The organism is Bradyrhizobium campsiandrae, assembly GCF_014529705.1.
Classification (GTDB): Bacteria; Pseudomonadota; Alphaproteobacteria; order Rhizobiales; family Xanthobacteraceae; genus Bradyrhizobium; species Bradyrhizobium campsiandrae.
Genome location: NZ_JAANIH010000037.1, coordinates 1 through 86170, shown reverse-complemented (window position 1 = coordinate 86170; position 86170 = coordinate 1). Strand labels below are relative to the sequence as shown.

Here is an 86170-nt window from a genome sequence, read left to right as displayed (position 1 = left end):
GGCGACATGGTCGGCGGTATCGTACGCCTTGTCCTCACCGGCCGTGATGCGGCGGCCCGCGGCTTTGCGCCTTGCCTTCAGCATGGTCTCCGAAGCCCGGCGTTCGGCGGTGCCATTGGCATGCGTGACCTTGCCGGCCACCGCCAGTCCATGCCGGTTCTCCATGGTGGCGTGGCCCATATAGCAAAGCCTGGCCTCCCGTCCGGCCGCCTTGCGGTAAAGCCTGCTGTCCGGGTCGCTGGTGCTCGCATGGGTGTCGTTCCTGCGCTTCTGGCCGTGGAAGTTGGCGCCGTCATCATCGTCACCGCTGCCGTCCTTGGGGCGAAAGCTCTTCTGTGAAGCCCAGGCTTCGATCAGCGTTCCATCCACCGAGAAGTGCTCGTCCGACAGCAGCGGCTTGACCTGCGGATGGTTCAGAAGCCTGGTCATGAACTTCGTGAACACATCGCCGCTCTGCAGCCGCTCCCGGTTCTTGGTGAAAGTGGTCGGATTCCAGACCGGATCGTCCGGCGACAGTCCCACAAACCAGCGGTACAAAAGATTGTAATCCAGTTGCTCCATCAACTGGCGTTCCGAGCGGATGCCGTAGAACACCTGCAGCAGCAACGCACTCAGCAATTGCTCTGGTGGCGTCGAAGGACGCCCTTCGCTCGCGTAAAGCTTCCCCAAGTCACGGTTCATCCCGCTCAATACATCGCGGACAAGTTCCCGGATCTTCCTCAGCGGATGGTCCGCAGGCACTCGCGCCTCTGGCGAGATGTACGAAAATAGCCCGCCCTGATCCGCAAAAGCGCCCCGCATGCCGAGCCCCCACGATTCATGATGCACAATTGAATCATCAACCGCAGGCCCTGACGAGGCCTTTTTCAGCAGACTGTTAGAACATAAATTCTCCGCCGTTAATATGGATAACCTGGCTGGTGACGTAGTTGCCGCTATTTCCCGCGAGGTAGAGGCAGGTCTCTGCGATGTCCTCCGATTCTCCGGGATGCTTGATCGCAAGGCGTGCCATCACCCGGCCACCGTATTACTGGGTGCACTCAAACAGGCAATCGCGCGGCCAATGTTCTGGCCCGACCCGGTGATGAGCGCCGTTCGACCTGTCAGGCGTCCATCGATCATTCCTCATTCCCTTCAATGATCGATACGTACCGACCGACTAGTCTTGTTTGCCGCCGATTTCTCCGGTCATGACGCCATCCATGAGCTTGTAGGCCTGGCCGTCGAACTGCATGAGCTGCAGCTGTTCGATCGGGAAGAAGTCGTTGGGTCCGGTCGTGATGGAAATGCCCGGTAACAGCATCCCGATCCGGAAATCCTTCAGGCTGGCCGCTTGTCTCATGACATTGGCCCGGGTCAGGTCGTCACCGCATTGCTTCAAGACCTGCACCAGTGTCTGAGCGACGGCATAGCCGTAGACGGTGTTGGTATCGGTCTTGTCACCGTCGGGAAGGTACTTGTCCATAAAGGTGCTCCATTCCTTCACGCCCGCGTCGTCTTTCCAAGCGGGGTCGGCGGGGTCCTTGAGGTAAGCACTCGAAAGGACACCCTTCGCATTTTCGAAGCCGGCCGGCCTGAGCACGCTTGCCACCGAGCTTGAGGTATTGCCGATGAAATAGACCGGCTTCCAGCCAAGTTCCGCGATCTTGCGGATCGCCTGCGCCGCTGCCTTAGGCGTCGTCCAGGACACGAACAGGTCGGCCCCCGAATTTCTGAGCCGGGCGATCTGCGAATCCAGCGTCGGTTCGGCTACCTCGTAAGACGCATCGGCGATGATCATGTCGGCTCTTTCGCCGAGGCCATCGCGCAGCCCTTTCATTTGGTCCTTGCCGGCATCGTCGTTCTGCCACAGGGCGGCGATCTTGGCGTTTGGATAATGCTGCAGGATGTATTTGGCGTAGACACGGCCTTCGCTCTGGTAGTTGGGCTGCCAGCCCATGGTCCAGGGGAAATTTTTCGGATCACCCCATTTCGTTGCGCCGCTCGCGACGAAAAGCTGCGGCACCTTCTTCGCATTCATGTATTTCTGGATGGCCGAATTGGACTGGGTACCGAGCGACTGAAAAATCAACAGCACTTCGTCGCCTTCAACGAGCCTGCGGGCCTGTTCGACGGCCTTTGGCGGACTGAAACCGTCGTCGTAGCTGATGAAATTGATCTTGCGGCCGTTGATTCCGCCCCCGTCGTTGATCTTGCGGAAATAGGCTGCCTGGGTCTTGCCAATCAGAGAGTAGGAAGACGCCGGACCGCTGTATGGCATGATGTTGCCGATCTTGATCTCGGTGTCGCTGGCGCCGGGATCGTATTGCTTCTGCGCGAGGGCGGATGTGTTGACGCTGACTGCGGCGAATAGTGCTGCGGCGAGGGTCACCTTGAAGGATCTTGGCGTCATGTCACCTCCACGTCTAAGGTCGTTGCCCGTTTAGCGCGTTTGGTTTTGGAGAGTTACGGCAGAGCCAGGATGGATCAAGGGGCTTCGCCTGGTTCGGGTGCATTCATCACGAATGTGATGGCAGCGGGCTGGATGCCGGCGAAATTGCCTACCTTTCGCGTGCTGCTGACCCGCTCCCCTGTTTCTCCTCAATCGTCATCCGCCAAATGCTCGATGACGTAGTCGCGGACGATATCGCGCAGGGCGTCAGCATCCCAATCCCTGCGGCCCAGGATCGCCTGCTGACGCCATGGGCCGGGATCGCCAGCTGCCTCCGCGCGCATCCAGCCGGTCTTGCGTTGCTCATCGCCGAGCAGACCTTCCAGGAACAGGCCTGCATTCCTGGCAATACGCTCTTGGCAGAACAGCGGACGTATCCACTTCTTCATCTCTCCAAGCGACGCCGCCCACAGCGCAAGCGTCTCTTCAATCGACGCCGTCCGCGTCCACGATCTCCGAATCATGGTTGCCCATGGATTCAGAACCGATCATAAAACGCAACTGTAATGCTAGTCACGGCGCGCGTACGTGTGGCGTTTATCGCAGGCGGAAAGGCGCAGCGCATCCCGAAGTCGCTGCGCCTTGCTATGGAAGGGCACAAATAAATCCATCCCTCGTTCATCCCATCGTCTTCCAGCGACCCAATGAAATCAGGTCGTTAGACTTCTGTTGCGACATCGCCAAACCAGTGTTCTCTGACTGGACGCAGTAGGCGGCCGTGTTAATGGCGTCTTTCTTGCGCCGGCAAAGGGGTCTAAGGCAAGATCGCGATGAATTCCGCGTCTTCCAGGCACAAAGTTTCCTGCGGATCAAGCTGCTTCTGACCTGTCTTCCACGTCACTAACCAACGCATGCGACTGCTGTGGTTCATTGTTGCTTGGATTGTCGATAGTATCGAACAGTGCCGCCGCCAAGCGATCTGAAATCTTCGTCGCTGCTTGCTTGACCGGGTCGGACGCAAGATGTGCGTACCGCGCCGTGGTTTGTACCTGCGTGTGTCCAAGCAGTTTACCGATCATCGCCAACCCTTCGCCAACGAGCAGCCCACCGGACGCGAATGTATGACGGAGATCGTGAATGCGTACGTCATTCAGTTTGGCAGCTTTCCGGATGCGACGCCACGGATGTTGAAGGTCAGTTAAATGAGTCTTCTTCTTCTTTCCTACGATGACGTAGGGGTTACCGGTTAGGTGAGGCAACGCCTTTAGCAAAGCAACTGCCGCGTCACCGAGATGAACGGTTTTTGCGCCGGTTTTGCTATCGGGTAGTCGCAGTTCTTTCTGCTCTAGGTCCACATAGCGCCATTCCAGCTTCTGAATCTCAGATAGACGGCACCCCGTCAGGAGCAGGATGCGAAAAGCGGCAACAGCATATTTAGTTTCCGTTTGCTCCGCTTCCGCGGCCGCTAACGCGTGTCCAAGACGTTTCAGTTCCTTGGGAGACAGGAACCTCTCGCGCTTACGTTCTGGATAGCGCTCGACATCCTCGCAGGGATTTGTGTGCTTGTCCCGTATTCCCCAAGTCTCGGCGAGGTTCATCATTTTCGACAAGACGCCCAAAGTGCGATTCGCTTGGTAAGGGATATGAGACAGCGATCCGTGCAATTCCGCAACATCGGCTGTTGTTACAGAGCGAACGTGCTGCTTGGCGAAAAAGGGATCGAGAAATAGCTCGACCGCGCGCCGATATTCTGCCTCCGTCGATGGCTTGCAGCGAGCGGGGACATATTGCGTAAGAAAGCGCTCTCCAAGTTGCTTCATGGTGAGCGATTGCCGTTCAGCGTCGCGCAACGCCGCGGGATCGCCGTTGGCGCCTCGCACGCTGCCAAGCTTGATCGTCGCCTCCCGGCGTGCCAACTCAGCCGTCACAACCCCGAATTGTCCGATCATCACTCGGCGCGTCCGACCATGCCGTCGGTATTGCACCAGGAAGAACCGCTTCCCGCTCGGCATGACGCGCACCCCGAAACCGGGAAGCTCCGTGTCGAACGCGATGTAGTCCTTTGACGTCACCTTGAGGGTTTCGACTGACCTCTTCGTGATTTTGATTTTCGCCATACCACACCCGTTCGCGTAATGTTCCGACCTTCAGGTTTTGGCCTGATGATGTTTCGTGGAAGCGTCGTGGAAGCGGCGCGACGAAAGTCGCGGCGTAGCGCCTCGTAAATAAGGTAGAGGCAACACCGAGAATAAAGCAAGGTAGCTCAATGAGTTGTCGTAGCGTGGCGTAGACAAGAAGGAGCGGTCTTAGAGTAGCGAAAACGGCTTTTAAAAAACTCATAACCTGAAGGTCATAGGTTCAAATCCTATCCCCGCAACCAACGAACATTAAGCCCCTGAAATCGTAAAGATTTCAGGGGCTTTGTATTTCTACGCCTTGAACCCGCAACCAGATGAATTTGTTGAGGCGCTATTGAGTGCACTGTCACCCCGTGGCGGACTCCTCGAGTTGCTGCCGAAGCCACTGATGTCCGTGATCATTGTCGAATCTGGCGTGCCAGGTGGCGTGCAGCGTGAATGGTCTCGTATCGAAGGGCAGCCGCAGAGCTTGCAGCACGTCGTGGTAGCGGCTGAGAAACCGCATGGGGAGCGTGCAGACCAAGTCTGTCGATTGCAGCAAGAGCGGCACTACGCTGTAGTGCTGAACCGACACGGCGACGCGGCGCGTCAGACTTTTCTGCGCGAGGATATCATCGATGAAGCCGCGAAAGCCGCCGCCTTCCCCGGACACGATGACGTGCTCCAGGCGAGCATACTCCCTGATTGTGGGTGGCCGTTGGCCGCGCGGGTGATCCTTGCGCTGGGCCATCATGAACCGCTCATCGAGCAGCGGCCGCGCAGGCATTCCGTTTGGGACCGCAGCCTTGGAAACCAGCGCAACGTCGAGATCGCCCGCCTCGAGCTGATCGGTCAATCTCGTCGAATCAATCGAGCGGAAGGCGAACCGAATGCCTGACAGGCCATAGCGCCGCGTGAGCGAGACCAACCGCGATCCGACAATGGCGGTCGCATTGTCGTTGGCGCCGATCGTGAAGATCCTGTCCGATTTCTTCGGGTCGAAGGCAGACGGCGTGCCGATAACCTCCTCGAGGCTCTGCAGCGCCAATCGCAGCGGTTCCCTGAGCTCATTGCCGCGCGGGGTGAGAACCATGCCTCTCCCCGACGACGCCGGCGTCAGCAACGGATCCCGAAATATATCGCGAAGTCTTGCGAGTTGAGCCGAAAGTGCCGGTTGGCTGATGCCGAGTCGCGCCGCCGCGCGCGTGACGTTCCTTTCGTCGAGCATCGCCTTGAGCGACACGAGCAGAGGCAGGTCATGAGCCCTGATATCCACGGGGATTATACCTCCTATCCGATCTATCGATTAGAAATATCCCACGCGGAACGTCATCAACGCAAGCCGGATCACATGAGCCGCGCAAGCGGACGAAGAGTTGCGGGGGTACAGATGCGGAAGCTGCCGAACGCCGGTCTCGTTGTGGCCGAGCCGACAATTGCGTTGCAGCGCAGAGTCATGATCGCCGCGACGGTGGGTACCGTCATCGAGTGGTACGACTTCTTCATGTACATCTCGGTGGCTTCCGCCATCTCGGCAAATTTCTTCTCGAGCGACAATCCGGTCTGGGCCAACGTTTTCGCGCTCCTGACCTTTGCTACCGGCTATCTCGTTCGGCCGTTCGGCGCCCTGGTGTTCGGCCGCATCGGCGACATGATCGGCCGCAAGCACACCTTCCTCACCACGATCCTGATGATGGGATTCGCGACGGTCGCCGTCGGTCTGGTGCCGAGCTATGCAGCGATCGGCCTCTGGGCGCCTTCGATCCTGATCTTGCTGCGAATGATCCAGGGCTTGGCGCTTGGCGGGGAGTATGGTGGTGCTGCGACCTACATCGCAGAGCATGCCCCGCAAGGCCGTCGTGGCTGGCTGACGTCGTGGTTGCAGACGTCCGCACCGATTGGCTTCACTCTGTCGATGCTGTCTGTGTATTTCATGCGGTCCAGCATGAGCCCCGAGGCGTTCAATGGCTGGGGCTGGCGCCTCCTGTTCATCAGCTCGGTTTTCCCGCTCGCGATTTCGGTCTGGATCCGGCTGAAGCTGCAGGAATCACCGCTCTTCCTGAAGATGAAAAAGGAGGGGACGCTCTCCAAATCTCCGATCTACGATACGCTCGCGGCGTGGCCAAACCTGAAACGCGTGCTGATCGCAATGTTCGCCATGGTCGTCCCGCAGAGCGTGCTTCTGGTCGGTGCTCAGATCTATTCCCTCGTGTTCCTCACGGGCACCGCCAAGGTCGATCCCCAGATCGCGAATCTCCTTGTCGGTGCGGCACTGATGCTGACGCTGCCGGCGATGATCTTTTTTGGCTGGCTGAGCGATCGCTACGGCACCAAAATTTTCGTGCTGGCAGCCTGTGTCATCGGCACGATGACCTACGTCCCCCTCTACAAGGCGCTCACCTTCTATGCCAACCCGGCTCTCTATAACGCACAGACCGCCGTACCGGTCACCGTGGCAGCCGATCCATCGGAGTGCTCCTTCCAGTTCAATCCGATCGGAACGACGAAATTCACGACGGGGTGCGACATTGCCAAGAACGCCTTGATCCGCTTCGGCGCTCCCTATTCGAACAGGTCAGAAGCGAACGGCGCGATCGCGACGGTCTTTGTCGGCCCCAAGGCAATTCCGGTCGGGACGGCAGGGCAGGCGCCCGATGTTGCAGCATTCACGGCCAATTTGAAACAGGCGCTTGAGCAGTCCGGGTATCCAAGTCGCGCCGATACCAACGCGATGAACTTCGGCATGATCATTCTGGTCTTGGTGGCGTTGAGTACGATCGCCGGCATGATCTTCGGTCCGCTCGCATCCGCAATGACCGATCTGTTTCCGCCGCAAGTGCGCTACACGTCGGTATCGTTCAGCTATCACGTCGGAAATGGCTATTTCGGCGGACTCTTGCCGGCGATCGCGACCGCACTCCAGATCGCCACCGGCGATATATACGCTGGCCTGTACTACGTGATCATCGTCTCGGCGATCGCATTCTTCCTCGGCCTGTTCTGGCTTCATTCGCCACAGGCGGTCGCCAAGATCGAGTCAAACGCAGCCGTCACCGCCTAGCTCTGGTCTCTTCAACTCGCATAACAAAGTCTGACTCAAATGACCGAGATCCATGCCATCGGCAACATTGCCATTCGTCGGGTTACCGAAATGCGGGGTCCGGGCTTCGCTCCGGACTTCCTCTTCCCCGACTGGGATCCGTCGGTCCTGCAACAGCACAGGAAACTGATGGTCCCGGACTGCTTCGACGAGGCGCAGGGCCGCTTTGTCGCGAGCATCCACACCTGGGTTCTGAAGACACGGCATCATACGATCCTGATCGATAGCTGCGCCGGCAACGACAAGGAACGCCCCGCACTGCCGCGCTTTCATCAGTTGAACCTGCCGTTTCTCGATCGGCTGGCGGAAGCAGGAGTTTCACCCGAAGCGGTCGACTACGTCTGTTGCACCCACCTGCACGCGGATCATTGCGGCTGGAATACGCGCCTGCTCAACGGCCGCTGGGTGCCGACCTTCCCGAATGCCAAATACGTCTTCTCCAAGGCCGAGTACGATCATTGGTCCGGCCCGGCGGGCAAGGAAGGCTTTACTGCCGGCGTATTCGAGGACAGTGTTCTTCCGGTTATCCAGAGCGGACAGGCCGAGCTTGTTGGCGGCGAGGCCGCAATCGGCGACAGCCTCAGGTTTCATCCGACACCGGGGCACAGCCCTGGTCATGTCGCCATCGAGCTCTCCGACGGCGGCGACAAGGCGATCTTCAGCGGCGACATTATGCATCAGCCATTGCAGGTCTATCGGCCGGACTGGAATAGTGCGTTTTGCGAGCACAAGGAGCATGCCAGGGCATCACGTCGCTGGCTTCTCGAAAGGGCTGCGGAGGATCGCTCGACCGTCTTCACGGCTCATTTCGCCAATACGTCCGCCGGACATGTCATTCGTAGCGGTGACCGGTTCGACTGGCGGTTCGTGTAACCGAGGAGAATGGGGAGATGCATAAGTCGGTCACTGATAGCATCGTTTGCGAAGAAATGATGATCCCCAGCGATACCGCGGGGATCGCGCTCTTCGTCCGTCGCAAGCGCCGATCCGATCTGGTCAGGTTCTCGGCCGACAGGACCGTCTTGTTTGTTGCGGGATCGACGTATCCGGCGTCGACCACATTCGATCTTCGCCTCGATGGCTTGTCATGGATGGATCACCTCGCCCACCAGGGCAACGACGTCTATCTCGTCGATGTTCGCGGTTATGGTCGATCGAGCCGCCCGCCAGAAATGGAAGCACCGCCATCGGATCACCAGCCGATCGTGCGGACGCCGGTCGCCGTGCGCGACGTCGCCAGCGCGGCTGCATTCATTCGGTCGCGACGCGATCTGGACAAGATCAACCTGATCGGGTGGTCGTGGGGCACGACGCTGATGTCGCGCTACGCGTCGGAGAATGCGGCTCACGTCGGCAAGCTCGTCCTGATAGCGCCTCAGTGGCTGCGGACGACCCCAAGCGCCGCCGATGTGGGCGGCCCGCTCGGTGCCTACCGCATCGTCGAGCGCTCGACGACAAAGAGCCGCTGGCTCAACGGCGTCCCCGACGGCAAGAAGGACGCGATATTGCCGCCGGCTTGGTTCAATGCGTGGGCAGAGGCGACGTTCGCGAACACTGGACTTGGAACTGACAAATTGCGGGCGCCGAACGGGACGGTTCAGGACAGCCGGGACTATTGGGCGTCCGGCAAACCGCTTTATGATCCCTCCTTGCTCACGATGCCGGTCCTGATCGTCCATGCCGACCTGGATCGCGACTGCCCCATGGAAATGGCGCAGACGGTATTCAGCAAGCTCTCGGCCGCACCATATCGCCGCTGGGTCGAGGTCGGTGAGGGCACGCACTCGGTATTCATGGAGAGGAACCGCTGGCAAGTCTTTGGCGCCGTCGACGGCTTTCTTGATGAAGAAGCGCCGGCGTAAAAGAGAACAAACAAATTCCGATGTGAGGCAATGTTCAAGATCGGCATCATCTCGGACACACACGGTCTGCTGCGGCCCGAAGCGGAACAATGCCTCCGCGGGACTGCCCATATCATTCACGCCGGCGATATCGGTGCCGAGCACGTCATGGAAGGGCTACGCCGGATTGCTCCTGTCACTGCTATCCGAGGCAATGTCGATGTTGGCGATTGGGCCCGCAGCTATCCCGAGACGACGACCGTTCGTCTCGCCGGGCGAACCTTCCATGTTTTGCATGATATCAACGACCTGAAGAGCAAGCCGGCCCCCGCCGATGTCGACGCCGTGATCTCTGGCCATTCGCATCGCGCAAGTCTCAGGATCACCGATGGTGTCACCTATCTGAACCCAGGAAGCGCCGGACCGAGGCGATTCAAGCTGCCGATCACGTTGGCCACGATCGACATCGACGAGCATGGCGAATTTCGGGTGAACCTGCGCCCCCTGGACGAAGGTTCTTGAGTGCGGCGCCAGCGTTCGTCGTTGGCGTGCTGGTCGCACGGCGAGGCCAGACGGGATAGCGGACGGCGAAGATCGGCGCTATCCAGAGGGGATGGCGCGCAAGCTCAAGACGTATCAGACCTCCCTTGGCTTCTACGATCTCGCGATCGCCGCGCCGTCGATGAAGGCCGCGCTGGAGGCGTGGGGCGCCGGAAGCAACCTCTTTCACCAGGGGTTGGCCGGGGAAGCCGATGATCCTGAGGTCGTCGCCGCCACCATGGCGAAGCCCGGGGTCGTTCTCAGACGGGCGGCCGGCTCGCGCGGACGATTTTCCGAGCAATCAGACATACCTTCGCAAGCGGCCGCGGATCGTGCGCACAAGCAGCCGGAGACGCGGCAATCGAAGCCGCACAGGCGACAGGCGCCGCAGGTCAGCAGCAAGGTCTCGCGACAAGCCGCTGCGAACTACGAGCGAGAACGGCGCCGGCGGGAGGCGCAAAGCCGGCGCGACGAAGCCGCCCAGGCCAAGGTGAGGGAGCGCCGGGAGAGGGCGATCGCCAAGGCGAAGGCGGCATTCGAAGACGCCGAACGCGAGCATGGGGCGAGGCTGGAGGCCATTGAAGCCGAGCGTGCCGCAGTGAACGCGCGCGCTGCGGCGGAGGATGAGCGGTGGGCTGGACAAAAGGCCAAGCTGATAGCGGCGCTACGTCGCGCACGAAATAGCGAGTGACCAGCTCGGGCGGGGACCTGGCTTCGACCATTGCTGTTCTGGCGGCCACCGCGACCTGAGATGCACCTCGAAAACGGCACCCCGGCGGCGCCATTTCCTGTTCGCCCGCTGCGTTGAGGGGTGTGCGATCGCAGCTGAGTAAAGGTTCCTGTTCGGAACGCAAAACAGCGCCGGATGTGGCTGAAGGGTTCGTCCTGGACAAACCCTTCAGCCAGGAGACAGCGGCGCGTTCATTCCGTCTGTTCGACGGCTGCCGGCATCTTTGCAACTGACATCAGCGAGCGGGCCACTTGGTTGAGCAGCTGATCGGCATTTTCTTCTTCGGCAAGCGATTTCGAGAGCAGGCTGACGACGGCGCTGTGGCGCAGTTGCTGGGCGAGATTGCGGGCGGTGGTGTAGCCGGCGATCTCGTAATGCTCGACCCGCTGGGCTGCTCCGATCAGCGCCAGATCGGCCGCGGCGTCTTCCTTCTCCTCGCCCTCGGCGATGATTTCCTGCCCTTCTTCGACAAGACCCATCATTCCCTTGCACGGCTTGGCCCGCGCGGTCTTGCCGAGCATCTCGAAGCACTCGTTGATGCGCTCGATCTGGGCCTCGGTTTCGGCCAGATGCTGCTCGAACAGCTCGCGCAGCTGATCGAAACGTGCGGCCTCCGCCATTTTCGGCAGGGCTTTGGTCAGCTGCTTTTCGGCATGCAGGATGTCGCGGAGTTCGTCGATCAGAAGGTCGCCAAGACCGGCCTCGTCAACCGGCGGGGAGCTTTCGGTGACAAGCGCCGTCGCCGGACCAGGGTCGCCGGCCTGAATGGCCGGGGACTCCGTAAAGACCCACTCGCCGCCCTCGTTCCAGGGGCCGCGGGTGTCGATCTCGCCGTGGTCGCCGGTTCCGGTCGAATCGTTGAAGAACTGGTCGACGAGACCAGGCGTCGGTGCAATCCGGCCGATGCTGAAAGCCGGCTTGGCCATGCTTTCGAGAGCCAGCGCGAAGGCCTTCATATGCGTGATCTCGCGCGTCATCAGGAATTGAAGCGCGTCCTTTGAGCCCGCGTCGTCGCAGAAATTGATCAGCCGCTCGTAGACGATCTTGGCTCTCGCCTCGGCGGCGATGTTGCTGCGCAGGTCGACGTCGAGCTCGCCCGTGATCTTGAGGTAGTCCGCGGTCCACGCGTTGCCTTGGGAGTTGAACAGGTTCACGCCGCCGCCGCCGGCAATCGCAATCAGGGGATCCGCTTCGGCCGCCTGGCGGTCGAATTTCGACGGCTTCAGATGCATGCGGGCGAGAGTGCCGACCACTTCGAGATGGCTGAGTTCCTCGGTGCCGATATCCATGAGAAGATCCTTGCGATCCGGATCTTCGCAGTTGAGCCCCTGTATCGAATATTGCATGGCGGCGGCGAGCTCGCCATTGGCGCCGCCGAACTGCTCGAGAAGCATGTTGCCGAACCTGGGATCGGGCTCATCGACGCGAACGGTGAACATCAGTTTCTTGACATGGTGGTACATGGATTGCCCTTGACGTGAGAGGAGACGCTTCACAACCGGCGGATGTTGAGGTTGGTTCCTAAGCCTGCCACCGCCGCTCGAGTACCTGCTCTCCCGGCGGGGCTTGGAACGCGACGCACGATGGGCCGTTCGTATCGTTGAGGGACCGGGGTATGAGGAGAAACGGCATGGCCGACGAGCGATTTGCCAGCTTACTTGGCCAGGCCGCCATTGACGTTTGGGGTGATATGCCGCGAGACGTCCAGGAGGCGCTGTTTGAGATCGCGATGAAAGGCCATGCTGCAGATCGCGAGGCGCTTGCGCGCCTGCTTCATGATCGACACCCGCGCACCGCTCACCCCGCCAAGCCCGTGCCGATAGGCGATCACCAAAATGGCGCGGAATAGCGCCGTGTGCGGGATCGCCGCGCTACCTCGCCGCGCTCTGCCAGGCGAGCAGCCGCTGCTCGACGAGTGACATCGCAATCGACGTGAGGTAGCCGGTCGCGCCGAGCAGGATGACGCCCGCGAAGAGGTCGGCGGATCGGAACGCCCGTGCCGAGAGCAGCACCCATTGACCAAGGCCCTCGAGCCCGGCCAGGATCTCGCAGACCCCCGAGAGGATCAGCGCGAACAGCGCCATGCCTTGCGTCAGCCCGAGCATCGCGGTCGCGACCGGGATGATCGCCGACACCGGCAGCGGCCGCAGAAACTCCAGCGACGGCGCGACATAGGCGCGCATCGTCCTGGACGATCCGATCAGTGCGCCGAGCGCAATGCCGGCGATCGAGGCGGCGAGCCAGCTATAGGCCATGTGCTCCAGCGTGCCGATCAGCTTGCTGGCGAGATCGCCGCTCGAAAAGCCGCGCGCCAAAGCCGCCCAGGCCCTGTCAGGGCCGGGCAGGAACACCGGCGACACCAGCTTCAGATCGGCGATGAGCTGCCATCTCCAGAAGCTGCACAATCTCGAATCGCGGCCGCCGACCGGCTTCAGATGTCGTGACATGGCGACCGGTTCGCGGTCGGCCAAATCAGCTACCTGAAGTCGCAGGGATGCGGTATGAGCCTGAACGCCGGCCGTCGGGGGAGGGGAAAAATATGCTTGATTTTCAGCGGGACGGCTCTTTCTGGACGACAGAAGCGCAACTCCCCAGCTGGGCTGGCTATCAAACCCGCAATGGCCCCTATGGCTCGATCAGTTCAGACAGTCCGTCCGACGGCGTTGTGACAATTTACGCGCCTGACCGCGACGAATCCCCACCGACCGAGCAAGACCGTGCCAGCGTGCAATGGTTGCTCGATCATGAAGCCGAGCTGGCATCCGCCGTTCTGGAGGGTCTTCTGGCTTAGTATCCCAGGCTTCAACGACTTTATGGTTATGAGGGGGCGGACCGGGAAGCGTTGATGCCCGACGTATCGTCGAGCGAGGACTTTCGCCAATTGATCGGGCTTCACAATGTGCATGCGCTCCAGTTGCTGAAGGACGGCATTCCATACGTCGGGTATGAATTTGGCTGCACGTGGGATGAAGAGCACGGTCTCGGCGTCCTCATGCACGGAACGCGCGTTGTCGAAGTTGGCGACGCGCAGACGTCCTTTACGCTGTGGATCGCCGAGCGAGACGGCGGGGTGGAGACGTAAAGGCTTGTCGCTGGAGCAGCCCAGTAGCTCGCCGGGGTCAAGAGCTGAAGGTCATAGGTTCAAATCCTATCCGCCACTGAATTCGGACTGACTGGTCCCGACAGGGAAATGGCCCGCAGCAAGGCGGGCCATTTTGTTTTGGGATTGCGAACGCGCGAAGATCATCGTGAGTTGCGATGGCCCCGAGTTACTGTGACAGTGCCTGGCGTGACCAGCCTCGGCGACAATTAACTGTAGTCACCGTAATCGCTGTCGCGCCTTCACTGTCTGCCCTCCATGAAGTGAGCTATCCGATGACCGAGGTCGAGCTTGTCAACGTATTCACTCACATGGGGCGGGGCGGCAACCCCTGTCCAATTGTCGTCGATGCATCGAACCTTCGCGCTGAGGAGATGCAGGCGGTGGCTCAGCAATTCGGGCATGAGTCGGGCTTCGTTCTGCCGTCACCAGGACCCGACACCGACTACGTCTTCCGCTTCTGGGTTCCGCGACATGAGATGGAGATGTGCGGGCACGCGACCATCGGCGCGCTTTGGGTTCTCGCGACCAAGGGGCGCCTGGCCGCTGAACAGGTCCGCATCGAGACGCGCAGTGGATCGGTGACGGGCTATGTCGATCGTGCGGGCTCGGGTGACCCGTCCGTCGAGATCAGCCAGCCTGTCGGCAAGGTCGTCGATCTCTCGCGGGCGGACGAAGAGGACGTCCTGTCGACGCTCAAGCTATCGCGCCGCGATCTGCTCGACTTGCCGATTCAGAACGCCATCACCTCGCGTGTGAAGACGCTCATTCCCATGAAGACCGTCCGCGAGCTCAATGCGCTGGTGCCGGATCCGTCGCCGATCGAGGCGTGCTGCGGCAGGATCGGATCGACCGGCCTTTATCCTTACGCCATCGACCATCAGGGCGAACGGCGTTTCGAAGCGCGGCAGTTCCCGAAATCGTCGGGTTATCCGGAGGACGCGGCTACCGGTATTGCCGCCGCGGCGCTGGCGTTCGGGCTGCTCAAGAACGAGCTTGTCGAGCGCAATAGTCAGCGGATCACCATCATGCAGGGCCGCGCAATGGGTGCGTTGTCCGAGATCCGGGTGCGCCTCGGCTTCGCTGACGAAAGACCTGTGGGTTGCCTTCTGGGAGGCTCGGTCACGCGCGCGGAGCGGCATTTTCTGCAGCCTTAGCCGTTCGGCGCCGAGACGGTACCCTGGACCTGCACCTTTGGGGTGGTACCCAGAATAGAACTCAAGTGACAATGCGCGAAACATCCGTCTCGGGTTAGTTGCATTGTCGTCGCAATTTCGAAATTTCTGAAGATCAGAAACTGCTTTTGGACGTGAATCCCATTAGGAGAAACAGAGCCGCCCGAAGGCGGCGCTCAACCCGGATCGGCGGTCGGTCAGGCTGTCATCGCATCGTTCTTTCGCCGGCGGGCCATGAAGACGACGCCGGCAAAGCCGAGTGCCCGTGATGGTTGCCCCCGATCGATACAGCTGGTGGCGATTGCCACGGTGCTACAGCGCGAACTTAAACTGAGCTCGGCGCCGATATGCCACAAAGCCGAGCCCGAAGAAGCCTAGCATCATCATCGCCCATGTGGAGGGTTCGGGCACGTCCGACGCAAATGCGACCCCTCCGTAGCGGAGACCGGCCTTTGGCCCATCGAAAGTCCCGAAGGTTTCGTTAACCGGCAAGCTGGTTGCGTCGAGAAGATCGTTGATCGTCACGATCTCATTGGGATCGGCACCGTTGTCGCCGGACCCGGACGTGGTCGCCGTGACCGCCCAAAGCGTCACCGTGCCGTCGGCATTGACGCGCCCAGCCAGGTTGCGAAGACCGACCGTGGTCTCCTGATAGTTCCACCCTTTGACCGAGTAGGTTTGACCAATGAGGTTTGATCGGAGCGTGTAGTCGAGGGTCCAGGTACCGTTGACCAGCGACCATTTCTCGAGACCGGCATGCAGGCTGGTGTCGGTCGCATTGCCGGTGCCCTCGTCGGCCACATAGAGCGTTTTTGGATTAGCGAAGAAAAGGCCGAAGGGTGTGAACTCGGGATTGGTCTTCGCAGACGCCGTCGAGAATCCAGGCAGAATACTGATCTGCGCTTGCGATGCAGTCGCGGCGGTGGGCAGTTGGCCATTGGGATTGCCGACCGTGTAAACGGTGTTGATGCCGTTGCTGCCGCTTCCCTTGGTAAAATAGAGCTGGCCATTGAATGAGGTCAGGCCTCGAAAATTGGAATCCTTGCCTGCCTTGTCTCCGGCAATCGAATTGTATGCGGGATCGACCATGGTTGAATTGGCGGTCGAACCGGGGGTGACCACCTCGAGGCCAGTCGAAGTCGTTAGTTGAGGAGGAGTGCCTGTGCCGTTGTTTGAATTGCCCACCGTGTAGTAGAGCCCGTTGGGCGCCAGAACGGCTGCACGGCCATTGTTACCACCATAAGCGAGCGTCTGAGTCGTAGAAACGTTGCCCTTCGCGTCGACGGCAACGACGGAGCGATTGAATGCGTAGGTCTGGTTGGTGCCCGGCGCAAACTGGGCCGTCACTGGATTCGTCGTGTCTTTGAAGGCGGTCGTATCGGAATTGGAAACATCCAGTTTTCCAACGCCGCCTCCAGCGTATCCCATGAACGTCGCAACAAGGCCACTCGACGTGTTGGTAATGTTGAGGCCGAGTTCGGATTTGGAGGGGAAACTCGTCGAAACAACACTGGGATCGATGTTGAGCGTGCTTTGGACAGCGCCGGTGGTGGCATTGAGGTTTTGCAGTGTGATTGCCGACGTAACGCCGAAGGCGCCGTCCACCTTGGCATTATTCCAGACGGTATTTAAGTCGCCGTTGGAGACAGCACTGGCGGAGCTATAGACGCCATTTTTGTTGAAACTGCCTGGTAATTTCGATCCAACTTGCAGATTGGCGACGTCTCCCACATCCTGGTAGGTGGTTGTTGCGATCAGCAAGCTGCCGCTCTGGATGATCGGGTCCGCGTGTGCGACCGGCGCCAAGGTGAGCGCAGCAACACTGGACCCAACGTAAAAGATTGCTCGATCGACGTTCCGAATTGATAAAAGCATTGCCGCCCCCTATGCGCCAAATTGACGCAATGAGTTAAGCGACGAAATATTACAGCTGAATGTCGCTGGTTGGCAGAGCCAGCCGAAGCAGGCATCTCTAAGCTGCTCGGCCGGCCTCCTCGCTGGATCAAAAGGCCCGATCAAGCGGACACGAAGGCTGCAGGGCTCATCTCCGAAAGCCAGCATCGTTGACCTCCGAATTACGGTGCATTTAACGGGACGGTTCGGCGACAAATTGAATGCATTGCCAAGCAGGTGGAGAACGGCCAGCGCTGAAGGAGGCTAACTTGTGCAGCGATCTCACTTCTCTCCCCAAAACCCCGCAATCACCTTCCCATCCGCTCCCACCAGCGTCGACGGCGCCTCCCCGAACACCAGCCCATCAGGCGGAAACTTGATCGTCTTGCCGCCCTCGATGAATTCGGCAAAGTTCCGTGGGCTGGCCGAGTGCACGCCGCTGCTGAGAAAGTCGTCGATCTCGTAGCAAATGTCGGGCTTGCCGCCGGAGCCCGCGCTCAAGAACTTCTGGAAGTTCTGGCTGGTGATCTTCGCCTTCTCGCGCGCCGACCAGTTGGTGAAGCGGCGGTACAGTTTTGGCAGGATCACCGGGCCCTTGTCGGTTGCGAGCACGTCGGTCTCCTTCGTCTTGGGCTCGCGCAAATCGAAGTCGAAGGCGGGGATGGTCTTGGCGAGGTTCTTCCAGACCGGCAGCTTCCCACGATCACCTTGGTGGTGTCGGCATCCGACCGCCCCGCCGGCCAGAACTGGCTGACCTCGATGGCGTCTTCGACCTGCAGCAATACAACCGGCATCGGCCGCTCCTCGTCATGAGTTTGCGGCCGCCAGGCGACTCACAACGCGATGAGACGGAGCGGACCATCTTCCCACGACAGGCCCCCTGACGGAAGATGGCTTAGAGACGAACCGCAGCAGCGTGGGCGTGCTGCGGGCTACTGCACGCAATAAAAAAGGCGAGCCGGCAGAGTGTCGGCCCGCCTAGATCAGATGATGTTGCTTCCGAAGCGCGTCTTGATCTCTCTGAAGACTCTCGCTGCGCCTCGATCGGAGTGTCCCGCGATCTAGCCCAGGCTCAGCGCTTCGCCGGCTTCGACCGACTTGACTTGGGCATCGCGCGCCGGCTTGTACGGACAGACCATCGTCAGGTAGAGCAGTGTAGGCGTCTTGCTGTCTCCCTCGTACTCCCACTCCAGCCGGATCTCATGCGTGTCCGCGCCCGGGTCGGTTTCTTCGTGTGTCGTGATGTGAGTCTTCATCGGAATCGGTGGTTCCGAGTTGAAGCATTTCCGGACGCTGGCATCGAGCAGCGCGCATCGCGTCAGCGGGACGACATCGGGCTGGTCTTTGGACAGGGGAGTGGTGTTCGGCTGGGCCTCGAGATCGACGCGCACCCGCCCCTTCTCCTTGTGCCAGTGCTTCGCGCTGCCCTGCGGCCACTTCGAAGCCGGCGTCAGTAACAGTTGATACTGGCCGTATTCGAGAGTGGGCAAATCGATATGAGGCGATGCCTTGAGCTTAGCCACGCTCTTTTTCATGTTCGCCAGAGGGTAATAATTGCTGTTCATCAAGTTTCTGAACGCAGCAGTGGTGTAAGGTCTCGACCCCATCGTCTTCTCCTCAATCTGTCGCTAGCTCAGTCCCACAAAACTTGTCAGCCGGAACGTCGGCCTGACGACCCACGGTTCGAAGCCTCGTTTGGCACGCCGCGGGAATGATACTACCTGAGAGTGAGTTGTCCAGCACGGGATCGCGGGCAGACAAATCATAAATCATCCGGCGCCTTGCTCGTCGCCACATCGGACAAGTGGACCAGGGAGTGAGCGAGGCTCGGCAAGTTCAGCTAGCGCTTCGCATCGGTCTTCGGTCCCCAGCGCGTAACCGCAACTGCAGCGCATGAGAGAAGGCCCAGCAGTATCATCGAGGTGGCCGTCAGCGCGAAGAAGCTTTCGGCGGTCGCCTCCTGAGAGAGCAGATACCAGCCGCCAAGCCCGATGAAGACGAGGCGCGCCGTTTGCGCCAGTACCGGGCCCACCACGTTACCCGCGCCCTGCGACGAGAAATACATCGCCGAAGCAAGTGCGATGAAGGCGTAGAACGGAGCGACAGTCCGGAGAAACTGTCGGCTGGCAGCATACGCACCGGTATCCCTGATGAAGAGACTGATCCAGGGGTCCGGCAAAAGCGCAACGGCGCCAGCGATCGCGCCGATCACGGTGAAGGCCACGAGCCCCGTCAGCCAAGCCACCAGGCGGGCCCGCGCGATGCGCCCGGCTCCGATCGCGACGCCGATGATCGGTACTGAGCCGATGCCGAAGGAGAAAGCAATGGTCGCTAGCACGTATTCAAGTCGCGTGCCGATGCCATAGGCGGCAAGGGTCGCCGTGCCGAACGCCGCCAGAAGGTGGGCGAGGACGAGGTTGGTCAACGCGTTTTGCAGCGGGGATAAACAAGCAACAGCGCCGACCTTGAGGATGTCGGCAAACAAAGCCCATTGCACGCGAAATCCGTGCAGCCGCGGCGCAATGCCGCCGCGGCCAGAGAATAGATACCAGCACATCGCTCCGATATTGATGGTGGCGGCAATCAGCGATCCCATCGCGACCCCAGGCATTCCGAACTGCGGTACTGGTCCGAGTCCAAGACCCAGCGTGCGGCCAAGGATGATTTGGATGACGGCGGAATTGACGATCAGCAGCGATGGCAATTTCATGTTGCCGGTGCCGCGTAGGACACCTGCCAGAACATTGACCAGCCAGATCAGCACGGCGCCGCCGAAATATATCCGGCTGTAGGCGGTGGCCTGCGCCAGCACGTCACCGCGGCCGCCCAACTGCTCCAGCAGTTGCCGGCCGCCGACCAGCATGCCTAGCATGAAGACGAGGCCGAAGAAGATCGCGATTAGGAGTGCGTGCGTGACTAGGTTCTCGGCCCGCTCGCGGTGGCCGGCACCGAGCGATCGGGCGATGGCCGACGCAACGCCGCCGGCCATCGCCGCGCCGGACAGGCTGATGGTCAACATGACTAAGGGAAACACCAGCGCCATGGCGGCCAGCGCCTCGATTCCCAGGCGGCCGATGTAGGAGGTCTCGGCGACCGCAACGAGCGTCCCGGCGGAGAACGCGAGCGCATTCGGCCAAGCCAGGGAGAGCAGCGTCGGCAGGATCGGTCCGTCGAGTAGCTCTTTCGCGGCTAGGCGAGGGGGCTGCGGCAACGGGCCGTCTCTCCTTTTACCCCAGCGAGGCAGAAGTCTGTTTAAGAAGAATCCAGCGGCCGAGGGCGGATGGTGGTCAGGATCTATGAGGGCAGACCATCGTCAGATGCAGCAGCGTCGGCTTGTCCGAGCCCTTCTTGTACTCCCACTCCAGCCGGATCTCGTGCCGGTGGGCGAGGGCATCGCTTGCCTCGTGGGTGATGATCTTCGTCTTCATCGGGATCGGCGGCTCGGAGTTGAAGCACTTCCGGACGCAGGCATCGAGCAGGTCGCATCGGGTCAGCGGAATCACACCGGGCTCGTCCTTGGAAAGGGGGACCGTGTTCGGTTGAGTGCTGAGGTCGACGCGAGCCCGGCCCTTCTCCTTGTGCCAGTGCTTCGCGCTCCCCTGCGGCCACTTCGAGGGCGGGGTCAAAATCAGATGGTACTGGCCGTATTCCAACGTAGGCAGGTCGATGTCGTCCGATGCCTTGAGCTTGGCGACGCTCTTCTTCATATTCGCTAAAGGAAAGTAATTGCTGTTCATCAAGTCTCGAAATGCCCTGCCGCTATATACCAGTCCGGCCATCGCCTCTTTCCTCGATATGTCTGTCAGTTAAAACCCCAAGCGGGCTGGCCGAAAATGCGCTTCACGCCGCGGCCGATCACGCAATTCACGCTACCACTCAGGACTGTGTTTCGTCCAGAGAGCTACCTTCCAATCAGCCGCGTATCCCACAAGCGCGATTGCCATGCTCTTTGCTATAGGTAATGTTGGTTCGAACGCCTTGCGGGCGTCGGAGCGGGATTGCTGTGGCAGTCGTTGAAAGCGCTGGAATGCATTGCTTCGCGTGTCGGTCGGCGATTGATCCAGGCGACAGCTGGTGCTCCAAATGTGGGGCAGCCATCCGTCAGCGCGTTGATCCAGACAGCGAGCGACGGTTTGTGACGATTCTGCGCGCCGATGTCATCGATTCCACCGGCCTTGTCGCGGAATTGGAGCCGGAGGAGGCGGTATCGCGCCTCGAACCCGCTCTTGCGGCGATGAGAGGCGCCGTACGTCAGTTTGGCGGCATCGTCAGCAAGGAGCTCGGTGACGGGCTCGCCGCAGTCTTCGGCGCCCCCATCGCCGACGACAACCACGCGCCCTTGGCCTGCCATGCGGCCATCGAACTGGTCCGGCGCGTGCGGGGCCTCGGCGATCCCGGACTTCAGGTGCGGGTCGGTCTCCATTCCGGTCATGTGGTCGCCTATATGGTCGCGAGCGAGTTTTCCAAGGTCTACGAGATCGGGGGCGCCGCACAGCACCTGGCGGCACGGTTGGAATCGATGGCCGAGGCGAATCAGATCTACGTTTCCGAGGCTTGTCAGGCACTCGCCGACGGGCACGTCCGCTTTGAATTCCTGGGCCGCAAGACGCTCCGTGGTTTTGGCGAGCCTTTGCCTGTGTACAGGGTCATGGGCGCGAGCGATCTGTCGAGTTGGCGGGTCCGGCGCGCGCGCAGCGTCTCCCGCTTCGTCGATCGCACGACCGAGCGGGCACTGTTGTGGCGCGCAGCGGAAAGGGTCAGCGCTGGCCGGCAGACGGTTTTGCTGATAGGCGACGCCGGCATTGGCAAGTCGCGGCTTGTCCACGAGTTCGCACAGGATCTGCGGGCCAACGGTTGGCGGCTGGTCGATGTCGAGTGCAGCCCGAATCTCCAGGGAGCGCCCTATAGTACCCTCAAGCGACTGCTGCAATCGGTCCTCGAGGCGGCTGCAAAGGATCGGGCCCGGGCGGCCGATCCCAGGGCCGAGCTACAGGTGGTCCATCAGCGGGCCGTCGACGCGGTCCTGGACGTGCCGATTTCTGATCCGCAATGGGACGAGTTGGCGCCTCATGCCCGTGGTCGCGCGATTTCCGATGCGAGTTGCGCGCTCGTGGAGAGCGTCATCCGCCGCCAGCGCACTGTCCTTTTGATCGAGGATCTGCACTGGATCGATCGGGCCAGCGATACGGTCGTTGCGGCTCTTGCCGGGCTGCAAAGCCCCGATTTGCTCGTGCTGCTGACGATGCGGCCAAATGGAATGCCGGTGTGGATTGCGCGGTGCCACGCTGAAATCGTGGCGATGCGCCCGCTTGACGATGCCTCCGGACTGGCCATGCTCGCGGAGATGCTGGGGCCCGCCACGACGAGCGCGGACCTGAAAAACCGGATCATTTCCCACACGGCCAACGTTCCGCTGTTCATCGAGGAGGTTTGCCGCAGTCTGAAGGATAGCGGTACGCTTCTTGGTCAGTGGGGCGACTTGTCCTTGGTGCGTCCCGTAGACGAGCTCGGCATTCCCAGCAGCATTCAAGGGGTGATCGCGGCCCGGCTGGATCGCGTGTCACGACAGGAAAGGTCGCTGCTCCAGATTGCCGCGGCACTCGGGCCACGGGCAAGCCAGGGCATGTTGCGGAAAGTGGCGGCATTGCCGGAAGACGTCCTGCAGGATTGCCTCACCGCGCTCGACCGCGCCGAACTGCTCGTCAGGATCGATAGTGAGCTGGAGGACTCGCTCGAATTTCGGCATGAAATGGTCAGGCAGGTGACCTACGATTCAATGGTCGAAAAGGTACGCGAAGGCATCCATGCCAGTATCCTGGCAAGTCTTGAAAGTGATGAGGCCTGGGCCGACAGCCCGGACACGCTCTGCTACCACGCAACGAGAGCCAAGGATTGGCGAAAGGCGTTTCATCACGGCAGAGGGGCTGCACGAAAGAGCATGGCGCGCTCGGCATATGCGGACGCGGTCGATTATTTTGAGATTGCGCTTGGATCTCTCGACAAGACGCCCGTCACCGTTTCGCGGGAAGCTGATGCTATCGATCTCCGGATGGAGGCGCGTTTGGCCTACACCGGATCTGGTCGTGTTGCTGAAGCCCTAGACCTGGGTAGGGAAGCTGAACGCCGAGCAGATGGGATCGGCGACATTGGGCGCAAAGTCGCAGCCATGACCATGAGGGCGGGTGCGCAGAACTTCTATGGGACGCCCGTCGAAGCTGTGGTGATCGGCGAAGAGGTCGTGCGTCTGGCGGATAGCTCCGGCAATCCCGGTTGGCGCAATCTCGCGCAGTACAATCTCGGGCAGGCCTATTTTCTGGCCGGCCGTTACCATCGTGCCAAGGAGATGCTGGCCACGGCTCGGGCTCATCTCGCCGGTCCCGCAGCCAGTGCGCCGATTGGGACGACCCCGCAATCTCTGCTCGTGCTCTGCTGCATGATGGGAAGCATCACCCACACCGTGATGGGCGAGCTTGATGCCGCCGAGCAGCTTCAGCGCGAGGCGGCCGCGATCGCAGACGAGACCGGTCGCCCCTATGACCGCGTTGCCGCCGCCTATAGCGGCGGCTGGCTGAAGCTCGGCCAGAACGATCCCGCGGCGGCGGCTGCGATCCTCGAAGAGGGGTTCGTGCTGGCGCAGAAGCACGGCATCCGCCTGTTCGTGCCGGTGCTCGCCTGCCATCTCGGCATCGCCTATCTCGAGCAGGGGCTGTTCGACCGGGCCCGTCGGATCCTGGCCGAGGCGCGCGAGGAGGCGAGGGCGGTCGGCTACACCTCGGCGGTGCTGCGCTCCTCGATCTACCTTGCACTGGCGACCCACCAGCTCGGCGATCTCCAGGCGGCGCAGAACATGCTGCGCGAGGCGCGCAACACCGCGCGCCAGCAGGGCTTCTCCGGCCTCGAGGCCGAGGCCCTGTACGGGGAGGCCGTGGTGACGCCGCCGACGAGCGAGGCGAATCGCACTGTTATCCTGGCCGCCCTGCGCGCGGCGATCGCGATCGCCTCCGAGAGTGGCGCAAAGCCGCTGCTGCGTAAGGCCGAGACGATGCTGGACGGCATGCTCGCCGAGGGCGACCGGCCGGGCTGACGCCCGGGTCGCGCCAAGCGGGGGGCTTGCCCGACGTCCGGGATGAGTTTCACAAACAGTACAAGGACTTAGCTACTGTGCATGGGGTTGTTTTCGCCCCGTTTTTAGCGCCCCCTTGCTTGGTGATGACAAAGTCCCTTGCGCGGGCGCCAAGGTCGGCTACCGTCGGCCGTGTAACTCAGCCGTCTAGCCCAGCCGTCTGGCCCAAGGGTTAGGTGACCTTTTGATCAATCTTTTTTAGCATCCGATTCTCACCAGCGCCGCAACGGCGCGACGCCCACCTGACGAGGCGGGGGCCATGATCACACGGGACCAGGCAGCACTGTTGGCGCCGGTGGAGCGCGATTTGCGGCTCGACCTGTTCCGCGGCATCGGCCTGTGGATGATCTTCCTCGACCACATCCCGCACGACGTCGTGGCCTGGCTGACGCTGCGCAATTACGGCTTCAGCGATGCCGCCGAGTTCTTCGTCTTCATCTCCGGCTACCTGGTCGGCTGGATTTACGGCCCCGTCGTCGCCGGCGGCTGGTTCGTTGCCGCGCTGAAGCGGCTGTGGCGGCGGGCGGCGGAAATGTATGTCGCCCACATCATGCTGTTCCTGCTGTTCACGGCGCAGATCGCGCGCACCGCGCGCCGCTTCGACAATCCGATGTACGAGCACGAGTTCAACGTGTTCAACTTCCTGTCGCATCCGGACGAGCTGATCGGGCAGGCGATCCTGCTCAAATACAAGCCGGTCAATCTCGACGTGCTGCCGCTCTATATCGCGCTGGTGGTTGCTGCACCCTTCATGGTCTGGTGCCTGGTGCGCCGGCCGAACCTGACGCTTGCCGCCTCCGTCGTGCTCTATGCGCTGTCGCGCTGGTTCGACTGGAACATCGCCTCCTATCCGCCCGGATCGACCTGGTACTTCAATCCGTTCTGCTGGCAGCTGATGTTCGTATTCGCTGCCTGGTGCGGCGTCGGCGAGATCGCCAGGATCCGCAGATGGGTGTGGTCGAAAGCTGCGATGGCGCTGGCCGCGGCGTGGATCGTCTTCGCCTTCCTGATCGTGATGACCTGGCACGTCCATGCGCTCGAGGCCCTGATCCCGAAATGGATGATCAAGGCGATCTACCCGATCGACAAGACCGACCTCGACATGCTGCGCTTCACGCATTTCCTGGCGCTGGCGATCTGGGTGACGCATTTCGTCTCGCGCAAATGGCGGGCGCTGCACGCGGCGTGGCTGCGTCCCGTCATCCTCTGCGGTCAGCACTCGCTGCCGATCTTCTGCCTCGGCGTCTTCCTGTCGTTCTCCGCGCACTGGATCCTGACGCAATACACCAAGGGCGTCTGGGAACAGCTCGCGGTCTCCGCCGTCGGCATCGTCATCATGATCGGCGCCGCCTGGCTGCTCGACCGCGCCGACCGGGTGCCGACCCTGTTCGTGAAAGTGTCCGAGGTCGAGGAGCCCGAGAGTGCCAGCGAGAGCGCGCCGGCCGCAACCGCCCCTGCGGCGTCCGCGAGCCGGTGAATGGAGAGGTCCATGTCCAGACGCCTGTTGACGATCGCCGGCTTTCTCCTGTTCTTCGTGGCTGGCGCCTCCGCGCAGGCGCCCTCGCCGGAGGCGATGACCGCGGCGCGCAAGCTCGTGGACACCCTGAAGATCGCCGATCAATATCGTGCGCTGCTGCCGCAGCTGCTGCTCAAGCTGCGCCCGGTGGTGGCGCAGGACAGGCCGGAGATCGAACGCGACTACGATGCGATGACGGCGCCCGGCGCCGAGATCTACGCGCCGTTCGTCACGGCCATGCTCGACCAGATCGCCGCCGTCTATGCCGCGACCTTCACCCTCGACGAACTGCGCCAGATCGAAGCGTTCTACGCCCAGCCGGCCGGACAGAAGCTTCTGGCGCAGTCGGATGCGCTGGCGCAGGCGAGTACGCAGATCGGTCAGGACATCAGCCAGAAGGCCGCCGACCAATTGAAGCAGCGCCTGATCGAGACGCTGCGCCAGAAGGGTCACAAGCTCTGAGCCGTCGCCGCCCTGGGCTAGGCGAGAAAGTCGCGGAAGCGCCGCAGCGCAATCAGGAAGAAGACGACGCCGATCAGCGTCAGCGCGAGAAGCTGCGGCCAGACGGCCTCGAGGCCCGCGCCGCGGAACAGGATGGCCTGGGCGAGCAATACGAAATGCGTGTTCGGCGCGGCCAGCATGATGTCCTGGACGAACTGCGGCATGCTCTCCCGCGGCGTCATGCTGCCCGAGAGCGTCTGCAACGGCAGCAGGATCATGATTAGCAGCAATCCGAACTGCGGCATCGAGCCGGCGACGGTGGCGAGAAAGATGCCCATGCTGGTGGTGGCAAACAGATGCAGCGCCGCGCCGAGCAGGAACAGCGCCACCGAGCCGTCGATCGTCACCGCCAGCCATCCCTTGACCACAAAGGTGATCGACAGAGTGGAGGCGACCAGAACCACGGCCCCCATCGACCAGACCTTGCTCACCATGATCTCCAATGGCGTGACCGGCATCACCAGCAGATGCTCGATCGTGCCATGCTCCCGCTCGCGGATCAGGGCCGCGCCGGTCAGGATGATCGAGAGCATGGTGATCGACATGATGAGGTGGTCGACTGCGCCGAACCAGGATCTCTTCAGCTCCGGGTTGAAGCGGGCGCGCAGCGCAAGGTCGATCGGCGGCGTCTGCGCTTCGCGGGTGCGCGCCAGGAATTCGGCGATCTCGGCGCCGACGATCTGTTCGACATAGCCGCTGCCGTTGAAGGCCTGCGAGATGCGCGTTGCGTCGACGTTGAGCTGGATCGACGGCGCCTTGCGCGCCAGCAGATCGCGCTGGAAGTCCGGCGGTATGTCGAGCGCGAAGGTGTCGAGACCGGCATCCATCCGCCGGTCCATCTCATATTGCGAGATCAGCCGAGGGGTGGAGAAATAGGGGTCGGTGAACGCCATCGCGATGCGGGTCGAGACCGGCGAATGATCCTCGTCGACGATGGCGATCGCGGCGCGGTTCAACGTCTCCGGCAGCGTGTTGGCACCTTCATAGACCGCGAGCGTGAAGGAATAGGCGATCAGCACGAGCAGCATCGGGTCGCGCGCCAGCCCGCGCAATTCCTTGATCCCGAGCTGGATGAGGTTGCCGAGGCGCATGGTCAGCGGGCCTGTTTCTTCAGGAGCAGAGCACTTGTGGCGAGCAGCACCGGGATCATGACGGCGAGTGCCAGCAGGTCGTTATGAAGCGTGGCGAATCCGAGTCCCTTTGAGAACGTGCCGCGCGAGATGGTCACGAAATAGCTGGTCGGATAGACGAGCCCGATCATCTTGCCCACTCCTTGCAAGGAGGAGACGGGATCGATCAATCCGGAATACTGGATCGCCGGGATCAGGGTGATCAGGACGGTGCCGAACAGTGCCGCGATCTGGCTGTTCATGAAGGTCGAGATCACGAGGCCGATCGCTGTCGTCGCCGTGACGTAGAGCAGCGCGGCAACGGCATAGGTCAGGAAGCTGCCGGCAAAGGGCACGCCGAAGACAGTCAGTGCGAAGGCGACGAGCAGCAGGAAGTTGGCAAAGGCCAGCACGACGTAGGGCAGTTGCATGCCGAGCAGGAACTCCAGCCGCGTCACCGGCGTCACGTAGAAATTGACGATCGAGCCCAGCTCCTTTTCGCGCACCACCGCAAGCGCGGCGAGCACCGCCGGGATCATGATCAGGAGCAGCGGAATGATGCCGGGCGCCATGGCGACGACGCTCCGGACGTCCGGATTGTAACGGTAGCGCAGCGCGAGTTGATAGGATCCGGCGATCGCCGCCTCGCCGTAGAGCTCGCGGCCCTTTTGCGCGAGCCAGGTCGCGTGGATGGCTTGCGCGTAGGAGCGCAGCGTTTCGGCGCGGGTGGGGTTGGCGCCGTCGACCCAGGCGCCGATCTCGACATGCCGCCCGCGGCTGACGTCGCGGCCGAAGCCGGGCGGAAGCTCGATGGCGAGACTGATCTCGCCCTTGCGCATGCGTCGGTCGAGATCGGCGTAGTCCTTGATCGGAGCCTTCTCGGTGAAATAGCGCGAGCCCGCGATCTGTAGGCTATAGTCGCGGCTGATCGCCGTATCGTCTCGGTCGAGCACGGCGAAAGTCAAATCCTCGACGTCCATGCTGATGCCGTAGCCGAGCACGAACAGCAACAACACGCTGCCGAGGATCGCCAACGTCGCGCGGATCGGATCGCGTCGCAGCTCCAGCGCCTCGCGCCGCGTATAGGCGAGCATACGCCGGAGATTGAAGACGGCGCTGCGCGTGCGCTTTGGCCGAGCTGCGGGCGGGGCAATCGCCGCCTGCGGAGAGGCGTTCTTGTCGCCGCCGATGGCATCCTCCAGATAGCCGATGAAGGCCTGTTCCAGTGTCGCCGCGCCGCGCTTTGCGATGATGGCGGCCGGTGCATCCGAGATCAGAACGCGCCCCGCATGCATCAGCGAGATCCGGTCGCAGCGCTCGGCCTCGTTCATGAAATGAGTCGAGACGAAGATGGTGACGTTGTCCTTGCGCGAGAGCTCGGCAAGAATTTGCCAGAAGTGGTCGCGCGCAATGGGATCGACGCCGGAGGTCGGTTCGTCGAGAATGAGGATGTCAGGCGAATGGATCATGGCGACCGCCAGCGACAGCCGCTGCCTGAGGCCGAGCGGTAGCGCGTCGGGCAGGGCATCGGTCACGTCCGTAAGGTCGAATCGGGCGATCATCTCGTCGATGCGTGCATCGATCGTCTGCGCCGGCAAATCGAACAGCCGCGCATGCAGATCGAGATTCTGGGTGACGGTGAGCTCCGAATAGAGCGAAAAGCCCTGCGACATGTAGCCGATGCGCTGTCGCACGGACATGTCCCCGGCATCGATCGCCTTGCCGAACAGGCGCGCATTGCCTTCGCTGACCGGCAGCAGGCCGGTCAGCATCTTCATAGTTGTGGTCTTGCCGCATCCGTTCGAGCCGAGGAAGCCGAAGATCTCGCCTTTCCGGATGCGGAAGCTGACGTCGTCCACGGCGACGAAGTCATTGAAGCGCCGAGTCAGGTGATCTGCCTCGATTGCGATCTCATCATGGTCGGCGTCGCGTGGCGGGATGACGACGCTGGTGTGATTGCCGCGGTCAGTCTCCGGCAGAAGACGGATAAAGGCGTCATCGAGCGTATCGGCGCCGGTCCGCTGCTTGAGTTCGGCGGGCGTGCCAGTCGCCAGCACGCGGCCGGCGTTCATCGCAATCAGGAAGTCGAATTGCGCGGCCTCTTCCATATAGGCGGTCGACACGATCACGCTCATGCCCGGGCGGCCGCTCCGGATCGAGGCGATCAGCTCCCAGAACTGGCGCCGCGACAGGGGATCGACGCCGGTCGTCGGCTCATCCAGGATCAGCAGCTCGGGATCGTGGATCAGGGCGCAGCAGAGCCCGACCTTCTGTTTCATGCCACCCGAAAGCTTTTCGGCGGGCCGATCGGCGAATGGGGTAAGGCCCGTATCGCGCAGCAGGCCTGCGATCCGTCGGCTTCGTTCCGCCGTGTCGTGTCCGAACAGGCGGCCGAAGAAGTCGATATTCTCGAAGACCGACAGCGTCGGATACAGGTTCTTGCCGAGCCCCTGCGGCATGTAGGCGATATCGGGACAGACGTTGCGGCGATGACGCGAACTCGCCATGTCTCCGCCGAGCACGTGGACGCTCCCCTGCTGGATCTCGCGCGCTCCGGCGATGAGCGCGAGCAGGCTGGATTTGCCGACGCCATCAGGGCCGATCAACCCGATCGTACAGCCGGACGGGAGGTCGAGGGTGATGGCGTCCAGTGCGCGGGTCTTGCCGTAGCTCAGGCCCACGCCATCGAGACGCACCACACTGCCGGGCCCGTCCGGCGCGCCGGCTGCGACAGTCGTGTTCATGGCGTCAGCTTGATCTTGAGATTGTCGGGCCATTGTGCCGCTGGATCGAGCCGCACATAGGCCATGCCCGGCAAGCCGGTCTTCACATGCTCGATGTGCTGGCGCAGCAGCTCGGGTGCGATATGCGCCTTGATGCGGAACATCAGCTTTTGGCGTTCCTCTTCGGTTTCAACCGTCTTCGGCGTGAACTGCGCGACATCTGCGACGAAAGTGGCCTTGGCTGGGATCACATATTGCGGGATCGCGTCGAGCACGAGGTGGACCTCGGAACCCATCGCGACGCGGCCGGCCTCGGCCGTCGGCAGAAAGAACGTCATGTAGACGTCGCCGAGATCAACCATGTTGAGCACGCGGCCGCCGGCCGAGAGCACCTCGCCCGGCTGCGACACGCGATACTGCACGCGGCCTTCGCGCGGCGCCTTCAGCACGCTGTCGTTGAGGTCGGCGTTGATGCTTTCGATCGCGGCTTTGGCGGCGTCAACGGAGGCGCCAGCATCGATCACCATGGCGCGCGCCGAACTGATCGCGGCCTCGGAGGCCGCGACCTGAGCCTGGGCAGCGGCAAGCGCGGCCTTCGCCGTGGCGTTGGCAGAGCGGTCGTCGTCCAGCACCTGCTGCGACACTGCGTTCGTCTTGATCAATTGCTCGGAGCGATCGAGCTTGCGGCTCGTGGTGTCGAGCTGCGCGATACGCTGGTCGACCACGGCCTCGGCCGCCTTGCGTTCGGCCTCACGCTGATTCACCAGACTTTTTGCAGTCTCGACATTGATGGTGGCACGCTGGAGCTGCGCTTCAGCCTGTCGGCGCTGGGCCTGCAATTGCTCGGTGTCCATGCGTGCCAGCACCTGGCCGGCGTTGACGAAATCGCCTTCGTTAACCAGGATCTCGCGAATTCGGCCCGGAGTCTTGGTGGCGATGTCGATCTCGACCGCCTCGATGCGACCATTGCCGCGGGCGAAGCCCGCCGGCACCGGATTGGAATCGCGATGCAGCAAGTAGTAATAGCCACCGCCCGCGAGGAGGATGGCGATCACGGCGACGACGCGACCCGGTGTCAAGTTCATTTGATCATAACGCCGCGCGGCGACGCCCACATGTTGCGACACGAACCCCCGGCCGCCAATCGTGCGGACGAGACCGGCTCAACATGCAGCGTTTTTTTGCAACGCAACTTGATGCAGATCAGACGGCAGCGGCGATTGCCTCTGCCCAAGGGGCAGGCAGTTGATCGACCCTCAGGCGTTAGTGAATCGCCGCGTACATGATCTTTTCCTCGGTCGCCTCCAGAGCGGAGAACTCCTCCACGACCTTGCCCTGGCGCGAAACCAGGATGCGGTCGGACAGCGCCATGATCTCGGGCAGATAGGATGAGATCACCACGACCGCCTTGCCCTCATCGGCGAGCCGGTTGATCAGTTCGTGGATCTCGACGATGGCGCCGACGTCGACACCGCGGGTCGGCTCGTCGAAGATGATCAGGTCGGGCTCCTGCACCAGCGATTTGGCGATGACGACCTTCTGCTGATTGCCGCCGGAGAGCTCGACCACTTTGACGTGGTCGCCGATGGCGCGAACCTTGAGCTTCTCGCTCCAGGTCCGGCCGACCGCTTCGGTTTCCCGCCGCGACAGCATCATCCGACCCCCCGGAAATTTCGCCAGCAGGCCGAGATAGATGTTGCGCGCGATCGAGGACGTCTCGAAGAAGCCTTCGACCTTGCGGTCCTCGGTGACATAGGCGATGCCGGCCTTCACCGCCGGCGCCGGCACGCGGTAGCGCACCGGCTGGTCGTGCAGCAGGATCTCGCCGCCGTGGAAGAAGTCGCGCTTCAGCACGCCGGCGACGATCTTGAACGTCTCGGTGCGGCCCGCGCCGACAAGTCCGAACACGCCGGTGATCTGTCCAGCGAATACCGACAGCGAATTGTTCTTCACCATCGGCGCCATCTTCAAATTCTGCACCGTGAGCACGCGTGTGCCAGCCGGCCGCACGTTGCTCTTGCGTGCGCCATAGAGCGTATTCGAGAGGTCGCGTCCGACCATGGCTTGCACGATCGCGGCGCGATCGAATTTGGTGACATCGTCGGTCACCACATGCTTGCCGTCGCGCAGCACCGTGATGCGGTCGGCGAGCAGCAGCGCCTCTTCCAGGGCATGCGAGATGAACACGATCGAGACGCCGCGCTTCTTGAGGTCGCGGACGAGGTCGAAGAAATACTTCTTCTCCTCCGGCGTCAGCGATGCCGTCGGCTCGTCGAAGATGATGACCTTGGCGCGGTGCAGGACCGCGCGCGCGATTTCCACCATCTGCTTCTTGGCTGCGCCAAGGCCGCCGACGGTGGCTGTCGGCGTAACGTCGAAATTGAGCGATTGCAGGAATTGCTGCGCGGCGATGTAGATTCCGCGGAGGCGGTTGTAGAATTTCTCCTGCCCGAGAAACAGATTTTGCGCCACCGTCATGGTCGGCACCAGGCTGTTCTCCTGGAACACCATGGCGATGCCCAGGTTGCGCGCCTCCAGCGGCGTCTTCGGTGCGACGTCAGTGCCGTCGACCGTCATGGTCCCCGAGGTTAGCGTCACCACGCCGGCCATGACCTTCGTGAGGGTCGACTTGCCGGCGCCGTTCTCGCCGACCAGCGCATGGATTTCGCCGCGGCGGAGGTCGAAATCGACCCCGTCGATGGCGGGAACGCCGGCGTAGAGTTTCGTGGCCTTGCGCAGCGAGAGTGCGATGTCGCTCATGTCCTGATCTCCTCGGCAAGGCCGGCAAGGGGCAGCTTCAGGATACGGCCCGGTCCCTTGGCGATCAGGACGAGGTCGCCACCCAGCTCGACGGCCGCGACGACACCGTGGTTGATGCCGTCGACCCGGCTGTGCAGCGAATAGAGCGGCTGGCCATCGGCATCGAGACGGATGACGAGTCCGTAAGACCGCGGCGGCGCCCACGGCTTGATGACGCCCATGGTCTTGATGTGCGCGCCTTGCATCGGCTCCTTGAACGAACGGCCGGAGCGCAGACGCGGTGCAACCCAGTGTTCGGGCGCAATCTCGGCCATCATCCGGCGCCGGTAGCCGGGCTCGCGCAACACGAACTCGACGAGCTGGGTCCGGGCGGTGAACGCGGTGAGCCAGTAGCCGCCCCCGGAAGCCTTCGACAGCCGCGATGGATAGACGGGGAGGTGAGCAAGCACGATCTTCGGGGCTGCGCCTGGTGTCACGAGAACGAGGCGGTGACGCCAGCTTTCGCTGACCAGCATCGCGTCGCCATGGGCGCAGGCGCCGAAGGCGTAGCCGAGGCCCTGGGCCAACCGCGTGACGGACTTGCTGCCTGGATCGAGCCGGTACACGCGGCCGCTCCGGTTGAGCTCGAGCAGGTCACGCGCCCAGTCGTCGACGCCACATGTGGCCGAGCCGTCCGTTGCGATCAGCGTGTTGTCGTCCGCCAGCGCCAGGGCGTTGACGGCGTTGAATGCCGCGTCAGTGAATGTCGCGCTGGGCTGCTCGGCGGAAGGGTTGGGGTAAACGCGCACCTCGCGCCCTCCGAGCGCGACCGCGAGGCCGCCGCCGGGAAGGGCGCATAAAGCCGAGATTGGCCGCTCGAAGCCGCGCACTTCCGACGCTGTGGCGCCGGTCAGGCACATGAGTCGACGCCCGTCCGCGATAAAGAGGTTGCTTCCATCAGCGGCGAGGTCTTCCGGTGCCTCGCATGTCAGCAAGGTCTCGGCAGATTCCAGCTTCTGGTTCGGCTTCAGCGCGCCGTCGAATGATGGCACGGTGATGGTGGCATCGCCGCGCCCGAGAAAGCGGTTGGCGAAGTTCCTGACGGCCGCGATCACGACTGCTTCCCCCACCGTTTGTCGTACTGGACGAAGTTCGGATCGGCATTGTCGAGCTTGTAGCGGCCGATCCGGTTATTGAGGATGCCGCCGAGATAGAGGTAGCCGCGATGCTCGCGCATCGAGGTGATCATCGGATGGTTCTCGCCGTGCAGATCCCAGAACGACTCGACGATCTTGCCCTGTTCGTTGAACTTCACCACGCAGCCTGTGTTGATATTGGGGAACAGCCATTCGTCGACCGGCACGCGCTTCGCCATGCGGCGGCGGAAGCCGGGCATCTTCCAGGCGAGGTCGAGCGAGGGGCTGCGCATGCCGACCAGCGCGAGCCAGTAATTGCCGTCGGAGGCGAGATTGATGTTGTCAGGGTACCCAGGCAGGTTGTCCATCACGACCCCGACCGCCCCCTTCTTCGGTCCGGCAAACCAATAGCGCTTGATCGAGCAGCCAAAGGTTTCGGCGAACAGGATCGACTGGCCGTCGCTGGCGACGCAGATGCCGTTGGGGAATTTGAGACCGCGCAGTTCGGTGCGAGTCGTTCCGGTCTTGGTGTCGTAGGAGATGATGCGGCCGTTGCCGCGCGCTTCGAGACCATCGATGGGCCATTCATCCATCTCGTAACGGACCGTCGCTTCGGAGAAGAAGATCAGGCCGTCATCGGTGATGTCGAGGTCGTCGGCGAGCCGCAGGCGGCTGTCGTCGTTGACCGAACGCAGGCTGCGGTTGGTCTCGTCGGTTGCCTTCTCCACGGTGCCGTCAGGCTTGATGCGATAGAGCCCCATGCCGCCGATGCAGACATAGAGATTGTCCTCGCGGTCGAAGGCCATGCCGAGCGGCTGACCGCCGATATGGGCGAACACTTCCATCTTCTGATAGTCAGGCGCGAGGAAGCGCATGATGTCGCCGTGACGCGAGCCGGCATAGAGATTGTCGTGGCGATCCAGAATGACGTCTTCCGGCGCCTCGATGCGGCCGAGGCCGATCGCCTCGACATCGCGCAGCTTGTCGTTCTGCTCGAATGGTCCGCCTTGCCCGATTTCCGTCGGCGGCGGTGGCGGCAGCTCGTGGTAGGTCGGCGCGACGTAGACCTTGCTGATGATGCGCGTCCGGTTCTTCTGCCAGCGGATGTCGACCATGGCGGCGACGAGCAGGATGCCGGCCAGTGCCATCCGGTTGACGCCGCCGCGCGCGTTCATCGTCGTCAGGCCGTTTGTGATCAGGAGCACGATCAGCACGCCGACCGCCGATTTGGCGACAGAGCCCTTGCCGCCGCCGAGCGTGATGCCGCCGAGCACGGTCGCGGTCAGCACGATCACCTCGAGCCCGACGCCGATGTCGCCACCGACGGTGCCGAGCCGGGAAGCAAAGAACAACGCGCCGATGCTGGTCAGCGCGCCGCTGGCGACGTAGCAGAGCGCGATGGTGCGGCGAACGGGAATGCCCGAATTGTACGCCGAACGTCGCGAGCCGCCGATTGCCGTGATGTGCCAACCCGGGCGCAGCCGGGTCATGAAGATGTGGCCGAAAATCGCGATGACGATATAGGCGAGCGCCACAGTGGGAACGCCCAGCACAGAGCCGGCGCCGATGAAGTCCCAGGACGGGATGTCGGGGAAGGCCGAGGCGATCGCGTTGGAGTAGCGCTGGATCAGGAGATCGTAGGCAGAGCGGTAGATGATCAGTGTGATCAGCGTGGTGATGAAGGCGCGCAGCCGCAGATATCCGACCAGGATGCCGTTGACGGCGCCGAGCAGGGCGCCGCAGAGCAGTGTCGCGACTACGACGGCCGGAACGGGCCAGCCCGCGACGTCGAGCAGATAGAGGGCGCAGAAGTCGGTCAGTGCGAAGATCGACCCGACCGAGAGATCGATGCCGCCGACGATGACGACCAGCGCGAGCCCGAGGGCAATGAAGCCGATTTCGCCGGCCTGGCGCGCGGTATCGGCAAGGCTCGCCGGCGACAGGAAGTTGTCGATGGAGCGGCTGAACGCGAAGCCGACGATCAGGAGGAGGATGACCGGGATGGCCGTCTCGGTCCATCGCTTGGACAGGATCTCCCCGAGCAGATGATCAGGCCAGTAGCGGTAACGCAGGCTTGTGATTGTGTCGCGCATCGGCATTCCAACGGGGCATGGAAACTGTTTGAGAGCGATGTCCCCGGGTCTTGGTCCCGGGGACATCGAGAATCAGCGCGGGCTATTTCTTGAGATCGCTGAGATTCCAGCAGGCCGTCTGGCTGTCGGCGTTCTCCTTGGTGATAGGGACCAGCGTGGTGTATTCCGAGCCCTTGACCGAGCCGGGCTTGGCGCCCGAGGACAGCAGCCATTTGATCGTGCCGGCCATTTGCGCTGCCTGGGTCGGCACGTCGTAGCTCATGTCGAGATCGAACGCGCCTGACTTCACCAGCTCGCAGGCGCCCTTGCGCTCGCCGCCGCCTGATGTCGCCAGGAATACCTTGCCGGTGAGCCCGGCTTCCTTCACCGCGGCCGCGGTGCCGATATCCATGCCGTCCCAAAAGCCGACAATGCCGCAAAGATCGGGATTCTGCTTCAGTACGGTCTGGGTGATCGCCTTGGCCTTGGCAGCATCCCAATCGGCGGCCTGGCTCGACACCACCTTGATCTCCGGATGCTTGGCGAGCACGTTCTCGACGCCCTTGAGCGTATAGGCGCTCGCTGCGGCCGACAGCGCACCCTGGATGATCGCGATCTTGTTCGACTTGCCCTCGCAGGCCTTGACCACACCTTCGGTCTGTCGCTCGCCGATCTCGACCCAGTTGGCGCCGACGAAGGCGGAGCTGCGATAGGCTGAGCCCATGTTGATCTGGATGACGTAGATGCCTTCGTTCTCGGCGCGCTGGAGCAGTTTTGCGTAGGTCTGCACGTCGGGATTATGCACGACCATCACCGCCGGCTTCTCGGTAATCAGCGAGGTCACGGCCTGCGCACCGGCATTGGTGTTCCAGTTAGCGTCGCGGATGACGAACTTGACGCCGTACGGCTCCAGTTCCTTCTTCAGGCCGGCGTACCAGCCCTCGGTGAGGTCGAAGTTCATGGCGACGGGGACATAGGCCACGGTCTTGCCGGCGAGCGCCTCCTTGAACGGCTTCTGGAACGGCTCGTCCAGTCCCTGCTGGGCGAGGGCCGGTGCGGTGAGCGTCGTGAGAGCCAGTGCGGCCAGCGCCGCTGTTGTCGGATTCTTCATTGCTTCCTCCTTGGTTGTAGTCGTCGTTCTTGTCGGTCGTTCAGATGTCGCCTTGCTGTGCCGTTTCTTCGTTGCGCGGATTCAGGAAGGAGTCCGTGATGACGGCGAGCAGCAGGACCACGCCCTTGATGAGATTTTGTCCGGCATAGGAGATGTCCATGATGGTCATTCCGTTGAGCATGGTGCCGATCAGCAGCGTGCCGATGATGACGTTCAGCACGCCGCCTCGGCCGCCTGACAGCCCGATGCCGCCCAGCACGACCACCAGGATCACGTCGTAGATCAGCGTCGAATTGAAGACCCGGGTTGGCATCGAATTGACGGACGCGGCCATGACCAGACCGGCAAAGCAGCCGATCAATGAGGCGATCACATATTGCAGCACGATGATCGGGCGGGAGGGAATTCCGGTGACACGGGCGGCATAGGGATTGTCGCCGATCGCATAGATATAGGCGCCCCAGCGGGTCTGGCGCAGCAGAAAGGCAACCACGATGCAGGCGATTGCGAACATCACGATGGAGGTGGGAATGCCGAGAATGGTGCCTTGTCCCAGCCGTTCGAAGCCGTCCATGGCCGGGCTCCATTGCACGACGTCGAGCTGGAACAGGGCGGCTTGCCCGAGGCCGGCGAGCAACAGCCCCGTTGCGAGCGTCGCAAACAGCGACGGCACCTCGGCATAGGCGATCAACCAGCCATTGACGAGGCCAAAGGCAATCGTGAGCAGCACCGCGATCAGCAGCGAGAACGGCAGCGAATGGCCGTTCTGCACCATCTGCAGCACCAGCCCCGGCGGCACGGCAAGGGCCGCGATCAGCGAGATGTCGATGCCGCGGCCGATCACGACGATCGCCATGGCAAGGCCGAGGATGCCGAGCACCGCCACGTTCTGGAGCAGCGTCAGCATGTTCTCGGCCGTCAGGAAACCATTCAGGAAGATCGAGAAGACGAGGAATAGCAACGCAAAGACGGCGAAGACGATCTCTTGTTGATTGAATCGGAAGCGCTTCATCCCCTCGTTGCCTTTCTTCGACCTCGGCCTCTGCGGGCCCGTTATGACGATCGGGTCTCGATACGGTAGGTCTGTGGAAGCGGTGTCAGGCTCTCGGTGAGCGCCTTCACTCGGTCCTGGTCGTTGCAGACGATCGAAACGGTGACCAGCGTAGTCAACCTGGCGTCTTTGTCGACGACAATGTCCGCCTTGGTGTCCGGACCGAAGATGCGATCGATCTCAGTCCTGACTTTCTCCTGGATAGCGAGGTCACGAAGCGTGGGCTTGAATATCTTGCCGACCGCGGTCACGGGAAGGGCCTCGAGCAGCACGACGCGCTTTGGCCTGGCAGGAGGCTCGTTGACGTTGCGCTCGAGATGCTCGCATAGCTGCGGAAGGTCGATGATTTTTCCGGGAGACGGAACGACGAACAGAATAGGCACCTCGCCGGCGTAGGCGTCCGGCATGCCGACGGCCGAACTCATCTGGACACCCGGGAACGTATTCGCAACGTCCTCGATCGCAGCGGGGTCGATGTTGTGGCCGCTGCGGACGATCAGGTCCTTCTCGCGGCCCGTCAGCACCAGCCGCTGGTCGGTGGTGAGGTAGCCAACATCGCCTGTGACAATCCAATGATCATCAGTGAGCGCGCCCTTGTTGTGCCGGGGATCGAGATAGCCCGGAAACACCTGCGGTCCCCTGACGAGAACGAGGCCGCTGGTGAGCGGCGGGCACTCCGTGCTGAGTTCGGTATCATCAAGCGCGACGATTTTCGTCTGTGCAAACGGCGCCCTGAAGCCGACGCTGCCCTGCACGGGTCTGCCGCGGCCTGGATTGAACGCGATCGCCGCCGCGGTCTCCGTCATGCCGTAGGTTTCGAATAGCGTGATTCCGGTCCGGGCTTGAAACCTTTCGCTGACGGCTTTCGGCGCCACGGCCCCGCCGGTAAGGGCCATGCGAACGGACCTGACATCGGATGAACCGATCGGCACTTCGGCCAGCGCCGCGATCGAGGTCGGCACGCCACTGACGATGGTCGCGCCAAACCGCTCGACCGTATGCCAATAGTCGCGGATCGCATCCGGGCTTCTGAGACTGTAGGGCGAAGGAATAATCACGTGGCCGCCAGCCGCCAGTATCGACAGGCCAACGGTCATGGTGCCGCCGACGTGAAACAGCGGGAAGCCGCTGACGGCGGCGTCCAGCTCATCCAGTCCATGCACCTGCGCGAAGCTCCAGGCGGCATGGATCTGGTTGCCATGTGTCAGGCGGACGAGTTTGGGCCGTCCGGTCGTGCCGCCGGTGTGGAAAAGCGCACAGACCGTGTCGCGATCCTGCGATGGCGCGAAGTCCATGGTGTCGCGCATCGTCGCAATCGCCTCGTCGAAGCTGAGGGCGGGGCCAGTCAGGGGCCCGTTCGCGCCCATCACGACAATTGTCTTGAGCGAGGCGACACGGCCCGCGACATTGGCCGCCTTGGTCCAGATCGTGCGGTCGGCGGCTTCGGAAGCAACCACGAGAACGGTTGCGTTCTGTGCCTCGAGCAGATCGGCAATCGCATCTTCGTTCAGGAGATAGTTGATCGAACTGGCGACGCCCGCGATCTGGGCGCCGAGCAAAGCCGGGAAGAGCTGCGGCAGGATCGGGCTGAGAAACGCGACCGTACCTCCGGTCGCGTTGATGCCGAGCGACCGGAAGAGGTTTGCCGCGCGCGTAATGTTCGCGCGCAATTGCCGATGTGTCAGCGTGACATCGCCGGGCTCGCGCGAGCCCTTGATCAGGACCGTCAGTGCGGGCCTATCGGGATGCAGGCGCGCGGTGGCCTCGAACAGATCATGCAGATTGCGGGCAGGGATGAGGGAATCGTAGGGCAACCGTTCCAGCGCCTCAATATCGGCGATGGTCTCAATCGGCCGCGTGAACCGCGTCGTGATCAGTGGGGGCGAGGTCGTGCTCACGGACACCGCCATTCAAGCGGCACGGCGAATTGCGCAGCAGCTGATCTGTCCTGACGCAAGCGAACGTTTCCTGCCTGGCTCGTCGACCAATTTTTGTTCTTCATAGGCCACATGCCCGCGGCCCGCTTGCTCCGGAGCGCAAAGCTTTTGCTTGTCCGCGCAAACCGGTCTTGCGTGTAGGCGGCGGCTATCTAGAATCCCGCCAACAGGCCGGATTGTGCGATGCACAAACGGCGTTCATCATGGCTGTTTGACGGGCGGGCGGACGATGAACCTGGTATTCTCGACAGACGATCTGGAGCCGTCGAAACGATATGCCGCCTGGCAAGGCGCCATCTGCGATGTCTACGTCCATGTCGAGGTGAATGCCGAGGAGCGATCCGACTATCACGGCTTCATCCGCGAGGCGCATTTCGGTGCAGTCACGATGACGGATGTGCTGCTGTCGGAGCAGCGCATCTCGCGGCGCGAGCGGCACATCGCAAGACTCGACAAGGATTGTTACTACGTCGAATTCGTTCAGCAGGGCCGGGTCAATGTGCTCCAGGCCGGCCAGACCTTGCTGTCGAATCCGGGCGTTGGCGCAATTTTTTCGGCGTCTGAAGCCTATGATCTTGAATGCGTCGGCAAGGTCCGGTCGCTCTATCTCGAGATTCCACGCAAGGAGTTTTCAGCCCGCTTCAGCGAGGGGCGGCTGCCGGTCGTGACCACGATGGCGACGAGCCGCGGTCTTGGGCGGATCGCCGCCGAATTCTGCGCAACGCTCGCCGCGGAAGGCGCGTCCCTGGACGAGGCTGCCAGGACACGCCTTGGCTGCGAACTGATGGATGTGCTGGCCCTGACGCTCGATATGGGCGATCGGGATGAATTCTCCGAGGACGCGAGCGCCCAGCAGGCCCGCCTGCGCTCGGTCAAGGCCTGGATCGAAGCGCACCTGACCGACGCCGATCTGTCGCTGGAGCGGATCGCGAAGAGCAATGGCGTCTCGCTCAGGCACCTGCACTATCTCTTCCGGCTCACCGATGTCTCGGTGTCCGAATGGATTTTGGATCGCCGGCTTCAGCGTTGTTACGACGTCTTGACGCGTCCCGAGTTACGGTCCCTGTCGATCACCGAGGTTGCCTATCAGCTGGGCTTCAGCTCATCGTCGTATTTCAGCACGGTGTTTCGCAGGAAGTTTGGGCACAGCCCGTCGGACTTGCGGCGCCGTTAGCGAACTCTCAACACGCGGGGCCGCGCCAGCGTTCGTCGTGACGGCGAGCTCGCCCACGCGGCTCGGCCCGATCCCCCAAGCCCACAAGACGCAAGATTTCAAACCAGAAATCGAACAATCAAGACCCCGCACGGAGGGACCCATGACCGGCGACATTGCAGCCACAATCTCGAAAGCGCGCGAACATTCGATCGGCGATCTCCTGCGCCGCTCGGCGGGCCGCGCGCCGGACAAGCTCGCGGTAAGCTGCGGCAGCGTGAGCTGGACCTTTGCCGAGATGGAGGTGATCTGCAATCGACTCGGGCGCGGCCTGATCGGGCTCGGCGTCAGGAAGGGCGATCGTGTCGCCGTGCTGTCGCGCAACTCGCATGCCTTTGCCGCGCTTCGCTTCGCATTGGCCCGGATCGGCGCCGTGCTAGTGCCGATCAACTTCATGCTCAATCCGGACGAGATCAATTTCATCCTGAGGAGCTCGGGCGCGAAGCTGCTTGCGACCGGACCGGATTTTGTCGGGGCTGCGAAGGCCGCAAGCGCGAAAGATTGCGCCGTCGAGAGGATGATCTGGCTGCCCGGCGAAGATCCGGCCACGGCCCCGGCCGGCATCACCACCTTCGACGATCTCCTCGATGCCGATGGTTCGGCCCTCGACGCGTCCGTAGACAGCCGCGACCTCGCCCAGATCGTCTACACCAGCGGCACGGAATCGCTCCCCAAGGGCGCGATGCTCACTCATGAGGCCGTGATGTGGCAATATGTCAGCTGCATCATCGACGGGGGCATGGCCGCCGAGGATAAATTCCTGCACGCGCTGCCGCTCTATCATTGCGCCCAGCTCGACGTGTTTCTGGGCCCGCAAATCTATCTCGGGGCCTCCGGCGTTGTCACGGGCAAGCCGACCGCCGACAACATCCTGGCGCTGATCCAGTCGCACAAGATCACCTCCTTCTTCGCGCCGCCGACGATCTGGATTGCGATGCTGCGCTCGCCGAACTTCGAGAAAACCGACCTGTCCACCCTTCAGAAGGGCTATTACGGCGCCTCGATCATGCCGGTCGAAGTCCTGCTCGAGCTTCAGCGCCGCCTGCCAAACGTAAAATTCTGGAATTTCTACGGTCAGACCGAGATCGCGCCGCTGGCGACCGTGCTGCGTCCCGAGGACCAGCTCCGCAAGGCGGGATCGGCCGGCAAGCCTGTGGTCAATGTCGAGACCCGCGTGGTCAACACGGCGATGGAAGATGTGAAGGTCGGTGAGGTCGGCGAGATCGTGCATCGCTCGCCGCATCTGCTCTCGGGCTACTACAACGATCCCGTCAAGACCACGGCCGCGTTCACGGGCGGCTGGTTTCACTCCGGCGATCTCGCCACCGTCGACGAAGAGGGGCACATCACCGTGGTCGATCGTGTCAAGGACATGATCAAGACCGGCGGTGAGAACGTCGCCAGCCGCGAGGTCGAGGAAATGATTTATCGCATTCCCGCGGTCTCCGAGGTTGCTGTCGTCGGCCTGCCTGATCCGCGCTGGATAGAGGCGGTCACGGCCATCGTCGTGGTCAAGACAGGAGAGAAGCTCGATGAGGACACCGTCATCCAGCATTGCGCCGGCCAGATGGCGCATTTCAAGGTGCCGAAGCGCGTGATCTTCGTGGATAGCCTGCCAAAAAACCCGAGCGGCAAGCTGCTCAAGCGCGAGCTGCGCCAGCGTTTCGTCGGCGGTGACACGCCCGACAAGGCGGTGCAGAAGAATTTGGCGACGTGAGTAGAGGCGTCAATACTTCTTCACGTGCGCGCCGAACGCCAGCCACAGGGCGGTTGACGCCAGCCCGAAGCCGCCGAGCAACAGGAAAGTCGGGCCGTAGCCGATCCATTGCGCGATCCAGCCGCCGAGCGCGGGGCTCAGGCTCGCGCCGATGCCCTGCACCGTGATCACGGCGCCCTGACCGAGATTGATGCGGCCGGTGCCGTCGAGCGAGCGCGCGACCATGCCGGGGACCGCGACTGTCTGCAATCCGGTGCCGATGCCGTCGAGCACCTGCATGGGAACGACGCCCCACCATCCCGTGATGAAAAACGCCAGCACGCCCCGGATCGGCAGAAATGCGAAGGATGCCAGGATCACCGGCCAGTAGTTGCGCTTTCCCGCGATTTGCATGGCCAGCAGCGAAGTCACGACCATGACGCCCTGTGCAATAACGACCGTGGTCGCAACGAAGCTCGGACCATTGGCCTGTCCTTGCGCGACCGCTGCAAGACCGTAGAGCGGAACGATCGCGGCGTTGCCGAGGTGGAAGATGGCAAGCGCAAGCGCCAGCACCAACAGGGGCTTGTGCTTCAGGAGAACGGACATGGCATCCGGCGGATTCTTGCTTTCATCCTCCCTGCTGCCGCGGGCCTGACGATCGTCGATGGCCTTGGCGGGAATCATCAGCACGCAGGCGATCGCGATGGCCCCGAACACGGCCGCGAGCACGAACACGGCGACATAGCCGAAGACGTAGCCGAGATAGCCTGACAGTGCCGCCCCGACCATGTTGCCGGCATGGTTGAACGCCTGGTTGCGCCCGTTCAGTGCATTGAAGCCTTTTTGTTTGGCGACACCGAGAGTGATGCCGGTGACCGCCGGAACGATCGCCGCGCTCGCCAGGGACTGCGCGACCTGCGAGACCGTCACCGCCCAGAAATTCTGCGAGATCAGGATAATGGCGGACGCCAGCACCACGCAGATGCCTGGGATGACGACCCACAGCCGCTTGTTACGGCTGGAATCGATGAATCCGCCGATCGGCGTCGTGACCAGCATGCCTGCGACATTGCCAATCGTCAGCGCAGTGCCGATCAGGCCCGTGGCCCAGCCGCGTTCCTGAAGGAACACGCCGACGAACGGCCCGATGCCGGACTGCATGTCCGCCATGAAGAAGTTGACGGCGAACAGAGGCCAGATGCGGAAGGGGCGCGATGTCATCGATACGCTTGGCGTGACGCTGCAGATCGCAGTGGTCTCATGCAAACTGCCTGACAGAACCGGCCAATTGCGCCGGGGCGGACCCGAAAGTAACCTGCGCTTATCGCGATGGTTCCTCGGCACTTGCGGTGCCAGGATCGCGATGCCACGTCCCGAATCTCGACCTGTCTTCAGGATGACAGCCATGCCCCTCTGGATCTGTGAAACCTGCGGCGCCCAATTTCCGGACAATGAAAAGCCGCCCGCATCCTGCCCGATCTGCGAAGACGAGCGGCAATATGTGAACTGGAAAGGGCAGGCCTTCCTGGCCCGCGAGACCCTTGCCGAACGCCACCGTCTTGTCTGGCGCGACGATCTCGGCCTCACCGGCATCGCGCTCGAGCCGAGCTTTGCGATCGGCCAGCGCGCGCTGCTCGTGCCCGACGGAGCGGGATGCGTGATGTGGGACTGCATCCCGCTCGCGACAGCGGAAGCGATCGCATATGTCAAATCTCGTGGCGGCCTGACGGCGATCGCGATCTCGCATCCGCATTATTATGGCGCGGTCGCCGACTGGAGCGACGCCTTTGACGGCGCGCCGGTCTATCTTCATGTCGATGACCGCCAATGGGTGACGCGTCCGCATCCGTCGATCGTGCATTGGACCGGCGATCAGCATCGCATCTCGAATGATGTGTTGCTGCTTCGCACCGGCGGTCATTTCGCCGGCGCCACCATGCTGCATCACGCGCGCGGCGCGGAGGAAAAAGGCGCGCTGCTCACCGGAGACATCGCGCAGGTGACGATGGACCGTCGCTTTGTCAGCTTCATGTATTCCTATCCCAACTACATGCCGCTGAACGCTGCCGCGGTGCGACGGATTGCTGATGCCGTCGAGCCGCTCGCCTTCGACCGCATCTACGGCGCCTGGTGGGGGCGCAACATCGCCTCAGGCGCAAAGGCGGCCTTTGCGAAGTCGGTGGAGCGATACGTCGCGGCCATCGCTTGAGCAGGGCGACCGTTGCATTCTCCCTTGCCTTGGTCGGTTAAGTGTACTAATAGTACACTTAATGATCGCGGTGCAATGATGCGTTTACTGGTTCGGCACGATCGATGCATCGTTGTCGCGGCGGGCGCATCCTGCGGCCGTGTGAGCGGGAGCTGGATGCATGAGCGGGCAGCGCGACTACGAGATTTTCGAAGCCGGCGACGTCACGCTCCAATCCGGTGTCGTGTTCCCCGCGATGAAGCTCGCCTACAAGACTTATGGCACGCTGAATCAGGCGAGGGATAACGTCGTCCTCTATCCGACATCATTCAGCGCGCAGCACTTCGAGACCGAATGGCTGATTGGCCCCGATGGCGTGCTGGATCCTGCCAGCTATTTCATCGTCATCCCGAACCTGTTCGGCAACGGCCTGTCTTCTTCGCCATCAAATTCCGACGGTACGCCATTCCCGGACGTCACCTATCACGACGCCATCGGCATTCAGCATCGCCTGTTGACCGAGCGCTTCGGCGTTACCAAGCTCGCGTTGGTTTATGGCTGGTCGATGGGCGGCATGCAGGCCTATCACTGGGCGGCTCTGCATCCCGAGATGGTCGAGCGTGCTGCGGTCGTCTGCGGCAGCGCGCGCTGCGCGCCCTACAACTATGTCTTCCTCGAAAGTGTGAAGGCAGCGTTGACCGGAGATCCCGCCTTCCGCGATGGCCGCTTCGTCGAAAGGCCTGTCGCCGGCTATCGCGCCATGGGGCGCGTCTACGCCGGCTGGGCGATGTCTCACGGATTCTATCGCGAGGAGCTGTGGCGTGAGGCGGGCTTCACGTCGCTGGAAGACTATCTCGTCCGCGCCTGGGACATGACCTTCGCACGCCGCGATGCCAACGATCTCCTGGCGCAAATTGGCATCTGGCAGCGCGGCGACATCAGCCGCTGCGCGGCCTTCGGCGGCGATCTCGACCGGGCGTTGACCACAATCAAGGCACATATGCTGTTGCTGCCTGGCGTGACCGATCGCTATTTCGACGTTCGCGATAACGAGGACGAGCTTGGCAGGCTGGTCAACGCGAAATCAGCCGTGTTGCATCCGATTCCATCGCTGCATGGCCATCGCGCTGGTAACCCCGTCAATAATCCGCGTGACCTGGCCTTCCTCAAGGCCGAGATCGCAGCCCTGCTCGACAAATAGGATAGGTCCCGACCATGACTGACGCGACTGTTTCAGAAGCCGGCCATCGCCTGAAGCCGTTGAGCCCGGCCATGCTGCGCGAATTGTCGGTGCGCTCGAACCTCAGGGGGGCCGCACAGAGCCTCGGTCACTATGGAATGATTGCGCTGGTCGGCGCGTTGATCTGGATGGTGTCTTCACGCTATGGAATCGTCTGGGCGCTGCCGCTCATGGTGGCGCAGGGCTATCTCACCGCCTTCCTGTTCATGGCGGTGCACGAGACCGCTCACAAGACGGCGTTCAGAAGCCGTGGCCTCAATCTCGCTGTCGGCTATCTCTCGGCCTTCATCATCGGTCTTCCTTACGAATATTATTGCCTGTTTCACTGGGATCACCATCGCTACACCCAGGATCCCGAAAAGGATCCGGAACTGATCGTCGGCGTGAGGCCAAAATCCGACACGCAGCTTGCGATCGCCTATAGTGGCCTGCTCCAGGTCGCCGGCCGCCTCTGGCTGATGCTCGGCCATGCCGCCACCGGCAAGGTCGTCGTGCCCTGGATCCCCGGGAACAAGCGTAGCGTCATCGTGCGCGAGGCGCGCACCTATGGTGCGCTCTATGTACTGCTGCTGGCCCTCTCACTCTGGTTCTCCTCAGCGCTGCTGCTTTGGGTCTGGATCGTGCCGCTGTTGATCGGGCAACTCTTCCTGCGGCCCTATCTCTACGCCGAACACACCGGTTGCGATCGCACCCGCAGCGCGTTCCAGAACACCCGCACCACCTATACCGGCACGATCGTCAAATGGATCGCCTGGAACATGCCGTACCACGTCGAGCACCACGCCTATCCTTCGATCCCGTTTCACGCCCTGCCGCGGCTGAACGGGATCGTCGATGGCGAGATCGTCTATCGCGGTCGCGGCTACATCAGAACGACGCGTGAGACCTGGGCCTGGTTTCGCCAGCATCGGTCGATTGGCTAGTCGGACATTCGCTTACTGCGCCTGCCTGGAGCTTGGCGAGCATTTGCCGGCTTCCGATAGGCACCTTTACCGCGCGTTCATCGCACACGCAGACCGGCTGGATCATTCTGATACCGCCTGCCGCGTCGCTGCCAGGAGGCGCGGAAAAATCGATGAAAATCAATCGTTTATCGCTCGCCGAAACGTGGCTAACAAGTTCTTCCCAATCGAGAAAGTTTTAGCCGTCTTGTATTCACTGCGGGGTGAGCCCGCTGCTCTAGCTTCGAAGGATCAGCGCCGTCGATGACAGGAGAGATTGGCAATGAGTACGACGAGAAGCCGTCTTCTGGTGGTCGATGACGATCTGGTCCAGCGGGTCCTGATCAGCAAGATCGGAGCGAAGCTCGGCTATGACACTGTCGTCGCTCCGTCCTTCGAGGCTGCTACCGAACTCCTGGCGCGCGATACTTTCGAGATCATGGCGCTCGATCTGTCGCTCGGCGAGCGGGATGGCGTGGAACTGCTGCGCTTTGTCGCCGAGCGAAACCTCCAGGCGATGTCGATCGTCATCATCAGCGGTTGCGACGATCGCATCATGAAGGCGACCCGCCGGGTCGCGAACGGCCTGAAGCTGCCCATCGGCGGCTGCCTGACCAAGCCGCTCGATCTCAACCGCCTGCGCAAAGCGCTCGAATTGCCGCAGCGTTCGCCGCTGGCCACAACGTCCGTCTCGCCCTTGCTGCAGATCACGCCCGACAGAATCGCGCGCGGCCTCGCCGACGGCGAATTCTTTGTGGAATTCCAGCCCAAGATCGCGCTTCAGACTGGAAAGGTCATCGGCGCGGAGGCGCTTGCGCGCTGGCGAACCGCGGAATTCGGCATGGTTTCGCCGTTGGTGTTCATTCCGATTGTCGAGGAAGCGGGCCTCATGCGCGAGGTGACCGATTGTGTGCTGTCGTCGGCGATGTCGCAGGGGCGCAAGCTGATCGAGCGCAATCCAGGCTTCACCATCGCCGTCAACATATCGGGCTCGCTGATGTCGGACCTGAGATTGCCGGAGCGGATCGAGGAGATCCTGCGCCGCGAAAACATCCCTCCGTCGGCGCTGACGGTGGAGATCACCGAGACCACGGCGATGGCCGACGTCGACCGCGCCAACGACATTCTGGTGCGGCTGCGGATCAAGAAGATCGGCACGGCGATCGACGATTTCGGCACCGGCTATTCGTCGCTTGCGGCGCTGGCGCGGCTGCCCTTCAGCGAGCTCAAGATCGATCAGTCCTTCATCAGAGGCTGCGAAGCCGACGACGACATGATGAAGATCGTCGACGCTTCGGTTGCGTTGGCCAAGGCGTTCAACATGAAGGTCGTGGCCGAGGGGGTCGAAAGTCAGGAAGCGCTTGACATCATTCGCCGGATCGGCTGCGACGTTGCACAAGGCTTCTTCTTTGCGCCGTCACTGCGCCGCTCGCGCGCCGAGCGATGGATATCGCAACGTAATGCCCAAGCCGGCGAGCAGGTCGGATCGCCGCAATGCGTGATGCCAGAGACGGCGCTTCTTGCGAGCTGACACGACGAACCCCGGTCGCGTGGCGGCCGGGGCTTTGTCGAGAGCGACCGGTATCAGTAGATTCCGTAGCCGCAGATATTCACGACGCGCACGCGCAGGCCGTGGCGGGTCTGGACGACGCGCTCCTGGTAGCAGTTGCTGATGCCGGTGTTGACGTAAAGGCCGCCATAACCAAAGCCCCAGCCGGGACCCCAGTGATGGTGAAAACCGTGAGCCGAAGCGGCGGTGGGGGCGAGAGCGGCAGCGCCAAGCGAACCTGCGGCGATCAGACCAAGGGCAAGCTTACGAAACATCTTCATTCTCCAGTGTGGCGCAAAGGCCGTTGTTGTGTCCCTGCTCCTCGGTCGAGACGACGCGCAAATGCGTTCATGCAGCAGGACGAGAATCGTGTTTCAAGAGTGTTTCGCGGGCGTTGGCGGAATGCGCCGCCGTCAGGCTTCCGGCGCCGCGCGATAACGCGCCGCCATTGATCGTGTCAGCTCGGCCATCTTCTCGCGGAGGTCCGCGGGCTCAAGCACTTCGGCTTCTGGTCCGAGCCGCAACAATTCCGCTGCGGCATGCCAGGAGGTTTTCCCCGTCGGCACCCTGGCGATACGCCAGCCGTCCGCATCAACGGCCTCTTCAATTTGCGTGCGCGCCTTGACGTAAGGCTGGCTCAGTGCATCGAGCAGCTTCACGCCGAACGGCGACAGCCGCACGACCGCGACGTTCGGGTGCATCTCGGCCTCTAACCGCAACGTTGCGTCCTGCCAATAGGCAGCGAGGTCGAAATTGGTGGGACGATCGAAATGTTCATCGAGCGCGATGCAGTCGAGCACGCGTGCGACACGATAGGTGCGCACGCTGCCATCGACTTGACCGGCGAGATACCAGCTGCCGCCTTTCAGCACGAGGCCGAGCGGGGCGACATGGCGCTGCTTCTCGGCCCGCCAGCTGTGATAACGGATCTTGATCAGCGTCCCGCGGAGGGTCGCGCCAGCGATCGCGCGCAGATGCTCTGGCTTTTCTGCCTCGCCGAACCAACCTGGCGCATCCAGATGGAAGCGCTCCTGCATCCGGCCGGCGTCTTCGCGCAAATTCGCCGGCAGCGCCGCCATCAGCTTGTTCTGTGCGGCGATCATCGCAGCGTCCAGTCCCAGCGCCGCTGCCGGCCCCGGGAGCCCGGCGAGGAAGAGTGCGCCGGCTTCGCTTTGAGACAGCCCGTTCAGCCGTACGCGATAGCCATCGAGCAGGCGGTAACCACCCTCCGCGCCGCGGTCGGCATAAACAGGAACGCCGGACGCCGCGAGCGCGTCGATGTCGCGATAGATGGTGCGAACCGAGACCTCGCAGGCCTCAGCCAGCTCAGGTGCCGTGACCTGCCCCTTGGCCTGCAGGGTGGTGAGGATCGACAACATTCGGCTCGCGCGCATGATCCCTTAAACCATACCTGACACAGGATGTCAGGTATGGTTCGGTAGGATGCGCCATCGAAAGCCGCCCCGAGGAGACCCGCCATGAGCGATCCGAACCGCATCACGCTGTATTATTCGCCGCAGAGCCGGGCCACCGGCACGCGAGTGCTGCTGGAGGAACTGGGAGCGCCCTATGATCTCCATGTCCTCAACATGAAAGCCGGCGAGCAGCGCCAGTCCGCCTATCTCGCCATTAACCCGCTCGGCAAAGTGCCGGCGGTTCATTACCGCGGGGAACTCATCACCGAGCAGGTCGCCATAACCATTTTTCTCGCCGACCTCTTCCCGCAGGCCGGGCTCACGCCCGCGCTCAACGACCCGTTGCGTGGCCCATATCTGCGCTGGATCGCATATTATGGCTCGTCGTTCGAGCCTGCCTTGATCGACAGGTTCATGCAGCGCGAGCCCGCGCCGATCACGCAGTCACCCTATGCAGATTACGACACCATGCTGGGCGCGCTCGAGGCGCAGCTGTCGAAGGGGCCGTATCTGCTCGGCGAGCGCATGACGGCCGCCGATGTCCTGTGGGGCGTCGCATTGAGCTGGACCATGATGTTCGGCATCGTGCCGAAGAAGGATGTGTTCGTCCGCTATGCCGAGCGCATGACCTCGCGGCCTGCGTTCCAGCGGATCAATGCGGCGGATGACGAGATGGCGGTGCAGCATGCCAAAGCTGCGGGGGGCTGAGGAAGTGCCTCAATCTCCGCTGTCGCCCGGGCAATCGTAGGCGCAGACCTGGGACGGCGGGAGGAATCAAAATCTCGGTGCTCGTTTCTCGGCGAACGCCTTGATGCCTTCCTTGATCTCGTCGCCGCGCATGCTCTCGCGATGGCGCTGGTCGGCGGCGGCCTCGTCGAGTTCGCCGCGGGCGAATTCGTTGATCGCGCGCTTCATGCCGCGCATCGCCTGCGGCGCGTTGCCGGCGAGGACATTGGCGAGTTTGTCGACTTCTTCGTCGAGGAATTCGACCGGCACCATGGCGGTGAGATAGCCAATTCTCAGCATCTCCGGAGCGGTGATCTTCTGTGCCGTCAGGAACAGTTTTTTCGCATTGTCGACGCCGAGCCGCGTCACGTAGCGTTTGAGGCCGCTCCGGTAATAATGCAGTCCCAGCCGCGCTGCCGGCATGAACATCTCGGCGGTATCGACCCCGATGCGAAAATCGCAGGCGAGCGCGAGGTCGGTTGAGCCGCCATAGACGCCGCCATTAAGCCGGCAGATCGTCGGCACGCCGAGATCCTCCAGGCGGTTGACGACGACCTCGAATGCCGAGCCCGCGCTCTGTTGCTCGTTGGCGCTCACTGCGCGCTCGGCGACCGAATTGAGGTCATAGCCGGCCGAGAAGGCGCGTCCCGTGCCGGTCAGCACCAGCACGCGGATATCAGGGTCGGCCTCGACCTGGTCGAACAGTTTCAGCAGTTCGCCGAGATCTTCCGGCTGGAGCCGGTTGAGATGTTTTGGCCGGTTCAAGCGGATGGTGGCGCGGGCGCTGCTGATTTCGAGCGCGGGGCTACTTGCCGCGTCGGTGGTCTCCGACATTCTTGTCTCCCTTTACCTGTTTTCGAGCGCGCGGCGCTTCGCTTCGGCATCGATGGTCTCGGCGAGATCGGGATGCCGCGCCATCAGCACGCGGAAGTCGACGAGGTCGAGCACCAGCAGCCGCGACACCTTCGTGGTCGAGACATTGGCACCGCGCATGTTGTTGCCGAGCAATGCCATCTCGCCGAAGAAGGCACCTTCGCCGAGCTGAACCTTCTTGCCGGGCAGGTCGACCTCGACCTCGCCTGCGGCGATGAAATACATGCAGTCACCCTGTGCACCCTTGCGGATGATCATGGTGCGCGCCGGCAGCTCCATGGTGCGCAGCATGTGGGTGACGTCGGCGATGGCCGCTGGGCCCAGCGCCGCGAAGAACGGCACCTTGCTGACGGATTCCCAGGTCTTGAGGAAATTGTCGCGACGGGTTTCCGCGGCGAAGCCGGTCGCCAGAATACCGGTCCAGAGGCCGAACACGCCGAGACCGGAGATCATCACCAATGCGGCGACCATGCGGCCGAGCGGGGTGACCGGCACGACGTCGCCATAGCCTGTCGTGGTCAAGGTGACGACGGCCCACCACAGCGCGGCAGGGACGCTGCCGAACGTCTGCGGCTGCACGTCCCGTTCGAGGAAATATTCAGCGACGGAGGCGAGAAACACCACCATCAGGAAGATCACGAGCACGCTGACCAGCGGCCCCGATTCCAGCACCAGCACGCGCCGGAGCTGGCGCAGGCCGGGGATGCCCGGCACCACCTTCAAGACCCAGAGCACGCTGAGCAGCCAGGCCGTCTTGGGCTCGGCGCCGAGAATCAGCGCGACCGGCACCGCCAGCGCCCCCAATGCATCAACCACCCCAGCGGATGAGGTCATGTAGAGGGCGAGCCGGCCCTGCCGTGCCATGTGGCGTAGGCGGACCAGCCATTCGAACACGAAGTAGACCAGGCAGGCCCACAGCAGAAAATCGACCCAGCGGTGCGCCGTCTCATAGGCCGGATTGAGCGTCAGCAGCACCATGCTGAGCACCCCGACGGTCACGGCCACATAGGCCGCCTTGGTCATGTTGCGGCCGGCGGTCGCGGCCACGAACTGGGCCAGAGCGGGAAACATCGGCTTGGACATACGAGATGGCGGTTCGGTCTGGTTCTTGCGCCCCGGGGGGTTGGGGCTTCGGGCGCCAAAGTGCCTGCCCGCATCGGGGCCGTCAACGATGGGCGGCCAGCCACACCATCCGCCCAGATCCGGGCGCGGATGCATTGTGCAGGGCGCTGGGGAGGCGCCGGGCGTGGTAACTATTTGAAATGGGGTGGCTCGTCGTAGCCGCGGCGGCTGCTGAAGAACAGCAGCACCATCAGACCGATGCCGACGACCACGGAGAAGCCCGCTCCTAGTGCAAGCGCCACGTAACCTTCTGTCGGGATCGGGTCGCCTTCCACCGCCATGGCCGAATAGCCGAAATAACCGACCGCAATCAGCATTCCCAGCAAGATGATGAAGAGGAGGATACGCATGATGCGTTCCCTGGTTGTGCGGCTAACCAACGGTTGTGCGGGGGAACGGTTCCTCGGGCGGCCCTCCATGCGCAACGGAATAGATACGTCAGGCACTCTGAGCTGTTTTCACCACGACGACGTTGGTGTCGTCCTGCGGGGGAGGCAGGGCCGCGACCCTCTCAACCTCGCCGGCATGGCGTTTCAGGTAGTCACGGCGCATCCCGATCTCGTCGCGGACGAATTCATAGCCGAGCCTGAAGGTATCCAGCCCGTCGGTACTGATCGTGCCGTCGCGCAAACCGATCACCGCGCCGCGCAGGATGCTCTCGAGCTCGTCCTGGAGACATTCGAGCTGGTCCAGCGAATGGGCGTGCTCGATGCGTTCGCCGATATCGAGGATGGCGGTGGAGAGCTCGCTCGCCTTTTCCGGCGCGATGCGGGTGATCTTGGCGTAGATCGTAGCGAAGATCGAGCCGATGACGCTGAGCGCGGCGGCGCCCAGATACATCATGTCGCTATACTTATCCATGAACGACTTGGTGTCGTCGTTGATGTAGTCGGCCGCGCCCTGATGGGCCATCACGAAGGCGTCCTTCTCGACGGAAGCCGGCTCGATATGGGTCGCAAATCCATTGTCGAGCCCGAGCGCGGACTTGTTCTCGTAGACGATGCGCGCGATGTCGCCGGCGGTGGTTGCCGACATCCTGGATTGGGCGACCAGCAGCCATTCGAGGCCGATCGTGTCGAGATCGTCGTCGGGGATCTCGGGCGATGCGGACAGTGTCCCTGCTGTCAGTGTCTCGTCGGAAATGCCGGGGAATTTGCGCACCAGCGCCTTGGCATCGTCGATCGCATTCAGCGTGAAGCCGCCACGCTTGGCGACCTGCTCATAGGCCTTGTCGCGCACCGCCCTCGAAGCGTGGACGATGGCGATCACCGCACCGAAGCCATTGGCTGGCGCGAACAGCTTGTCCAGCGTGGATCCTTGCGGGGCCATCTGGATCCTTGCGGCATCGGGGCCGTCGGGGATGTCGAGGATGTTGCGGACGAAGGCGAGCGAGGCGTCGTTCTCCGCGAGGACGGCGACCTTCTTCTTCTTCAGCTCGGCCAACGACTTGATCTTCTTGTTGCCGGGACCGAGCAGCAGCACGAGATCGTGCTCCAGGATCGCCAGTGCGCGCGCCCGCACGGGCACCTTGGCATCGGTACGCAGGACGGCGAGATCGGCCTGCCTGTGGTCGAACAGTGCGATTGCCTTGGCGTTGTCGGGGTTATTGACGATCTTGACCCGGAAGCGCGAAGCGTTGGTCTTCAGCACGTTGGCGAGTTTGGTCGCAAACAGCGCCTCGTCGCTGTTGGGGGCGCCGACGGCGAAGATCAGCGTCTCCGAATTGTGCAACAAGGTTCGGCCGGCCCAGACGGTGGCCAACGACAACAGCAGGGTCAGCACGACATACAGCAGAACCTGCTGCTGATTGGTCTTGATCACCTTGGGACGCCGTGGCGGCGGCAGTTCGGTCGAAGAGGTCGGGCCTTCAGCACTCATGGCAGCACTCTGGCCTTATTCTCGGATTTGCGGGTAGGCGCGGCGATCGCCGGCAGTACGCGCGAAAAATTTTCGTAAACGTCTGAAAAAACGAGCAATAATCCTCTACCTGCGGATGATAGCGCGCCAGCGACAGAATGCAAATTTCGCGCCGAAGGTAACCTTACTCTCCAGCGCGGGGCACTTCGCCATCCTATCACCCTTTAGCCACAGTTGGCGATTTTCCAGTTCCCCCCGGCTGCATTCCGGCTCGGGAGATGTCATAAATCAGAGGTCCCGACGATCCGCTGGGTCCAAGAAGAAGTTGCGCTGAACGCTCCATTTTTTCTTTTCGAGTTCAACGAGGGCGTCGGCTTTGTCGTTTCCACCCCTGTCATCGGCGGTTCCGGTCGAAGCGCTTATTGGCTGGATGTTGCTGCTCACCTTCAAGCACATCATCGCCGATTTCGTCCTGCAAACGGCGTGGATGGCGCACGGCAAGGACCAGAAGCACGGCTGGGCCTTGCCGCTTCTGGTGCATTGCCTGGTTCACCTTGCAGTTGCGCTGCCACTGATTTTGATCATCGCACCGAAATTCTGGTTCGTGGCGCTGATCGATTTCGTCATTCACATCACGATTGATCGCGCCAAGGGACTGGTCTCGGCCAATCTCGGCGTCAATCAGGAGCACCCCTGGTTCTGGACCCTGATCGGTGTCGACCAGGCGCTACACCATCTGACCGGCTTCGGCCTTTCCATCTTCATGGCGGCGAACTAGCGGCGGGCCTCCAGCCGCGAGGGCTTGCCAAAAGCTGCCTCCGATGCATGACCACGAGGACCGCGCCGTTCCCCGTATTCAACCCGGCTAGGGGGCTCTTCTGATTCGCGGCATAAGGCAAGGACACCGGGTGACTACCGCCCACGGTGGTTAACCTTTCATTAGAGAATTACGCGGCATCTTCCTGACACGAGGGAGAACTGCAATGTTTTCAAGCCGCGACGCATATGAAAGCGATTTCTGCCCGGTTCGCGACGAGCTCCTTGGCGAGATGTACCGCGCCAGCGAGAGTGGCCTGCCGAGGCTGGTCGAAAGTGTTTCCCCTGACGCGCGCGCCAGGCTGGCGCTGTTCTGCTATCGCCGCAGCCATCTTCATTCCCTGGCCGTCGCGATCGCAGCCAGCTGCAGCGAGCGCGACCTGATCGAGAACGGCGGCCGTGTCGGCTCGACGCTCTACGCGCTGTCGCGCGAAGGCTCGACCAAATCGTCACCGTCCCTGTCGGGTGGCCGCAAGCCGATCACGCTGTCGACCAAGCCGCTCTCGGTGCTCGCACCGCTGGACGACGAAATCGACGACGAGATCAGCGAAGCCGTTCCCGCGTAAGCGGCCTCAATAGCCGGCAGCCTAAACTTCCGCCGCGCCATCGCGCATTCGGCATCGCCCGGCATGCAGGTGCGGCACACGTCCGGCCGCACCGCGTAGATGCCGCACGCGGTCGCCTTGCCGATCTCTCCCTGCAACGCCGAGCAGCGGTCACCCTCGCAGCGCATGCCGGATTGACGCGCGTTGACCAGCGCCTCCGGGATCAACGCGAGTGCCTCCTCGCTCTCGATCGAGAACCGCGGCCAGTTCTGCGAATAGCCGCAGCAGGCGCCACAGCCCTGGCAACAGCTCGACAGATCGATCTCTTCCATCAGCGTCATGTGTCCTTGTCAGGTATCCTTGGGCGGGCCCCAGACTAGGCTCTGCCGCCATTTCGCGCGCAGCACGTCGCGCCTCTCCGGATATCTTTCGTCGAGATAAGTCGCATCCACGACACGGTCGGTGCGGAAGCTGCGGAAGTCGCTGCGCAGCTCGCACCACGCCGCAAGCAGGCGAACGGCTTCGAGATAGCCGACCGAGATCGGCCAGATCATCCGCTCGCTGGGGCGGCCCTGCTCGTCGCGATAGCGCAGCATGATCTTCTTGCCCTCGTGGATCTGCGTGCGCGTCCGCGCCATGTCCAGTCGATCAGGCTCCCTGTTCCAGCTCGGCCGGGCCCGGCTCGCCGGCTCCAGCACGAACGGGCGCAGCCGCTCAGGCACGGTGTCGGCGATCTTGGCCATCAGATCTTCGGCTGCGCGCGCCAGCGTGGAATCGGCATGGCCGGCGACCCATTGCGCGCCCAGCACTGCCGCCTCGATCTCGTCGGGTGTCAGCATCAGCGGCGGCAGGTCGAAACCTTTCTCGAGGATGTAGCCCATGCCGGCTTCGCCGCGGATCGGCACGCGCTGGCCGATCAGGGTGGCGATGTCGCGATAGATGGTGCGCTTCGAGGTCTCGAGCTCAGCCGCGATCGCGTCTGCCGTCAGCGGCTTACGGGTGCGCCTCAGCACCTGGATGATCTGAAACAGCCGGTCGGCGCGTCTCATGACAATTCTCTCATCGGGGGCGGATCAGACGATCAGACAACGGCGGGCGCGTGGCTGCTGACAGGATGTTGGCAGCAGGGGAGTTCTATACCGGGACAACACATCGACTGAAGAGGGTTTGTCCATGATCGCTCCAATCCATCTTGGCCTCGCTGGACCGCTATGGCGGGCGCAGGCCTCGCTGCATGCCAGAGTCTTCGGCCGCCTTACGTTTTTCGATCTCACGGTGGTCGATCTCCGCGTTGCGCTTGCGACCATGCTGACACGCTCGCTGATCCAGGCTGCCGACGCTCTGGTCCGCCATGTGATGGGCCGCGCCTGGCGGGGGGCCCGTTTCGCAGAAGATATCACGGCTGCTGCCACCATGGTGGCAGCAGCCCGGCACTAGGTTCCGTCAACTCTTTCGGCAGGTTCAGGAGAGCTTCCATGATCACGCTTTACGGCTTTGGCACCGGCTTCGGCCTGCCGGAAATCAGCCCCTTCGTCACCAAGACTGAGGTGCAGCTCAAGATGGCGGGACTGCCCTACCGGAAGGAGCGGGCGATGCCGCCTGCATCCCCCAAGGGACAATTGCCGTTCATCGATGACGGCGGCGAGGCGGTGGCCGATTCCACCTTCATCCGCGCCCATATCGAGCGCCGCTACGGCTTCGACTTCGATGCCGGCCTGTCGTTGGCTGAGCGTGCCCAAGCCTGGGCCTTCGAACGCATGATCGAGCACCACGTCTACTGGGCGCTGATCGGCGCGCGCTGGGTCGACGCTGCCAATTTCGCCAAGGGACCTGCGCATTTCTTCGACGGTGCGCCCGAGCATAACCGCGAGAAGCTGCGCGAGGACGCCCAGTTCCGCGTCGCCGAGAACTATTTGCTTTCGGGTCTTGGCCGTCACGCCCCGGATGACGATGTCGATCTCGCCGTTCGCTCGTTGTTCGCGTTGTCGGTGCAGCTCGGCGACAAATCCTATCTGATGGGCAACAGGCCTTGCGGCGTCGATGCCACCGCCTTCGGCGCGCTCGCGGGCATTTTGACGCCGTTCTTCGAATCCAACCTGCGGCAGCGCGCGGAAGGATTTCCGAATCTGACCGCCTATGTCGACCGGATGATGGACACCTACTATCCGGAGTTCGCCTGGACGCCGCTACGGCAGGCGGCCTGATCCGAGCGCGCGGCACGTACGAACGAAAAGAGCCGGCCCAATGGGCCGGCTCTCGTCGTCCTGGAAGCTTCATCGCTCACTTCACGAGCTTGTATTTGCCGTCCTTGACCGTGAGCAGGATGCGCGAGCGATCGTCGAGGCCGTAGCGATCCTTTTCGGTGAAATTGTAGACGCCTTGGCTTGCAGCCAGCTCCTTCTCGGACAGCAGGGCCTGGCGGATTGCTTCGCGGAATTCCGGCGTGCCGGGTTTTGCGGTTTTCAGCGCCGTCGGGATGATGCGCTTCAGGATCTCGAAGGCATCGTAGGAATGGCCGGCGAATTGGCTGCGGCTGTTCGGGCCGTACTTGGCTTCATACGCCGTGTTCAGCGCGAGGCCCGGCCTCTTTGTGGCAGCTTCGTCCGGCTGGTCTTCGGGATCCATGACGGGACCGGAGGCCATCAGCACGCCTTCCGCAGCTTTGCCGGCGATGCGGATGAAATCCATGCTGGCGGCGCCGTGGGTCTGGTAGATCAGCCCCTGATAGCCGCGCTCGCGCAGCTCGGTCTGCGGCAGCGCGGCCGCGGTGCCGGAGGCGCCGACCAGGATGGCGTCGGGATTGGCGGCGACGAGCTTCAGCACCTGGCCGGTCACCGAGGTATCCGGACGGGCGAAGCGCTCCTCGTCGACAATGGTCATGCCCATCGGCACGGCCTGTGCCTTCAGGTCGTTGAACCAGAGGTCGCCGTAGGAGTCCGAATAGCCGATATAGCCGAGGGTTTTGATGCCCTTAGACTTCATGTGATCATACAGCACCTTGCCGACGATCGGAATTGGCTGCGGCATCGCTACCGACCACTTGGCGCGCTCGGGCGTAATCGGGAAGGGGGCCAGACCAAAGTGCGGAATGCCGGCTTCATTGGCGACGTTGGAGACCGCAATCGTCGGTGGCGTCAGCGCCGAGCCCATGATGATGTCGGCCTTGGATTCGGTCACGAAGCGGCGGGCGTTGGTCGTCGCCGTGGTGGGGTCGCCGCCGTCATCGAGGACGATGACCTTCAGCGGCACGCCGCCGATCTCCTTCGGCACGAATTCCAGCGCGTTGCGCTCGGGGATACCGAGCGCGGCACCGGGGCCGGTCGTGGTCGTGGTGATGCCGATGGTGATTTCAGCGGTCTGGGCCAGCGCGGGCAGCGCCGGCAGCGCCAGCGTTGCCGCCGCGATTGCGGCGGTCAGGTAAAAGCGTTTCATCTGTTCCTCCCTTGACCTTATTCTTTGAAAGCAGAAATCGGGGACAAATTCAGCCCCGTCTTTTGGTGATGCGGCGAATTAGCTCCGGAGCTCGCTTCCTGTGAATTTGGCTACCATTTCCGGAGGGAATGGGGCCGATTTCAGTTTGTCGGGGTTGTCAGGGTCGCGGCCGACCAGCACCCGCGTCTCAAAACCTTCGATGGCCAGCGCCTCGCCCTTGTAGACGTTGTGCTTCACCTCGAAGCTCGAGCGCTTGATGCCCTCGATTCTTGTCTCGATGGTGATCCAGTCGCCGTAGGTCGAGGGGATGTAGAACTTGGACCGCGTATCGACCATGGGAATTCCCACCAGGCCGTACTTGCGGACCAGGTCCTGCTTGGAGAACCCGGCGACCTCGAACAGGGCCGACGTCGAATCGTCGAACATCGCGAAATAGCGTGGGTAGTAGACGATGTTGGCGGGGTCGCAGTCGCCCCACTGGATCTGGACGTCGCGCCGGTTCACGAACATGCGCGGTGCCCTTACTTCGGCGCCATGCGCAGCGAGCCGTCGAGGCGCACCACTTCGCCGTTGAGGTAGGAGTTCTCGACCATGTGCAGGGCTAGCGCTGCGAATTCGTCGGCGTTGCCGAGCCGGCGCGGGAAGGGGATCGCGGCGGCGAGCGAATCCTGGGCTTCCTGCGGCAGATTGGCGAGCAGCGGTGTCAGGAACAGACCGGGCGCGATGGTGAGCACGCGGACGCCGAACTGCGCCAGCTCGCGCGCGATCGGCAAGGTCATGCCGACGATGCCGCCCTTCGAGGCCGAATAGGCGGACTGGCCGATCTGGCCGTCATAGGCGGCGACCGAAGCAGTGTTGATGATGACGCCGCGCTCGCCTGATGCCTGCGGCTCGAGCTTGGACATTTCCGTCGCGGCAAGGCGCAGCATATTGAAGGTGCCGATCAAATTGACCTTGATGACCTTGTCGAAATCGGCAAGCGCCATCGGGCCGTCGCGGCCGACGACACGTTTGGCGACGCCGATACCGGCGCAATTGACCAGCACGCGGGCGGGGCCGTGAGCCTTGGTCGCCTGCGCGATCGCAGCTTCGGCCGAGGCGGCGTCGGAGACGTCGCAGGTCACGGCGACGCCCTTGATCTCGGCGGCAACGGTTTCGGCAAGCTTGCTATTGAGGTCGCAGACCGCGACCTTGGCGCCCTGCGCCGCCAGCTTTCGCGCGGTGGCCGCGCCCAGTCCCGATGCGCCGCCGGTGACGATGGCTGCCTGATCCTTCAACAACATGGCGTTCTCCTTCGATGAATTCCTTTAGCCGACCGATATCACACGGTCCGATGGATTGGCAGCGTAGAGCTCCTCGATCAAGGCGGTGCGATTTTCAAGTACCGCGCGCTGGTTGATCGAGCCCTTGTCGGTGACTTCGCCCTTGTCGATCGAGAGCGGCGTGTCCATCAGAATCGCGCGCGTGACTCGCGTCGAGGAGCCGGTGGCCTGGGTGAGGAAGCGCGTCAGGCGCTCGCGAAAAGCCTCGCGCACCAGGCGGTCGCGCGCGGTGACCGTGAGGTCGTCGGCCGGCAGCGTTGGGTTGATCAGCCGGCAGCCGTCGAGATCGAGGATGACGAGGGCTGAGACCTCGTCGCGGTTGATGCCGGCGATGACGACATCGCGCACCAGCGGCGCGCAGGCCGCCGTGAGACGTGCGCGCAGCGGGCCGACGCTAACCCAGGTGCCGCTTGCAAGCTTGAAGTCTTCGCTGACGCGCCCGTCGAAATCGAAGCCGGCATTGAGATCGTCAGGGTCGGCGGGCTTGAGCGCATCGCCCATCTTGTAAAAGCCCTCTTCGTCGAAGGACTTTGCGCTGATGTCGGGCTGGCGCCAGTAGCCGGGCATCACGTTCGGCCCCTTGGCGCGCACTTCGAGCTTGCCGTTGTTCGGAACGAGCTTGGCCTCGTTGCCCGAGACCGGCAGGCCGACATGGCCGGAGCGGCTGGTGCGCGGATTGACCGACATGAAGAACGGCGCGGTCTCGGTGGCGCCGAGACCGGTCAGCATCGGTACGCGATAGCCCTTCTCCTTCACCGCAAGTTCATCGAGGCTGTTCCAGACGAACGGCGACAGCGCGGCGCCGGAGAAGAACATCGCATGCAGCCGGTCGAAGAACTTTGCGCGCAGGCCCTGGTCGTCGCGCAAGTAGGGCAGCAGCGATTCATAGCCTTTGGGCACGTTGAAATAGACCGTTGGCGAGATTTCCTGGAGATTGCGCACGGTCTCCTCGATGCCGCCGGGCATCGGCTTGCCGGCGTCGAGATACATCGAGCCGCCGTTGTACAGCGTCAGCCCGATATTATGGTTGCCGCCAAAGGTATGGTTCCACGGCAGCCAATCGATGATGACGGGCGGCTCGTCCTTGAGGAAGGCGAGCGTCTCGCGCAGCATCACCTGGTTGGCGCAGATCATGCGCTGGGTGTTGATGACGGCCTTGGGGTTGCCTGTTGAGCCCGACGTCAGCAGGAATTTTGCGATCGTGTCGGGGCCGATCCTCTCATGCACCTCGTCAAGATCGCGACGGATCGGCGTTGCCATCAGGTCGGCGAGCAGGGTGATGTCGCGGCCCGGCACCTGGCCATAGGATGCGGCGATCTCGGTGCCATCAGAGACGTTGGCGGCGAGCGCGTCGGCGAACTTGTCGGCGTCCTCGGCGAAAACGAGACCGGGCGTCAGCAGCTTCATCAGGTAGGACAGCTTGCCGTAATCTTTCGACACCAGCGAATAGGCCGGGGATACCGGGCAGAACGGAATGCCGGCATAGAACGCGCCGAAGGCCAGCAAGGCGTGGTCGATCGAATTGCCGGAGAGGATGACGACCGGCCGCTCCGCCGACAGGCCGCGCTGGATCAGTGCGGACGCGATGTGCCGGCTCGCGGTCAGCAACTCGGCATAGGTGATCTTGCGCCAGCCGCGGCCGCCTTCGCGCTCGGCCATGAACACGCGGTCCGGCGTCGTCGTCGCCCAGTGATGCAGACGGTCGGTGATGCGGACCGGATAGTCGCCGAGCGGCTGCTTTGGCCGCAGGTAGATGGTGCCGTCGGTGCGACGCTCGATGTCGACGGCGGGATCGCCGAACGAGATGGGCCGCAGCGGAGAATTGCTCACGCCGCGCTCTGTGCTGGAAGAGGACGGCTGCGCGCTCATGATTTAGGCTTCACCTTGGCGGTCTTGTGCTCGAGGAACTCGCGGATCCTTCGTTTTGCTTCCTTGTCGCTCTGCGCAACGGTGGCCATGAGCGACTCCATCAAAAGGCCGGTCTGCGGATTGGCCTCCGCGATCATCGGCAGGGCCTGGAGCACGGCGAAATTGGTCAGCGGCGCGTTGGACGCGATCTTGGCCGCAAGCTCCAGCGCCTTGGAAAGACCGTTGCCGGCCTCGGTGACATATTGCGCGAAGCCGTAGGACGCGCCTTCGGTCGCGCTATAGACGCGGCCCGTCAGCATCATGTCCATCATGCGCGCGACGCCGATCAGGCGGGGCAGCCGCACCGAGCCGCCGCCGCCGACGAAGATGCCGCGCTGCCCCTCGGGCAGGGCAAAATAGGTCGAGGGTTCGGCGACGCGGATATGGGCCGCGCAGGCGAGCTCCAGTCCGCCGCCGATCACGGCGCCCTTCAGCGCGGCGATGACGGGCACGCGGCTATACTGGATGCGGTCGAACACCCGGTGCCACATTTGAGAGTGCAGCAGCCCGCCGGTGGCGTCGTGGTCCTGGAGCTCGGAGAGGTCGAGGCCGGAGGAAAAATGGTCGCCGATGCCATGAATGACGACCGCGCCGATATCTTCGGGCAGGGACGCAAAATATTCGCCGATTTCGAGGATAATGCCGTCGTTGAGCGCGTTGCGCTTGGCCGGCCGGTTCAGACCCACGGTCAGAACCCGGTCCACCCTCTCGATTTGAAGCAACCCGGAGGCGCCCGCGCCAGCGGTCTCGGCGTTTCCCTGTGTCATTTGCGTCCTTGTCAGAATAGTTATGTTGTATAACGAATTCTGGGGGAGTCAATATGGCTCAGGTCTCGCGGGGAAAGGTTCGTCGAAGTGTCCCAGGCATCTGAGCAGTCGGAGTGCTACGGCCTCATAGACGGAGGCGCATCAGACGGCGTCGGTCATCAATTTCTTCGCGGCTTGGGCAAGCAGGCCTGAGCGCGTGTAACCGTGCGCTTCCGCATATTTGTCGATCTGCTCAAGGACGTCGCCGGGCAGCGTGACATTGACGCGGACGATCTTTGGCTGGTCCTCTTTAACCGACACCAGAATTGCAACGCCTGAGCGGTTCTCGGGATTCGACATGACCTCTTCGAGTGATGAAGGCTCGGGGATCGCTTCTCCCTCTTCGGCCATGCCTTCGAGATGCAGCGCGAGTGCTTCCTCGGCCATATCGCGCGCTTCGTCGAGCGTTGTTCCCGCGGTTATGACTCCCGGGAGATCAGGAAACGACACACCAAAGTCGCTGTCGGCGTCCTTATGGATGAGGCCAATGTAGTGACGCATCGCGCTTACCTCAGCTTCAGGCCGGACTGCTTCTCTATGCTTTTAAACGTGCCAAGGGGAACGTCCCGCTTGGGATGAGGGACCGTGACACGGCCCGCCTTCGCCGGGTGTTTGAATTGTAAATGGCTGCCCTTCTGGGCCACCTGGACCCAGCCATCTCTTTGAAGCGCCGAGATAATGTCCCGGCTATTCATTGTGTGTATTTATACACATTGGTCCGAGGAGTCAACAATAACGCTCACACCACCTGATGCACGTCGATCACCACGCGATCAGCATGGCGTGCCGCTGAGCCGACAAAGATGTGCTCCATCAGCCAGCGATACGTCGCGTGTCCGGTCTCGAATTTCGGCACGGTCCGGAAATAGATCAGCTTCGGATCGACCGCTTCGCCGCGCTTGAGCTTTTGCAGGAGCTCGACCGGGCCGAAGCGCATGCCCTTGTTCTCGACATAGACGACGGCGCCGTCGTCGGTCTCGAAGGCGTACTTCGCTTCCAGGTCGGTCAGCTCGTTGGGGCGGATGATCTGGAAGTCGGCGCCGAAGGGCAGCACCTTGCCTGATATCGCGCCCTTCACCTCGCCGCCGATGATCGGGATGATGCGGCGGACCCCGATGCCGGTCTCCCCGGCGGTGACGACCTCGCCAATTCTTGCGGTGATGGTGAAGACGTATTTCGTCTCGAGCGTCGGTGCGGTCATCGCTTCACCCTTCTAATGCCCCATCATCCGCATCGGCAGCCATGTCGCCAGCAGCGGGAAGGCGATCAGGATGACGAGGCGCACCAGATCTGTCGCCACGAACGGGATCACGCCCTTGAAGATGGTGGAGAAGGAGACGTCCTTCACCACGCTCTTGATGACAAAGACGTTCATGCCGACAGGCGGATGGATCAGGCCGAGCTCGACCGTCATGACGATGATGACGCCGAACCAGATCGGGTCGAAGCCGAGATGGGTGATCACGGGGAAGATGATCGGCACGGTCAGGATGATCATCGCCATGGCATCCATCAGGCAGCCGAGCACCAGATACATCACCATGATCAGGGCCAGCACGCCGTAGGGGCCAAGGCCGAGGCCGGTGAGGAATTCGGTGACCTTCTGCGGCGTCTGCGTCACGGTCAGGAAGTAGCCGAAGATCAGCGCGCCGATCAGCACGGTGAACACGGCGGCGGCTGTGCGTGTCGCCTGGAGCAGCGAGGCCAGCACCTTCTCGCGGTCGAGCCGTCCCGTGACGATGCCGATGATGAACGCGCCGGTGGCGCCGACGCCGCCCGCCTCGGTCGGGGTGAAACGCGGCAGGAAGGGGAGGCCGTAGAGGCCGCCGATCACGAACACGAACAGCAGCACGGGCGCCCAGATGTCCTTCAGGCCCGCGAAGCGCTCGCGCCAGGGCAGCACCTTGCCCTTGGGCAGGAAGTCGGGACGGAAATAGCCGATCAGGAAGATCGTGATCATGTACATGGTCATCGCCAGAAGGCCCGGGATGATGCCCGCGATGAACAGCTTGCCGATATCCTGCTCGGTGATGATGCCGTAGACGGCCAGAACGGTGGAGGGCGGCAGCATCGCACCCAGCGTGCCGCCGGCGGCGATCACGCCTGTCGCAAAGGACTGCGGATAGCCGAAGCGGCGCATTTCGGGATAGGCGACAGCGGAGAAGGTCGCTGCAGTCGCAACCGACGAGCCGCAGATCGCGGCAAAGCCGCCGCAGGCACCGACGGTCGCGATGCCAAGGCCGCCGCGCAAGTGCCCGACGAACCCATTGGCGGCGCGGAACAGCTCGCGGCTCATGCCGGAATTGCTGACGAAGGAGCCCATCAGCAGGAACATCGGGATCACGCCGAAGGTGTAATCGGTGACCGTGCGCATCGAAGTCTGGCCGACCAGCTTCAGCGCGGGCGTCGCGCCGACCAGATAAGAGAAGCCGGAGACGCCGACGAGGCCCATGGCCATGCCGACGGGCACGCGTAGCAGCATCAATGCGAACAGGGAAACGAAGCCGATAACGGCGACGGCATCAGTGCTCATGGTTACTCGGTCGCCTTCAGCTTGGGGTCGTGCATGTCTTCGGGGTGGAAGATCAGCCGGTACGTGCGGATCGCGATCAGCAGCACGGCGGAGACGTCGCCGATCCAGGCGATCGCGAAGAACGGCCAGGTCGGCATGTGCATGTCGAAAGTCTGGACGTTGTCGTTGTAGGTGCCCCGCACCTTGTCGAACAGCGTCCAGGTCTGCACGGTGACGACGAACAGCAGCACCAGCGTCGCGAACACGTCGATCCAGCGCTGGTAGCGCGGGCCGACATTGCCCCAGACCAGGTCGACCGTGATGTGCGTGCCGCGGTACGACGTGGCCGCGATGCCCCAGAAAATGAGAATGCCGAGCAGCATGCGGCCGATGTCGAAACTGTCGGGGATCGAATAGTTCAGCGTGTTGCGCAGCAGCACCGACAGAAAGATGTCGAGCGCAACGATGCCGACGAAGGCGGCCGCGATCCATTCGATCGAATCGATGACGCGGTCCATCCAGGAACGCTTCATAGGCGGAGGTCCTCAAATTTGCAGGAAAACGGCGGCGGAATGATTCCCGCCGCCGCTTCTGTTTCCATGAAAACTATTCCGCCAGCGCGTTGTACTTCTTCAGTGACGCCTTCAGCTCCGCGAGCGTGGCGTCGGGGTCGTAGCCGGCTTTCTTGGCGCCATCGCTCCAGGTCTTGACCAGCGGCTCGGCCGCCTTCTTCCAGGCGGCGGTCTGGTCCGGCGTCAGCTTGTAGACGTCGTGTCCCTCTTCCGCCTTCACCTTGTCGACGCCGGCATCCTCGAACTTGCCCCAATGCTCGCCGACGACGCCGGCCATCTCGGTCGAGCAGTTCTTGTCGATCGCGGCCTTCTGCTTGTCGGACATCGCATTGTACTTGTCCCTGTTCATCACGAACACGAACGTCGTGGTGTAGAGCGGCGCTTCCATATCGTACTTCGTCACCTTGTCGATGCCGAACAGCACCAGCGAGCCCCAGGGGAAGGTGACGCCATCGGCGACGCCGCGCTCGATGATGTCGCGCACTTCAGGCGCGGAGGATTGCACGTTGGTGCCGCCGAGCGCGGTGACGAAGTTCGCCATGGTGGCGTGCGCAGGGCGGATCTTCATGCCTTTCACGTCCTCCGGCATCACGATCTTCTTGGTGCGGGAGTGGAAGGACGAAGGCGAATGGACGAAGGCGAGGCAGTATTTGACGTCCTTCATCTCCTTCTCGGCATATTTGCGGTACCAGGCGTCCAGACCCTCTGAACCGCCCTTGGCATCCGAGATCAGGAACGGCAATTCACCTGCGCCGATGATCGGGAAGCGGCCTGGCTGGTAGCCGGGATTGACGTAAGTGACGTCGGCAATGCCGTCGCGCGCCATGTCGTAATGGTCGAATGCCTTGCCGAGCTGTTGGGCCGGAAACACCTTGCCCGTGATGGTGCCGCCGGAATCCTTGTTCACCGCGGCCACCCAGTCTTCCAGCGACTTTTGCAGCGGATGCGAGGCCGGCACCCAGTGCGAGACCTTCAGGTCGATGGTCTTGTCCTGCGCGAATGCAGGGCTCACGCTTGCTGCCAGCAGCAGAGCCAGACAGGCCTTTCTCATCACGCGTCTCTCCCTCTTTGTTGACGGCGGGCTTCGATGGCCCGGTCTCGTTAGTTAACATGTTATATAATTGGCCGGCGCGTTCAAGCCGGAACTGCTGCGTCATCTACGTCAGCGATGTTGCATGGATTTGTCGCGTTGCCGCGACGGCCATTCCCCTTTTGCCCAACCGTTATATGTTATAATTATCGCGCGCGGCCGATCACGACAAGCGAACCGCGACGAAAGCCTACAGGATCGGCAGGAGCAAGTATTGCGGACAAAAGTCGCAATCATCGGGGCGGGGCCGGCCGGATTGTTGCTTCGGCAACTTCTGCACACATACGGCATCGACAACGTCATTTTCGAGCGGCAGAGCCCGGATTACGTGCTGGGACGCATCGGCGCAGGCTTGCTAAGGACGTGCAGCCGCATGATTTCGACGGCAGTCACCCGCGCGTAACCTGGGTCAAGGATGGCGTCACCCACACACTCGATTGCGACTTCACCGCCGACTGAGACGGTTTTCACGGCATCAGCCGCGCCAGCGTGCCCGCGTCGGCGATCGGGCAATTCGAGCGGCTCTATCCATTCGGCTGGCTCGGAATGACGCGGCGGTGCCTCCACATCGTCATTGCGAGCGAAGCGAAGCAATCCAGCAATCTATCCGCGGAGACAGTCTGGATTGCTTCGTCGCAAGGGCTCCTCGCAATGACGATGCCCCCCGTTTTCAAACACCCGCGCAAATCCCGTTTAAAACTTTGTAATTGATGCGCCTGTCACGTCCATCGCGTTCAATGCTGGCAATCAGCAACGCGAGACGCACATGACCAGCAACGACATCCCCGAAGGCTTCGAGCCGCTCTCTCGCAAGAGCCCGCTGACCGAACCGTGGGAGCCGCTCTACGCAAGGAAGACCGACCGCGCCGTCATCATCGGCCTGCGGCTCGCAAGGCCTCACACCAATGGCCGCGGCCTGATCCATGGCGGCCTGATCACAGCGCTCGCGGACAACGCCATGGGCTATAGCTGCGCGCAGGCCACGGGCTGGACCATTTCGCTCGTGACGGTCTCGCTCTCGATCGATTTCGTCGGCTCGGCCGAGATCGGTCAATGGTGTTCGATCGAGAGCGAGGTGATCAAGACCGGCAAGACAATCTGCTTCGCGCAGTGCCTGGCGAAGGCCGATGATGCCGTGATCGCGCGGGCCAGCGGAACGTTCCGAGTGGTGCCCAAGAAAGCCTCAGCTTAACCAAACCTCCACTGCGTCGTCTCCACCACGAGATCGATGAACGCGCGCACCTTGGCCGAGAGCAGGCGCGAGGTCGGATAGACGACATGGATCGGCAGCGCCGGCTGCTCGTATTTCGCCAGCACGATTCTGAGCCGCCCGCGCTTCAGCCCCTCGGCGGCTTGATAGGCCAGCACCCGCGTAATGCCGCCTCCGGCCTCGGCATATTGCAGGGCGGCATCGGCACTGTTGCTGGTGAAGCGCGGAGATGGCGTCACCTCGATGTCGCGGCCGTCCTGCACGAACTGCCAGCTTGCCAGCGGACCGAACTGGATCGTTTGATGCTCGCGCAGTGCGTCGGGCGTCTTCGGCTCGCCATGGCGCTTGAGATAGCCGGGCGTCGCCACCGTGATCCGCCGCATCTCGCCGACCTGGCGCGCCACCAGCGAGGAATCGGCGAGATGGCCGATCCGCACCGCGACATCGACGGCGTCTTCGACGAGGTTGACGAGGTTGTCCGACAGCCTCAATTCGCAGGCGACTTCGGGATAACGCTTGAGATAGGCGGTCATGACCGGCCCGACATGCAGCCGGCCGAAGCCGACCGGGGCCGACACCGCGAGACGCCCGCTCGGCCGGTTGCGCTCCGCCCGTGCCGAGCCGTCAGCCTCCTCGACATCGGCGAGGATCCGCCGGGCGCGTTCCAGATAGCGCGTGCCGACATCGGTCAATCTCACCTGCCGCGTGGTTCGTTGCAGCAGCCGCGCGCCGAGATGGTCCTCCAACGCCGCGACCAGCCGCGTCACGGCCGACGGCGACAGCCGCAGTTTACGCGCGGCCGGCGCAAATCCGCGCAGATCGGCGACGGTGACGAAGACGTGCATGGCATCAAGACGGTCCATGGAAATTATTGCATATATTGCAACGATGAAGTGTCAAGCCGCCAGATTGTTTTAGACTGTAGAAGGTCCATCTTGAAATCGGGAAGACGCAGCAATGCGCCGGAATTTTCAGGAGATATTCCGATGACCGGAGTTCATACCTATGCCAGCGATGTCGCTTTCACCCCCGCGGTGAAGGCGATCCAGGCGCGCAAGGGCTCGCGCGAGGCCTATGGCCGCGTCGAGCAGCGCGGCTGGCGCACCGAGGTCGACGAGGACCTCGAAGCCTTCCTGACTGAAGCCAACAGTCTCTACTTCGCGACCGCGGCGGCTGACGGACAGCCCTACATTCAGCACCGCGGCGGGCCGAAGGGCTTTCTGAAGGTGCTGGACAAGCGGACGCTCGCCTTCGCCGACTATGCCGGCAACCAGCAGTACCTCACTCAGGGCAACCTCTCGGAGAATGCCAAGGCCTATATCTTCGTGATGGATTATGCCCATCGCCGCCGGGTGAAGATCTGGGGCGAGGCGCGCGTGGTCGAGGACGACGAAGCGCTGCTGGAGGCGCTGATGCCGCAGGGATACCGGGCGCGGCCCGAGCAGGTGATCGTGTTCAAGATCGCTGCCTGGGATACCAATTGTCCGCAGCACATTCCGCAGAAGTTCGACGCTTCTGATGTTGCGGCGGCGCTGGCGGCCAGAGACCAGCGGATTGCGGAGCTCGAGGCGCAGGTTGCGGCGCTCAAGGGGCAGGCAGCAGAGGAGAACGGCTAATCGTCGACGTCGTCCTGGGTGCGGCCGAACAGGTGGACGATGCCGGGCGTCGCGATCGTCACGAACACGAAGCGCGAGAGGTGATGGGCGCCGACGAAGATCGGGTCGATGTGCAGCGTGAGCGCCAGCGCCAGCATCGCATCCATCGCGCCAGGTGCGAACGCAACGACGACGTCGGAGAATTTGACCTGCGTCGTGAGTGCGACGATGGCGACGAAGATGGCAGACACGGCGATCGCCACGGCGAACGATCCCAGCGCGGCGTTGATGTGGCCGGCCAGCGTCTTGATCCGCATCCGGGCAAAGCGGCTGCCGATCAGCGCGCCGATGCCGACCAGCGCGACGCCGCGGACCCAGTTCGGCAGGCCGCCCTCGACCCAGCCTGCGCCATGGAGCACGCTGGAAGCGATCATCGCGCCGAACATCCAGCTCGCCGGAAACTTGATCAGCCGCAGCACCAGCGATGCCGCCAGCGAGGCGGCGACCAGTTCAACCAACTCGAGCGGCGAGGCGATCGTGGTCGTCAGCGACGGCGCAACGGAAGGCGCGACGCCCGCGATCGCCAAGATCATCGGCAGCGCGGCGGTCAGGATGATCACACGCATGGTCTGCACCACCGCGATTCCCGGCAGGTCGGCGCCGCGCTCGACCGCCAAAATCGTGATCTGCGAGAGGGCGCCCGGGCTGCCGGCGAGGAAGGCCGAGGTGCGATCCCACCCATGGACGCGCTGGAGGTAATAGCTGGAGCCGAAAGTCGAGCAGAAGGTGGCGAGCGCCAACAGCCCGATGGTCAGGGGATAGGCGCTGACCTGCTGGATCAGATGGCGCGAGACCACCGAGCCCAGTGAAATACCGAGCAGCACCAGCACGGTCTGGGTCAGGAGCGGCGGCACCGCAAGCTGACGCCCGGCAATCGCGGCGATCCCGACCGCGATCATCGAGCCCGAGATCAGTCCGCCTGGAAGGCCCGCGACCAGGAAGACCAGGCCGCCGGCGGCGCCGATGACGAGCGTCTCCGCGGTGCTCAAAACCTTGGCACGGCTCGGCCATTCGAATGGAAGAGAGGCGGCGATTTGCTTCACACCACCTTATCGCAAATCGGCGAGAGGCGCACAATTGCAGGCTCGTCATGCCGCAATGCGTGCGCCTCCCGCCAAAGGCGAGGAGCGGATTGTGACGGATTTACTTCTTGTCAGCGGCTGGCGCGGGCGCGGGAGTGCCGCCGGCCTTCGCGGTCTTGATGCACTCGGAGCGGAATTTCTTGCGCTCCTTGCCATGCAGGCCCTTGGCATCCGCCTGCTTGGAGCATTCGAGCGACTCGGCCGAGTGCTCCTTCGGTGCCTTTTTGTCGGTGGTGGCGGCAGCATCGGTCTTGGCGGCCGGCGCCGCGGTCTGCGCGAAGGCGGTGCCGGCGGCGAATAGGGAGGCGATCGCGACGACGGCAAGGCGGGAGGCGAGGGTCATGATAGGGCTCTTCTTGCGAGAGTTGCGGAGGGCCGCGAACGTCGGCCCGTGTTGCTGAACGCGACATGAATAAACCTGAACGGAGGGGTCACTATATTTTGGCGTCGAGCAGCATCACTTCCTTGTCGGACGTCGGGGGCACGCTAGGATAGCAATCCTCGTTTTGCTTTCCTGAGGGAGACCAAGGATGACCATCCAAGCCAAACTGTTGTGTGCAATTGCGGTGTCGGGCGTTGCCGCGCTGGTGGCGAGTGCGCCGGCCCAGGCGCTGACCTCGCAGGAGTGCAGTGCGAAATACCAGGCAGCCAAGAAGGACGGCTCGCTCGGCACCATGAAATGGAATGACTTCCGCAAGGCCCAGTGCGGTGCCGACGCGACGCCTGCGGCTGCGCCAACCGCGGCGGCCCCGGCGGCGCCCCCGCCTGCTGCCGAGCCGAAACAGGCCAAGAAGGAGGCAGCCCCCGCTGCTGCTCCGGCGCCGACCCTGCCGGCCGGCCCCGCGATCTTCCCGAACGCGGTCGATCCCAAATACGCCAAAGAGACCGCCGGCAAGGCACGCCTCCATACCTGCGTCGACCAGTACAACGCCAACAAGACCACCAACGGCAATGGCGGCATGAAGTGGATCGAGAAGGGCGGCGGCTATTACAGCGAATGCAACAAGAAGCTGAAGGGCGCCGCCTGAGGCTTCAAGACGACGCAGAGGCCGGAGCCGAGCTCCGGCCTTTTGTTTTAGTCCAACAATTTCTCGGCCGATTTCGTCACGAGCTGTGACCGCTTGCGCGGGCCGCGCTCGACGAACAAGAGGCTCTGGCCGAAGATGAAGCAGTAGAACAGGAAGGCCTGCGCTTCCGCCTCCTCCGCCTCGAGGCCGGTCGCGCGATAGAGCTCGGCCACGTGCTTGAGCCGTGCTGCATCCACGTTCGCCACCGCGGCAGCCGCGCTTTCGTCGGAACGGGCCCATTGCCGGATCGCGAGCTCGATCGCCATGCCTTCCGGATTGAGCCGTTCGGAATAGAGCTGGATCACCGCCTTCAGTCGCTCGCGGGGCGTCTCGCCGTCGAGACTGGTCTGCTCCGCGATTGACGCCGAGCGGCCCTCGCGCCAATGCACCAGCATGGCCTCGAGCAGCGCGGCTCGGTCGGCGAAGCGGCGATAGAAGCCTCCCTTGGTAACGCCGAGATTCTTGGCAAGCACTTCGACCCGCACGCCCTCGACGCCGGCGCGGGCGAGTTCTTTGAACCCCGCCTCGACCCAGACGTCGCCCTTGCCGTCATTCATGAAGGAAGCCTCACCGGTTCTTGATACGCCGCCGTATTGCTAACGCGCTTCCTGCCTGATACGCTACCGTATCAAGATCAAGGCACGGACAGGGGCAGGGAATGGCGCTGGAGCAGGAGGCGACTTATCGTGGCACCGTCTATCCGTGGCAATGCGATCACGTCGGCCACATGAACATCATGTGGTATGTCGGCAAATTCGATGAAGCCAACTGGAATCTGTTTGCCCGGCTCGGGCTGACGCCGAGCTATCTGCGCGCCTCCGGCCGCGGCATGGCCGCAGTCCAGCAGAATATCACCTACAGACGCGAGCTGCTTGCCGGCGATGTCATCGAGATCCGTAGCCAGCTGCTCGAGCTTCGCGACAAATCGATCCGTTTCCGGCACGATATGACGAACGCTGAGACTGGCGAGATTGCTGCGTTCTGCGAGCTTACGGCCGTGCATATGGACCGTAGCCTGCGCAAATCCGCGTCGTTCGCCGATGACGTCCGCGCGATAGCGCTGCGACATGTTGCCGAACCGGTCGGGGCCTGAGCCATGGCTGCGTTCGAGCCGAAAGATCCGGGCTATCGCGCGGCGGCCGTCGCCATGTTCGAGCGACAACCGGCGATGCACACGCTTGGCATCGTCATCGTCCGCCTGGCGCCGGGCGAGGCCGAGCTGGCCATGCTGCATTCGTCGGCGCTGACGCAGCAGAATGGCTTTGTTCATGCCGGCATCATCACGGCGGGGCTAGACAACGCCTGCGGCGTCGCCGCCTTTACGCTGATGCCGGCCGAGGCCGATATCCTCACCGTCGAATTCAAGACCACGCTGCTCGCACCCGCCCGCGGCGAGCGCTTTGTGTTCAAGGCTGAGGTCGTCAAGCCCGGCCGCACGCTTACCTTCTGCGAGGCCAAGGCCTTTGCCGAGCATGACGGCAAGACCTCGCTGATTGCCACCATGACCGGAACGCTGATGGCGATGCTGCCTCGTGCTGTGGCTGCGCATCAGCGCCCGCGGCCACCGCATGGTGGCAATTGACAAGCCCGGCGGCGCATCCCTTGATGCGCCATGCTTGCGAGTCTCAGCCTTATCCTGCTCTGCCAACTGACCGGAGAGGCCGTGGTCCGTGGCCTCGGCCTGCCGCTGCCGGGCCCCGTGCTCGGCCTGCTCCTGCTTCTGACCCTGCTGCTCGCGCGCGATCGCTTTGCGTTGCTCGCGCATGGCCCGCTCGGCAAGGATGGTGTGGAGTCCGCCAGCAAAGGCCTGCTGGCGCATCTTTCGCTGCTATTTGTGCCTGCCGGCGTCGGTGTGGTGCAAGAACTCGATCTGCTCGCCTCCCACGGCATCGCCATCGTCCTGGTGCTTGCCCTGTCGGTGGTCGTCACCTTGCTCGCCACCGTCCTGACCTTCCGCCTGGTCAGCCGCCTGTTGAAGCAACAGGACTTCAGATGAAAGACAACCCGTTCTCGCTCTGGGTCTATCTCTCGCAATCGCCGCTGCTCTGGCTGACGGTGACGCTGCTGGTCTACGCGGCCACGGACGCGGTGTCGCTGGCCACACGACGCCATCCGTTTGCCAATCCGGTGCTGCATGCGATGTGGATCATCGGGGCGTTCCTGCTCGCGACCCACACGTCCTACACCACCTATTTCGCGGGCGCCCAGTTCGTGCACTTCCTGCTCGGGCCTGCCACCGTGGCGCTCGCGGTGCCGCTTTACGAAAACCGCAAGCGTGTGGTCTCCTCCATCGTGCCAATGCTGGTGGCGTTGATCGCGGGCTCGGTGGCGGCCGTGGTGTCGGTGGTGCTGCTCGCAGAACTTGCCGGCCTGCCGCGTGATGTGGTGCTGTCGCTGGCGCCGAAATCGGTCACGGCCGGTGTCGCCATGGGTATCGCCGAATCACTGCATGCGGATCCTTCGCTGGCCGCGGTCGCGGTCATCCTTACCGGCATCATGGGGGCGATCATCGTGACCCCACTCATGAACCGCACCGGCATCACCGATTACCGCGCCCGCGGGTTCGCCGCCGGCCTTGCCGCGCACGGCATCGGCACGGCGCGGGCATTCCAGGTCGACGAGATCGCCGGCGTCTTCTCCGGCATTGCCATGAGCCTCAACGCTCTGGTGACCTCGTTCCTGGTCCCCCTGGTGGTGACGCTGCTGGTGCGATGACATCGCTCCTGCCACGCTCTATATGGAGCGTAACATTTCCCGGTCCTGAGCCGTATTGGGGCGATAGGACCGAAACGGGACGAGATATGACGGGATTCAGGACTAGGGACCCAAAAAGCGGCCTTCTGCCGACGCGCCGCGCGGCGCTGACGTTGATCGGGGCAGGCGCCTTCGCCGCTGGCGGGATAAGCTTGGCGCGCGCGGCAGCTACCGGTGATGACGAAGTGCTCACCGAAGCCAAGGTGCTGCGCGACCCCGATGTTCCCGTCGCCGGCAACCCCGCGGGCAACATCAGCATCATCGAGTGGTCCGACTATAATTGCCCCTATTGCCGCAAGCTCGAACCCGAGCTTCGCCAGGTCGTCCAGGACGACGGCAAGGTGAGGCTGGTCTTGAAGGACTGGCCGGTCCTCGGCCCGGTCTCGGTGACGGCGGCCCGGATCGCGCTCGCAGCGAAATATCAGGACAAGTACCATCCGGCCCATGACGCGATGATGGGCGTCAGTTCGCGCCTGACCGAGTCGCGCATCAACGAGCTGCTCGCCTCCATCGGCGTCGACATGGATCGCCTCAAGAGCGATCTCACGGCGCATGGGAAGGACATCGACGCGATCCTCAAGCGCAACAATGACCAGGCCGAAGCTTTCGGCTTCCGCGGCACGCCGTCCTTCATCGTCGGCAAATACCGCGTGCCGGGCGTGCTCAGCATGGCCGAGTTCGAGCAGGTCATCGCCGACGCGCGCAAGGCCAAGATGAACTGACCTATCGCCACGCTATTCGCAGCCACGACAAAGGCGCCGCCGCAGGACCGCGACGGCGCCTTGTTCATGTCCGGTCGATCGAGCTTACTTCGATGAGATCCGCACCCAGTCCTTGTGGGCACGATCGCGCAGCAGGTCCCAATCGGCCTTCGCGACATCCCAGTTCACGATGGTGCGATTGGTGATGGCAACCTCGCCATTGGCGACGGACGACGTCTGCATGGAATCATAGACATAGACGCCGCAAGCGAGCAGCAGCGCGCCCAGGATCATTCCGAAAAAAGTCTGCATGGCGAACCCTCCGGTGTGTCGGGCGGACAACGTCGGCCCGGAGTGATGGTTCCGCGACAGTGCGGCGCAGTTAAGGACGGTTCGTTCACGCCCCGTTCAGCCATTGCAGCAGCTCCGCATTGATCTCGCGCGGATAGGCGTGGCTGAGATCGTCGATCTCGCGGTAGGTGACGTCAGCGCCGGCGGCAGCGAGGGCGCCTTGCGTCTGCCGTGCGGTCTGCACCGGAAACATCCAGTCGAGCTTGCCGTGGGTGATGAAAACAGGCAGGCCTTGGAGCCGCGTGGCGTCGGCCATCTCCGCCATCAGCGGATGGAAGGTCGCCGACACCGGCGCAAGGTGAGTGAACGGGGAGGCGCCGCCGAGGCCGCTGACGTAGCAGAAGGTGCCGCCGTCACTCATGCCTGATAGCAGCAGGCGTGAAGCGTCGATCGCCCAGCGGCCGCGCACGGCTTCGAGGATGCGCATCAAGTTCGGCGTGTCGCTGTCGTCGCCCATCAGCGCCCAGGTCTGGCCGGTCGCGGTTGGCGCGACCAGGATCGCGCCAAGACTGCGTGCATCGCGCAGCCAGCTCCACAGGAAGCCGCGGCCGTTGCCGCTGCCGCCATGCAGCGCCATCACGAGGGGCATCGGGCGATCGGGTGTGTAATATTCGGGTACATAGACCGAGAAGCCGCCGCGGCTGCCCGGCTCATTGTGATCGTGAAAGACGCCGGTGTGCTCGCTCGCGCCGACCTCGATCCGTGACAGCAGTTCCTCATTCCCGCGATTGGCGGCGTTGAGGAAGAAGTTGCTGACCGGCGGGAATTGCGCCGATAGCGGATAAAGCGCCTCCTGTGCGCGCGGCAGATGACGCAAGGCACGAAATACCGCGACGAGATCGCCATTGCCGCGCTCGACGTCGCGAATGCCGGCGAAGGCAGAAAGCGTCTCCTTGCAGGCAAGATCGAGCCGCTGGCGCAGCCCGGCGAACTGCTCCGGCCATTCTCCAACCGCGGCGTGCGCGGTTTGCAGGGCATCGTCAGGCGCGCCGATCGCGTCTATGACGGAAGCAAAGGCCGGCGGATGCAAGTGCCGGGCGAAGAAGCCGAGCGCTTCCAGCGCATTGAGCAATGGCGGCAGCACGGCTACGATGTCGTCGACGACGGCCTCGGTCATTGCCGCTTTCCTTATTGCAATCAGTGCAGCTTCGGCGCCTTCAGAAGCTTGAAGCGATCGGTCGAGGTCACCGTGACGTCGAACGTGACGCCTTCATGATGCGCGCTGCCCTGATGGTGCACGGTCAGCGGCACGTCGACGCCGGCGGCGCCGAGTCCCCACATCTTTTTATAGAAGGCCGTCTGGCTCGTGACTTTTTCGCCGTCCACGGCGAGGATGACGTCGCCGGTCTTGAGCTCGGCGCGAGCGGCCGGACCATTGGACGAGATCCCGATCACCACCACACGGTTGTCGATCTCGGTCGAATAGAGCCCGAGCCACGGGCGCGCCGGCTTGTTGACGCGGCCGAACTTGCGGAGATCGTCCAGGATCGGCTTCAGCAGGTCGATCGGCACGATCATGTTGACGTGCTCTGCCTTGCCGTCGCGTTCGCGCTCGAGCTGGAGCGAGCCGATGCCGATCAATTCGCCGCGCTCGTTGATCAGTCCGGTGCCGCCCCAATTCGGATGGGCGGGATAGGTGAACAAGGCCTCGTCGAGCAGATACTCCCAGTACCCGGCGAATTCCTGCTTGGCGACGATCTGGCTCGCGACCGAGCGCGTCCGCCCACCGGCGCCACCGACCACGACGCGGTCGCCGATCCTGACATCCGCCGACGAGCCGAGCGGCAGCGGCTCGACATCGAGCCGGCCGAGCGCCTGTACCAGGCCGAAGCCGGTCACGGCGTCGAAACCGAGTGCATGTCCTTCGACGACGCGTCCGTCGCCGAGGTGAAGCCAGACGGATTCCGCTTCGGTGATGAGATAGCCGATGGTGAGTACCAGCCCGTCATCAATCACGACGCCGTTGCCGGCGCGCTCGGTACCTAGCGTTTCCGCGCTGAAGGCATCAGGCGGAATGATGGCATGCAGGCCGACGACGGAGGCGAGCGCACGGTCGAGGTCGAAGCCGTAGTCGCTCGCGCGCGGCTGATGGGCCGGCGGCACTCTCCATTCGGTCAGGGCAGGCATGGAGGTCTCCTGGTCTAGCGAACGCGGTCCCTTCGCCGCGAAACGAGCGCGCGCGAAGCACCGGTAATTTAAGCCGAGGGCGACCGTCTTGAAAGACTTGACCTCAACTATTCCAGGCGCGGCCAGGCCAATTCACCGATCGCGCCAGGAACTGCCGGTGCTTATTGCAGTGGCAGCGCGCTGGACCGTTGGTCGCGCCGGTCGCATGGCTGATGTCCGGCGAGCCGCTGGTCGTTCAGCGGTGAAGCTGCTAACCATTGCCGCTTCGTTTGACCAAGAGATCACGGACCGAAGCAATGGATAACCGCAGCGACATCTGGCGTGGCATCGACACCATCAAGGGGCGTTTCATCGACCTCAGCGACAAGGTCTGGGGCATGCCCGAAGTCTGCTACACCGAGGCGCGCTCAGCCGCCGAGCATCTCGCCGAATTGCGCCACCAGGGTTTCCGCATCACCGAGAAGGTGGCGGGCATTCCGACCGCGGTGATGGGCGAATGGGGCGAGGGCGGTCCGGTGATCGCCTTCATGGGTGAATATGACGCGCTGCCAGGCCTCAGCCAGGAGGCAGGCGTCGCCGAGCACCGTCCGGTCGAGACCGGCGGTCACGGCCATGGTTGCGGTCACAATCTGCTCGGCTCCGCGGCGCTGCTCGCCGCGACCGCAGTCAAGGACTGGCTCGCGGAGCACAAGGTGCCTGGTCGCGTGCGCTATTACGGCTGTCCGGCGGAAGAGGGCGGCGCGGCCAAGGCCTTCATGGTGCGCTCCGGCGCATTCGCGGACGCCGATATCGCCATCACCTGGCATCCGCATAGTTTCTGGGAAGTTGCGGTGACGCCCTCGCTCGCCAACACCCGTGCCGACTTCATCTTCACCGGCCGCACCTCGCATGCGGCGGCTTCGCCGCACCTCGGCCGCTCCGCGCTCGACGCGGTCGAACTGATGAATGTCGGCGTGAACTACATGCGCGAGCACATGCCGAGTGATGCGCGCGTGCATTACGCGCTGCTCGACACCGGCGGCATCGCACCCAACGTGGTGCAGGCCCACGCTCGCGTCCGCTATTCCATTCGCGCCCGCGACCTTCCCGGCATGAACGAGCTGGTCGGGCGCGTCAGCAAGATCGCCGAGGGCGCGGCCTTGATGACCGAGACCAAGGTCGAAATGAAGATCATCTCTGCGGTCTCCAACATCCTGCCGAACACGCCGCTGGAACAGGCGCTGCACCGGGTCATGGAAGAGCTGGGACCGCCGCATTTCGATGACGCCGACAAGGGATTTGCCAGCCAGATCCGCGCGACGTTGACCGACAAGGACATCGCGTCGGTCTATTATGCGATCGGCATGGAGCCGACGGATCGGCCGCTGGCCGACTTCCTGGTACCGCTCGACGCCAAGCGCAATCCGCTGGTCGGCTCGACCGATGTGGGTGACGTGAGCTGGGTGGTGCCGACCGTGCAGGTTCACGCACCCACGGTTGCAATCGGTACGCCCTTCCACACCTGGCAGGTGGTGGCGCAGGGCAAGAGCCCGCATGCCCACAAGGCGATGGTGCAGGCCGCCAAGGCCATGGCCGGCCTCGGCATCAAGGCGCTGACTGAACCGGACCTGATCAAGGCAGCGAAGGCCGATCTCACCAGGCGCACGGCAAAGACACCTTATGTCTGCCCGCTGCCGGACCACGTCGCGCCGCCGCTCGATATGTCCGTGGCATAGAATTCCGTCTCGATACTTCGTCTGATCTGGAGATCAAATTTTTCGCAGTGCAACTTGGTTTCCGGCGGATTTTGACGCCGGAATGCCGAACCGTTGGGCTACGGACCGAAGTTCTGCTCAACAGACAGCCAGAAATCGTTTGCATACACACAGCCGCAGTTGACGCGCGGCCTATTCGGTGTGCCATCTACCGCCAGCCAAAACCCGGCGGCCATCCCGCGGCCGCCTGCATCCATACAGGAACCAGACGGGGACAACCATGCTGGACAAAGAACTGCGTTCGATGATCGGTGATGTGAAGGACGGGCGGATGGATCGCCGCGCCTTCATCAAGCGCCTGGCCGCCGTCGGCCTCACCGCGCCCATGGCCAACCAGATCCTCGCGCTCGGCGGTGTCGCCATGGCCGAAGGTGCCCAGACCTACAAGCCGACCAAGCGCGGCGGCGGCGGCGCGCTGAAGCTGCTGTGGTGGCAGGGCCCGACCCTGCTCAATCCGCACTTCGCCACGGGTACCAAGGACCAGGACGGCTCGCGCCTGTTCTATGAACCGCTCGCCTGTTGGGATCCGGACGGTAACATGAAGCTGGTGCTGGCGGCGGAAATCCCCTCGATCGAGAACGGCGGGCTGGCCGCTGACGGCAAGTCTGTGACATGGAAGCTGAAGCCCGGCGTCAAATGGCACGATGGCAAGCCGTTCACCGCGGACGACGTCGTGTTCAACTGGGAGTACGCCAAGGATCCGGCGACCTCCGCGCTGACCATTGCAACGCACCGCGACATCACGGTCGAGAAAGTGGACGATCTCACGGTCCGCATTCTGTTCAAGAAGCCGACGCCGTTCTGGGCCGACGCCTTTGTCGGAGCTCCGAACACCATCATCCCCAAGCATCTGTTTGCCGACTACACCGGCAGCAAGTCGCGCGAAGCGCCGACCAACCTGTCTCCGGTCGGGACCGGCCCCTACAAGTTCGTCGAGTTCAAGCCCGGTGACCTCGTCCGCGGCCAACTCAATCCGGACTATCACATGCCGAACCGGCCTTATTTCGACACCGTCGAGATGAAGGGCGGCGGCGACGCGGTTTCGGCCGCGCGCGCAGTGATCCAGACCGGCGAGTATGATTTCGGCTGGAACATCCAGGTGGAGGACGACGTCCTGCTGCGGCTCGAGAAGGGCGGCAAGGGCAAGACCATCTACGCCGTAGGCGGCGACACCGAGTTCATCGCACTGAATTTCACCGATCCCAACACCGAGGTCGACGGCGAGCGCTCCTCGATGAAGACCAAGCACCCGCTGTTCTCCGACCCCGCGGTGCGCAAGGCGCTCTCGATGCTGGTCGATCGCGAGTCGGTCAAGAAGGCGATCTACGGCCGTGCCGGCCGCACCACCGCCAACTTCCTCAACGGTCCCGAGAAGTTCGTCTCCAAGAACACCAGTTGGGAATTCAGCATCGAGAAGGCCTCCAAGCTCCTCGATGACGCCGGCTGGAAGCCGGGCGCGGACGGCATCCGCGAGAAGGACGGCAAGAAGCTGAAGATCGTCTACCAGACCTCGATCAACGGCCCGCGTCAGAAAACCCAGGCGATCATCAAGCAGGCGTGTCAGAAGGCGGGCATCGACGTCGAGCTGAAGTCGGTGGTGGCATCGGTGTTCTTCTCCTCGGACGTCGCCAACCCCGACACCTATGCGCATTTCTACGCGGACATCGAGATGTTCCAGATCCCGCTGAGCCAGCCGGATCCGTCGCAGCACATGCGCCGCTATATGTCGGCCAACGTCGCCACCAAGGAAAACAAGTGGCAGGGCACGAACTTCCCGCGCTGGGTCAACAAGGACTACGACGCAGCGATCCTGGCCGCCGAAAGCGAGATGGATCCGGTCAAGCGTGCGGCCCACTACATCAAGGCCAACGACCTCATGTTTGAGGATACCGTCTTCATCCCGGTGCAGCATCGGCTGAAGGTGGAGGCGGCTGCCAACAATCTGCGCCCGATCATCAGCGGCTGGGCCAACGAAACCGACAATCTGCACGACTGGTACCGCGAGGAATGATCACGCGCGCCTAGAGCGAATCTTCCCTCATGAGTCAGTATGTCCTGCGTCGTCTGATGATCGCGATCCCGAGCCTGCTCGGGATCTCGGCCGTCCTGTTCTTCGTGCTCGCATTGGCACCCGGAGATCCCTTCTCGGAACTGGCGACCAATCCGAACGTCCCGCCCGAGGTGCAGGCCGCGCTTCGGGCCAAGTTCGGCCTCGATGATCCGATCTATCTTCGCTATCTGCACTGGCTCAATGCCATGCTGCACGGCGACTGGGGCTTCTCCTTCGTCAGCCGGATGAACGTCGACACGCTCATCCTGCAACGTCTGCCGGCGACGCTCTACGTGATCGGCTCGGCGCAGGTCCTGGCGTTGCTGATCGCGATCCCCGTCGGCGTCTATGCGGCAACAAAGCCCTATTCGCTGTTCGACCAGGTCGCCAACACGCTCGCCTTTGTCGGCTTCTCGCTGCCGACCTTCTTCACCGGCATCCTGTTCATCCTGATCTTCTCGGTCACGCTGGACTGGCTGCCCTTCGTCTACACCACCGACATCAAGGCGACCGGCATTCACTGGGTGCTGGAGATGATCCGCCAGGCGATCATGCCGGTGGCGGTGCTCGGCCTGTTCCAGGCGGCGTCGATGACGCGCTTCGTACGCTCGGCGATGCTCGACGTCATCAGGCTCGACTACGTCACCACGGCGCGCGCCAAGGGCCTCGGCCAGGCCAAGGTCATCATCAAGCACGTGATGCGCAACGCCATGATCCCGGTCGTCACGCTGATCGCGCTGCAGATGCCTGCCGTGTTCGGCGGCGCCATCGTGACCGAGCAGATCTTCCGCATCCCCGGTATCGGCTCGCTCCTGATCTCCTCCATCCTTTCCAACGACACGCCGGTGGTGATGGCCGTCACCTTCGTCTTCGCGTGCCTCGTGGTGCTGTTCAACCTCATCGCGGACGTTCTTTATGGCTGGCTTGACCCTCGCATCTCCCTCCGCTGAGCGGGGCGTCTACTCGCCCTGGCGCGAGACGTGGCGGCGTTACAGCCGCCACAGGCTCGCCGTTGTCAGCGCGTTCCTGCTGCTTGTCCTGATCCTGGCGGTCGTGGTCGGTCCGTTCATCTGGCGCGTCAAGATCAACGACATCGACATCGTCGCCGGTTTGCAGGGGCCGTCGCTGGCCCATCCCTTCGGCACCGACGATCTCGGCCAGGACATCCTGGCGCGCATGATCTATGGCGGGCGGATCTCGCTCGCGGTCGGGCTCGCCGCGATGCTGGTGTCGGTGTTCATCGGCACGCTGATCGGCGCGCTCGCCGGGATGTCGCGCGGCGCGCTTGGGCACGGCCTGATGTGGCTCACCGACCTCTTTCTGTCGCTGCCACAATTGCCGCTTCTGCTGCTGCTGATCTATCTCTTCCGCGACGGGTTGAAGCAGGTGTTCGGACCCGAGGGTGGCATCTTCATCCTGATCGTGCTCGTGATTGGTGGCCTGCGCTGGATGCCGGTGGCGCGTCTCGTCCGCGCGCAGTTCCTGTCGATTCGCGAGAAGGAGTTCGTCGAGGCCGCGCGCGCACTCGGTGCCAGCCCGGTGCGGCAGGTGGTGAAGCACATCCTGCCCAATGCGCTGGGGCCGGTGATCATCGCCGGCACCATCGACGTCGCCGCCGCGATCATCGCGGAATCGACGCTGTCCTTCCTCGGTCTCGGCTTTCCGCCTGATACCCCGACCTGGGGCCGGCTGCTGTACGACGCCAAGGATTTCCTCGACATCGGCCCGCACTGGGCCCTGTTTCCGGGCGGCGCGATCTTCATCGCGGTGGTCGCCATCAATTTCATCGGCGACGGTCTGCGTGACGCGCTCGATGCGCGACGGGTGATCTGATGGCGCCGCTGCTCGAGATCAAGGGTCTGAAAACCCACTTCTCCACCGATGACGGCATTCTGCAGGCCGTGGACGGCGTCGATATTTCGATCAACCGGGGCGAGACGCTCTGCGTCGTCGGCGAGTCCGGCTGCGGCAAGACCGTCACCGCGATGTCGATCCTGAAATTGATCGCGATGCCGCCAGGCCGCATCGCGGCGGGCGAGATCATCTTCGAAGGCCGCGACCTGGTGCCGCTGACGAGCAACCAGCTCGACGAGATCAGGGCCAAGGAGATCGGCTTCATCTTCCAGGAGCCGATGACCTCGCTCAATCCGGTGCTCACGATCGGCGAGCAGATTGCAGAGAGCCTGCGCCGGCATGAAGCCGTGACCAGGAAGCAGGCAATCGAGCGCACGATCGAGATGCTGAAGCTGGTCCAGATTCCGAATGCCGAGGGCCGCGTCCACCACTATCCGCACCAGTTCTCCGGCGGCATGCGCCAGCGCGTGATGATCGCGATGGCGCTCGCCTGCAAACCCAAGCTCGTCATCGCCGACGAGCCGACCACCGCGCTCGACGTCACCATTCAGGCGCAGATCCTTGACCTGCTCCAGGACATGAAGGAACGCTTCGGCATGGCGGTGATGCTCATCACCCATGCCATGGGCGTCGTCGCCGAAACCGCACAGCGTGTCGTCGTGATGTATGCCGGCAAGGTGGTGGAAGAGGCCGGTGTCGACGCACTCTTCGCCGATCCGCGCCATCCCTATACGCAGGGCCTGATCCGCTCGATCCCGCGCATCGATCTCGACAGCGAGCACAAGACTAGGCTCGAGGCGATCGGTGGTTCGGTGCCGATCCTGATCAATCCGCCGGTCGGCTGCCGCTTTGCGCCGCGCTGCAAGTTTGCCATGAACGTCTGCACCGAGAAGGAGCCACTGTTGCGCGAGATCGCGCCCGGCCACCGCATGGCGTGCCATCTCGGCGATACGCAAGTTGGAGGCGCGGCATGAGCGAGCCCTTGCTCCGCGTCAGCGGCCTGAAGAAATATTTCCCCGTGCTCGGCGGTCTGCTGTCGCGCCAGGTCGGCAGCGTCTACGCGGTCGACGGCGTGTCATTCTCGGTCAATCGCGGCGAGACGCTCGGTCTCGTCGGTGAATCCGGCTGTGGCAAGTCGACGACGGGACGCTGCGTACTGCGCCTGATCGAACCGACCGACGGCGAAGTCGTGTTCGACGGCCAGGACGTGCGCCAGCTCGGCGGCACCGATCTGCGCGCGATGCGGCGGAACATGCAGCTCGTCTTCCAGGATCCGTTCGCCTCGCTCAATCCCCGCATGACGGTCGGCTCCATCCTCGGCGAAGCCTTCACCATCCACAATCTCGCGTCCAACGCCAGGGAGCGCGAGGAGCGCGTCGCAGGGTTGCTCGTGAAGGTCGGCCTCAAGGCCGAGCACATGCGCCGCTATCCGCACGAATTCTCCGGCGGCCAGCGCCAGCGCATCGTGATCGCGCGGGCGCTGGCGGTCGAGCCGAAGCTGATCGTCTGCGACGAGCCGGTGTCGGCGCTCGACGTCTCGATCCAGGCCCAGGTCATCAATCTCCTGGAAGACCTCCAGGCCGAGCTGAACCTCACTTATCTCTTCGTCGCGCACGATCTCTCGGTGGTCGAGCACATCTCCGACCGCGTGGCGGTGATGTATCTCGGCCGCATCGTCGAGCTGGCGAAGGCGAGCGACCTCTATCGCAATCCGCAGCATCCCTACACCAAGGCGCTGCTCTCCGCGGTGCCGGTGCCGGATCCCAAGCTCAAGCGCAACCGCATCCGCCTCAAGGGCGACGTGCCGAGCCCGATGAAGCCGCCGTCAGGCTGCCACTTCCACACCCGTTGCCC

At 62.9% G+C, this 86170-nt stretch carries 81 protein-coding genes and 5 pseudogenes; 38 read left to right on the top strand and 48 right to left on the bottom strand.

Annotated elements, in window-relative coordinates:
- From G8O24_RS25570 to G8O24_RS25545, 5 genes and pseudogenes are all read right to left on the bottom strand, one after another.
- A partial coding sequence (locus G8O24_RS25570; protein ID WP_188104196.1) for an IS5 family transposase occupies nucleotides 1–801 on the bottom strand: 801 nt, incomplete at its 3' end.
- A gap of 358 nt (nucleotides 802–1159) precedes the next feature.
- On the bottom strand, nucleotides 1160–2392 hold the full coding sequence (locus G8O24_RS25560; RefSeq protein ID WP_188104193.1) for an ABC transporter substrate-binding protein: 1233 nt from the start codon (nucleotides 2390–2392) through the stop codon (nucleotides 1160–1162).
- A gap of 191 nt (nucleotides 2393–2583) precedes the next feature.
- A pseudogene (locus G8O24_RS25555) lies at nucleotides 2584–2895 on the bottom strand (IS701 family transposase); the annotation flags it as partial.
- 345 nt (nucleotides 2896–3240) lie between these two features.
- Entirely contained in the window at nucleotides 3241–4488 is a 1248-nt protein-coding gene (locus G8O24_RS25550) for a tyrosine-type recombinase/integrase (protein ID WP_188104192.1), read from the bottom strand.
- Between the two features lie 367 nt (nucleotides 4489–4855).
- Nucleotides 4856–5731 carry a LysR family transcriptional regulator gene (locus G8O24_RS25545; protein ID WP_311972337.1) on the bottom strand — a complete coding sequence of 292 codons (876 nt, stop codon included), beginning with the start codon at nucleotides 5729–5731 and terminating at the stop codon, nucleotides 4856–4858.
- A gap of 147 nt (nucleotides 5732–5878) precedes the next feature.
- Here G8O24_RS25545 and G8O24_RS25540 point away from each other — a divergent pair, with 147 nt between their 5' ends.
- From G8O24_RS25540 to G8O24_RS25520, 5 genes are all read left to right on the top strand, one after another.
- The gene (locus tag G8O24_RS25540; RefSeq protein ID WP_188104188.1) at nucleotides 5879–7549 is read left to right on the top strand and encodes an MFS transporter; all 1671 of its coding nucleotides are present in this window, start codon (nucleotides 5879–5881) and stop codon (nucleotides 7547–7549) included.
- A 39-nt stretch (nucleotides 7550–7588) separates the two neighbouring features.
- Nucleotides 7589–8461: an MBL fold metallo-hydrolase gene (locus tag G8O24_RS25535; protein WP_188104187.1), complete on the top strand. Its 873-nt coding sequence runs from the start codon at nucleotides 7589–7591 to the stop codon at nucleotides 8459–8461.
- 17 nt (nucleotides 8462–8478) lie between these two features.
- Nucleotides 8479–9450 (top strand): alpha/beta hydrolase, encoded by a 972-nt coding sequence (locus G8O24_RS25530; protein WP_188104185.1) that lies wholly within the window; start codon nucleotides 8479–8481, stop codon nucleotides 9448–9450.
- A 30-nt stretch (nucleotides 9451–9480) separates the two neighbouring features.
- Nucleotides 9481–9951 (top strand): metallophosphoesterase family protein, encoded by a 471-nt coding sequence (locus G8O24_RS25525; RefSeq protein ID WP_188104183.1) that lies wholly within the window; start codon nucleotides 9481–9483, stop codon nucleotides 9949–9951.
- 91 nt (nucleotides 9952–10042) lie between these two features.
- Nucleotides 10043–10660 carry a cell envelope biogenesis protein TolA gene (locus G8O24_RS25520; protein ID WP_188104181.1) on the top strand — a complete coding sequence of 206 codons (618 nt, stop codon included), beginning with the start codon at nucleotides 10043–10045 and terminating at the stop codon, nucleotides 10658–10660.
- Between the two features lie 230 nt (nucleotides 10661–10890).
- Here the strand turns inward: G8O24_RS25520 and G8O24_RS25515 are convergent, their stop codons facing one another.
- Nucleotides 10891–12162: a DUF892 family protein gene (locus tag G8O24_RS25515; protein ID WP_188104179.1), complete on the bottom strand. Its 1272-nt coding sequence runs from the start codon at nucleotides 12160–12162 to the stop codon at nucleotides 10891–10893.
- A gap of 167 nt (nucleotides 12163–12329) precedes the next feature.
- Here G8O24_RS25515 and G8O24_RS25510 point away from each other — a divergent pair, with 167 nt between their 5' ends.
- Complete coding sequence (locus G8O24_RS25510) at nucleotides 12330–12548, top strand: hypothetical protein (protein ID WP_188104177.1); 219 nt, start codon at nucleotides 12330–12332, stop codon at nucleotides 12546–12548.
- Between the two features lie 22 nt (nucleotides 12549–12570).
- Here G8O24_RS25510 and G8O24_RS25505 read toward each other — a convergent pair whose 3' ends face one another.
- Nucleotides 12571–13146: an ABC transporter permease gene (locus tag G8O24_RS25505; RefSeq protein ID WP_244645989.1), complete on the bottom strand. Its 576-nt coding sequence runs from the start codon at nucleotides 13144–13146 to the stop codon at nucleotides 12571–12573.
- Nucleotides 13147–13238: 92 nt separating this feature from the next.
- On the opposite strand from G8O24_RS25505, the gene G8O24_RS25500 reads away from it, so the two are divergent.
- The 3 genes and pseudogenes from G8O24_RS25500 (at nucleotide 13239) to G8O24_RS25490 (ending at nucleotide 14956) form a co-directional block, all read left to right on the top strand.
- Complete coding sequence (locus G8O24_RS25500; protein WP_188104175.1) at nucleotides 13239–13490, top strand: hypothetical protein; 252 nt, start codon at nucleotides 13239–13241, stop codon at nucleotides 13488–13490.
- 30 nt (nucleotides 13491–13520) lie between these two features.
- Nucleotides 13521–13781: pseudogene (locus G8O24_RS25495) on the top strand (DUF6985 domain-containing protein); the annotation flags it as partial.
- Nucleotides 13782–14074: 293 nt separating this feature from the next.
- Nucleotides 14075–14956, top strand: a complete 882-nt coding sequence (locus G8O24_RS25490) for a PhzF family phenazine biosynthesis protein (RefSeq protein WP_188104201.1) — start codon at nucleotides 14075–14077, stop codon at nucleotides 14954–14956.
- Nucleotides 14957–15286: 330 nt separating this feature from the next.
- Here G8O24_RS25490 and G8O24_RS46380 read toward each other — a convergent pair.
- From G8O24_RS46380 to G8O24_RS25465, 5 genes and pseudogenes are all read right to left on the bottom strand, one after another.
- Nucleotides 15287–15385: pseudogene (locus tag G8O24_RS46380) on the bottom strand (PEP-CTERM sorting domain-containing protein); the annotation flags it as partial.
- 1764 nt (nucleotides 15386–17149) lie between these two features.
- Nucleotides 17150–17479: a hypothetical protein gene (locus tag G8O24_RS25480; RefSeq protein ID WP_244645988.1), complete on the bottom strand. Its 330-nt coding sequence runs from the start codon at nucleotides 17477–17479 to the stop codon at nucleotides 17150–17152.
- A gap of 449 nt (nucleotides 17480–17928) precedes the next feature.
- Nucleotides 17929–18474: a hypothetical protein gene (locus G8O24_RS25475; protein ID WP_188104169.1), complete on the bottom strand. Its 546-nt coding sequence runs from the start codon at nucleotides 18472–18474 to the stop codon at nucleotides 17929–17931.
- A gap of 233 nt (nucleotides 18475–18707) precedes the next feature.
- Nucleotides 18708–20111: an MATE family efflux transporter gene (locus tag G8O24_RS25470; RefSeq protein WP_188104199.1), complete on the bottom strand. Its 1404-nt coding sequence runs from the start codon at nucleotides 20109–20111 to the stop codon at nucleotides 18708–18710.
- A gap of 43 nt (nucleotides 20112–20154) precedes the next feature.
- Nucleotides 20155–20646, bottom strand: a complete 492-nt coding sequence (locus G8O24_RS25465) for a hypothetical protein (protein WP_188104167.1) — start codon at nucleotides 20644–20646, stop codon at nucleotides 20155–20157.
- Between the two features lie 248 nt (nucleotides 20647–20894).
- Here G8O24_RS25465 and G8O24_RS25460 point away from each other — a divergent pair, with 248 nt between their 5' ends.
- From G8O24_RS25460 to G8O24_RS25450, 3 genes are all read left to right on the top strand, one after another.
- A complete protein-coding gene (locus G8O24_RS25460) occupies nucleotides 20895–23951 on the top strand; it encodes an ATP-binding protein (protein ID WP_188104198.1) in 3057 nt (1018 codons plus the stop codon).
- Nucleotides 23952–24249: 298 nt separating this feature from the next.
- Entirely contained in the window at nucleotides 24250–25467 is a 1218-nt protein-coding gene (locus tag G8O24_RS25455; protein WP_188104166.1) for an OpgC domain-containing protein, read from the top strand.
- Nucleotides 25468–25479: 12 nt separating this feature from the next.
- The gene (locus tag G8O24_RS25450) at nucleotides 25480–25968 is read left to right on the top strand and encodes a DUF2059 domain-containing protein (protein WP_188104164.1); all 489 of its coding nucleotides are present in this window, start codon (nucleotides 25480–25482) and stop codon (nucleotides 25966–25968) included.
- 17 nt (nucleotides 25969–25985) lie between these two features.
- Here the strand turns inward: G8O24_RS25450 and G8O24_RS25445 are convergent, their stop codons facing one another.
- From G8O24_RS25445 to G8O24_RS25405, 9 genes are all read right to left on the bottom strand, one after another.
- Complete coding sequence (locus G8O24_RS25445) at nucleotides 25986–27098, bottom strand: ABC transporter permease (RefSeq protein ID WP_188104162.1); 1113 nt, start codon at nucleotides 27096–27098, stop codon at nucleotides 25986–25988.
- 2 nt (nucleotides 27099–27100) lie between these two features.
- Nucleotides 27101–29860, bottom strand: coding sequence for a ribosome-associated ATPase/putative transporter RbbA (rbbA, locus tag G8O24_RS25440; protein WP_202988775.1), 2760 nt, complete (start codon nucleotides 29858–29860; stop codon nucleotides 27101–27103).
- On the bottom strand, nucleotides 29857–30924 hold the full coding sequence (locus G8O24_RS25435) for an HlyD family secretion protein (protein ID WP_188104159.1): 1068 nt from the start codon (nucleotides 30922–30924) through the stop codon (nucleotides 29857–29859). Before G8O24_RS25435 ends, rbbA begins: the two co-directional genes overlap by 4 nt.
- Before the next feature lie 178 nt (nucleotides 30925–31102).
- Nucleotides 31103–32599 carry a sugar ABC transporter ATP-binding protein gene (locus tag G8O24_RS25430; protein ID WP_188104157.1) on the bottom strand — a complete coding sequence of 499 codons (1497 nt, stop codon included), beginning with the start codon at nucleotides 32597–32599 and terminating at the stop codon, nucleotides 31103–31105.
- Entirely contained in the window at nucleotides 32596–33693 is a 1098-nt protein-coding gene (locus tag G8O24_RS25425) for an SMP-30/gluconolactonase/LRE family protein (RefSeq protein WP_188104155.1), read from the bottom strand. The genes G8O24_RS25430 and G8O24_RS25425 overlap by 4 nt, the downstream gene beginning before the upstream one ends.
- Nucleotides 33690–35813, bottom strand: a complete 2124-nt coding sequence (locus G8O24_RS25420) for an ABC transporter permease (protein WP_188104153.1) — start codon at nucleotides 35811–35813, stop codon at nucleotides 33690–33692. Before G8O24_RS25420 ends, G8O24_RS25425 begins: the two co-directional genes overlap by 4 nt.
- Nucleotides 35814–35889: 76 nt before the next feature.
- Nucleotides 35890–36897 (bottom strand): sugar ABC transporter substrate-binding protein, encoded by a 1008-nt coding sequence (locus G8O24_RS25415; protein WP_188104150.1) that lies wholly within the window; start codon nucleotides 36895–36897, stop codon nucleotides 35890–35892.
- A gap of 40 nt (nucleotides 36898–36937) precedes the next feature.
- Nucleotides 36938–37909 (bottom strand): ABC transporter permease, encoded by a 972-nt coding sequence (locus G8O24_RS25410; RefSeq protein WP_188104148.1) that lies wholly within the window; start codon nucleotides 37907–37909, stop codon nucleotides 36938–36940.
- A gap of 41 nt (nucleotides 37910–37950) precedes the next feature.
- Nucleotides 37951–39846 carry an AMP-binding protein gene (locus tag G8O24_RS25405; protein WP_368736615.1) on the bottom strand — a complete coding sequence of 632 codons (1896 nt, stop codon included), beginning with the start codon at nucleotides 39844–39846 and terminating at the stop codon, nucleotides 37951–37953.
- Between the two features lie 268 nt (nucleotides 39847–40114).
- Here G8O24_RS25405 and G8O24_RS25400 point away from each other — a divergent pair, with 268 nt between their 5' ends.
- Complete coding sequence (locus tag G8O24_RS25400; RefSeq protein ID WP_188104146.1) at nucleotides 40115–41059, top strand: helix-turn-helix domain-containing protein; 945 nt, start codon at nucleotides 40115–40117, stop codon at nucleotides 41057–41059.
- A 142-nt stretch (nucleotides 41060–41201) separates the two neighbouring features.
- Nucleotides 41202–42815, top strand: a complete 1614-nt coding sequence (locus G8O24_RS25395; RefSeq protein WP_188104145.1) for an acyl-CoA synthetase — start codon at nucleotides 41202–41204, stop codon at nucleotides 42813–42815.
- A gap of 9 nt (nucleotides 42816–42824) precedes the next feature.
- Here the strand turns inward: G8O24_RS25395 and G8O24_RS25390 are convergent, their stop codons facing one another.
- Nucleotides 42825–44018, bottom strand: coding sequence for an MFS transporter (locus G8O24_RS25390; protein ID WP_188104144.1), 1194 nt, complete (start codon nucleotides 44016–44018; stop codon nucleotides 42825–42827).
- Between the two features lie 184 nt (nucleotides 44019–44202).
- Between G8O24_RS25390 and G8O24_RS25385 the strand changes: the two genes are divergently transcribed.
- The 4 genes from G8O24_RS25385 to G8O24_RS25370 all read left to right on the top strand — a co-directional run bounded on the left by G8O24_RS25385 (nucleotide 44203) and on the right by G8O24_RS25370 (nucleotide 48697).
- A complete protein-coding gene (locus tag G8O24_RS25385) occupies nucleotides 44203–45006 on the top strand; it encodes an MBL fold metallo-hydrolase (protein WP_188104143.1) in 804 nt (267 codons plus the stop codon).
- A 160-nt stretch (nucleotides 45007–45166) separates the two neighbouring features.
- Nucleotides 45167–46186, top strand: coding sequence for an alpha/beta fold hydrolase (locus G8O24_RS25380; RefSeq protein WP_188104142.1), 1020 nt, complete (start codon nucleotides 45167–45169; stop codon nucleotides 46184–46186).
- Between the two features lie 14 nt (nucleotides 46187–46200).
- Nucleotides 46201–47148, top strand: a complete 948-nt coding sequence (locus G8O24_RS25375; protein ID WP_188104141.1) for a fatty acid desaturase — start codon at nucleotides 46201–46203, stop codon at nucleotides 47146–47148.
- Between the two features lie 301 nt (nucleotides 47149–47449).
- The gene (locus tag G8O24_RS25370; RefSeq protein ID WP_188104140.1) at nucleotides 47450–48697 is read left to right on the top strand and encodes an EAL domain-containing response regulator; all 1248 of its coding nucleotides are present in this window, start codon (nucleotides 47450–47452) and stop codon (nucleotides 48695–48697) included.
- 53 nt (nucleotides 48698–48750) lie between these two features.
- Here G8O24_RS25370 and G8O24_RS25365 read toward each other — a convergent pair whose 3' ends face one another.
- Both G8O24_RS25365 and G8O24_RS25360 read right to left on the bottom strand, forming a co-directional pair.
- On the bottom strand, nucleotides 48751–48990 hold the full coding sequence (locus G8O24_RS25365; protein ID WP_188104138.1) for a hypothetical protein: 240 nt from the start codon (nucleotides 48988–48990) through the stop codon (nucleotides 48751–48753).
- A gap of 138 nt (nucleotides 48991–49128) precedes the next feature.
- Entirely contained in the window at nucleotides 49129–50109 is a 981-nt protein-coding gene (locus tag G8O24_RS25360; RefSeq protein ID WP_188104136.1) for a helix-turn-helix transcriptional regulator, read from the bottom strand.
- An 84-nt stretch (nucleotides 50110–50193) separates the two neighbouring features.
- Between G8O24_RS25360 and G8O24_RS25355 the strand changes: the two genes are divergently transcribed.
- Nucleotides 50194–50838, top strand: coding sequence for a glutathione S-transferase family protein (locus G8O24_RS25355; RefSeq protein ID WP_188104134.1), 645 nt, complete (start codon nucleotides 50194–50196; stop codon nucleotides 50836–50838).
- A gap of 66 nt (nucleotides 50839–50904) precedes the next feature.
- Here the strand turns inward: G8O24_RS25355 and G8O24_RS25350 are convergent, their stop codons facing one another.
- The 4 genes from G8O24_RS25350 to G8O24_RS25335 form a co-directional block, all read right to left on the bottom strand.
- On the bottom strand, nucleotides 50905–51690 hold the full coding sequence (locus tag G8O24_RS25350) for an enoyl-CoA hydratase/isomerase family protein (protein ID WP_188104132.1): 786 nt from the start codon (nucleotides 51688–51690) through the stop codon (nucleotides 50905–50907).
- Between the two features lie 12 nt (nucleotides 51691–51702).
- Nucleotides 51703–52812 (bottom strand): cyclic nucleotide-gated ion channel, encoded by a 1110-nt coding sequence (locus G8O24_RS25345; RefSeq protein ID WP_188104130.1) that lies wholly within the window; start codon nucleotides 52810–52812, stop codon nucleotides 51703–51705.
- A gap of 170 nt (nucleotides 52813–52982) precedes the next feature.
- Complete coding sequence (locus tag G8O24_RS25340) at nucleotides 52983–53201, bottom strand: hypothetical protein (protein WP_188104128.1); 219 nt, start codon at nucleotides 53199–53201, stop codon at nucleotides 52983–52985.
- An 88-nt stretch (nucleotides 53202–53289) separates the two neighbouring features.
- Complete coding sequence (locus G8O24_RS25335) at nucleotides 53290–54729, bottom strand: TAXI family TRAP transporter solute-binding subunit (RefSeq protein WP_188104126.1); 1440 nt, start codon at nucleotides 54727–54729, stop codon at nucleotides 53290–53292.
- A 409-nt stretch (nucleotides 54730–55138) separates the two neighbouring features.
- Between G8O24_RS25335 and G8O24_RS25330 the strand changes: the two genes are divergently transcribed.
- Nucleotides 55139–55486, top strand: coding sequence for a DUF3307 domain-containing protein (locus tag G8O24_RS25330; RefSeq protein ID WP_244645990.1), 348 nt, complete (start codon nucleotides 55139–55141; stop codon nucleotides 55484–55486).
- Between the two features lie 205 nt (nucleotides 55487–55691).
- On the top strand, nucleotides 55692–56090 hold the full coding sequence (locus G8O24_RS25325; RefSeq protein ID WP_188104123.1) for a hypothetical protein: 399 nt from the start codon (nucleotides 55692–55694) through the stop codon (nucleotides 56088–56090).
- 2 nt (nucleotides 56091–56092) lie between these two features.
- On the opposite strand, the pseudogene G8O24_RS25320 reads toward G8O24_RS25325, so the two are convergent.
- Together G8O24_RS25320 and G8O24_RS25315 are read right to left on the bottom strand one after the other, a co-directional pair.
- Nucleotides 56093–56401, bottom strand: a pseudogene (locus tag G8O24_RS25320) (YkgJ family cysteine cluster protein); the annotation flags it as partial.
- A gap of 18 nt (nucleotides 56402–56419) precedes the next feature.
- On the bottom strand, nucleotides 56420–57118 hold the full coding sequence (locus G8O24_RS25315; protein WP_025575324.1) for a helix-turn-helix transcriptional regulator: 699 nt from the start codon (nucleotides 57116–57118) through the stop codon (nucleotides 56420–56422).
- Between the two features lie 124 nt (nucleotides 57119–57242).
- On the opposite strand from G8O24_RS25315, the gene G8O24_RS25310 reads away from it, so the two are divergent.
- Both G8O24_RS25310 and G8O24_RS25305 read left to right on the top strand, forming a co-directional pair.
- Nucleotides 57243–57506, top strand: a complete 264-nt coding sequence (locus G8O24_RS25310) for a hypothetical protein (RefSeq protein ID WP_188104122.1) — start codon at nucleotides 57243–57245, stop codon at nucleotides 57504–57506.
- A gap of 38 nt (nucleotides 57507–57544) precedes the next feature.
- Nucleotides 57545–58273, top strand: coding sequence for a glutathione S-transferase family protein (locus tag G8O24_RS25305; RefSeq protein WP_188104121.1), 729 nt, complete (start codon nucleotides 57545–57547; stop codon nucleotides 58271–58273).
- A 76-nt stretch (nucleotides 58274–58349) separates the two neighbouring features.
- On the opposite strand, the gene G8O24_RS25300 is transcribed toward G8O24_RS25305, so the two are convergent.
- The 11 genes from G8O24_RS25300 to G8O24_RS25250 all read right to left on the bottom strand — a co-directional run bounded on the left by G8O24_RS25300 (nucleotide 58350) and on the right by G8O24_RS25250 (nucleotide 67672).
- Complete coding sequence (locus G8O24_RS25300; protein WP_188104120.1) at nucleotides 58350–59501, bottom strand: ABC transporter substrate-binding protein; 1152 nt, start codon at nucleotides 59499–59501, stop codon at nucleotides 58350–58352.
- A gap of 78 nt (nucleotides 59502–59579) precedes the next feature.
- Nucleotides 59580–60011, bottom strand: a complete 432-nt coding sequence (locus tag G8O24_RS25295; RefSeq protein ID WP_188104119.1) for an acyl-CoA thioesterase — start codon at nucleotides 60009–60011, stop codon at nucleotides 59580–59582.
- Nucleotides 60012–60022: 11 nt separating this feature from the next.
- Complete coding sequence (locus G8O24_RS25290) at nucleotides 60023–60784, bottom strand: SDR family NAD(P)-dependent oxidoreductase (RefSeq protein ID WP_188104118.1); 762 nt, start codon at nucleotides 60782–60784, stop codon at nucleotides 60023–60025.
- A 24-nt stretch (nucleotides 60785–60808) separates the two neighbouring features.
- Nucleotides 60809–62692: a feruloyl-CoA synthase gene (locus G8O24_RS25285; RefSeq protein ID WP_188104117.1), complete on the bottom strand. Its 1884-nt coding sequence runs from the start codon at nucleotides 62690–62692 to the stop codon at nucleotides 60809–60811.
- Nucleotides 62689–63498 (bottom strand): crotonase/enoyl-CoA hydratase family protein, encoded by an 810-nt coding sequence (locus G8O24_RS25280; RefSeq protein ID WP_188104116.1) that lies wholly within the window; start codon nucleotides 63496–63498, stop codon nucleotides 62689–62691. Before G8O24_RS25280 ends, G8O24_RS25285 begins: the two co-directional genes overlap by 4 nt.
- A gap of 141 nt (nucleotides 63499–63639) precedes the next feature.
- Nucleotides 63640–64038: a type II toxin-antitoxin system HicB family antitoxin gene (locus G8O24_RS25275; RefSeq protein WP_188104114.1), complete on the bottom strand. Its 399-nt coding sequence runs from the start codon at nucleotides 64036–64038 to the stop codon at nucleotides 63640–63642.
- 5 nt (nucleotides 64039–64043) lie between these two features.
- Nucleotides 64044–64232 carry a type II toxin-antitoxin system HicA family toxin gene (locus tag G8O24_RS25270; RefSeq protein ID WP_188104112.1) on the bottom strand — a complete coding sequence of 63 codons (189 nt, stop codon included), beginning with the start codon at nucleotides 64230–64232 and terminating at the stop codon, nucleotides 64044–64046.
- 44 nt (nucleotides 64233–64276) lie between these two features.
- A complete protein-coding gene (locus G8O24_RS25265) occupies nucleotides 64277–64738 on the bottom strand; it encodes a DUF3237 domain-containing protein (protein ID WP_188104110.1) in 462 nt (153 codons plus the stop codon).
- Nucleotides 64739–64750: 12 nt separating this feature from the next.
- On the bottom strand, nucleotides 64751–66070 hold the full coding sequence (locus G8O24_RS25260) for a TRAP transporter large permease (RefSeq protein WP_188104109.1): 1320 nt from the start codon (nucleotides 66068–66070) through the stop codon (nucleotides 64751–64753).
- A gap of 2 nt (nucleotides 66071–66072) precedes the next feature.
- Entirely contained in the window at nucleotides 66073–66582 is a 510-nt protein-coding gene (locus G8O24_RS25255) for a TRAP transporter small permease (RefSeq protein ID WP_188104107.1), read from the bottom strand.
- 73 nt (nucleotides 66583–66655) lie between these two features.
- Nucleotides 66656–67672, bottom strand: coding sequence for a TRAP transporter substrate-binding protein (locus G8O24_RS25250; RefSeq protein ID WP_188104105.1), 1017 nt, complete (start codon nucleotides 67670–67672; stop codon nucleotides 66656–66658).
- A gap of 253 nt (nucleotides 67673–67925) precedes the next feature.
- On the opposite strand from G8O24_RS25250, the pseudogene G8O24_RS25245 reads away from it, so the two are divergent.
- Together G8O24_RS25245 and G8O24_RS25240 are read left to right on the top strand one after the other, a co-directional pair.
- Nucleotides 67926–68260 (top strand): annotated as a pseudogene (locus G8O24_RS25245) (FAD-dependent monooxygenase); the annotation flags it as partial.
- 217 nt (nucleotides 68261–68477) lie between these two features.
- On the top strand, nucleotides 68478–68903 hold the full coding sequence (locus G8O24_RS25240) for a PaaI family thioesterase (protein WP_188104103.1): 426 nt from the start codon (nucleotides 68478–68480) through the stop codon (nucleotides 68901–68903).
- Here G8O24_RS25240 and G8O24_RS25235 read toward each other — a convergent pair.
- Nucleotides 68900–69784, bottom strand: a complete 885-nt coding sequence (locus G8O24_RS25235; RefSeq protein ID WP_188104101.1) for a LysR family transcriptional regulator — start codon at nucleotides 69782–69784, stop codon at nucleotides 68900–68902. The two genes, G8O24_RS25240 and G8O24_RS25235, sit on opposite strands and share 4 nt — an antisense overlap.
- 123 nt (nucleotides 69785–69907) lie before the next feature.
- Here G8O24_RS25235 and G8O24_RS25230 point away from each other — a divergent pair, with 123 nt between their 5' ends.
- Nucleotides 69908–70537, top strand: a complete 630-nt coding sequence (locus G8O24_RS25230) for a pyridoxamine 5'-phosphate oxidase family protein (protein WP_188104099.1) — start codon at nucleotides 69908–69910, stop codon at nucleotides 70535–70537.
- Here the strand turns inward: G8O24_RS25230 and G8O24_RS25225 are convergent.
- Together G8O24_RS25225 and G8O24_RS25220 are read right to left on the bottom strand one after the other, a co-directional pair.
- Nucleotides 70534–71619, bottom strand: coding sequence for an AbrB family transcriptional regulator (locus G8O24_RS25225; protein WP_188104097.1), 1086 nt, complete (start codon nucleotides 71617–71619; stop codon nucleotides 70534–70536). The genes G8O24_RS25230 and G8O24_RS25225 overlap by 4 nt on opposite strands.
- Before the next feature lie 100 nt (nucleotides 71620–71719).
- Nucleotides 71720–72001 (bottom strand): PsiF family protein, encoded by a 282-nt coding sequence (locus G8O24_RS25220; RefSeq protein ID WP_188104095.1) that lies wholly within the window; start codon nucleotides 71999–72001, stop codon nucleotides 71720–71722.
- Nucleotides 72002–72188: 187 nt separating this feature from the next.
- On the opposite strand from G8O24_RS25220, the gene G8O24_RS25215 reads away from it, so the two are divergent.
- On the top strand, nucleotides 72189–72686 hold the full coding sequence (locus G8O24_RS25215; RefSeq protein ID WP_188104093.1) for a hypothetical protein: 498 nt from the start codon (nucleotides 72189–72191) through the stop codon (nucleotides 72684–72686).
- A gap of 47 nt (nucleotides 72687–72733) precedes the next feature.
- Here the strand turns inward: G8O24_RS25215 and G8O24_RS25210 are convergent, their stop codons facing one another.
- A complete protein-coding gene (locus G8O24_RS25210) occupies nucleotides 72734–73282 on the bottom strand; it encodes a TetR/AcrR family transcriptional regulator (protein ID WP_188104092.1) in 549 nt (182 codons plus the stop codon).
- Between the two features lie 107 nt (nucleotides 73283–73389).
- Between G8O24_RS25210 and G8O24_RS25205 the strand changes: the two genes are divergently transcribed.
- From G8O24_RS25205 to G8O24_RS25185, 5 genes are all read left to right on the top strand, one after another.
- Entirely contained in the window at nucleotides 73390–73818 is a 429-nt protein-coding gene (locus tag G8O24_RS25205) for an acyl-CoA thioesterase (RefSeq protein WP_202988776.1), read from the top strand.
- Nucleotides 73819–73821: 3 nt separating this feature from the next.
- Nucleotides 73822–74307 (top strand): PaaI family thioesterase, encoded by a 486-nt coding sequence (locus G8O24_RS25200; RefSeq protein ID WP_188104088.1) that lies wholly within the window; start codon nucleotides 73822–73824, stop codon nucleotides 74305–74307.
- A gap of 30 nt (nucleotides 74308–74337) precedes the next feature.
- Nucleotides 74338–74721 carry a CidA/LrgA family protein gene (locus G8O24_RS25195; protein ID WP_188104086.1) on the top strand — a complete coding sequence of 128 codons (384 nt, stop codon included), beginning with the start codon at nucleotides 74338–74340 and terminating at the stop codon, nucleotides 74719–74721.
- A complete protein-coding gene (locus G8O24_RS25190) occupies nucleotides 74718–75440 on the top strand; it encodes an LrgB family protein (protein ID WP_188104084.1) in 723 nt (240 codons plus the stop codon). The genes G8O24_RS25195 and G8O24_RS25190 overlap by 4 nt, the downstream gene beginning before the upstream one ends.
- Before the next feature lie 86 nt (nucleotides 75441–75526).
- Entirely contained in the window at nucleotides 75527–76201 is a 675-nt protein-coding gene (locus G8O24_RS25185; protein ID WP_188104082.1) for a DsbA family protein, read from the top strand.
- A gap of 84 nt (nucleotides 76202–76285) precedes the next feature.
- Here G8O24_RS25185 and G8O24_RS25180 read toward each other — a convergent pair whose 3' ends face one another.
- The 3 genes from G8O24_RS25180 to G8O24_RS25170 all read right to left on the bottom strand — a co-directional run bounded on the left by G8O24_RS25180 (nucleotide 76286) and on the right by G8O24_RS25170 (nucleotide 78658).
- The gene (locus G8O24_RS25180) at nucleotides 76286–76492 is read right to left on the bottom strand and encodes a hypothetical protein (protein ID WP_188104080.1); all 207 of its coding nucleotides are present in this window, start codon (nucleotides 76490–76492) and stop codon (nucleotides 76286–76288) included.
- 85 nt (nucleotides 76493–76577) lie between these two features.
- Nucleotides 76578–77648 (bottom strand): carboxylesterase family protein, encoded by a 1071-nt coding sequence (locus tag G8O24_RS25175; RefSeq protein ID WP_188104078.1) that lies wholly within the window; start codon nucleotides 77646–77648, stop codon nucleotides 76578–76580.
- Nucleotides 77649–77668: 20 nt separating this feature from the next.
- Complete coding sequence (locus tag G8O24_RS25170) at nucleotides 77669–78658, bottom strand: S1C family serine protease (RefSeq protein WP_188104077.1); 990 nt, start codon at nucleotides 78656–78658, stop codon at nucleotides 77669–77671.
- Between the two features lie 296 nt (nucleotides 78659–78954).
- Between G8O24_RS25170 and G8O24_RS25165 the strand changes: the two genes are divergently transcribed.
- From G8O24_RS25165 to G8O24_RS25140, 6 genes are all read left to right on the top strand, one after another.
- Nucleotides 78955–80373: a M20 family metallopeptidase gene (locus G8O24_RS25165; RefSeq protein ID WP_188104066.1), complete on the top strand. Its 1419-nt coding sequence runs from the start codon at nucleotides 78955–78957 to the stop codon at nucleotides 80371–80373.
- Between the two features lie 259 nt (nucleotides 80374–80632).
- A complete protein-coding gene (locus G8O24_RS25160; RefSeq protein ID WP_188104064.1) occupies nucleotides 80633–82423 on the top strand; it encodes a peptide ABC transporter substrate-binding protein in 1791 nt (596 codons plus the stop codon).
- Between the two features lie 29 nt (nucleotides 82424–82452).
- The gene (locus tag G8O24_RS25155) at nucleotides 82453–83412 is read left to right on the top strand and encodes an ABC transporter permease (RefSeq protein ID WP_188104062.1); all 960 of its coding nucleotides are present in this window, start codon (nucleotides 82453–82455) and stop codon (nucleotides 83410–83412) included.
- Nucleotides 83378–84295, top strand: coding sequence for an ABC transporter permease (locus G8O24_RS25150; RefSeq protein ID WP_188104060.1), 918 nt, complete (start codon nucleotides 83378–83380; stop codon nucleotides 84293–84295). Before G8O24_RS25155 ends, G8O24_RS25150 begins: the two co-directional genes overlap by 35 nt.
- Nucleotides 84295–85290, top strand: coding sequence for an ABC transporter ATP-binding protein (locus G8O24_RS25145; protein ID WP_188104058.1), 996 nt, complete (start codon nucleotides 84295–84297; stop codon nucleotides 85288–85290). Before G8O24_RS25150 ends, G8O24_RS25145 begins: the two co-directional genes overlap by 1 nt.
- Nucleotides 85287–86170: ABC transporter ATP-binding protein (locus tag G8O24_RS25140; protein WP_188104056.1), on the top strand; the 884-nt coding region annotated here is incomplete at its 3' end. The genes G8O24_RS25145 and G8O24_RS25140, both read left to right, overlap by 4 nt.

Bases quoted from the DNA above. Each gene is read 5' to 3' on its own strand.
- G8O24_RS25300 (WP_188104120.1), bottom strand. From the start codon at position 59,501: ATGAAACGCTTTTACCTGACCGCCGCAATCGCGGCGGCAACGCTGGCG.
- G8O24_RS25350 (WP_188104132.1), bottom strand. From the start codon at position 51,690: ATGTCGGAGACCACCGACGCGGCAAGTAGCCCCGCGCTCGAAATCAGC.
- G8O24_RS25185 (WP_188104082.1), top strand. From the start codon at position 75,527: ATGACGGGATTCAGGACTAGGGACCCAAAAAGCGGCCTTCTGCCGACG.
- G8O24_RS25315 (WP_025575324.1), bottom strand. From the start codon at position 57,118: ATGAGACGCGCCGACCGGCTGTTTCAGATCATCCAGGTGCTGAGGCGC.
- G8O24_RS25520 (WP_188104181.1), top strand. From the start codon at position 10,043: ATGGCGCGCAAGCTCAAGACGTATCAGACCTCCCTTGGCTTCTACGAT.
- G8O24_RS25165 (WP_188104066.1), top strand. From the start codon at position 78,955: ATGGATAACCGCAGCGACATCTGGCGTGGCATCGACACCATCAAGGGG.
- G8O24_RS25175 (WP_188104078.1), bottom strand. From the start codon at position 77,648: ATGACCGAGGCCGTCGTCGACGACATCGTAGCCGTGCTGCCGCCATTG.
- G8O24_RS25150 (WP_188104060.1), top strand. From the start codon at position 83,378: ATGGCTGGCTTGACCCTCGCATCTCCCTCCGCTGAGCGGGGCGTCTAC.
- G8O24_RS25305 (WP_188104121.1), top strand. From the start codon at position 57,545: ATGATCACGCTTTACGGCTTTGGCACCGGCTTCGGCCTGCCGGAAATC.
- G8O24_RS25290 (WP_188104118.1), bottom strand. From the start codon at position 60,784: ATGTTGTTGAAGGATCAGGCAGCCATCGTCACCGGCGGCGCATCGGGA.
- G8O24_RS25550 (WP_188104192.1), bottom strand. From the start codon at position 4,488: ATGGCGAAAATCAAAATCACGAAGAGGTCAGTCGAAACCCTCAAGGTG.
- G8O24_RS25255 (WP_188104107.1), bottom strand. From the start codon at position 66,582: ATGAAGCGTTCCTGGATGGACCGCGTCATCGATTCGATCGAATGGATC.
- G8O24_RS25195 (WP_188104086.1), top strand. From the start codon at position 74,338: ATGCTTGCGAGTCTCAGCCTTATCCTGCTCTGCCAACTGACCGGAGAG.
- G8O24_RS25500 (WP_188104175.1), top strand. From the start codon at position 13,239: ATGCTTGATTTTCAGCGGGACGGCTCTTTCTGGACGACAGAAGCGCAA.
- G8O24_RS25420 (WP_188104153.1), bottom strand. From the start codon at position 35,813: ATGCCGATGCGCGACACAATCACAAGCCTGCGTTACCGCTACTGGCCT.
- G8O24_RS25270 (WP_188104112.1), bottom strand. From the start codon at position 64,232: ATGAATAGCCGGGACATTATCTCGGCGCTTCAAAGAGATGGCTGGGTC.
- G8O24_RS25340 (WP_188104128.1), bottom strand. From the start codon at position 53,201: ATGCGTATCCTCCTCTTCATCATCTTGCTGGGAATGCTGATTGCGGTC.
- G8O24_RS25355 (WP_188104134.1), top strand. From the start codon at position 50,194: ATGAGCGATCCGAACCGCATCACGCTGTATTATTCGCCGCAGAGCCGG.
- G8O24_RS25345 (WP_188104130.1), bottom strand. From the start codon at position 52,812: ATGTCCAAGCCGATGTTTCCCGCTCTGGCCCAGTTCGTGGCCGCGACC.
- G8O24_RS25525 (WP_188104183.1), top strand. From the start codon at position 9,481: ATGTTCAAGATCGGCATCATCTCGGACACACACGGTCTGCTGCGGCCC.
- G8O24_RS25295 (WP_188104119.1), bottom strand. From the start codon at position 60,011: ATGTTCGTGAACCGGCGCGACGTCCAGATCCAGTGGGGCGACTGCGAC.
- G8O24_RS25215 (WP_188104093.1), top strand. From the start codon at position 72,189: ATGACCATCCAAGCCAAACTGTTGTGTGCAATTGCGGTGTCGGGCGTT.
- G8O24_RS25505 (WP_244645989.1), bottom strand. From the start codon at position 13,146: ATGTCACGACATCTGAAGCCGGTCGGCGGCCGCGATTCGAGATTGTGC.
- G8O24_RS25145 (WP_188104058.1), top strand. From the start codon at position 84,295: ATGGCGCCGCTGCTCGAGATCAAGGGTCTGAAAACCCACTTCTCCACC.
- G8O24_RS25450 (WP_188104164.1), top strand. From the start codon at position 25,480: ATGTCCAGACGCCTGTTGACGATCGCCGGCTTTCTCCTGTTCTTCGTG.
- G8O24_RS25275 (WP_188104114.1), bottom strand. From the start codon at position 64,038: ATGCGTCACTACATTGGCCTCATCCATAAGGACGCCGACAGCGACTTT.
- G8O24_RS25230 (WP_188104099.1), top strand. From the start codon at position 69,908: ATGACCGGAGTTCATACCTATGCCAGCGATGTCGCTTTCACCCCCGCG.
- G8O24_RS25210 (WP_188104092.1), bottom strand. From the start codon at position 73,282: ATGAATGACGGCAAGGGCGACGTCTGGGTCGAGGCGGGGTTCAAAGAA.
- G8O24_RS25530 (WP_188104185.1), top strand. From the start codon at position 8,479: ATGCATAAGTCGGTCACTGATAGCATCGTTTGCGAAGAAATGATGATC.
- G8O24_RS25535 (WP_188104187.1), top strand. From the start codon at position 7,589: ATGACCGAGATCCATGCCATCGGCAACATTGCCATTCGTCGGGTTACC.
- G8O24_RS25280 (WP_188104116.1), bottom strand. From the start codon at position 63,498: ATGACACAGGGAAACGCCGAGACCGCTGGCGCGGGCGCCTCCGGGTTG.
- G8O24_RS25560 (WP_188104193.1), bottom strand. From the start codon at position 2,392: ATGACGCCAAGATCCTTCAAGGTGACCCTCGCCGCAGCACTATTCGCC.
- G8O24_RS25475 (WP_188104169.1), bottom strand. From the start codon at position 18,474: ATGGGGTCGAGACCTTACACCACTGCTGCGTTCAGAAACTTGATGAAC.
- G8O24_RS25415 (WP_188104150.1), bottom strand. From the start codon at position 36,897: ATGAAGAATCCGACAACAGCGGCGCTGGCCGCACTGGCTCTCACGACG.
- rbbA (WP_202988775.1), bottom strand. From the start codon at position 29,860: ATGAACACGACTGTCGCAGCCGGCGCGCCGGACGGGCCCGGCAGTGTG.
- G8O24_RS25435 (WP_188104159.1), bottom strand. From the start codon at position 30,924: ATGAACTTGACACCGGGTCGCGTCGTCGCCGTGATCGCCATCCTCCTC.
- G8O24_RS25310 (WP_188104122.1), top strand. From the start codon at position 57,243: ATGATCGCTCCAATCCATCTTGGCCTCGCTGGACCGCTATGGCGGGCG.
- G8O24_RS25260 (WP_188104109.1), bottom strand. From the start codon at position 66,070: ATGAGCACTGATGCCGTCGCCGTTATCGGCTTCGTTTCCCTGTTCGCA.
- G8O24_RS25220 (WP_188104095.1), bottom strand. From the start codon at position 72,001: ATGACCCTCGCCTCCCGCCTTGCCGTCGTCGCGATCGCCTCCCTATTC.
- G8O24_RS25160 (WP_188104064.1), top strand. From the start codon at position 80,633: ATGCTGGACAAAGAACTGCGTTCGATGATCGGTGATGTGAAGGACGGG.
- G8O24_RS25235 (WP_188104101.1), bottom strand. From the start codon at position 69,784: ATGGACCGTCTTGATGCCATGCACGTCTTCGTCACCGTCGCCGATCTG.
- G8O24_RS25180 (WP_188104080.1), bottom strand. From the start codon at position 76,492: ATGCAGACTTTTTTCGGAATGATCCTGGGCGCGCTGCTGCTCGCTTGC.
- G8O24_RS25465 (WP_188104167.1), bottom strand. From the start codon at position 20,646: ATGGCCGGACTGGTATATAGCGGCAGGGCATTTCGAGACTTGATGAAC.
- G8O24_RS25370 (WP_188104140.1), top strand. From the start codon at position 47,450: ATGAGTACGACGAGAAGCCGTCTTCTGGTGGTCGATGACGATCTGGTC.
- G8O24_RS25365 (WP_188104138.1), bottom strand. From the start codon at position 48,990: ATGTTTCGTAAGCTTGCCCTTGGTCTGATCGCCGCAGGTTCGCTTGGC.
- G8O24_RS25240 (WP_188104103.1), top strand. From the start codon at position 68,478: ATGACCAGCAACGACATCCCCGAAGGCTTCGAGCCGCTCTCTCGCAAG.
- G8O24_RS25410 (WP_188104148.1), bottom strand. From the start codon at position 37,909: ATGAAGCGCTTCCGATTCAATCAACAAGAGATCGTCTTCGCCGTCTTT.
- G8O24_RS25460 (WP_188104198.1), top strand. From the start codon at position 20,895: ATGCATTGCTTCGCGTGTCGGTCGGCGATTGATCCAGGCGACAGCTGG.
- G8O24_RS25445 (WP_188104162.1), bottom strand. From the start codon at position 27,098: ATGCGCCTCGGCAACCTCATCCAGCTCGGGATCAAGGAATTGCGCGGG.
- G8O24_RS25190 (WP_188104084.1), top strand. From the start codon at position 74,718: ATGAAAGACAACCCGTTCTCGCTCTGGGTCTATCTCTCGCAATCGCCG.
- G8O24_RS25325 (WP_188104123.1), top strand. From the start codon at position 55,692: ATGTTTTCAAGCCGCGACGCATATGAAAGCGATTTCTGCCCGGTTCGC.
- G8O24_RS25265 (WP_188104110.1), bottom strand. From the start codon at position 64,738: ATGACCGCACCGACGCTCGAGACGAAATACGTCTTCACCATCACCGCA.
- G8O24_RS25385 (WP_188104143.1), top strand. From the start codon at position 44,203: ATGCCCCTCTGGATCTGTGAAACCTGCGGCGCCCAATTTCCGGACAAT.
- G8O24_RS25390 (WP_188104144.1), bottom strand. From the start codon at position 44,018: ATGACATCGCGCCCCTTCCGCATCTGGCCTCTGTTCGCCGTCAACTTC.
- G8O24_RS25375 (WP_188104141.1), top strand. From the start codon at position 46,201: ATGACTGACGCGACTGTTTCAGAAGCCGGCCATCGCCTGAAGCCGTTG.
- G8O24_RS25250 (WP_188104105.1), bottom strand. From the start codon at position 67,672: ATGAGAAAGGCCTGTCTGGCTCTGCTGCTGGCAGCAAGCGTGAGCCCT.
- G8O24_RS25400 (WP_188104146.1), top strand. From the start codon at position 40,115: ATGAACCTGGTATTCTCGACAGACGATCTGGAGCCGTCGAAACGATAT.
- G8O24_RS25515 (WP_188104179.1), bottom strand. From the start codon at position 12,162: ATGTACCACCATGTCAAGAAACTGATGTTCACCGTTCGCGTCGATGAG.
- G8O24_RS25430 (WP_188104157.1), bottom strand. From the start codon at position 32,599: ATGAGCGACATCGCACTCTCGCTGCGCAAGGCCACGAAACTCTACGCC.
- G8O24_RS25395 (WP_188104145.1), top strand. From the start codon at position 41,202: ATGACCGGCGACATTGCAGCCACAATCTCGAAAGCGCGCGAACATTCG.
- G8O24_RS25200 (WP_188104088.1), top strand. From the start codon at position 73,822: ATGGCTGCGTTCGAGCCGAAAGATCCGGGCTATCGCGCGGCGGCCGTC.
- G8O24_RS25285 (WP_188104117.1), bottom strand. From the start codon at position 62,692: ATGAGCGCGCAGCCGTCCTCTTCCAGCACAGAGCGCGGCGTGAGCAAT.
- G8O24_RS25335 (WP_188104126.1), bottom strand. From the start codon at position 54,729: ATGAGTGCTGAAGGCCCGACCTCTTCGACCGAACTGCCGCCGCCACGG.
- G8O24_RS25155 (WP_188104062.1), top strand. From the start codon at position 82,453: ATGAGTCAGTATGTCCTGCGTCGTCTGATGATCGCGATCCCGAGCCTG.
- G8O24_RS25540 (WP_188104188.1), top strand. From the start codon at position 5,879: ATGCGGAAGCTGCCGAACGCCGGTCTCGTTGTGGCCGAGCCGACAATT.
- G8O24_RS25360 (WP_188104136.1), bottom strand. From the start codon at position 50,109: ATGCGCGCGAGCCGAATGTTGTCGATCCTCACCACCCTGCAGGCCAAG.
- G8O24_RS25455 (WP_188104166.1), top strand. From the start codon at position 24,250: ATGATCACACGGGACCAGGCAGCACTGTTGGCGCCGGTGGAGCGCGAT.
- G8O24_RS25510 (WP_188104177.1), top strand. From the start codon at position 12,330: ATGGCCGACGAGCGATTTGCCAGCTTACTTGGCCAGGCCGCCATTGAC.
- G8O24_RS25330 (WP_244645990.1), top strand. From the start codon at position 55,139: ATGTTGCTGCTCACCTTCAAGCACATCATCGCCGATTTCGTCCTGCAA.
- G8O24_RS25490 (WP_188104201.1), top strand. From the start codon at position 14,075: ATGACCGAGGTCGAGCTTGTCAACGTATTCACTCACATGGGGCGGGGC.
- G8O24_RS25170 (WP_188104077.1), bottom strand. From the start codon at position 78,658: ATGCCTGCCCTGACCGAATGGAGAGTGCCGCCGGCCCATCAGCCGCGC.
- G8O24_RS25380 (WP_188104142.1), top strand. From the start codon at position 45,167: ATGAGCGGGCAGCGCGACTACGAGATTTTCGAAGCCGGCGACGTCACG.